111 protein-coding genes, 1 tRNA gene and 1 pseudogene (2 of these 113 running past the window's edge) are annotated in these 110,273 nt (G+C 70.0%); 48 read left to right on the forward strand and 65 right to left on the reverse strand.

The features are described 5' to 3' along the window. From fxsT to ACZ7M3_RS28635, 3 genes are all read right to left on the reverse strand, one after another. Positions 1 to 2,213: the 5' portion of an FxSxx-COOH system tetratricopeptide repeat protein gene (gene fxsT, locus ACZ7M3_RS28625; protein ID WP_472066762.1), read on the reverse strand. It extends 1,633 nt beyond the left edge of the window; only the first 2,213 of its 3,846 coding nucleotides appear in the window; it begins with the start codon at positions 2,211 to 2,213; the stop codon falls past the left edge of the window. Between the two features lie 457 nt (positions 2,214 to 2,670). Next, complete coding sequence (locus tag ACZ7M3_RS28630) at positions 2,671 to 4,092, reverse strand: VMAP-C domain-containing protein (RefSeq protein ID WP_351307904.1); 1,422 nt, start codon at positions 4,090 to 4,092, stop codon at positions 2,671 to 2,673. A gap of 174 nt (positions 4,093 to 4,266) precedes the next feature. Beyond that, a tRNA-Thr gene (locus ACZ7M3_RS28635) sits at positions 4,267 to 4,343 on the reverse strand. A 225-nt stretch (positions 4,344 to 4,568) separates the two neighbouring features. Between ACZ7M3_RS28635 and ACZ7M3_RS28640 the strand changes: the two genes are divergently transcribed. The 3 genes from ACZ7M3_RS28640 (at position 4,569) to ACZ7M3_RS28650 (ending at position 7,228) form a co-directional block, all read left to right on the forward strand. Beyond that, positions 4,569 to 5,705, forward strand: coding sequence for an ABC transporter ATP-binding protein (locus ACZ7M3_RS28640; protein WP_351307901.1), 1,137 nt, complete (start codon positions 4,569 to 4,571; stop codon positions 5,703 to 5,705). 246 nt (positions 5,706 to 5,951) lie between these two features. Next, positions 5,952 to 6,401, forward strand: coding sequence for a hypothetical protein (locus ACZ7M3_RS28645; protein ID WP_095853945.1), 450 nt, complete (start codon positions 5,952 to 5,954; stop codon positions 6,399 to 6,401). 95 nt (positions 6,402 to 6,496) lie between these two features. After that, the gene (locus tag ACZ7M3_RS28650) at positions 6,497 to 7,228 is read left to right on the forward strand and encodes a nucleotidyltransferase family protein (protein WP_054232442.1); all 732 of its coding nucleotides are present in this window, start codon (positions 6,497 to 6,499) and stop codon (positions 7,226 to 7,228) included. Between the two features lie 143 nt (positions 7,229 to 7,371). Here ACZ7M3_RS28650 and ACZ7M3_RS28655 read toward each other — a convergent pair whose 3' ends face one another. The 6 genes from ACZ7M3_RS28655 to ACZ7M3_RS28680 form a co-directional block, all read right to left on the reverse strand. Continuing rightward, a complete protein-coding gene (locus ACZ7M3_RS28655) occupies positions 7,372 to 9,093 on the reverse strand; it encodes a DoxX family protein (protein ID WP_472066765.1) in 1,722 nt (573 codons plus the stop codon). A 154-nt stretch (positions 9,094 to 9,247) separates the two neighbouring features. Beyond that, the gene (rlmB, locus tag ACZ7M3_RS28660) at positions 9,248 to 10,189 is read right to left on the reverse strand and encodes a 23S rRNA (guanosine(2251)-2'-O)-methyltransferase RlmB (protein ID WP_095853943.1); all 942 of its coding nucleotides are present in this window, start codon (positions 10,187 to 10,189) and stop codon (positions 9,248 to 9,250) included. A 143-nt stretch (positions 10,190 to 10,332) separates the two neighbouring features. After that, complete coding sequence (cysS, locus tag ACZ7M3_RS28665; protein WP_452964272.1) at positions 10,333 to 11,733, reverse strand: cysteine--tRNA ligase; 1,401 nt, start codon at positions 11,731 to 11,733, stop codon at positions 10,333 to 10,335. Positions 11,734 to 11,867: 134 nt separating this feature from the next. Then, positions 11,868 to 12,377 (reverse strand): 2-C-methyl-D-erythritol 2,4-cyclodiphosphate synthase, encoded by a 510-nt coding sequence (gene ispF, locus ACZ7M3_RS28670; protein ID WP_452964269.1) that lies wholly within the window; start codon positions 12,375 to 12,377, stop codon positions 11,868 to 11,870. Continuing rightward, on the reverse strand, positions 12,367 to 13,119 hold the full coding sequence (gene ispD, locus ACZ7M3_RS28675) for a 2-C-methyl-D-erythritol 4-phosphate cytidylyltransferase (RefSeq protein WP_095853940.1): 753 nt from the start codon (positions 13,117 to 13,119) through the stop codon (positions 12,367 to 12,369). The genes ispF and ispD overlap by 11 nt, the downstream gene beginning before the upstream one ends. A 426-nt stretch (positions 13,120 to 13,545) precedes the next feature. Then, the gene (locus ACZ7M3_RS28680) at positions 13,546 to 14,028 is read right to left on the reverse strand and encodes a CarD family transcriptional regulator (RefSeq protein WP_003953493.1); all 483 of its coding nucleotides are present in this window, start codon (positions 14,026 to 14,028) and stop codon (positions 13,546 to 13,548) included. 646 nt (positions 14,029 to 14,674) lie between these two features. On the opposite strand from ACZ7M3_RS28680, the gene ACZ7M3_RS28685 reads away from it, so the two are divergent. Beyond that, positions 14,675 to 15,346, forward strand: coding sequence for a copper chaperone PCu(A)C domain-containing protein (locus ACZ7M3_RS28685; RefSeq protein ID WP_472066768.1), 672 nt, complete (start codon positions 14,675 to 14,677; stop codon positions 15,344 to 15,346). Between the two features lie 103 nt (positions 15,347 to 15,449). Here the strand turns inward: ACZ7M3_RS28685 and phoP are convergent, their stop codons facing one another. Both phoP and phoR read right to left on the reverse strand, forming a co-directional pair. After that, the gene (gene phoP, locus ACZ7M3_RS28690) at positions 15,450 to 16,121 is read right to left on the reverse strand and encodes a two-component system response regulator PhoP (protein ID WP_010985401.1); all 672 of its coding nucleotides are present in this window, start codon (positions 16,119 to 16,121) and stop codon (positions 15,450 to 15,452) included. 5 nt (positions 16,122 to 16,126) lie between these two features. Further along, entirely contained in the window at positions 16,127 to 17,404 is a 1,278-nt protein-coding gene (gene phoR, locus ACZ7M3_RS28695; RefSeq protein WP_054232435.1) for a two-component system sensor histidine kinase PhoR, read from the reverse strand. A 239-nt stretch (positions 17,405 to 17,643) separates the two neighbouring features. Here phoR and phoU point away from each other — a divergent pair, with 239 nt between their 5' ends. Together phoU and ACZ7M3_RS28705 are read left to right on the forward strand one after the other, a co-directional pair. After that, positions 17,644 to 18,333 (forward strand): phosphate signaling complex protein PhoU, encoded by a 690-nt coding sequence (gene phoU / locus ACZ7M3_RS28700; RefSeq protein ID WP_095853937.1) that lies wholly within the window; start codon positions 17,644 to 17,646, stop codon positions 18,331 to 18,333. A 188-nt stretch (positions 18,334 to 18,521) separates the two neighbouring features. Then, positions 18,522 to 18,674 (forward strand): hypothetical protein, encoded by a 153-nt coding sequence (locus tag ACZ7M3_RS28705; protein ID WP_167552125.1) that lies wholly within the window; start codon positions 18,522 to 18,524, stop codon positions 18,672 to 18,674. Positions 18,675 to 18,822: 148 nt separating this feature from the next. Here ACZ7M3_RS28705 and ACZ7M3_RS28710 read toward each other — a convergent pair whose 3' ends face one another. Beyond that, on the reverse strand, positions 18,823 to 19,095 hold the full coding sequence (locus ACZ7M3_RS28710; protein ID WP_472066771.1) for a hypothetical protein: 273 nt from the start codon (positions 19,093 to 19,095) through the stop codon (positions 18,823 to 18,825). Between the two features lie 176 nt (positions 19,096 to 19,271). On the opposite strand from ACZ7M3_RS28710, the gene ACZ7M3_RS28715 reads away from it, so the two are divergent. From ACZ7M3_RS28715 to ACZ7M3_RS28730, 4 genes are all read left to right on the forward strand, one after another. Further along, positions 19,272 to 19,418 carry a hypothetical protein gene (locus tag ACZ7M3_RS28715; protein ID WP_472066773.1) on the forward strand — a complete coding sequence of 49 codons (147 nt, stop codon included), beginning with the start codon at positions 19,272 to 19,274 and terminating at the stop codon, positions 19,416 to 19,418. A 63-nt stretch (positions 19,419 to 19,481) separates the two neighbouring features. Continuing rightward, positions 19,482 to 19,892: a cupin domain-containing protein gene (locus ACZ7M3_RS28720; protein WP_095853934.1), complete on the forward strand. Its 411-nt coding sequence runs from the start codon at positions 19,482 to 19,484 to the stop codon at positions 19,890 to 19,892. 179 nt (positions 19,893 to 20,071) lie between these two features. Further along, a complete protein-coding gene (locus ACZ7M3_RS28725; RefSeq protein ID WP_472066775.1) occupies positions 20,072 to 20,380 on the forward strand; it encodes a hypothetical protein in 309 nt (102 codons plus the stop codon). Positions 20,381 to 20,788: 408 nt separating this feature from the next. Next, on the forward strand, positions 20,789 to 21,226 hold the full coding sequence (locus ACZ7M3_RS28730; RefSeq protein ID WP_472066777.1) for a hypothetical protein: 438 nt from the start codon (positions 20,789 to 20,791) through the stop codon (positions 21,224 to 21,226). Positions 21,227 to 21,512: 286 nt separating this feature from the next. Here the strand turns inward: ACZ7M3_RS28730 and ACZ7M3_RS28735 are convergent, their stop codons facing one another. Together ACZ7M3_RS28735 and ACZ7M3_RS28740 are read right to left on the reverse strand one after the other, a co-directional pair. Beyond that, positions 21,513 to 21,803 carry a hypothetical protein gene (locus ACZ7M3_RS28735; protein ID WP_472066779.1) on the reverse strand — a complete coding sequence of 97 codons (291 nt, stop codon included), beginning with the start codon at positions 21,801 to 21,803 and terminating at the stop codon, positions 21,513 to 21,515. A gap of 264 nt (positions 21,804 to 22,067) precedes the next feature. Then, on the reverse strand, positions 22,068 to 22,364 hold the full coding sequence (locus tag ACZ7M3_RS28740; RefSeq protein WP_472066781.1) for a hypothetical protein: 297 nt from the start codon (positions 22,362 to 22,364) through the stop codon (positions 22,068 to 22,070). Between the two features lie 100 nt (positions 22,365 to 22,464). On the opposite strand from ACZ7M3_RS28740, the pseudogene ACZ7M3_RS28745 reads away from it, so the two are divergent. Both ACZ7M3_RS28745 and ACZ7M3_RS28750 read left to right on the forward strand, forming a co-directional pair. After that, positions 22,465 to 22,882, forward strand: a pseudogene (locus ACZ7M3_RS28745) (tyrosine-type recombinase/integrase); the annotation flags it as partial. A 57-nt stretch (positions 22,883 to 22,939) separates the two neighbouring features. Beyond that, the gene (locus ACZ7M3_RS28750; protein ID WP_472066783.1) at positions 22,940 to 23,200 is read left to right on the forward strand and encodes a ribosomal protein L7/L12; all 261 of its coding nucleotides are present in this window, start codon (positions 22,940 to 22,942) and stop codon (positions 23,198 to 23,200) included. A gap of 112 nt (positions 23,201 to 23,312) precedes the next feature. Here ACZ7M3_RS28750 and ACZ7M3_RS28755 read toward each other — a convergent pair whose 3' ends face one another. Further along, positions 23,313 to 24,074: a phosphoglyceromutase gene (locus ACZ7M3_RS28755; protein ID WP_388116443.1), complete on the reverse strand. Its 762-nt coding sequence runs from the start codon at positions 24,072 to 24,074 to the stop codon at positions 23,313 to 23,315. Positions 24,075 to 24,225: 151 nt separating this feature from the next. Here ACZ7M3_RS28755 and ACZ7M3_RS28760 point away from each other — a divergent pair, with 151 nt between their 5' ends. Continuing rightward, positions 24,226 to 25,479 (forward strand): MDR family MFS transporter, encoded by a 1,254-nt coding sequence (locus ACZ7M3_RS28760; RefSeq protein WP_472066785.1) that lies wholly within the window; start codon positions 24,226 to 24,228, stop codon positions 25,477 to 25,479. 99 nt (positions 25,480 to 25,578) lie between these two features. Here the strand turns inward: ACZ7M3_RS28760 and ACZ7M3_RS28765 are convergent, their stop codons facing one another. Further along, entirely contained in the window at positions 25,579 to 26,055 is a 477-nt protein-coding gene (locus ACZ7M3_RS28765; protein WP_179436524.1) for a DUF2000 family protein, read from the reverse strand. On the opposite strand from ACZ7M3_RS28765, the gene ACZ7M3_RS28770 reads away from it, so the two are divergent. Continuing rightward, positions 26,054 to 26,854, forward strand: coding sequence for a helix-turn-helix domain-containing protein (locus tag ACZ7M3_RS28770; RefSeq protein ID WP_472066787.1), 801 nt, complete (start codon positions 26,054 to 26,056; stop codon positions 26,852 to 26,854). The genes ACZ7M3_RS28765 and ACZ7M3_RS28770 overlap by 2 nt on opposite strands. A 6-nt stretch (positions 26,855 to 26,860) precedes the next feature. Here the strand turns inward: ACZ7M3_RS28770 and ACZ7M3_RS28775 are convergent, their stop codons facing one another. From ACZ7M3_RS28775 to mshA, 3 genes are all read right to left on the reverse strand, one after another. Further along, complete coding sequence (locus tag ACZ7M3_RS28775; RefSeq protein ID WP_472066789.1) at positions 26,861 to 28,543, reverse strand: glycosyl hydrolase family 28-related protein; 1,683 nt, start codon at positions 28,541 to 28,543, stop codon at positions 26,861 to 26,863. Positions 28,544 to 28,681: 138 nt separating this feature from the next. After that, positions 28,682 to 29,173 (reverse strand): type III secretion system chaperone family protein, encoded by a 492-nt coding sequence (locus tag ACZ7M3_RS28780; RefSeq protein WP_452964231.1) that lies wholly within the window; start codon positions 29,171 to 29,173, stop codon positions 28,682 to 28,684. Between the two features lie 53 nt (positions 29,174 to 29,226). Next, positions 29,227 to 30,564 carry a D-inositol-3-phosphate glycosyltransferase gene (gene mshA / locus ACZ7M3_RS28785; RefSeq protein WP_472066791.1) on the reverse strand — a complete coding sequence of 446 codons (1,338 nt, stop codon included), beginning with the start codon at positions 30,562 to 30,564 and terminating at the stop codon, positions 29,227 to 29,229. Positions 30,565 to 30,832: 268 nt separating this feature from the next. Here mshA and ACZ7M3_RS28790 point away from each other — a divergent pair, with 268 nt between their 5' ends. The 3 genes from ACZ7M3_RS28790 (at position 30,833) to ACZ7M3_RS28800 (ending at position 34,834) form a co-directional block, all read left to right on the forward strand. Further along, a complete protein-coding gene (locus ACZ7M3_RS28790) occupies positions 30,833 to 31,654 on the forward strand; it encodes a class I SAM-dependent methyltransferase (protein WP_355308711.1) in 822 nt (273 codons plus the stop codon). Between the two features lie 416 nt (positions 31,655 to 32,070). Continuing rightward, the gene (locus tag ACZ7M3_RS28795; RefSeq protein ID WP_472066793.1) at positions 32,071 to 33,153 is read left to right on the forward strand and encodes a C40 family peptidase; all 1,083 of its coding nucleotides are present in this window, start codon (positions 32,071 to 32,073) and stop codon (positions 33,151 to 33,153) included. A 346-nt stretch (positions 33,154 to 33,499) separates the two neighbouring features. Next, a complete protein-coding gene (locus tag ACZ7M3_RS28800; protein WP_472066795.1) occupies positions 33,500 to 34,834 on the forward strand; it encodes a PP2C family protein-serine/threonine phosphatase in 1,335 nt (444 codons plus the stop codon). Between the two features lie 142 nt (positions 34,835 to 34,976). On the opposite strand, the gene ACZ7M3_RS28805 is transcribed toward ACZ7M3_RS28800, so the two are convergent. The 4 genes from ACZ7M3_RS28805 to rox all read right to left on the reverse strand — a co-directional run bounded on the left by ACZ7M3_RS28805 (position 34,977) and on the right by rox (position 38,226). After that, positions 34,977 to 35,312 (reverse strand): DUF2516 family protein, encoded by a 336-nt coding sequence (locus ACZ7M3_RS28805; protein WP_075026970.1) that lies wholly within the window; start codon positions 35,310 to 35,312, stop codon positions 34,977 to 34,979. 151 nt (positions 35,313 to 35,463) lie between these two features. Next, positions 35,464 to 36,054 carry a hypothetical protein gene (locus ACZ7M3_RS28810; protein WP_472066797.1) on the reverse strand — a complete coding sequence of 197 codons (591 nt, stop codon included), beginning with the start codon at positions 36,052 to 36,054 and terminating at the stop codon, positions 35,464 to 35,466. A gap of 99 nt (positions 36,055 to 36,153) precedes the next feature. Then, a complete protein-coding gene (locus ACZ7M3_RS28815; RefSeq protein ID WP_472066799.1) occupies positions 36,154 to 36,669 on the reverse strand; it encodes a helix-turn-helix domain-containing protein in 516 nt (171 codons plus the stop codon). A 111-nt stretch (positions 36,670 to 36,780) separates the two neighbouring features. After that, entirely contained in the window at positions 36,781 to 38,226 is a 1,446-nt protein-coding gene (rox, locus tag ACZ7M3_RS28820) for a rifampin monooxygenase (RefSeq protein WP_472066801.1), read from the reverse strand. 558 nt (positions 38,227 to 38,784) lie between these two features. On the opposite strand from rox, the gene ACZ7M3_RS28825 reads away from it, so the two are divergent. Then, on the forward strand, positions 38,785 to 39,633 hold the full coding sequence (locus ACZ7M3_RS28825) for a nitroreductase/quinone reductase family protein (RefSeq protein WP_472066803.1): 849 nt from the start codon (positions 38,785 to 38,787) through the stop codon (positions 39,631 to 39,633). Between the two features lie 227 nt (positions 39,634 to 39,860). Here the strand turns inward: ACZ7M3_RS28825 and ACZ7M3_RS28830 are convergent, their stop codons facing one another. Beyond that, positions 39,861 to 41,948 (reverse strand): HelD family protein, encoded by a 2,088-nt coding sequence (locus tag ACZ7M3_RS28830; protein WP_472066805.1) that lies wholly within the window; start codon positions 41,946 to 41,948, stop codon positions 39,861 to 39,863. A gap of 83 nt (positions 41,949 to 42,031) precedes the next feature. Further along, on the reverse strand, positions 42,032 to 42,637 hold the full coding sequence (locus ACZ7M3_RS28835; RefSeq protein WP_472066807.1) for a TetR family transcriptional regulator: 606 nt from the start codon (positions 42,635 to 42,637) through the stop codon (positions 42,032 to 42,034). Positions 42,638 to 42,744: 107 nt separating this feature from the next. Between ACZ7M3_RS28835 and ACZ7M3_RS28840 the strand changes: the two genes are divergently transcribed. Beyond that, positions 42,745 to 43,716, forward strand: a complete 972-nt coding sequence (locus ACZ7M3_RS28840; protein ID WP_472066809.1) for a zinc-binding dehydrogenase — start codon at positions 42,745 to 42,747, stop codon at positions 43,714 to 43,716. A gap of 46 nt (positions 43,717 to 43,762) precedes the next feature. On the opposite strand, the gene ACZ7M3_RS28845 is transcribed toward ACZ7M3_RS28840, so the two are convergent. Together ACZ7M3_RS28845 and ACZ7M3_RS28850 are read right to left on the reverse strand one after the other, a co-directional pair. Beyond that, the gene (locus tag ACZ7M3_RS28845; protein WP_472066811.1) at positions 43,763 to 46,000 is read right to left on the reverse strand and encodes a phosphotransferase; all 2,238 of its coding nucleotides are present in this window, start codon (positions 45,998 to 46,000) and stop codon (positions 43,763 to 43,765) included. Positions 46,001 to 46,184: 184 nt separating this feature from the next. Further along, a complete protein-coding gene (locus ACZ7M3_RS28850) occupies positions 46,185 to 47,090 on the reverse strand; it encodes a winged helix-turn-helix domain-containing protein (protein WP_472066813.1) in 906 nt (301 codons plus the stop codon). A gap of 194 nt (positions 47,091 to 47,284) precedes the next feature. On the opposite strand from ACZ7M3_RS28850, the gene ACZ7M3_RS28855 reads away from it, so the two are divergent. Then, entirely contained in the window at positions 47,285 to 47,473 is a 189-nt protein-coding gene (locus ACZ7M3_RS28855) for a hypothetical protein (protein ID WP_351307810.1), read from the forward strand. A 37-nt stretch (positions 47,474 to 47,510) separates the two neighbouring features. Here ACZ7M3_RS28855 and ACZ7M3_RS28860 read toward each other — a convergent pair whose 3' ends face one another. Together ACZ7M3_RS28860 and ACZ7M3_RS28865 are read right to left on the reverse strand one after the other, a co-directional pair. Then, a complete protein-coding gene (locus ACZ7M3_RS28860) occupies positions 47,511 to 48,299 on the reverse strand; it encodes an HAD family hydrolase (RefSeq protein ID WP_472066815.1) in 789 nt (262 codons plus the stop codon). Then, positions 48,248 to 49,129: a GntR family transcriptional regulator gene (locus ACZ7M3_RS28865; RefSeq protein ID WP_351307806.1), complete on the reverse strand. Its 882-nt coding sequence runs from the start codon at positions 49,127 to 49,129 to the stop codon at positions 48,248 to 48,250. The genes ACZ7M3_RS28860 and ACZ7M3_RS28865 overlap by 52 nt, the downstream gene beginning before the upstream one ends. A 214-nt stretch (positions 49,130 to 49,343) precedes the next feature. Here ACZ7M3_RS28865 and ACZ7M3_RS28870 point away from each other — a divergent pair, with 214 nt between their 5' ends. Next, positions 49,344 to 49,532 (forward strand): hypothetical protein, encoded by a 189-nt coding sequence (locus ACZ7M3_RS28870; RefSeq protein ID WP_054232404.1) that lies wholly within the window; start codon positions 49,344 to 49,346, stop codon positions 49,530 to 49,532. Between the two features lie 18 nt (positions 49,533 to 49,550). On the opposite strand, the gene ACZ7M3_RS28875 is transcribed toward ACZ7M3_RS28870, so the two are convergent. After that, the gene (locus ACZ7M3_RS28875) at positions 49,551 to 50,471 is read right to left on the reverse strand and encodes a winged helix-turn-helix domain-containing protein (RefSeq protein WP_351307802.1); all 921 of its coding nucleotides are present in this window, start codon (positions 50,469 to 50,471) and stop codon (positions 49,551 to 49,553) included. A 170-nt stretch (positions 50,472 to 50,641) separates the two neighbouring features. Between ACZ7M3_RS28875 and ACZ7M3_RS28880 the strand changes: the two genes are divergently transcribed. Next, complete coding sequence (locus ACZ7M3_RS28880) at positions 50,642 to 50,827, forward strand: hypothetical protein (RefSeq protein WP_472066817.1); 186 nt, start codon at positions 50,642 to 50,644, stop codon at positions 50,825 to 50,827. 229 nt (positions 50,828 to 51,056) lie between these two features. On the opposite strand, the gene ACZ7M3_RS28885 is transcribed toward ACZ7M3_RS28880, so the two are convergent. From ACZ7M3_RS28885 to ACZ7M3_RS28895, 3 genes are all read right to left on the reverse strand, one after another. After that, complete coding sequence (locus tag ACZ7M3_RS28885) at positions 51,057 to 52,313, reverse strand: GNAT family N-acetyltransferase (RefSeq protein ID WP_472066819.1); 1,257 nt, start codon at positions 52,311 to 52,313, stop codon at positions 51,057 to 51,059. Between the two features lie 295 nt (positions 52,314 to 52,608). After that, positions 52,609 to 53,586 carry an asparaginase gene (locus tag ACZ7M3_RS28890; protein WP_472066821.1) on the reverse strand — a complete coding sequence of 326 codons (978 nt, stop codon included), beginning with the start codon at positions 53,584 to 53,586 and terminating at the stop codon, positions 52,609 to 52,611. Positions 53,587 to 53,824: 238 nt separating this feature from the next. Further along, a complete protein-coding gene (locus tag ACZ7M3_RS28895) occupies positions 53,825 to 54,544 on the reverse strand; it encodes an RsiG family protein (RefSeq protein WP_472066823.1) in 720 nt (239 codons plus the stop codon). A gap of 258 nt (positions 54,545 to 54,802) precedes the next feature. Here ACZ7M3_RS28895 and dtd point away from each other — a divergent pair, with 258 nt between their 5' ends. Further along, positions 54,803 to 55,240, forward strand: coding sequence for a D-aminoacyl-tRNA deacylase (gene dtd, locus ACZ7M3_RS28900; RefSeq protein WP_060897698.1), 438 nt, complete (start codon positions 54,803 to 54,805; stop codon positions 55,238 to 55,240). A gap of 41 nt (positions 55,241 to 55,281) precedes the next feature. Here the strand turns inward: dtd and ygfZ are convergent, their stop codons facing one another. From ygfZ to ACZ7M3_RS28930, 6 genes are all read right to left on the reverse strand, one after another. Beyond that, on the reverse strand, positions 55,282 to 56,247 hold the full coding sequence (ygfZ, locus tag ACZ7M3_RS28905; RefSeq protein WP_452964187.1) for a CAF17-like 4Fe-4S cluster assembly/insertion protein YgfZ: 966 nt from the start codon (positions 56,245 to 56,247) through the stop codon (positions 55,282 to 55,284). A gap of 9 nt (positions 56,248 to 56,256) precedes the next feature. Then, positions 56,257 to 56,694, reverse strand: a complete 438-nt coding sequence (locus ACZ7M3_RS28910; protein ID WP_095853905.1) for a Fur family transcriptional regulator — start codon at positions 56,692 to 56,694, stop codon at positions 56,257 to 56,259. 107 nt (positions 56,695 to 56,801) lie between these two features. Next, the gene (locus ACZ7M3_RS28915) at positions 56,802 to 57,377 is read right to left on the reverse strand and encodes a heme-binding beta-barrel domain-containing protein (RefSeq protein ID WP_095853904.1); all 576 of its coding nucleotides are present in this window, start codon (positions 57,375 to 57,377) and stop codon (positions 56,802 to 56,804) included. Between the two features lie 248 nt (positions 57,378 to 57,625). Next, complete coding sequence (locus ACZ7M3_RS28920; RefSeq protein ID WP_472066825.1) at positions 57,626 to 58,621, reverse strand: hypothetical protein; 996 nt, start codon at positions 58,619 to 58,621, stop codon at positions 57,626 to 57,628. Beyond that, positions 58,618 to 59,526 carry a hypothetical protein gene (locus ACZ7M3_RS28925; RefSeq protein ID WP_472066827.1) on the reverse strand — a complete coding sequence of 303 codons (909 nt, stop codon included), beginning with the start codon at positions 59,524 to 59,526 and terminating at the stop codon, positions 58,618 to 58,620. Before ACZ7M3_RS28925 ends, ACZ7M3_RS28920 begins: the two co-directional genes overlap by 4 nt. Further along, positions 59,523 to 60,386 carry a hypothetical protein gene (locus ACZ7M3_RS28930; RefSeq protein WP_472066829.1) on the reverse strand — a complete coding sequence of 288 codons (864 nt, stop codon included), beginning with the start codon at positions 60,384 to 60,386 and terminating at the stop codon, positions 59,523 to 59,525. The genes ACZ7M3_RS28925 and ACZ7M3_RS28930 overlap by 4 nt, the downstream gene beginning before the upstream one ends. 135 nt (positions 60,387 to 60,521) lie before the next feature. Between ACZ7M3_RS28930 and ACZ7M3_RS28935 the strand changes: the two genes are divergently transcribed. Further along, positions 60,522 to 60,884 carry a DsrE family protein gene (locus ACZ7M3_RS28935; protein ID WP_054232393.1) on the forward strand — a complete coding sequence of 121 codons (363 nt, stop codon included), beginning with the start codon at positions 60,522 to 60,524 and terminating at the stop codon, positions 60,882 to 60,884. Between the two features lie 46 nt (positions 60,885 to 60,930). Here the strand turns inward: ACZ7M3_RS28935 and ACZ7M3_RS28940 are convergent, their stop codons facing one another. From ACZ7M3_RS28940 to ACZ7M3_RS28975, 8 genes are all read right to left on the reverse strand, one after another. Further along, positions 60,931 to 61,191 (reverse strand): DUF3099 domain-containing protein, encoded by a 261-nt coding sequence (locus tag ACZ7M3_RS28940; protein WP_067371511.1) that lies wholly within the window; start codon positions 61,189 to 61,191, stop codon positions 60,931 to 60,933. An 89-nt stretch (positions 61,192 to 61,280) separates the two neighbouring features. After that, the gene (locus ACZ7M3_RS28945) at positions 61,281 to 61,568 is read right to left on the reverse strand and encodes a DUF1416 domain-containing protein (protein WP_054232391.1); all 288 of its coding nucleotides are present in this window, start codon (positions 61,566 to 61,568) and stop codon (positions 61,281 to 61,283) included. A gap of 30 nt (positions 61,569 to 61,598) precedes the next feature. After that, positions 61,599 to 62,438 (reverse strand): sulfurtransferase, encoded by an 840-nt coding sequence (locus ACZ7M3_RS28950; RefSeq protein ID WP_472066831.1) that lies wholly within the window; start codon positions 62,436 to 62,438, stop codon positions 61,599 to 61,601. Between the two features lie 140 nt (positions 62,439 to 62,578). Next, entirely contained in the window at positions 62,579 to 62,659 is an 81-nt protein-coding gene (locus ACZ7M3_RS28955; RefSeq protein WP_350310325.1) for a putative leader peptide, read from the reverse strand. A gap of 284 nt (positions 62,660 to 62,943) precedes the next feature. After that, the gene (locus ACZ7M3_RS28960) at positions 62,944 to 63,696 is read right to left on the reverse strand and encodes an LmeA family phospholipid-binding protein (RefSeq protein WP_472066833.1); all 753 of its coding nucleotides are present in this window, start codon (positions 63,694 to 63,696) and stop codon (positions 62,944 to 62,946) included. Between the two features lie 138 nt (positions 63,697 to 63,834). Continuing rightward, positions 63,835 to 65,025 (reverse strand): hypothetical protein, encoded by a 1,191-nt coding sequence (locus ACZ7M3_RS28965; protein WP_472066835.1) that lies wholly within the window; start codon positions 65,023 to 65,025, stop codon positions 63,835 to 63,837. Positions 65,026 to 65,033: 8 nt separating this feature from the next. After that, the gene (locus tag ACZ7M3_RS28970) at positions 65,034 to 65,288 is read right to left on the reverse strand and encodes a MoaD/ThiS family protein (RefSeq protein ID WP_054232388.1); all 255 of its coding nucleotides are present in this window, start codon (positions 65,286 to 65,288) and stop codon (positions 65,034 to 65,036) included. A gap of 97 nt (positions 65,289 to 65,385) precedes the next feature. After that, positions 65,386 to 66,282, reverse strand: a complete 897-nt coding sequence (locus ACZ7M3_RS28975) for an alpha/beta hydrolase (protein ID WP_472066837.1) — start codon at positions 66,280 to 66,282, stop codon at positions 65,386 to 65,388. A 285-nt stretch (positions 66,283 to 66,567) separates the two neighbouring features. Between ACZ7M3_RS28975 and ACZ7M3_RS28980 the strand changes: the two genes are divergently transcribed. Together ACZ7M3_RS28980 and ACZ7M3_RS28985 are read left to right on the forward strand one after the other, a co-directional pair. Further along, entirely contained in the window at positions 66,568 to 67,359 is a 792-nt protein-coding gene (locus ACZ7M3_RS28980) for a response regulator transcription factor (RefSeq protein ID WP_095853900.1), read from the forward strand. Positions 67,360 to 67,430: 71 nt separating this feature from the next. Further along, on the forward strand, positions 67,431 to 68,453 hold the full coding sequence (locus ACZ7M3_RS28985; protein ID WP_095853899.1) for a LacI family DNA-binding transcriptional regulator: 1,023 nt from the start codon (positions 67,431 to 67,433) through the stop codon (positions 68,451 to 68,453). Between the two features lie 99 nt (positions 68,454 to 68,552). Here the strand turns inward: ACZ7M3_RS28985 and ACZ7M3_RS28990 are convergent, their stop codons facing one another. Continuing rightward, positions 68,553 to 70,298: a trypsin-like serine protease gene (locus ACZ7M3_RS28990; protein WP_472066839.1), complete on the reverse strand. Its 1,746-nt coding sequence runs from the start codon at positions 70,296 to 70,298 to the stop codon at positions 68,553 to 68,555. 369 nt (positions 70,299 to 70,667) lie between these two features. On the opposite strand from ACZ7M3_RS28990, the gene ACZ7M3_RS28995 reads away from it, so the two are divergent. The 6 genes from ACZ7M3_RS28995 (at position 70,668) to ACZ7M3_RS29020 (ending at position 77,826) form a co-directional block, all read left to right on the forward strand. Beyond that, positions 70,668 to 71,888 carry a S1C family serine protease gene (locus ACZ7M3_RS28995; RefSeq protein ID WP_472066841.1) on the forward strand — a complete coding sequence of 407 codons (1,221 nt, stop codon included), beginning with the start codon at positions 70,668 to 70,670 and terminating at the stop codon, positions 71,886 to 71,888. A 34-nt stretch (positions 71,889 to 71,922) separates the two neighbouring features. After that, on the forward strand, positions 71,923 to 72,171 hold the full coding sequence (locus tag ACZ7M3_RS29000; protein WP_452964158.1) for a hypothetical protein: 249 nt from the start codon (positions 71,923 to 71,925) through the stop codon (positions 72,169 to 72,171). 366 nt (positions 72,172 to 72,537) lie between these two features. After that, positions 72,538 to 73,269: a response regulator transcription factor gene (locus ACZ7M3_RS29005; protein WP_351313192.1), complete on the forward strand. Its 732-nt coding sequence runs from the start codon at positions 72,538 to 72,540 to the stop codon at positions 73,267 to 73,269. Further along, positions 73,266 to 74,732, forward strand: a complete 1,467-nt coding sequence (locus tag ACZ7M3_RS29010; RefSeq protein WP_472066843.1) for a sensor histidine kinase — start codon at positions 73,266 to 73,268, stop codon at positions 74,730 to 74,732. Before ACZ7M3_RS29005 ends, ACZ7M3_RS29010 begins: the two co-directional genes overlap by 4 nt. Positions 74,733 to 74,905: 173 nt before the next feature. Further along, positions 74,906 to 76,969 carry a pectinesterase family protein gene (locus ACZ7M3_RS29015; RefSeq protein ID WP_472066845.1) on the forward strand — a complete coding sequence of 688 codons (2,064 nt, stop codon included), beginning with the start codon at positions 74,906 to 74,908 and terminating at the stop codon, positions 76,967 to 76,969. A 152-nt stretch (positions 76,970 to 77,121) separates the two neighbouring features. Next, positions 77,122 to 77,826, forward strand: a complete 705-nt coding sequence (locus ACZ7M3_RS29020) for a response regulator transcription factor (RefSeq protein ID WP_472066847.1) — start codon at positions 77,122 to 77,124, stop codon at positions 77,824 to 77,826. On the opposite strand, the gene ACZ7M3_RS29025 is transcribed toward ACZ7M3_RS29020, so the two are convergent. From ACZ7M3_RS29025 to ACZ7M3_RS29040, 4 genes are all read right to left on the reverse strand, one after another. Next, positions 77,802 to 79,556: an ABC transporter ATP-binding protein gene (locus tag ACZ7M3_RS29025; protein WP_472066849.1), complete on the reverse strand. Its 1,755-nt coding sequence runs from the start codon at positions 79,554 to 79,556 to the stop codon at positions 77,802 to 77,804. The genes ACZ7M3_RS29020 and ACZ7M3_RS29025 overlap by 25 nt on opposite strands. A 92-nt stretch (positions 79,557 to 79,648) precedes the next feature. Beyond that, the gene (locus tag ACZ7M3_RS29030; RefSeq protein WP_472066851.1) at positions 79,649 to 79,789 is read right to left on the reverse strand and encodes a hypothetical protein; all 141 of its coding nucleotides are present in this window, start codon (positions 79,787 to 79,789) and stop codon (positions 79,649 to 79,651) included. Between the two features lie 92 nt (positions 79,790 to 79,881). Continuing rightward, positions 79,882 to 80,019, reverse strand: a complete 138-nt coding sequence (locus tag ACZ7M3_RS29035) for a hypothetical protein (RefSeq protein ID WP_351313204.1) — start codon at positions 80,017 to 80,019, stop codon at positions 79,882 to 79,884. Between the two features lie 262 nt (positions 80,020 to 80,281). After that, positions 80,282 to 82,081 (reverse strand): bifunctional metallophosphatase/5'-nucleotidase, encoded by a 1,800-nt coding sequence (locus tag ACZ7M3_RS29040; protein WP_472066853.1) that lies wholly within the window; start codon positions 82,079 to 82,081, stop codon positions 80,282 to 80,284. A 200-nt stretch (positions 82,082 to 82,281) separates the two neighbouring features. On the opposite strand from ACZ7M3_RS29040, the gene mshD reads away from it, so the two are divergent. Further along, positions 82,282 to 83,208 (forward strand): mycothiol synthase, encoded by a 927-nt coding sequence (gene mshD, locus ACZ7M3_RS29045; RefSeq protein ID WP_355308675.1) that lies wholly within the window; start codon positions 82,282 to 82,284, stop codon positions 83,206 to 83,208. Between the two features lie 115 nt (positions 83,209 to 83,323). Here mshD and ACZ7M3_RS29050 read toward each other — a convergent pair whose 3' ends face one another. The 6 genes from ACZ7M3_RS29050 to ACZ7M3_RS29075 form a co-directional block, all read right to left on the reverse strand. Next, positions 83,324 to 84,007, reverse strand: a complete 684-nt coding sequence (locus ACZ7M3_RS29050; RefSeq protein WP_472066855.1) for an ABC transporter — start codon at positions 84,005 to 84,007, stop codon at positions 83,324 to 83,326. Beyond that, positions 84,004 to 84,147, reverse strand: a complete 144-nt coding sequence (locus ACZ7M3_RS29055) for a hypothetical protein (RefSeq protein WP_472066857.1) — start codon at positions 84,145 to 84,147, stop codon at positions 84,004 to 84,006. Before ACZ7M3_RS29055 ends, ACZ7M3_RS29050 begins: the two co-directional genes overlap by 4 nt. Before the next feature lie 66 nt (positions 84,148 to 84,213). Then, positions 84,214 to 85,788 carry an ABC transporter permease gene (locus ACZ7M3_RS29060; protein ID WP_472066859.1) on the reverse strand — a complete coding sequence of 525 codons (1,575 nt, stop codon included), beginning with the start codon at positions 85,786 to 85,788 and terminating at the stop codon, positions 84,214 to 84,216. Further along, positions 85,785 to 86,645 (reverse strand): ABC transporter ATP-binding protein, encoded by an 861-nt coding sequence (locus tag ACZ7M3_RS29065; protein WP_351313214.1) that lies wholly within the window; start codon positions 86,643 to 86,645, stop codon positions 85,785 to 85,787. The genes ACZ7M3_RS29060 and ACZ7M3_RS29065 overlap by 4 nt, the downstream gene beginning before the upstream one ends. After that, positions 86,642 to 87,679: a zf-HC2 domain-containing protein gene (locus tag ACZ7M3_RS29070; RefSeq protein ID WP_472066861.1), complete on the reverse strand. Its 1,038-nt coding sequence runs from the start codon at positions 87,677 to 87,679 to the stop codon at positions 86,642 to 86,644. The genes ACZ7M3_RS29065 and ACZ7M3_RS29070 overlap by 4 nt, the downstream gene beginning before the upstream one ends. Then, a complete protein-coding gene (locus tag ACZ7M3_RS29075) occupies positions 87,676 to 88,218 on the reverse strand; it encodes an RNA polymerase sigma factor (protein ID WP_095853888.1) in 543 nt (180 codons plus the stop codon). The genes ACZ7M3_RS29070 and ACZ7M3_RS29075 overlap by 4 nt, the downstream gene beginning before the upstream one ends. A gap of 168 nt (positions 88,219 to 88,386) precedes the next feature. On the opposite strand from ACZ7M3_RS29075, the gene ACZ7M3_RS29080 reads away from it, so the two are divergent. The 11 genes from ACZ7M3_RS29080 to pstB all read left to right on the forward strand — a co-directional run bounded on the left by ACZ7M3_RS29080 (position 88,387) and on the right by pstB (position 100,125). Further along, positions 88,387 to 88,773: a GntR family transcriptional regulator gene (locus ACZ7M3_RS29080; RefSeq protein WP_097225471.1), complete on the forward strand. Its 387-nt coding sequence runs from the start codon at positions 88,387 to 88,389 to the stop codon at positions 88,771 to 88,773. Beyond that, on the forward strand, positions 88,770 to 89,675 hold the full coding sequence (locus ACZ7M3_RS29085) for an ABC transporter ATP-binding protein (RefSeq protein ID WP_472066863.1): 906 nt from the start codon (positions 88,770 to 88,772) through the stop codon (positions 89,673 to 89,675). The genes ACZ7M3_RS29080 and ACZ7M3_RS29085 overlap by 4 nt, the downstream gene beginning before the upstream one ends. Then, entirely contained in the window at positions 89,672 to 90,703 is a 1,032-nt protein-coding gene (locus ACZ7M3_RS29090; RefSeq protein WP_472066865.1) for an ABC transporter permease, read from the forward strand. Before ACZ7M3_RS29085 ends, ACZ7M3_RS29090 begins: the two co-directional genes overlap by 4 nt. Then, the gene (locus ACZ7M3_RS29095) at positions 90,700 to 91,644 is read left to right on the forward strand and encodes a hypothetical protein (RefSeq protein ID WP_472066867.1); all 945 of its coding nucleotides are present in this window, start codon (positions 90,700 to 90,702) and stop codon (positions 91,642 to 91,644) included. The genes ACZ7M3_RS29090 and ACZ7M3_RS29095 overlap by 4 nt, the downstream gene beginning before the upstream one ends. 318 nt (positions 91,645 to 91,962) lie before the next feature. Then, positions 91,963 to 94,194: an RNA degradosome polyphosphate kinase gene (locus ACZ7M3_RS29100; protein ID WP_472066869.1), complete on the forward strand. Its 2,232-nt coding sequence runs from the start codon at positions 91,963 to 91,965 to the stop codon at positions 94,192 to 94,194. After that, positions 94,175 to 95,278, forward strand: coding sequence for a CHAD domain-containing protein (locus ACZ7M3_RS29105; protein ID WP_472066871.1), 1,104 nt, complete (start codon positions 94,175 to 94,177; stop codon positions 95,276 to 95,278). The genes ACZ7M3_RS29100 and ACZ7M3_RS29105 overlap by 20 nt, the downstream gene beginning before the upstream one ends. Positions 95,279 to 95,288: 10 nt before the next feature. Then, positions 95,289 to 95,711 (forward strand): NUDIX hydrolase, encoded by a 423-nt coding sequence (locus tag ACZ7M3_RS29110; RefSeq protein ID WP_472066873.1) that lies wholly within the window; start codon positions 95,289 to 95,291, stop codon positions 95,709 to 95,711. Positions 95,712 to 95,982: 271 nt separating this feature from the next. Then, a complete protein-coding gene (pstS, locus tag ACZ7M3_RS29115) occupies positions 95,983 to 97,119 on the forward strand; it encodes a phosphate ABC transporter substrate-binding protein PstS (RefSeq protein ID WP_472066875.1) in 1,137 nt (378 codons plus the stop codon). A gap of 104 nt (positions 97,120 to 97,223) precedes the next feature. Further along, positions 97,224 to 98,234: a phosphate ABC transporter permease subunit PstC gene (gene pstC / locus ACZ7M3_RS29120; RefSeq protein ID WP_351313231.1), complete on the forward strand. Its 1,011-nt coding sequence runs from the start codon at positions 97,224 to 97,226 to the stop codon at positions 98,232 to 98,234. Then, a complete protein-coding gene (gene pstA, locus ACZ7M3_RS29125) occupies positions 98,231 to 99,295 on the forward strand; it encodes a phosphate ABC transporter permease PstA (RefSeq protein WP_472066877.1) in 1,065 nt (354 codons plus the stop codon). Before pstC ends, pstA begins: the two co-directional genes overlap by 4 nt. A gap of 53 nt (positions 99,296 to 99,348) precedes the next feature. Further along, positions 99,349 to 100,125, forward strand: coding sequence for a phosphate ABC transporter ATP-binding protein PstB (pstB, locus tag ACZ7M3_RS29130; RefSeq protein WP_067371451.1), 777 nt, complete (start codon positions 99,349 to 99,351; stop codon positions 100,123 to 100,125). A gap of 710 nt (positions 100,126 to 100,835) precedes the next feature. Here the strand turns inward: pstB and ACZ7M3_RS29135 are convergent. Further along, positions 100,836 to 101,834 carry an inorganic phosphate transporter gene (locus tag ACZ7M3_RS29135; RefSeq protein WP_067371449.1) on the reverse strand — a complete coding sequence of 333 codons (999 nt, stop codon included), beginning with the start codon at positions 101,832 to 101,834 and terminating at the stop codon, positions 100,836 to 100,838. Between the two features lie 5 nt (positions 101,835 to 101,839). After that, positions 101,840 to 102,460: a DUF47 domain-containing protein gene (locus ACZ7M3_RS29140; RefSeq protein WP_054232360.1), complete on the reverse strand. Its 621-nt coding sequence runs from the start codon at positions 102,458 to 102,460 to the stop codon at positions 101,840 to 101,842. Between the two features lie 209 nt (positions 102,461 to 102,669). On the opposite strand from ACZ7M3_RS29140, the gene ACZ7M3_RS29145 reads away from it, so the two are divergent. After that, the gene (locus ACZ7M3_RS29145; RefSeq protein ID WP_472066879.1) at positions 102,670 to 103,125 is read left to right on the forward strand and encodes a metal-sensitive transcriptional regulator; all 456 of its coding nucleotides are present in this window, start codon (positions 102,670 to 102,672) and stop codon (positions 103,123 to 103,125) included. A gap of 42 nt (positions 103,126 to 103,167) precedes the next feature. On the opposite strand, the gene ACZ7M3_RS29150 is transcribed toward ACZ7M3_RS29145, so the two are convergent. Continuing rightward, positions 103,168 to 103,353 (reverse strand): hypothetical protein, encoded by a 186-nt coding sequence (locus ACZ7M3_RS29150; protein WP_067371445.1) that lies wholly within the window; start codon positions 103,351 to 103,353, stop codon positions 103,168 to 103,170. A gap of 132 nt (positions 103,354 to 103,485) precedes the next feature. After that, complete coding sequence (locus ACZ7M3_RS29155; RefSeq protein ID WP_351313239.1) at positions 103,486 to 104,325, reverse strand: SCO4651 family lipoprotein; 840 nt, start codon at positions 104,323 to 104,325, stop codon at positions 103,486 to 103,488. A gap of 117 nt (positions 104,326 to 104,442) precedes the next feature. Between ACZ7M3_RS29155 and ACZ7M3_RS29160 the strand changes: the two genes are divergently transcribed. Both ACZ7M3_RS29160 and ACZ7M3_RS29165 read left to right on the forward strand, forming a co-directional pair. Then, positions 104,443 to 104,616, forward strand: coding sequence for a hypothetical protein (locus ACZ7M3_RS29160; RefSeq protein ID WP_472066881.1), 174 nt, complete (start codon positions 104,443 to 104,445; stop codon positions 104,614 to 104,616). 191 nt (positions 104,617 to 104,807) lie between these two features. Next, a complete protein-coding gene (locus ACZ7M3_RS29165) occupies positions 104,808 to 106,394 on the forward strand; it encodes an FAD-binding oxidoreductase (protein WP_472066883.1) in 1,587 nt (528 codons plus the stop codon). Positions 106,395 to 106,441: 47 nt separating this feature from the next. Here the strand turns inward: ACZ7M3_RS29165 and ACZ7M3_RS29170 are convergent, their stop codons facing one another. From ACZ7M3_RS29170 to ACZ7M3_RS29180, 3 genes are all read right to left on the reverse strand, one after another. Further along, positions 106,442 to 107,143, reverse strand: a complete 702-nt coding sequence (locus ACZ7M3_RS29170) for a phosphatase PAP2 family protein (protein WP_472066885.1) — start codon at positions 107,141 to 107,143, stop codon at positions 106,442 to 106,444. Between the two features lie 190 nt (positions 107,144 to 107,333). Further along, positions 107,334 to 108,335: a C40 family peptidase gene (locus tag ACZ7M3_RS29175; protein ID WP_472066887.1), complete on the reverse strand. Its 1,002-nt coding sequence runs from the start codon at positions 108,333 to 108,335 to the stop codon at positions 107,334 to 107,336. Positions 108,336 to 108,504: 169 nt separating this feature from the next. After that, positions 108,505 to 109,263 (reverse strand): trypsin-like serine peptidase, encoded by a 759-nt coding sequence (locus ACZ7M3_RS29180; protein WP_472066889.1) that lies wholly within the window; start codon positions 109,261 to 109,263, stop codon positions 108,505 to 108,507. A 268-nt stretch (positions 109,264 to 109,531) separates the two neighbouring features. Here ACZ7M3_RS29180 and ACZ7M3_RS29185 point away from each other — a divergent pair, with 268 nt between their 5' ends. Beyond that, positions 109,532 to 110,273 carry the 5' portion of a helix-turn-helix domain-containing protein gene (locus ACZ7M3_RS29185; protein ID WP_472066891.1) on the forward strand. 104 nt of this gene lie beyond the right edge of the window, so only the first 742 of its 846 coding nucleotides appear in the window; the start codon lies at positions 109,532 to 109,534; its stop codon lies beyond the right edge, outside the window.

A 110,273-nucleotide genomic window follows, 5' to 3' on the forward strand; every position in this document is an offset into this window, starting at 1 on the left:
GGGTCGTTGAGGGCCCGGTCGAGTTCGGGGTCGATGCTGGAACCGCCGAGGCCGGAGAAAATCGAACGGGAGATGGGGTCCGGCGCGAAGTACGAGCAGAGCTGGAGCAGCCGCAGCGCGGCGAGGCTGCGCGTCTCCAAGTGGTCCAGCGAGACGTTCCACGCGGCCGCGACCGGAAGCTGGTAGTCCGGCGGCGGTGACACCTCAAGGAGTTCACTGCGCTTGTCCTCGAACAGGCGCAGGTACTCCGATACCGGCATCCCCGTCTCCGCACGCCAGGCGGCGGCCTGTTCCAGCGCGAGCGGGAGGTCCCCGAGGGCATCGGCGAGGCGGTCCGCCTCGGCGTCGTCGAGGTCCCCGGGGGAACCCGAACGCCGCAGCAGCTCCTTGCTCTCCTCCCGGGTGAAGACATCGACCTCCAGGGAGGGACCCACGACGCTCCAGCGCCGGTTGCGGGAGGTGACGAGGATGGTGCCGCTGCCGCCGGTGGGGAAGTAGTCGCGGACGCGTTCGGGACTGTCGGCGTTGTCGAAGATCAGCAGCCAGCGCGAGTACGGCCGCCCCTCGCGCAGCGCCTCGCGCACCGCGGGTCCGGCGATGTTGGCCTCGGCGCTGGTGCCCAGGCCGAGCCGCTGGGCGAGTTCCACCAGGGCCTGGCCGATCTGGCCGGGGCGCTCGGCGGGAATCCACCAGACGATGTCGTACTCGGACTGATGCCTGTACGCGTATTCGATCGCCATCTGGGTCTTCCCGACACCACCCATGCCGTGGATGGCCTCGGGCAGCACGGTGGTCGTGCCTTCCCGAAGGCGCTCGCTCAGTCGCTCCAGAAGGTCCACACGGCCGGTGAAGTTCGGGTTGCGCGGAGGGATGTTCCCCCAGATGCGCGGCTGCGCCGAACGCGCGTTCTCCACCGTGGGCTGCTGCGTGGTGGCCATGTTCGTGGCTCCTTTTGAAGTTGTCTCGGGCCCCCTCGGGGCGTGTGCGGCATCCCGGTGGGCCCGGGTGGCAGGGTCCAGGTGCCGCGTATGGGTACGTGCGTCCTTGCCCAGGTTGACCGTGTTCTGCAGGTCGTACGCGCGCAGTGCCCGCGCGAGACGCTCGGCCGGGGGCAGGAAGCGTCCGGACAGGGCGCGCAGCGCGGCCAGTTCGATGCGCAGGAACGCCACGTTCCGCGGGGTCACGGGCGGCACGTCGGTCGTCTCGAGGAGTTCGTCGGCGGCGGGCAGGACCGGGTCGGAGCCCTCCGGGACCGCCATCAGCACCCGTACGTCGTGCAGCACCCGGACGGTGTCCCGGCGGCGGGCCAGCGCCAATAACTCCTGGCGGATGTTCGGGCCGAAGGCGAAGACCACGTCGGCCGCGCGTTCGGCCTCCGCGCCCGCGGGCCGCACCAGTCCACTCATCAGCAGCTCGGTGAGGTGGGCGGGTCCGGCACCCGGCACCGAGGCCGTCAGGGCGCTCATGACGGGCAGCGTCAGAGGAGCCGCCGCGAGGCGGCTGGCCAGCGCGAACGCTGTGGGCGAGGCGGCGGCCCGGAACTCCGAGACGCGCTCCCACGGAGGTACCGCGCTGGCGGGGTCGGGCACGTCGTCGACCCAGGGCACGGCACGCGCGGCGTCCGGCCGCCGCTTCCAGTCACGGGCCCGCACGCCCGACATCTCCACGCCTTCCGAGGCCCGGCCCGTCACCAGGTCGACCCAGCCGGTGAGGGAGTGACCGGTCCGCTCCAGGACCGGGACGGGCACCACGCCGGCCCGTGCCGCCGGGTCGTCGTCCACCGGTTCGAGGGGAGAGGTGCGCAGCTCCCAGCCCAGGGAGTCGTTGGGCGCCCAGGGGTGCCCGGAGCGCAGGCGCATGCGGTAGACGTCCAAGCCGGTACGGAACCAGAGCCGTTGGGGCAGCAGGTGCATGACCGCGAGGGCCTCGGAGCGGCCGAGTTCGCGCAGCAGCGGCAGCACCGCGTCCGAACGCCAGCCCGCGGCCAGCCCGTCGGTCAGCACCAGCACCACCCGGTGTTCACCCACGGACGGGGGCAGGTGCTCCAGACGGATCCGGCCCGGCTCGGTGTCGTCCGAACTCAGCAGCCGTAAGCGGATGATCGGGCCCAGCGCCTCCTGGCGGGCGAGTTCGTCGGCCAGTCGGGTGACCGTCTCGTCCCAGACCCGCATGGTCACGTAGTCGTCGACCACGAGCAGTACGTCCGGCGGCACGTCCGAGCGGTCCGCGGAAGAAGCCCGTCCGAGGCCACGCAGGGCGCGCGACACAACGTCGAGTGACGCCTCGTCAGAAGCCGATGCCGATGCGGATACCGATGCCGATGCGGATGGTGGTCGTGGACCGTCGTCACACTGCATAAGCGCCCTCAGAACGTCCGGTCATGCCCGACGACGGAGGGAGCACCGAGGAGGAGTCCCGCAGTCCGCGGGCATGCGTGACATCCACGTGCCAAGCCTGGCAGTGGTCTGCTTGCGGTGCAACATGGCAGGCCACAGGAGACGGTAGAAGGGTCCGAAAGTCAATCGCCGGGTGGTACTTGCCCCCTGGGGACAGCCGGTGGCGCTGTCTCTTCAATAGCCTGACAGTCGGTGTCCGCGTGTGCAAGACCGTGTGCCATCCGCCTCCGCGCGCCGGTCGGAGGCCCCTTCCGGGCCATGGGCGCATGATGACCTACACCGGTCCGGGCGGACTCGGCTTGCGCTCGGGGTCGTCGAGCAGAATGGCCAGATGGCGACCCACGTGCAGGTCCCACGCCCCGGGGCCGAGGGCCAGCGCGTCCTTGCGCCACTCCCCGACCCGTTCCGCCAGGCTGCCCAGCCCTCGATCCTGGAGTATCTCGCCGATGGCGTCCTTGAATTTCGGGTCCCCGCAGTCGTTGCGGTGCCAGATCATCGCGGGCACCCCGGCCCGCAGCCCGGCGAGGACCTCGCGGCGGCCGGTGCCCGACTCGTCGCCCGGGGGCTGGCTGAGCACCAGGCACACCGCGTGCCGGTCCTCCTTCAACTCACGCTCCAGATGGAAGAAGTACGCCTCGTCCTCGGCCGGGCTGCTCCAGTGCGGGTGGCTGTCCGCCGGGCGCTCCCGCAGCTGCCGCCACTTGTGGTGCCAGGGCCGGTGCCAGGCGGCCCGCTGCAGGCGCTCGATGCTGCGCACCACCACCGGATAGTCCATGACCAGCGGGGTCGGGGCCTCGGAGCCGGACTCCTTCGACCACCACTCCACGGGCTCGTTGAGCAGCTCCCAGGGCAGGATGAACTCCAGGATCACCGGCTGCCGCAGGTCGGCCCACTTCTCCTCGGCCTCCTCTATCAGCCGCTCCACCGCGCCCGGGAGCTCCTCCCGGCCCAGGTGGACGGTCTCGCCGCGCACGGGATGCCAGCCCTCGGAGTCGGACTGACGCCAGTGCGAGAGGTAGTACCTGTCCGGCTCGATGCGGTCCGGCTCGAACTGGATCATCAGATACGCGGGGACGAGGGAGGGCGCGGGCTGCGGAAAGTCCGAGTGCTGCCAGTCCGCCAGCAGGCCCTCCATGCCCAGGGCGAGAGTCTGGGTGCGGTTGAAGCGGCGCAGTACCTCGGCGGCCTCCGACTGGCCGTCCTCCATCAGCCGATCGGCCGACAGCGCCAGGAAGGCCATGCTGGGCGGGAGTTCACCCGCCGGGGAGTTCTCACCCGCCAGCCGCAGAAAGACCTGCCACCCCGTCTGGCACCACCCGGGCAGCTCCTGGACCCGGGACCGGCTCGCTCGGCGCGCCATGACGGCCAGATCCGTGGAGCCCATCGCCAGCAGGACGGGCCGCAGGTGACCGAGATCGGCGTTGTTGAAGAAGTCGACGGCCTCCCACTCGTCCACGAGCGGCCACAGCTCGGCCACCGTCGCCGACTGCTGTTCCACGTACTCCAGCGACCGCACCAGGCAGGCCAGGCCGTCACCGACGGCGGTGCACTCCTTCACCACCTGTAACAGCCACGGCCGCAGCCGCTCCCCGCCGAAGGGTTCCACGGGCGCGGCCAGTTCACCGGCCAGCAGATCCCGCCAGACCTCGCGGCTGCTCCCCTGGCTCACCGTGGCCGACCCCTGCAACGCGTCCACGATGGAGACAATGAGCTCGTTGCGGACCCGATCCGGACTGCGCCCTCTCACCCCGTTACCTCCACACAGCTGGCGCGGCACCCTGATGGTGCCCAACAGGGTAAGGCCGTAAAGCGGGGCATGGCAGGGAAAAGCACGGGCATCGCCGCGGGAAGCCCGTGTTGTTTACGCTGTTGGAGCCCCCTGTCGGATTCGAACCGACGACCTTCGCTTTACAAGAGCGGCGCTCTGACCAGCTGAGCTAAGGAGGCCTGCACGCGTGTGCCCGTGCAGTGTACCCATGCCCCACCCGCGCCCTCTCGAAAATTTCCGCGAAGTTCACAGCCCCCTGGCTACTGACAGACCAGGTGAACGCCAGGTACCGTCCTGAGCCAGTTCACTCTTGTGGACTACACCACCGCGAAGGCTTCGCGGTGGACACCACCTTTACAACGGATCGTCCGGCACGTTCCTGCCGGTGAAGGGGGCCCCTCACCATGGCCACTGTCTCGTTCAACAAGGCGACCCGCATCTACCCGGGTGGCGACAAGCCCGCCGTCGATCAGCTCGAGCTCGACGTCGCGGACGGCGAGTTCCTCGTCCTCGTCGGCCCCTCCGGCTGTGGAAAGTCCACCTCCCTGCGCATGCTCGCGGGTCTCGAGGACGTCAACGCCGGCTCGATCCACATCGGTGACCGCGACGTCACGCACCTGCCGCCCAAGGACCGGGACATCGCGATGGTGTTCCAGAACTACGCGCTCTACCCGCACATGACGGTCGCCGACAACATGGGCTTCGCGCTCAAGATCGCCGGTGTCCCGAAGGCCGAGATCCGCCAGAAGGTCGAGGACGCGGCGAAGATCCTCGACCTCACCGAGTACCTCGGCCGCAAGCCGAAGGCCCTCTCCGGCGGTCAGCGCCAGCGTGTCGCGATGGGCCGCGCCATCGTGCGTGAACCCCAGGTCTTCCTGATGGACGAGCCGCTGTCGAACCTCGACGCCAAGCTCCGCGTCTCGACCCGTACGCAGATCGCCTCGCTGCAGCGCCGCCTCGGCATCACCACCGTGTACGTCACCCACGACCAGGTCGAGGCCATGACCATGGGCGACCGCGTGGCCGTACTCAAGGACGGTCTGCTCCAGCAGGTCGACTCGCCGCGCAACATGTACGACCGCCCCGCGAACCTGTTCGTCGCCGGGTTCATCGGCTCCCCCGCCATGAACCTCGTCGAGGTCCCGATCACGGACGGCGGCGTGAAGTTCGGCAACTCCGTCGTGCCGGTGAACCGCGAGGCCCTGAAGGCCGCCGCGGACAAGGGCGACCGCACCGTCACGGTCGGCATCCGCCCGGAGCACTTCGACATCGTCGAGCACAACGGCGAAGCCGCCAAGTCGCTGTCCAAGGACAGCGCGGACGCCCCGGCCGGCCTCGCCGTCTCGGTGAACGTCGTCGAGGAGCTCGGCGCCGACGGCTACGTCTACGGCAGCGCCAAGGTCGACGACAAGCTCACGGACCTGGTCGTCCGCGTCAGCGGCCGCGCGGTCCCGGACAAGGGCGCCACGCTGCACGTCGTGCCGCGGCCGGGCGAGACCCACGTCTTCTCGACCTCCACGGGCGAGCGCCTCTCCGACTGATCGCCCCGATCACCACGAAAAGCAAATCGGGCGGACGAAAACCGCGCCGCGGTCGAATTCACCCAAGGTGACGAAGAGGGCCCCACAGCTTGCTGTGGGGCCCTCTTCGTTGTCGACAAATACCCCGGCAAGCCGGTCATTTCGATCCCTGTACGTCAACCCACCACCCAGCGAAAGCCGTTCTCCTATCCCTCGAACTGATTACTAAATGTCGCCAAATCATCACCCCGCGCTACCCTCACTCGCGTGAAGCACTCCACCACTAACCAACGGACCCGGCGTGGCCGTGGCCCCGCGCGCCGGATCGGTCGCACCCTCGCCCTCGTTCTGCCTGTCGTCCTGGTGCTCTCCGGGACCCTGGCGGTCACCCGAGTCAACTGGTCGGGGAACTCCTCGGACTCGGTGCTCACCGCCTCCTCCTCGGACGTCTCCTCGCATGCCGTCTCCCGTGCCCCGCAGGACGTGCTGCGCGACCGGCTCCTGCTGGAGCTCCAGGAGAAGAACCCGGGCGTCGCCCTCACTCACCTCCAGGAGGCCGTGAACGGCCGCCCGTCGCTCGCCAAGCACTGCGTCTCCATCGCCCGCGCCCTCGGCCGCGCCGCGGTCCGCGCGTACGGCCCGACGCGCGCCCAGGCCTTCGCGCGCCCTGTCTGCGACACGTCCTTCGCATCGGGGGTCGCGGCCACGCATCTCTGAGCCCCACCGGCCCCACCTGTTCTGTCAGGTAACAGCTGCTTAAGGGAACGGTTGCCGACAGAAGCCGTGAGCGGGGCGCCACGTACAGTTCGGGCATGACCCATCCGAACGCCGCGTCACGCCCCGTTCAAGCCGTTGTCCTGGCCGGTGGTCAGGGCTCCCGACTGCGTCCCTACACCGACGACCGGCCCAAGCCGATGGTCGAGATCCCCGGCACCGGGACCCCGATCATCGGTCACCAGCTGACCTGGCTCGCCGAGGAGGGCGTCACCGACGTCGTCGTCTCCTGCGGCCACCTCGCCGAGGTCCTCCAGAAGTGGCTGGACTCGGCCGACCTCCCGGTCAACATCACGACGGTCGTCGAGACGGAACCGCTCGGCCGGGGCGGCGGCCTGAAGTACGCCGCCGCGCACCTCCCGCACCCGGACAAGCCCTGGTACGCGACGAACGGCGACATCTGGACCCGTTTCTCGCTGCGCGACATGGCGGACTTCCACACCGAGCGCGACGCCGTCGCGACCCTCGCCCTCGCCCGTCCGCGCATCCCGTGGGGCGCCGTCAAGACCGACGGCTTCGGACGCGTCACGGACTTCATCGAGTCCCCGCCGACCACGTACGAGATCAACGCGGGCGTCTACGTCTTCTCCGCCGAGTTCGCCGACCTGCTCCCCGAGCGCGGCGACCACGAGCGCACCACGTTCCCGCACCTGGCCCGCGAACGCCGTCTGGCCGGCTTCCCGCTCCCGCAGGGCGCCTACTGGCGCGCCATCGACACCGCGAAGGACCTCACGGAGGCGGCGAAGGAACTCGCGGCCCTGGGACGCTGAGAGCCCCCTTCCGGCAGCACGAGGGCTGAGAAGCCCCTTCCTGGCAGCACGAGGGCTGAGAGCCCCTTTCCGGCCGTACGAGGACGGGCCCCGCACATCAGATGTGCGGGGCCCGTCCTCGTACGGCCGGGGGGCGTGACGCGTTACCCGAGGAGACCGCCGACCAGCTTGTCCGAGCCGCCGGAGGTGCCGCCACCACCGCCGCCGCTGCTGCCGCCGCTCGAACCGCCGGAGGAGGTGCCGCCGCCCGAGCCGCTGCCACCGGTGCTGGAGCTGCCGCCGCTGGACGTCGGGCCTGCGCTGGTGCTCGGGGCCTGGTGGACCGGCGAGGACTGCTGGGGCGGGGCCTGGCCGGTGCCCTGGGTCTGGCTGGGGCCGCTGGTGACCGTGCCGCCCGTCTCACGGACCGCGGCGCCCGGCGTGGTGGCCGCGCCCGACGGCGAGGAGGAACTGCCGTGGGTGGGCGCCTTGGCCGACGCCGAAGGAGTGGTGGTCTTGTGCTGGGGCGTGCCGGGCTCCTCGGGAAGCGGGGAACCGGGCAGTTCGTTGCGCGGGGCCTCGCCCGGTCCCGGCACGACCACCCGGTCGGCGTCACGGACGGCGCCGCCGAGGAGCGAGCCGATGAGGAGCGTGAGGCCGACGACGACGGCCGAGACGAGCGCGCCGCGGCGCAGCACCCGGTGCCGCAGGTCCCAGATGTCGGCGCGGGGCCCGAGCGTGCGCCAGGCCTCGCTCGCGAGGCGTCCGTCGACGGAGTAGACGGGCGCGCCCGCGATGATCAGCGGCGACCAGGCGGCGAGGTAGATGATGTCCGGCGCGTCGTACGCGGGGACCGTCTTCCAGCTGACGGTGACGATGAGCGCGGCCGACAGCATCGCGCCGACCACGGCGGCGACCCGCTGCCACAGCCCGAACACCGTGAGGACGCCCACGATGACCTGGAGGAAGGCGATGACGAGTCCGGAGCCGACGGGGTGCTGGAGCGCGAGCTGCCGCAGCGGCTCGGCGACGTCCCAAGGGTGCAGCGTGTTCAGCCACTTGACCATGGAGCCGCGCTTGCCGCCGTCGAAGTAGACGGGGTCGCAGAGCTTGCCCATGCCGGCGTAGATGGAGATGAAGCCGAGGAAGACGCGGAGCGGGAGCAGCACCACGCCGAGGTTCATCCGGCGCCCGGGGTAGTAGGCGTGCCGGACCGGGTCCGAGCCGTGCCGCCTGGCCGGTGTGTCGCCGTCGTCGCCGTAGTCGTCGGGGTTCTCCGCCGCGAACTGCCCGCCCGTGTAGCGCGGTTCGTCGTACGCGCTGTCCACGCTGCGCATGTTCGGCAGCAGCCGGGTCCCCGCGGAGTCGTGGTCGTGGCCGCGCTGGCTGCCGACGAGGGGCGTCTCGACCGTTTCGACGGTCAAGTCGCCCGCGTAGCCCTGGTGTTCGTCCGCGTAGCCAAGGTGTTCGTCGACGCGAGGGATGACCCGGGTGGCGCCGGCGTCGCCCGTCGGGTCCGCGACACCGTGGCGCACGCTGGTGCTGCGCACGGCCTGCAGGAGGCGGTGGGCGCCGGTGTCGTCGGGGTCGGACCGCCCGCTCCAGACGACGGGTGCGCGGCGGCGGGCCCCGGCGACCGGGCCGCCCGCTCTGCCCGCCGTACCGACGACGGGGATCCGCGCGGTGTCGTCGGCGCCCAAGTGCCGTGCGACGCGCGAGGATGGGGTCCGCGTCGCGCCGCCTAGCTGCACGCGGAAGCTCGCATGATTGACGATGACCTGCGCCGGATCGCTCGGCACCTTCACCATGCTCAGCGCGGGAGCGTCGTCGAATCCCGACGAGCGGTCCCCCGTGGGTGTGCGGGGTGTTCTGGTGTCCACACTCATCTAACCGAGTGATGTGTGTTTAGGACACTGCCTTGACTGCGCCGATCTGTCCGGACCGCGTCAAGGTCATCCCGAACATCCCAACTGCCCCACGGGGGTGACTCACTCAGACGTCTGCTCAAACACCTGTTCAGATATCCGTTCGGACGTCTGTTCAGACGCGTCGGCGTGAGGCCTCGTACAGCACAACTCCCGCCGCGACACCGGCGTTCAGCGACTCGGTGCCGCCCGGCATCGGAATCCGCACCCGGAAGTCGCAGGTCTCGCCGACCAGTCGGGACAGTCCCTTGCCCTCGCTGCCGACGACGATGACGACGGGACCGCCGAGGGCCTCCAGATCACCGACCTCGACCTCGCCGTCCGCGGCGAGTCCGACCACGACGAGCCCGGCCTTCTTGTACGACTCAAGGGCCCGCGTCAGGTTGGCGGCGCGGGCGACGGGCGTACGGGCGGCGGCGCCGGCCGACGTCTTCCAGGCACCGGCGGTCATGCCGGCCGCGCGCCGCTCGGGCACGACGACGCCGTGGCCGCCGAAGGCCGAGACGGAACGGACGACGGCGCCCAGGTTCCGGGGGTCGGTCACGCCGTCGAGGGCGACGATCAGCGGGTCCTGGCCCTCGTCGTACGCGGCGGCCGCGAGGTCCTCGGGGTGCGCGTACTCGTACGGCGGGACCTGGAGGACGAGACCCTGGTGGTTGAGCCCGTTGGTCATGCGGTCGAGCTCGGGGCGCGGGGCCTCCATGAGGTGGATGCCGCCGCGCTCACCGGCGAGCTGGAGCGCCTCGCGCACTCGCTCGTCGTTGTCGATGAACTGCTGCACGTACAGCATCGACGCGGGCACGCCCTCGCGCAGCGCCTCCACGACCGAGTTGCGTCCGACGACCATCTCGGAGGTGCCCTTGCCGCCGCGCCCGCGCGGGACGGGACGGCGTGCGACCTGCTTCGCCTTGGCGCCCGCGATGCGGTTCTTCTTGTGCCCCTTGCGCATCTCGGCGGGCGGGGTGGGGCCCTTGCCTTCCAGGCCCCGGCGTCGCTGGCCGCCACTGCCGACCTGCGCGCCCTTCTTGCCGGACATGCGGCGGTTGTTAGCGGCCATGACCTACCTGTCTGTGTGAGGCGAGCGTGCGTACGTTCTTGAGGTGTCGTATATGCAGTGTGCCGCCCGGAGGCCCGGGCGGCACAATCGATCAAGGCCGAGAGGCCCCGAGAAGACCCTGCGGAGGGCCCGAGGGGGCCCGCTCAGCGGGGGCCGAGCGTCCAGCGCGGCCCCTGCGGGCCGTCCTCGATGACCAGACCGGACTGGTTGAGCTGGTCGCGGATGGCGTCCGCGGTGGCCCAGTCCTTGCGGGTGCGGGCGGCCTCGCGCTGGTCGAGGACCATCCGGACGAGGGTGTCGACGACGCCGTGCAGATCCTCGCCGCGGTCGCCCTCGCCGGCCCACTGCTCGTCGAGCGGGTCGAGCCCGAGGACGCCGAGCATGGCCCGCACCTCGGCGAGGCGGGCGACGGCGGCTTCCTTGTCGTCGGCGGCCAGGGCCGAATTCCCCTGTCGCACGGTCGTGTGCACGATGGCGAGCGCCTGCGGGACGCCCAGGTCGTCGTCCATGGCCTCGGCGAAGGCCGGCGGCACCTCGGCGGCGGGCTCGACGACGCCCCCCGCCTTCTCGACGACCCGCTGCACGAAGCCCTCGATGCGCGCGAACGCCGACTCGGCCTCGCGCAGGGCCTCTTCGCTGTACTCGATCATCGAGCGGTAGTGCGGGGTGCCGAGGTAGTAGCGCAGCACGATCGGACGCCACGTCTTGACCATCTCGGAGACGAGTACGGAGTTGCCCAGGGACTTGGACATCTTCTCGCCGCTCATGGTGACCCAGGCGTTGTGCACCCAGTACATGGCGAACTCGTCGCCGAAGGCCTTGGCCTGCGCGATCTCGTTCTCGTGGTGCGGGAAGATCAGGTCGATCCCGCCGCCGTGGATGTCGAACGCGGGGCCCAGGTACTTGTGGGCCATGGCGGAGCACTCCAGGTGCCAGCCGGGCCGACCCCGTCCCCACGGCGTCTCCCAGCTCGGCTCGCCCGGCTTCGCGGACTTCCACATGGCGAAGTCGCGCGGGTCCCGCTTGCCGGTCTCGCCGACGCCGGACGGCTGCTGGAGGTTGTCCAGCTCCTGGTTGGACAGCTGGAGGTACCCGGGGAAGGACCGCACGTCGAAGTAGACGTTCCCGTCCGCCTCGTAGGCGTGCCCGCGCTCGATGAGCCCGCGCATCATCTCCACCATCTCGGTGATGTGCCCGGTGGCCCGCGGCTCGTAGGTGGGCGGCAGGCAGCCGAGCACTGCGTACCCGTCGTTGAACGCGCGCTCGTTCTCGTACCCGATCGACCACCAAGGGCGGCCCTGGTCCGCCGACTTGGTGATGATCTTGTCGTCGATGTCGGTCACGTTGCGGATGAACGTGACGTCGTACCCGCGGTAGTCGAACCAGCGGCGCATGATGTCGAAGTTGAGGCCCGAGCGGATGTGCCCGATGTGCGGTGCGGCCTGCACGGTGGCACCACACAGGTAGATCGAGACACAACCCGGCTTGAGCGGGGAGAAGTCACGGATCAGCCGGGCGCTGGTGTCGTACAGGCGAATGGTCACCACTCCAGGGTAGTGGGCCACGGGGAGTGCCCCGCGACCTTCCCTCGCAAGGAGGACTTATTCGTGACATCTGCGCGCGGCCACCGGCCTCTCGACCCCACCGGCACCGGGGGTGAGGTCGGGGCCGACGCGCGTCAGGGCGTGCGGGCCACCAGGGCCGTGGCGATCGCCATCAGGCCCTCGTCGCGGCCCGGGAAGCCGAGGCCGTCCGTCGTGGCGCCGGAGACCGACACCGGTGCCCCGACCGCCTCGGAGAGGATCTTCTGCGCCTCGTCCCGTCGCTTCCCGATCTTCGGGCGGGGCCCGACGACCTGGACGGCGACGTTGCCGACGGTGAAGCCGGCCGCGCGGACGATCCGCGCGGCCTCCGTCAGCAGCGTGACCCCGGACGCGCCGGACCACTCGGGCCGCCCGGTCCCGAAGTGGGCGCCGAGGTCACCGATCCCCGCCGCCGAGAACAGCGCGTTGCAGGCGGCGTGCGCGACGACGTCCGCGTCGGAGTGCCCCGCGAGCCCCGGCCCCTCGCCCTCCCACAGCAGCCCGGCGCACCACAGCTCCCGCCCCTCTTCGAAGGCGTGGATGTCGGTACCGATGCCGACCTGCGGCAGCACGAAGGGCACCGGCGCGTGCGACTCAGAAGCCATCGTTGGCCCTCCTGCGCGCGAGGACCGCCTCCGCGAGGACGAGGTCCAGGGGACGCGTCACCTTGAACGCCTCCTCGTGCCCCGGCACGACCACCACCCGCTCCCCGAGCTGCTCGACCATGCTCGCGTCGTCGGTCACGTTGTCGGTGACGGTCTCGTGGGCGCGGACGAGGGTGGCGCGGTCGAACCCCTGCGGCGTCTGCACGGCCCGCAGCCGCGCCCGCTCGGGCGTGGCGACGACGGGCTCCGGCATCCCCGGCTCGCTCGCCGGCTCGACCTGCTTGACGGTGTCCGCGAGCGGCAGCGCGGGTACGACGGCGGGCGCGCCGTCGCGTACGGCCTCGATGACGGCGTCGACCGTGTCCACCGGCACGAGCGGGCGGGCCGCGTCGTGCACGAGGACGATGTCGACGCCGGGGGGCAGCGCGTCGAGCCCGTACTTCACGGACTCCTGACGGCTGTCCCCGCCGGGGACGACGAGGAAGTCCGTGCGCTCGGGCAGCGCGTGCGTGTCGAGCAGCGCCTTCACCTCGGCGGCACCGTCGGGCGGGGCCACGACGACGACCAGCGACACCGCGCGGGAGGCGGCCATGGCGCGCACCGCGTGGATGAGCATGGGGGTACCGTTCAGCGCGCGAAGCGCCTTGGGGGCGCCTGGACCGAGGCGCACGCCCCGTCCGGCGGCCGGAATCACGGCCGCCGTGCGGCCTCCGGACAGCGAGGAGCGCGAATCGTCAGACATCGGTTCCTGTCAGGTTTGTGTACTCGGCGTGCTTGGGTATGGCCTGGGCGTGCCCCTTGCTCGAGCGAAGCCGAGAGCTCGGGGCAGTGCCGGGCGCGAGCCCTGACCGGACCCTTCCGTGACATCCGGTCGAGCAAGCTGTCCGGGCCCGGCACGCCAAGTATCGGGGACGCGGGTATCGACGCGGCATCGGGGACGCAAGCGCATGGGACACAGGTGTATTCCATGGGACGCAGGTGTATTCGGGGCCACGCGTTTCCGAAATCGCGCGGGTACGAACATGCCGCAGCGCCCGGCGACAGCCATCGTGTGGAGCGACAGCAATTACGTCATCGGGCACCGCGGCATTTCATTGCGCAGCTGTGCGGCCTTGTGTGGACGCCGGGACGACCGCCGGGTGAGCGGCCACCGTCTCGACTGCCTGCGTCAGGACGCGAGAACCTCGTCGAGCAGGGCCTCGGCCTTGTCCTCGTTGGTGTTCTCCGCGAGGGCGAGCTCACTCACCAGGATCTGGCGGGCCTTGGCGAGCATCCGCTTCTCTCCGGCGGAGAGTCCGCGTTCGCGCTCACGACGCCACAGGTCACGCACGACTTCCGCGACCTTGATGACATCGCCGGAGGCGAGCTTCTCCAGATTTGCCTTGTAACGACGAGACCAGTTCGTGGGCTCCTCGGCGTACGGCGCGCGCAGCACCTCGAAGACCCGGTCCAGCCCATCCTGACCGACCACATCACGCACGCCGACGAACTCCGCATTGTCCGCTGGCACACGCACCGTCAGGTCGCCCTGGGCGACCTTCAGCACCAAGTAGGTCTTGTCCACGCCTTTGATCTGGCGAGTTTCGATGGCCTCGATCAGCGCGGCCCCGTGATGGGGATAGACCACGGTGTCGCCAACCTTGAACGTCATGTGACAGGTACCCCTTCCGTGGCTATCCAGGGTAACACGGAAACGGCGTCTTCTGAATGGCGTTTTCGCAGGTCAGGGCATATCTCGGGGCTTGACAACCGCGACAGGAACGTGCTGCGAAGGGGGAGCGGAAGAGGGTATTCGCAGGTGGGAGCGGCTGTCCAGGGCAGGAGAAACGCGTACGTTACACACACCGGACGTTCCTGACCAGGGTCTGAACATCCCGGTTTGTCCCGCTCCAGGAGCTCGACTTCCGCTACTCCGTTCGGTGAGCGGAGTCGGGTACGAGACGAATCCGGAATTGATCACGGACCACGCCGATCTACCGATGATCAATTTTCCGGACCGCCCCGGATTCCTTACCGGAAAACCCCAAGCGGATCTCGTCACTACTCTCGCGGCAACTCGTACAGCCGCTTATGTGAATGGTGGACGAACGGAAGCTCAAAGTAGCTGATGAGGCGGACCGGAACCACTCGAGGACCGGGGCGCACGAGCGGCGCAACGGGGCTCGCGGGCGCCTAGGGGCGGGTCGGGTGCGGCGGCGTGGGAACGGCTCGGTAACCTAAGGCCGCTGACAGACCCTTAGGGCGGCTTTACACCGGAGCCGCTCTGCTTCGCCCACGTTCAAGGAGTAGCCGCCGCCGTGAGCAGCAGCCTTCGACGCGGCGCTCTCGCCGCCGCCGCCATTGCGTTCTCGATCGCCTCGCTCGCCGCGTGCGGCGCCGGCAACGACGCACAGACGCTGGAGGTCAAGCCGGACAACGCGGCGACCAGCGTCGGCGACATCAAGATCCAGAACGTCCTCGTCATCACCCAGCCCGACACGACGTCCACGGGCCCGGCGGTGGTCTCCGCGACCGTCTTCAACAACGGCCGCACCCCGCAGACCCTCGACTCGGTCAAGATCGGCGGCGACGGCGTCGCCCAGATCACGCCCGCCAAGGGCGGCGGCAAGCTGACCATCCCGGCCGGCGGCCACGTCATCCTGGGCGGCGAGGGCAACGCCTCCGCGGCCCTGAGCAACCCCGGCGCGGCCGTCAAGGACGGCAACGCCCAGCCGATCACCTTCACCTTCAGCAAGACCGGTGACGTGAAGCTGCGCGCGTTCGTCGTCCCGGCCGAGAGCTACTTCACCAAGTGGGGCCCCACCACCCTGCCCGCGGCGCCCGGCGCGACGGCCACCGGCTCCGCGACCTCCTCGAAGTCGCCGAAGGCCTCGACCTCGCCGTCCGACTCCGTCTCGGGCACGCCCACCGGCACTCCCACCGACGCGGCCTCGGCTAGCGCGACGGCCTCTGCGTCGGCCGGCCACTGATCCACCACGCACAAAGGGCGGTACCCCGAAGGGTGCCGCCCTTTGTCGCACGTGTGGTCGCGTCGTACGTGCCGCCGTATTGCCTCCGAATGACAGAGCCGGTTTACGGCTCGAACTTGTAACCGAGGCCACGCACCGTGACCAGGTATCGCGGCGCGCCCGGGTCCGGTTCGATCTTGGCGCGCAGACGCTTCACGTGGACGTCCAGCGTCTTGGTGTCGCCCACGTAGTCGGCCCCCCACACCCGGTCGATGAGCTGCATACGGGTCAGCACGCGGCCCGCGTTCCTGAGCAGCATCTCCAGGAGGTCGAACTCCTTCAGGGGCAGGTCGACCTTGGAGCCGGAGACGGTCACCACGTGGCGGTCGACGTCCATCCGGACGGGACCCGCCTCGAGAGCGGCCGGGGTGACCTCCTCCGGCTCCCCGCGGCGACGCAGGACGGCCCGGATGCGGGCGACCAGTTCGCGGGAGGAGAAGGGCTTGGTGACGTAGTCGTCGGCTCCTATTTCCAGCCCGACGACCTTGTCGATCTCGCTGTCCTTGGCGGTCACCATGATCACCGGGACGTTGGAGCGGCCGCGCAGCTGGCGGCAGACCTCCGTGCCGGGCAGCCCCGGCAGCATCAGGTCGAGGAGGACGAGGTCGGCGCCGTTGCGCTCGAACTCGTCGAGTCCGTCGGGCCCGGTGGTCGCGATGGCGACCTCGAAGCCCTCCTTGCGGAGCATGTACGACAGGGCGTCGGAGAAGGACTCCTCGTCCTCGACGACGAGCACACGGGTCACGGAAGGACCTCCGGAGCGGGAAGCGGTTCATACGGGGATGTGACGGTGGTCGTCCCGTCGGGCTGCCCGTTCTCGTCCTCATCGTCGAGTCCGGGCATGTCGTGGTCGATCCCGCGGTCGCGGGCCGCGGCCGCCTCAGGCAGCCGCAGGGTGAACGTGGAGCCCTGACCCTCGGAGCTCCACACGGTGACCTCCCCGCCGTGCGAGGCGGCCACGTGCTTGACGATCGCGAGACCGAGACCCGTACCGCCGGTCTGGCGGGAACGGGCCGGGTCGACGCGGTAGAAGCGCTCGAAGACGCGCTCCCGGTCCTTCTCCGAGATGCCGATGCCCTGGTCGGTCACGGCGATCTCGATGAGGTCTCCGCCGGGCGCGGTCACCCGGCGCGCGGCTATGCCCACCCGGGTGCGGGCGGGCGAGTAGTTGACGGCGTTCTCGACGAGGTTGCCGAGGGCGGCGGCCAGCTGGCCCCGGTTCCCCCAGATGCTCAGGTCGGCGGTGCCGCCGGCGGCCATGGTGATCTGCTTGGTGCCGGCCTGGTGGCGGCACCGGTCGATGGCCTCGGCGACCAGCTCGTCCACGCGGACCGGCTCGGCGTCCTCGAGTGGATCGTCGTTCTGCACCCTCGACAGGTCGATGAGCTCCTGGACGAGGTTGGTGAGCCGGGTGGCCTCTATCTGCATACGTCCGGCGAAGCGCTCGACGGCCTCCGGGTCGTCCGAGGCGTCCATGACGGCCTCGGACAGGAGGGAGAGCGCGCCGACGGGCGTCTTGAGCTCGTGGCTGACGTTCGCGACGAAGTCGCGCCGTACCGCTTCGATCCGCCGGGCCTCGGTGAGGTCCTCGACGAGGAGCAGCACGAGCCGGGAGCCCAGCGGGGCGACTCGCGCGGAGACGGCCAGTGCCTCCCCCCGTCCGGTCCCCCGCCTCGGCAGATCCAGCTCGACCTGGCGTATTTCCCCGTCGCGACGGGTGTCGCGGGCCATCTGCATCATCGGCTCGACGGCGAGCTTGCCGCCGCGCACGAGCCCGAGGGCGTACGCGGCCGAGCTGGCCTTGACCACGGCGTCGGCCTCGTCGAGGACGACGGCCGAGGACCGGAGCACGGAGAGCACCGTGTCGACGCCCGGCGGAAGCACCGGGTCCGTGTGCAGGGATGTGCGGGTGGGGCGTTTCTGGTCGCGCTCGCTCCAGCGGAACGCCAGCATGGCGATGACACCGGTGAGCACTCCGGCGATCGCTGCCGCTGCGGCGACCGCCGCGTTCACGTCCATGCCCCCAGGTTAGGCATGTCGACACGCCAGGCCACAGCCATCGGAGTGCGACCTCGAACACTCGTCGCCCAGAGTTCACCCAGGAGCCAGGGATGGTTCATTTGGGATGCCGGAAACGGACGCGTACGGGCCGGAACGTGGGAGCGTGGGGTTCACGGGGCCCGTCCGGCGGTCCGTCCGGCGGTCAGGGCAGCCCGGCCCCCGGGCCCCAAGGTTGACGTAAGAGAGGGACAAACCAGATGCGTGACGCGTACCACGAGGAACTTGACTCGATCGGCGACGGCCTGGTCGAGATGGCCCGGCTCGTCGGATCGGCGATCGGACGCGCCACGACGGCCATCCTCGACGCCGATCTGAAGCTGGCCGAGAGCGTGATCGCGGCCGACCAGAAGGTCGACGATCTCCAGCACGAGCTCGAAGCCCGCGCGATAGCCCTGCTGGCCCGACAGCAGCCGGTGGCGACGGACCTGCGTATCGTCGTCACTTCGCTGCGCATGTCCGCCGACCTGGAGCGCTCCGGCGACCTGGCCCAGCACGTGGCGAAGCTGGCCCGGCTGCGCTTCCCCGAGCGTGCGATCCCGCACGACCTGCACGCCACGATCCTGGAGATGGGTCAGCTCGCGCAGCGCCTGATGGCGAAGGCGGCCGAGGTGATCATCACGAAGGACGTCGACCTGGCGCTCCAGCTGGAGCAGGACGACGACGAGATGGACCTGCTGCACCGCACGCTCTTCCAGCACCTGCTGGACGACCGCTGGAAGCACGGCATCGAGACCGCCGTCGACGTCACCCTGCTGGGCCGTTACTACGAGCGCTTCGCCGACCACGCGGTGTCGGTGGCCAAGCGCGTGGTGTACCTGGTGACGGGCGAGCACGCGGACGAGCTCCAGCCCGACATTCAGCCGGTCACGGGGGCCGAGGGCGCCTGAGGACCGGGAGCACCCGGGGCTGCCGTCTCACTCCGGGGGCGCGGGCGAGCCTCAGTGCGCCGTTGATGCGCCCAGGGGAGCGGGCATGCAATGGGGGTAGGTACCCGCGCCTACGCCTAGGCCCCTAGGCGTACAGGCGTAGGCACCCGGCCTCGATGCCTCATTGAGGCCTCATTGAGGAGGACACCATGGCCGATTCTCCCGCCACGCCCGACCCGACCCTGGACCGCGACACCGACCAGCCCGCCGACATCAAAAGCCTCCCGCTGTTCGGCGCGTGCGGCTGCGGCTCCGGCTGCGGGTGTGGGTGCCAGTCGGGCAACCCGTGCCAGTGCGGCTGATCGCATAGCCCCACCCAGAGGGGCCCCGTCACCATGACGGGGCCCTTTCTGCATGCGGTCACCGGACCGGGGCCTGGCAGGACTTTTAGTACACAAAAGCCCCCTGCCCGCGGCACGAGAGCGCGGTGGCGTACGTCGGCAGCGGCCGTCACGGAGGGTTGGCCGCCATTCGACAGGCGCCGGTCGCGGCGCCGCCCGGCGCGCCGGCCTGGGTCAGGGCGCTCACACACCCCCGCAGATCACCGTGCACACCTTGGGTGCACGCCGTCCTGACGGCGTCCGAGACGTGGACGCCCGCTTGTTGGACCATGTTCGTGCAGGCCGGGATGTCCGCGTGGGCGGCGGGGGCGACGAAGGCCACGCCACCGAGTGTGAGGGTCAAACCGGTGAGGACACCGGCGATACGGGCCGCCGTGTGCATGGAAGGCACCTGCTCTCCGGGACTGGTCGGGGATGCGCGGATTCCAGGCGCCGAGCAGCGAACGCGCCTGGCGTACGACCGTGGCCGCGGGCCCCCGCACCCGGCGGCTCGGCAGGACTGCCCCTCCTCTGTTCGACGCTAGAACAACCCGCCTCGGTGCGCACTGCGGCCCGACCGTGGACACTCCTGACCGGCTCATTCCGCTCGGCCGGGCGGTCCCACCGGCGCGGGGCAAGCGCGCCGGCCCGGATGCCGCCCCGACGCCGGGCTGGGCACCCAACGCCGACTTCTCCGGCGCGGCCCTGGACAGGTTCGCCGCGTAGGGCTGTCACAAACGAGGAAGCCGTCTTGTCCTCTCTGTGGACAGTCTCTGTTTGGAGGAATACATGAGCGCGGAGCACGCACACCCGCACCCAGGCGTTGAGGTGATCACGACCCTGCCGGAGGCGGCGGCCCGGATCCCGGCCGGCGCCGAGGCCAGGACCGTCCGGGTCACCCTGCGGCCCGGTGACCCGGGCGCGCCGCCGCACCGGCACCCCGGGCCGCTCTTCGGCTACGTGACCCAGGGCGAGATCCTCTTCGAGCTGGAGGGGCAGCCGCCCCGGGTGCTCAAGGCCGGTGACGCCGTGTTCGAGCCTGGGGGCGACGTGATCCACTACCAGGGCGCCAACAACCTTTCGGACGCGCAGTCGCAGCTGGTGGTGACCATGTTCGCGCCGCCGGGTACCCCGGTTCTGACCGTGGTCGGCGCGGAGGAACTGGCCGAACGACGACACCTGCGAGTCACCCAGCCCTGATGACCATCGGTATCGGGCGAACACCGCCGCAGGAGTTCGATCCGAGCCCGCCCCGGCTGCCGCCGTGGGCCGATGCGACGGCCGGACGGAGCCGCTGGTGTACGTCTCCGTCCGGCGTCGCTAAAACTGGCCCTGGGGGGCGTGTGGCTGTTCTTGTGGCTCGGAGTCGTGTCCTACGCGTGATCCGCGGCATCGGCTCGTTCCTGAAAGAACTCCTGGAGGAACTCGTCGGAGAGGCAGTGCTGACGGTGCTCGCCTGCCTCGCCGTGGCGGGCCCGGCTCTGGGGTTCGTCCGGGGATGGGAGCGCAGCCCGCTTGTCACCGGCGGTGCGGGTGGTGCCTTGCTCGCCTTCCTCGGCTACGGCGGCTGGGAGCTGCTTCGTCCCGCCAGGCCAGGGCGGCGCGGGCGACTGGCCGGCGTGGCGGCCGCCACGTCTGCCGTGGCGGCTGCATTCATCGCCTACGCCTGGTCGTGCACTTGTTCCTGAACGGTCGGGCCGGACACAGGCTTGGCAACCGTCACCGTCGTGGAGGTCGGGGCGCGGACCTCTTCGTCCCGAAGCGACTTGGGGGCGCTTCACCTCAGGCCGGAGTGCCTCACACCTGCCGCGATGGTCCGCACGCGTACGTGGTTGTCCGCCGCTACGCGGGCGTTGTCACGCAGTTGGACACTCACCTGCGACCACTCGGCTCAGCACAGGAGTTGAACGCGTTCAGAAATGATGCCAGCATGACGGGGCCGTGATCGGTAAGCGGTTGGTCGCAGTCGCCTGTGGTGCGGCTTCTTTGGGGAGGGAAGGACCGTGCTGGCCCACTCATCCGGCCTCGCCAGGGGGTGGCACGCGGTGTTCGTCGCCTGTCTGCTCGCGCTCGCGCTCACGGGATGCAATCCCCACATGTACGACGAAGTACCCGCGCTGCATGATGTGAAGCGGGCAGAAGTGTCGGGGTCATGGATCGGCTACGACCGGACGAACGTTGTCTTCCGGCCTGACGGGAAGGCCGACATCCGTCTCTTGGACGGACAGGAATGGGACTTCGACGACAGGTGGCGCCTGTCAGGCACGGGAACCTGGAAGCTGACCGACAAGCGGACCGGATGGAACGACGGCCAGCATGTCCAACTGACCCTCACCTCACGTACCGCGGTCGCGACTCGTGTGCCGGAGCCGAACGAGCCGCTTGCCCCGCCGGCGGACCGCCCCCAGACGCCCAAGACCTACACGTGGACATTCGAGTTGCGGCGCGACGACAAGAAGGCGCTGAACCTCTACTTCTTCTTCGGCGACCCGGACTCACGCAGCACCTACATCCTGCAGAGAGGCGAGCCATAGCCCATGGCATCACCGTCCCGGCCAGACGACGCAGTTGCCAGCAGCCGGAAACGCCTTCCCCTGGGACGGCGCCCCGTCCTGGAGGCACCTATGTGCCCTGGCCTCAGCCTTATCAGGTCGATCATCGCGGGCTCCCGACGCTGGAAGTCAGCAGTCATGCGGCCTGGAAGTGGTCTCTAGGGTCCACCTCGGTCCGTATTCGTCCACCGCTGTTGGTGTCAGCCGTTGACGTCAGACATCAGTGGCCCAGTTGACGGTCGCCCTAGATAGGGAGTGGCGGCGCCACTCAGTCGCCGTCGCCGACACGACGAGTCTTGGCGAACGCTCTGCCCCGAACCTGAAGCGCCGCGCCGAGCACGATGAGCCCCAGAGCAACGGTGGAAAGATTCGCCTCCGCTTGGAAAGAGAAGCCGAGCAGTTGGGGGCCTCCGTCCAGGACGAAGCCGCCACCCATCGCTATCCAACCCCAACCAGCCCAAGGCGACCGCGCATACGCCGCAGTTCCCCGGCCGTTCAAGGTCAATACGCCCAGAACTACGAAAAAGCAGCCGACACCCAACATGATCCACGCGGACATGGCACCCCTCCACGGGGAGGCTACTACACGGGCGGAACGTGTTCGGTGGCCTAGCGATCTGGTAGAGCCCCAGTTCGGAAGATCGCGTACGCGGGTGGCGTCTGACCTGGGAGGCCGCTGATCTGCGCGTTCCTTGTAGCTCTACCTGTGTTCCCTGGTGTTTACCGCTGTGCACCGCCCGATCGGGCACGCAGGGGGCACGTGTGGACTTCTCCCGCCTACGCAGAGCCCTGGCGGCGCTCCGACGTGAAGGAAGCCCTAGCGTCACGCAAGTGCCATAACGACCAGCACCGCTAGAGTCACCGCGTACATCACCAGAAGCGCCGGCGGAAGCCAAGTCTGGGGTAGGCCCGCGCGCCGTGCCTCACGCGCCTTCTTCACGCACTCGAGCACCCCGATCAAGCCGCTCAGGAACGCGAGCAGATGCCCATAGTGGTGCCAGCCCGAGTTATCGAGGACCGTCAGCGCGAAGGCGCCGCCGCCCGTCACCACAGTCGCCGAGAAGTACGCGATGAGCGGCACCTTTTCCGGCTTGTTCTTCTCAACTGCGCTGTCCGACACGGCCTATGCGCCCCCTTCGCTGTCGCGTCGCGCCTGGTGATCGTTGGTCAGTTGCCATAGACGCGACCGCGCAGCCCAGGGTTGCCAGACTCACTGCGCCGGACCGATCGGCGCTGACGCCCTCCGCGCCCACATGAAGGAGTTCCCACCGGTCGAGATCACGTTGCCGCGGACGGGCCACCGGTGACCAAGCGGCTGATCTTCAACGGACCGCGCGGCGGTCACGTCTGGCGTTCCTCCCTCAACGAGGAGGTGCGGAAGCGGGCGCTCGCCGGTGCCGGGGTGATCCCGTTGCCCGAGCGTGGACAGCCCTACGCCGAGTCCCGCGAGAACGGCATGCACGCGCTCCGGCACTTCTACGCCTCGGTCCTCCTGGACGCCGGAGAGAACATCAAGGCCCTCGCCGAGTACCTCGGCCACTCGGACCCTGGCCTGACGCTCCGCGTGTACGCACACCTCGTGCCCTCCAGGAGCGCACTCGCAAGGCTGTGGCCACTGTCTTCGAGGGGCCCAATTGAGGCGACATGGCGGCTGAGGGCTCGTACTCTCCTGGCCGGAGAGGGACGGGGAGAGCAATGACGGAGTACTTCTTATTGGTGTGCGACGACATGCCTCATGACGTGCTGCTCACCGACCCTGGCACCCGTGTGCTGGACGTCGCCCAAGTCGTACGTCGACTGACGGGACTGGGCCTCTGGCGCAGCAAGGTTCTGGCAACGCAGGTTCCCGCAACGATTCTCGACGGCGTGCTTCAGGAGAACGCAGAGGCGGCGGTCGCGGCTCTCCGCGATGTGGGAGCGCAGGCAGAGGTGAGGGCACAGCCAGAGCCGGAATGACTCAAGCCCTGACGGCCCGGTCAAGCAGCAGACGGCCCAGACAGGGCCCAAGGCCACCGAAAAGCCCCCTACCCGCGGAGAACCCGCAGGTAGGGGGCTTGATCAAGTCAGGTTACTTCTTCTTGCCCTGGTTCTTGACCGCCTCGATCGCGGCCGCGGCCGCCTCCGGGTCGAGGTACGTGCCGCCGGGGTTGAGCGGCTTGAAGTCGGCGTCGAGCTCGTAGGCGAGCGGGATGCCGGTCGGGATGTTCAGGCCCGCGATGTCGGCGTCGGAGATGCCGTCGAGGTGCTTGACGAGGGCGCGCAGCGAGTTGCCGTGGGCGGCGACCAGGACCGTGCGACCGGTGAGGAGGTCGGGGACGATGCCGTCGTACCAGTACGGCAGCATGCGGATGACGACGTCCTTCAGGCACTCCGTGCGAGGGCGCAGCTCCGGCGGGATCGACGCGTAGCGCGGGTCGTTCGCCTGCGAGAACTCGCTGTCGTCGGAGAGGGGCGGCGGCGGGGTGTCGTACGAGCGGCGCCACAGCATGAACTGCTCCTCGCCGAACTCGGCGAGGGTCTGGGCCTTGTCCTTGCCCTGGAGGGCGCCGTAGTGCCGCTCGTTCAGACGCCAGGAGCGGTGGACGGGGATCCAGTGGCGGTCGGCGGCCTCCAGCGCGAGCTGGGCGGTGCGGATCGCGCGCTTCTGGAGCGAGGTGTGCACGACGTCGGGCAGCAGGCCGGCGTCCTTCAGCAGCTCACCGCCGCGGACTGCCTCCTTCTCGCCCTTCTCGTTGAGATTGACGTCCACCCATCCGGTGAACAGGTTCTTCGCGTTCCATTCGCTCTCGCCGTGGCGGAGGAGGATCAGCTTGTACGGTGCGTCGGCCATACGTCCGAGCGTAATGGAAGCCTTCGTCCCCTCGCGCCCCTGCCCAGAGGCCGGACAGTTGACGGCATCTGTTAATTGAGTGGCCCCGGAGACCTCCCGCTCGTAAGTTGCCGTCAGTACATGAGCCGCTTACATCCGTGGGGGACGACCGATGCCACTCGCCGTCATGCGACGCGCCGTCCGAGAGACCGTCTCGGGGCTCCCCCGCGAGTTCTGGTGGCTGTGGACCAGCACCCTGGTCAACCGACTCGGTGCTTTTGTCGCCACTTTCATGGCTCTGTACCTGACGCTCGACCGCGGCTACTCCGCCTCGTACGCGGGTCTCGTGGCGTCCCTGCACGGGCTCGGCGGTGTCGTCTCCTCGCTCGGCGCGGGCGTGATGACCGACCGGCTCGGGCGCCGGCCCACGCTCCTCGTCGCACAGACCTCCACGGCCGCCTCCGTCGCGCTGCTCGGCTTTATGCACGACCCCGTGAGCATCGCCGCGGTCGCCTTCCTGGTCGGAATGGCCAGCAACGCCTCCCGGCCCGCCGTCCAGGCGATGATGGCCGACATCGTGCGGCCCGAGGACCGCGTCCGGGCGTTCTCCCTCAACTACTGGGCGATCAACCTCGGCTTCGCCGTCTCCTCCATGGCCGCCGGTTTCATCGCCGAGTTCAGCTACCTCGCGGGCTTCCTCATCGAGGCCGGGATGACCCTCGTCTGCGCGCTGGTCGTCTTCGCGAAGCTGCCGGAGTCCCGGCCGGTGCAGAACGCCAAGGAGGCGAAGGACGACGTCGGCCTCGGGACCGTGCTGCGCGACCGGCGCTTCATGAGCGTCGTCGGCCTGTCCTTCCTTGTCGCCCTGGTCTTCCAGCAGGGCTCCGTGGGGCTCCCCGTCGCGATGGGCGCGGCGGGCTTCACCCCGGCCGACTACGGCATGGCGATCGCCGTCAACGGCGTCCTCATCGTCGCGCTGCAGATCCCGGTCACCCGTTTCATCCAGCACCGGGATCCGCGTCGGCTGCTCGTGATCTCCTCGGTCCTCGCCGGGTACGGCTTCGGGCTCACCGCCTTCGCCGGGTCGGTCGGCGTCTTCGCGCTCACCGTGTGCGTGTGGACCCTGGCCGAGATCGTCAACGCGCCCACTCAGACGGGCCTGGTCGTCCAGCTTTCCCCGACCCACGGCCGGGGCCGCTACCAGGGCATGTACACCCTCTCCTGGTCACTCGCCGCCCTGATCGCTCCCCTGATGTCCGGCGTGGTCATCGACCGGTTCGGGGCCGAGTGGCTGTGGGGGCTGTGCGCGCTGGTGGGCACGGTGGCCGGGCTCGGGTACGGCCTGCTGATGCGACGGCTGCCCACGGAGGAACCGGCGGTGGAGGCCGACCCGGCGGTGGCGAAGCCCGAGGTCAGCGCGGCCTGACGCCGACGCCCCGGCAGCCCGGGGAAGGTCCTACGACGCCCAGCAGCTGCGAGCCTCCCTCAAGCACAAGAGCTCCCGGAAAAAGCGCCCCCGCTGACCTCACGGATGCATCCGCGCCCCCTTCACCACCTTGTCCACCGCGTTCCGAGGCCCGTACACGGCCAGCCCCACCACATCCAGTCCAGCCGTGGCGACAGCCCGCACCGCCGCCCGGTTGTCCCGGTCGTTGCCGGTGCTGAAGAGATCCGACGTGAAGACGGCCCGGGGCAGCGCACGGCTGAGCGCCCTGCCGTGTGCCGCCACAAGGACCTCCTTCGTCCCCTCGAAGACCAGCACGGGCTGCCGGAACATCGGCAGATACGGCACCCCGTCCGCGTCCTCGTACGGCTCCCCGATCACCTCGGGGACCTGTGTGCCCAGGCCGCTGACCAGGAAGGATGTGACGTTCAGACGTTGCCAGGGCTCAAGGTCGTCCCGCAGCAGGACGACGATCTTCGTGTCGAAGCGGATCGGTTCGCTGTTCATACGTCGAGACTGCCGACCGCCGTACGGCGCCGTCTTGTACGTTCTTTGCATGGTCGCTCAGCCGGAGGTCTCCGCCTGGCGCTCGCGCGTTCCGGGTGTCGTGGAGGTCTTCCACGCCCACTTCACCGAGTACGCCTATCCGATGCACGTGCACGAGGCCTGGACGCTGCTCATCGTCGACGACGGGGCCGTACGGTACGACCTCGACCGGCACGAGCACGGCACCCCGCACGACACGGTGTCCCTGCTGCCGCCGCATGTCCCGCACAACGGCTCCCCGGTCACCACGCACGGCTTCCGCAAGCGCGTCGTCTATCTCGACGGCACGCATCTGGGCGAGGACCTCATAGGGGCCGCGGTGGACGGGCCCGACCTGCGTGACCCCGTGCTGCGACTGCGCGTCGGCCAGTTGCACACCGCGCTCGGTCACCCCGGTGACGAACTGGAGGCCGAGAGCAGACTGACGCTCATCGCCGAGCGGCTGCGCACGCATCTGCGGCCCAGTGCTCCCGCCGCCACCCCGCGCGACTCCCCCACCCTCGCCCGCACCCTGCGCGAACTCCTCGACGGACGCCTCACCCAGGGCATCGGCCTCGACGAGGCCGCGCGGCTCGTGCACGCGCATCCCGCCCATTTGGTACGGGCGTTCAGCGGCGCCTACGGCATCGCGCCCCACCAGTACCTGATGTCCCGCCGTGTCGAACGGGCCCGCCGTCTCCTCCTCGAGGGCCGGCCGCCAGGCGAGGTGGCGTCGGCGACCGGCTTCTACGACCAGTCCCATCTCACCCGGCACTTCAAGAAGTTCGTCGGGGTGACTCCGGGTCGCTACGCACGCTCGAGGCAGGCGTGACCCCCGTCAGAGGTCCCGCTGGGCCTCGTACAGATTGCGCGGGCGTACGACGTCCGTGGTCCCGTACAGCTCCAGGCGGGAGTGCAGGTCGCCGGTGAAGTCGGGGACGTCGATCTGGTCGAACTCGGCCACCTCGTTGAGGCCGACGGTGGCCGAGTAGGGCGCCAGACCGTCGATCTTCATCAACCCCGCACGACCGTTCGTGACACGTACGTTCCAGTGGGTGAAGCGTGCGCCGAAGAGCGGACCGGCGCTCGCGTCGCCGCCGTGCCGGCCGTTGTTGTCGACGGTGATGTCGGTGCGGACGTTGGCGAAGGGCAGGCCCCGGTGGGAATCGAAGGTGCCCATCCGCAGGTCGCCGCGCGACCAGACGTTGTAGGAGGAGAGGCCTTCCACGTTGATGCCGTGGAGCTGGGTGTTCGGTGGGGCCGGGACCGTGCGCTGTTCGATGGTGAAGTCCTCGACGAGGTTGTCGTGCGAGCCCTCGCGGCAGAAGTACGGGTGGTGCGAGCCTCGGCCCGCCACACGGGTGCGGCGCAGGGTGCAGGCGGAGGCGGCGACGAATCCGAAGCCGTTGTCGACGTGGCGGACCGTCACGTCGTCGACCCAGCAGTCGTACGCGCACTGGAGGACGACCCCGTTGTAGCCCTTGTCGAGGAGATGCGGGGACTGCGGCGTCTCGACGGCCTCCAGGGTGAGACCTTCGACTCCGGAGCCGGTCAGCGACTCGACGTGGGTGGTCAGACGCGGGTCCCACTCGGGGCGTACGTCGAGGGGCAGCGGGCGCTCCAGGGTGACCTTTCTGCCCCGCACCCGCGTGATGCGTACGGGCCACTCGTAGGGGACGTAACTCGTGAGCTTGGTCTTGTCGTCCCAGTAGTACGCCTCAGGACCCGGACCGCCGCCCGCCATGTGCTCCAGGAGGGTGTGGTCGGCGTCGTCGGCGAGCCGCAGGAGGACGAGCCGGCCCGGCTTCAGCGGGCGGGGGTCGGCGACCGTCACCGACCAGGAGCCGCGGGTGGCGGGGGCCACGGTCGTCAGGGTCTCCCACTCGTCGCGCTTGTTGCCGGTCCAGCCTTCGAAGGGCCAGGCCTTGTCCTTGATGGCGCCGACGAGGGAGTCCCAACGGGCCGTGGGCGCGAGCCAGATGAGGCCGCCCGCCCAGGACCAGGAGGACTTGTCGCCGCCGTAGCGGGAGCCGTAGACGCCGATCAGTTCGGTGAGGTTCCTGGTCGCGTACAGCTTCGTACGGTCGCTTCCGGCGCCGCGCAGCACGACGTTCGAGTGGCCGATGCGGATGAGGTCGTCGATGCGGAAGGTGCCGGGCGGGATGAGCACCGTGCCACCGCCGGCCCTCCCGGCAGCGGCGATGGCACGGTTGATCGCGGGCGCGCAGTCCGTGGTGCCGTCCGCCACGGCGCCGTAGGCGCGGACGTCGGCCACGACGGGGCGGCGGGGGAAGCGCGCCGACCCGCCCCGGTGGCCGGCCCTGCCGACGTACGGGATCTGCGGGTGGGTGAAGGGGGTGCGGGTGAACTCCCGCCAGATGGTGGGGACTCGACCTGGGTCACGGGGGCGTGCAACAGCGGCCGCGGCCGTCGCCGGTCCGCCGGTCGCCGTGGCGGCCGCCACGGCCACGGCGCTGCCGAGCAGGCCCCGTCTGGTGATGCTCACGTACTCCTTGCTCATGCCCGCCCGCCTTCCGTCGCATTCCATGGAAATCCATGGATGTGAATGACGTTCAGATCTGCGTCGGCGGTGAGCATGCCACTGAGACCCCTGGCCCGGAAGGGGTCGTGCGCTACTTAGTTGGACTGAACCTGGAATTCAGCGAGCGGGACGCTGAGTCAGGTGGGTGAACGCATCCAGATTGCGCGTCGATTCGCCGCGGGACACCCGCCAGGCGTACTCCTTGCGGATCGCGGAGGCGAAACCGAGCTCAAGGAGGGTGTTGAAAGCGCCGTCGGCGGCCTCCAGGACCGAGCCGAGCAGCCGGTCGACCTCGTCCGGCGTGACCGCGACGAGCGGCAGCTTGCCGACCAGATACACGTCCCCCAGGGAGTCGACCGCGTAACTCACGCCATAGAGCTTGAGATTGCGCTCCAGGAGCCAGCGGTGGACGCCTTCCTGGTTCTCGTCGGGGTGGCGGATCACGAAGGCGTTCAGCGACAGGGAGTGCTTGCCGACGATCAGCGAGACGGTCGTCGAGAGCTTGCGGGTGCCGGGCAGTTTCACGACGTACGAGCCCGCCTTGGGGCTCTCCCACTCCAGCTCGGCCTCGGTGAGGACCTGCTCGATGATCGACGCTGCGTCAGCCATGGAGGGAGCGTACGTCAGGCGTCCGGCGGACCGGCCCTCGGGCGGTGCGCGCGTCAGCCCTGGTGGCCACGCACCTTGCGGCGGTGGGCCTGTACGGCCGCCGTGTACACGTCCGCCGTGGCGGCGGCCGCGGTGTCCCAGCCGAAGCGCTGGGCGTGCCGGGCGGCGGCCTCGCCCATCCGGGCCGAAAGCGCCTGGTCGTCGGCGAAATCGCGCAGCACGCGCGCGTAGGCGACGGGATCGTGCCCAGGGATCAGGAATCCGGTCTCCTGGTGGCGCACGGCGACGGGCAGCCCGCCGACCTCGGCCGCCAGGACCGGCGTGCCGGCCGCCTGCGCCTCGATGGCGACCAGCCCGAAGGACTCGCTGTAGGAGGGCATGACCAGCACCGACGCGGCCCGGAACCAGTCCGCGAGCTGCTCCTGGTCGACGGGCGGCCTGAAGCGCACGACATCGGCGATCCCGAGCCGGGCGGCGAGCTTCTGCAGCCCCTCGGGCTTGGCGAGACCGGTGCCGCTGGGGCCGCCCACCACGGGGACGACGATGTTGCCGCGCAGCTCGGGGCGCTCGTCCAGGAGGACGGCGACCGCGCGCAGCAGCACGTCGGGGGCCTTCAGGGGCTGTATGCGGCCCGCGAAGAGCGGGATCAGCGCGTCCTGCGGGAGCCCGAGGCGGGCGCGGGCGGCGGCGCGGCCGTCGGCGGGGCGGAAGCGGTCGAGGTTGACGCCCGGGTGGACGACGGCCACCTTGCCGGGGTCGGCCTCGTAGTGGCGGGCGAGCTCGTCGGCCTCTTCGGAGGTGTTGGCGATGAGGCGGTCGGCGGCGCGCACGATCTGGGTCTCGCCGATGACACGGGCGGCGGGCTCGGGGGTGTCACCCTCGGCGAGCGCGGCGTTCTTGACCTTGGCCATGGTGTGCATCGCGTGCACCAGGGGCGCGCCCCAGCGTTCGGCGGCGAGCCAGCCGACGTGGCCGGAGAGCCAGTAGTGCGAGTGCACGAGGTCGTAGTAACCGGGTCGGTGCCCGGCCCAGGCCTGCATGACGCCGTGCGTGAAGGCGCACAGCTGAGCGGGCAGCTCCTCCTTGGCGAGGCCCTCGTACGGGCCCGCGTCGACGTGCCGGACGAGGACGCCGGGGGCCAGTTCGACGGTCGGCGGGAGGGCGGCCGTGGTGGCCCGGGTGAAGATCTCGACCTCGATGTTGATCGCGGCGAGGCGCTGGGCGAGTTCCACGATGTAGACGTTCATGCCGCCGGCGTCGCCGGTGCCGGGCTGGTGCAGCGGAGAGGTGTGGACGGAGAGCATCGCGACGCGACGGGGCCTTCGGTGCAGCCTGAGCCGGGAGGACGTCGCCGGGGAGCGTCGCCCGAGCCTGCTGACGTACTGGCTCACGTGGCGTTCCTCCTTGCTGCGGGCATGCCGGTCGGAGGACGCACGGCACCCTCCAAAGAGCGCCAACGCCGGAGCGGTCCGCTCCATTTCCCTTCCGCGTTCCCTCCCGCGCCCCTTTGCCGAATCATTACCGAGAGTCGCTCAACCGTTCGAGGACGTGTTGCGTGCGGGGTCCTCTTCCCTATCTTTTCCACAGGTCGACGGAGGGCTGCCGGAGGTTATCCACAGGCCCGCACGGGCTTCCTCCCGGCCGCCTACTCTCGTACGCATGACAACCCGCGCCGCGTCCCGCCCCGTGGGTACGGTGACGCGCGGGACCACCAACCCCAACCGACTGCGCCGCATGGACCGCTGGATCGCGGCCACCCACGGCGCCGAGCTGCACAGAAGCGCCGACCCTGTGGCGGTCGACCTCGGATACGGGGCGGCTCCCTGGACCGCGGTCGAGCTGCTGACCCGCCTGCGCACGGCCGCCCCCCGCACCCGCGTGGTGGGCGTGGAGATCGAGCCGGCGAGGGTCGCGGCGGCCCGGCCGTACGAGCGCGAGGGACTCGTCTTCCGGCACGGCGGCTTCGAGGTCCCGGTGCAGGGCAGCCCCTCGCTCATCCGCGCGGCGAACGTGCTGCGCCAGTACGACGAGGAGCAGGTCGCCGAGGTCTGGCAGCGTCTGCGCGCACGCCTCGCACCGGCGGGCCCCGGCTCCCGGGGCGGGCTGCTCGTCGAGGGCACCTGCGACGAGATCGGCCGTCGGCACGTCTGGGTCGCCCTGGGCCCCGAGGGCCCGCGCACGGTCACCTTCGCCACCCGCCTGGGCTCCCTGGACCGCCCGTCCGACCTCGCCGAGCGCCTGCCCAAGGCGCTGATCCACCGCAACATCCCGGGCGAGCCCGTGCACGCGTTCCTCCGCGACTTCGACCGCGCCTGGGCCGCGGCCGCGCCCTACGCCTCGTACGGCGCGCGGCAGCGCTGGATACGCACGGTCGGCGACCTGACGGCGGACTGGCCGGTGACGGACGGGATATCCCGCTGGCGCCAGGGCGAAGTCACGGTGCGCTGGGAGGCGTTGGCACCCCGCGGGGCCTTCGCGTAAGAGCAGAGCGCGGGACGCGGGTCGTCGGGGTGCCGGACAGGCGTGCGACGTCTGGATGACGCACGGGCGTCAAGCGCCGCACAGACACCGGACACCCGGGCGAGACACGGGCGTTGAAGGCTGGGGCGCGACGAACCGGGACACACGGGTGTGCGAGACCGGGGTGTCGCGCGGGCAGTTGACGCCGGGGGTCGTGCGGGCGTGCTTGGCCGGTGGAGGGGTGGCCACCACACGCCCGTGAGCTGCACGGAACGAACTGCGTGACTGGCTCGTCACACAGGCGGGGAGATCGTTTTACGTAGGCGGGCCGGGGGGAAGGGAGTTCTTGCCCACCTCTGTCGCATTGCGCGCCGACATGGCACGATCCCCCAGGCGTCCGTAAGTTACTGACGGTAAATCAGTTTGGGGGCGGAGCAATGGGATCCGGCAAGCGGAGCCTGACCACGGCGGCCATGGTTCTGGCCTGCGCCTGCGCGGTGCTTTCGGCACCGGGTGTGGCGCACGCGAGCCCGACACCAGCGCCCACGCGCACACCGACGCCGACTCCGACAACCTCGCCGGCCGGCAAGGACCTCGAGGCGATCCGCAAGAAGCTGGACGCTCTCTACCACGCCGCGGCGGTCGCCACGGACGCGTACAACGCCGCCGAGGAGCAGACCAAGCAGCAGTCGGCCGAGATCGTCGACCTGGCCCGCGAGATCGTCAAGGGCCAGGACAAGCTGGACGAGTTGAAGGACCGCGCGGGCGCCGCGGCCCGGGCGCAGTACCGGGGCGGCGGTCTGCCGCCCGAGATGCGGCTGTGGCTGAGCGACAACCCCCAGCAGTACCTGGACGGCGCGGGGCGGGTGCTCCAGGGCGAGCACGCGGCCAAGGGGCTGCTCGCCGAGATGACCCGCACGCAGCAGGACTTGGAGCAGTACGCGAAGGACGCCTCCGCGCAGTGGCAGAAGCTGGAGGCCAACCGCCAGGCCAAGGCCACGGCGCAGAAGGAGATCAAGAAGCAGATCGCCGCCGCCGAGAAGCTGGAGTCCCAGCTCGAGAAGAAGGAGAAGGAGCGGCTGGCGAAGCTCGAGGAGGAGGCCGCGTACAAGGCGCAGACGGCCTGGCTGAGTTCCGGCGTCCTCGCCGAGATCAGCGGCAAGGCGTCCGAGCAGGGCAAGAAGGCGGTGAAGTACGCCACCGACCAGATCGGCAAGCCGTACGAGTGGGGCGCCGAGGGCCCGGGCTCGTACGACTGCTCGGGGCTGACCTCACAGGCCTGGGCCGCCGCCGGCCACGGCATTCCGCGCACCTCGCAGGAGCAGTGGAGGCAGCTTCCCCACGTCGACGTCAAGGACATGCGCCCCGGCGATCTGATCATCTACTTCGACGACGCCAGCCATGTCGCGATGTACATCGGCGACGGCGCGATCGTGCACGCGCCGCGCCCGGGCCGCACGGTGACGATCACGGGGGCCGGGTCCATGCCGATACTGGGGGTCGTACGACCGGACGCGTGACGGGGCGGGGCGCGGGGAGCCGGGGCGGATCGGGCCGACCGAGCAACCCGGGCGGCCAAACCGCCATCAACCCCGAAAAAGCGCGCCGCCCCTCGTGATGCACCGCACGTGACCCACCCCACGGTTGTACAGACCCCGCAACCCCGCGGACGTGACGTTCGTCATTCCGGGCACAACCGCATCCTGTCCAAGTGCGGTACAGGATGCGGCATATGACGGTGGCCGCCTGCCGGACGCCATGACGCACACCATTCCGTTGCGGCGTCCGCTACCGCTATGGTCCCCGTCGGTGGGTCGAGGACCTTCGCCCCACCACGCCCTCGGGGGGAGGGAAGGAACCCACAAGATGCCCGTACCCATACCGCGGCAGAGAGCGATCCCGGCCGCGGAGAGCGGTCAGGCTCAAGGCGCGTTCTCACCCGGCGGCCCATCCGGAGAAGCGACCGGCGGCCCGGCCGGGGCAGTACCGGCGCCCCAAGCCGCCACGACCCCGGTCGACAGCACCACCAATCTGACCCTGCTGGTCATCGAGGACGACCCGGCGGGTTCGCTCAGCGTGCCCGAGATGCTCGACGCGGCCGGCAAGCCGATCCGCATCCGCACCGCCCGCAACCTCACCGAGGCCGAGCGGCTGCTCACCGACGACGTCCACTGCATCCTGCTCGACCTCGCGCTGCCCGCCCCCGGCCGGGCGGCCACCCAGAGCGACGACGAGCTGACCACGCTCAAGCACGTGCTGCGGCTCGCGCCCCGGCACGCCGTCCTCGCGCTCACCGCCTCCGGTGACGCCGAGCGCGGTGCGCAGGCGGTGCGCGTCGGCGCCCAGGACTATCTGTTCCGCGACGAGCTGGACGGACGGCTGCTGAGCCGCGCGATCCGGTACGCGGTGGAGCGGAAACGTTCCGACAAGGCCGAGCGCCGACTCACCGAGTCCAGGCTGCGCGCCCAGGAGAACGCCCGCCTGGAGCGCGGTCTGCTGCCGACCCCTCTCCTGGAGGGCTCCTCGCTCCGCTTCGCCGCGCGCTACCGCCCGGGGCGCTCCCGCGCCCTGCTCGGCGGCGACTTCTACGACACGGTCCGTACTCCCGACGGCACGGTGCACGCCATGATCGGCGATGTCTGCGGGCACGGGCCCGACGAGGCCGCGCTCGGCGTGGAGCTGCGCATCGCCTGGCGGGCGCTGACGTTCGCGGGCCTGTGCGGCGACGAACTCCTGTCCACCCTCCAGCAGGTCCTGGAGCACGAGCGCGAGAACGACGAGATCTTCGCGACGCTGTGCACGGTGGACATCGCGCCGGACGGGCGCCGCGCCGGGCTCTGCCTGGCGGGCCATCCGTCCCCGCTGATCTCCCGCCCCGGCCGGCCCGCCGAGCTACTGCCGTACGAGAACGGTGGCCCGGCGCTCGGCCTGCTGCCCGGAGCCCGCTGGCCGCGCCGGCAGGTGGAGCTGGGCGGCGAGTGGAGTCTGATGCTCTACACCGACGGCCTGATCGAGGGTCACATCGGCGAGGGCAAGGAGCGGCTGGGCCAGGACGGCATGGTGGACCTGGTCCGCCGCCGGCTCGCCGAGGGCCTGGCGGGCGAGGAGCTGCTGCGGGCGACGGTGAACGAGGTCAGGGACCTCAACGGCGGAGAGCTGACGGACGACGTGGCGGTGCTCCTGCTGGACCGGACGCCGTGACCGCCGTACAACCGTGTGACGGTCACGCCGTGACCGCCGTACGACCGCGTGACGGTCGGGCCTGGCCGACGGCCCGGCCCGCGTAACACTCAGGCCCGCAGGACCGACCGCCGGTGGTCGACTTGAACTTGACCGCCGGTGGTCAGCGGCCTCCGTTGTAGGGGCCGTACGGGCCGTCGCTGCTGCTTCCGCCGCGGCCCCGGCCACCGCCGGAGACCTGCCGGAGCGCGGGGCGTACGTCCACGAAGAAGACGATCGTGGCGACCAGCCCCGCGATCTGCAGGAAGATGATCGGGACCAGCAGGTTCACGGCCACCGTGATGCCCAGGATGATCAGCCAGAACATCTTGTTCTGCTTGTCGGCCGCGCGGTACGCGTCTTCGCGAGCCACCGCTGCCATCACCAGTGCCACCACGGCGAGCACCAGCATGGCAAGGAAGATCAGCGACAAGAAGCCGCCGAATGCCGTCAACAGCACTATGCCCACCGCCCGAGTCGATTCATCTCTACGGCCACCGTACCCGCAGAACGGGCCGGGAACTCTGAGAGTGCCCGGCCCGTCATCCTGACCCTTCGTCCAGACCTTTCGTCCAGACCTTTCGTCCTGAGACGAGGAGTCCCGTCGTCTGCTACTTCACGGGCGGCGTCGTCTTCTTGGTGGTGATCTTGCGGGCCGGGGCCTTCTTCGCCACGGGCTTCTTGGCCGGAGCGGGCACGGAGGCGGTCGCGGCCGGCTTCTCCTCGGACCTGACCTCGACCGGCTCGGCCTTCGGCTCGACGGCGATGGCCAGTTCCTCGATCTCCTCGGCGGCCTCGCCACGCCAGGTCTTCACGGTCTGCTCGCCGTGCTCGGCGACCTTCTCGTACGTCTCCTTGGCCTTCACGGCGTACTCGGCGGCGACGCCGACACCGCGCAGGGCGAGGTCCTGAGCCGACTCACCGAGCTTCTTCAGGTCGGTGTCGAGGGTGCTGATGAACTCCGTCACCTTGGTCTGGATGGTCTCCTGCGCTTCCTTCGCGCGGGTGGCGGCCTTCTCCTGGACGGTGTTCGCGTCGATGTTCTTCACGGTCTCGATCCGCGCCGGGGCCTCGGCGCGGATCTGCTCCACGAGGCCGGGGACCTTCTTCGCCTGCTGGACGGCCAGGTCGGCGGTGCCGGCCAGGAAGTACAGCGGGGTGGGGTCCGTGGCGGCCTTGCGGATGTCGTCGGTGATGGCCATGGTGATGGTCCTCCGGTCGCTTTCAGCTGAGGGTTTTGGTGTTCCGCGGCGAGACCGGCAGGCCCACGTGGGGGCCGGCGGTGCTGCACGTCGTTGTCGTCAACTGGCGGTCTGCTGCGGGTCGGCATCGCTGCCGTCGGCCGTGCGGGGGCCCCGGACGGCGGTGTCCGGCGCTTGCTGGGTGCCCGATATGTGCTCTGCCATGCCCTGTGCCTCGTCCTGCGCCATGCCCTGGGCCAGGTCCGGCGTGATCTCGAATCCGTTCTCCTTGCGGAAGGACTCGTAGACCTGGAGCAGCACCTGCTTCTGCCGCTCGTTCAGCGTGGGATCGGCGAGGATGACGGCACGTGTCGCACCTTCCCGTCGCCACTCCTCCCCGTCCCGCTCGGCGTCGAGGATGCCGGCTCGCACGTACAGCGTCTCGGCGGAGATCCGCAGCGCCTTCGCGACCTGCTGCAACACCTCCGCGCTCGGCTTGCGCAGCCCGCGCTCGATCTGGCTCAGATACGGGTTGGACACCCCGGCGGCGTCGGCGAGCTGCCGCAGCGACAGCTGCGCGTTGCGCCGCTGCTCGCGCAGGTACTCACCGAGATTGCCGACGTTGAGTGATGCCATGCCTCCACCTTGCCGCACCTCCGCTAACAATTGCAAGCACCCGCTTGCAAAAGTGCGCTGCGCCACGAAGGGGGTGTCTGCGCTCTGCGCCACGAAGGGGTGCCCGCGCGCTCAGCCGACGGCGGCGCCGAACCACTTGGGCAGCCGGCCGACCAGATCCTGCTGGTCTTCCCCGACCCACGCCACATGGCCGTCCGGCCGCAGCAGCACCGCGGGCACGTCCAGTTCCTCGCTGACGTCGACGACGTGGTCGACCCGGTCCGCCCAGCCCGTCACCGAGAGCCGACCCGTCTGGTCGAGCAGCAGCCCGCGGCCGCCGTGCATCAGCTCATAAAGGCGCCCCCGCTTCAGCCCCACGTCCCGCATCCGCCGGCCGAGCAGTTCATGGCCCTCGCCGAAGTCGTAGCGGACCCCGACCGCGGTGATCATCCCGGTCACGTACCGGTTCACCTCCTCGAAGTCCATCAGCTTCGACAACAGCTCCCGCAGCGCGGTCGCACCCGGATCGGTCCCCAGCAGCGTGATCTGCGCGCGAGTGTTGTCCAGCACGCGGGCGCCCACCGGGTGCCGTTCGGCGTGGTAGCTGTCGAGGAGCCCCTCCGGTGCCCAGCCGTCGACCTCGGCGGCCAGCTTCCAGCCGAGGTTGAAGGCGTCCTGCACGCCGAGGTTGAGCCCCTGCCCGCCGGTCGGCGGGTGGATGTGCGCCGCGTCGCCGGCCAGCAGCACCCGGCCGACCCGGTAACGCTCGGCCTGCCGGGTGGCGTCGCCGAACCGGGACAGCCGGCGCGGCGAGTGCACGCCGAAGTCGGTGCCCGCGACGGCGCGCAGCCGCTGTGTGAACTCCTCGAAGGTCGGCGCGGTCGTACGGTCCTCGGACACGCCCTCGGCGGGCACGATGACGCGGTACGTCCCGTCCCCGTTGGGGATGGTGCCGAACCGCAGGTGGGTCTTGCGGACTTCCTCGACGACGGCGGCGACCGTCGCCTGATCCTCGGTCATCTCCATGTCGCCCAGCAGCGTCTCGACCTTGGCGGGCTCACCGGGGAAAGCGACGCCGAGCTCCTTGCGCACCGCACTGCGGCCGCCGTCGCACCCGACGAGGTAGCGCGAGCGCAGGTGCGTGCCGTCCGCCAGCTCGACGGTCACCCCGGACCCGGCCCCGGCCCCGTCGTCGGACTGACTCAGCCCGACCACTTCGCAGCCGCGCCGGATCTCGGCGCCGAGTTCGAGGGCACGCTCGTTGAGCAGCCGCTCGGTGGCCGGCTGCAGGGTGGAGAGACCGTACGGGTGAGCCGTGTCCAACCTGTCCGGCCACGGCTTGAGGATGCCGCCGAAGAAGCCGCCGACCTGGAACTTCTCGCTGACCGCGAGGAACCGGTCCAGGAGACCGCGCTGATCCATCATCTCGACGCTGCGCGTGTGCAGGCCGCGCCCGCGGGACTCCTTGGTCGGCTCGGTCAACCTGTCCAGTACGACCACGTGCACGCCGTGCAGCCGCAACTCGCCGGCCAGCATCAAACCGGTCGGTCCGCCGCCGACCACGATCACGTCAATCATCAAACGCCCATTCGAGGAGATTGGATTTCGGCCGACCGCACCGCGGGTCCCACCGGCGTCCACCGTTTCCGCAGGTACTGGCCTTGGCCGGCCATTCTGCGGCACGCCCCGGGCCTTGCCGCAAGCCCCCCTGTGCGCTATACGTTGAGAGTGGAAAGGAGCGGGCACCCCCTTCGGACAGCCCCCTTCTGGTATCCCCTTCGGACAGCCGCCTTTCCGTAGCCGGCGACCGCGGCCAGGCTTTCAGCAGATCTCCCCCGCTTCTGCATTTCCCTCGATACGGGATTGCCTCGACGCGCGTACGGCACTACCGTTGCGCCCATGACTGCCGGGTCGGCCTTGTGCCGTGAGCGAGTTGGTTGCCCGGCCTCCGAGTGAGGCCGAGGCGGGGTAGAGCCCCGCCCACCCCGACCACCCTCTTCTTCGCATCACCTCTTCACCTCACCGCGCGTCCACTTCTTCCGGAATTCCGCGCGCTCTCCCGCACCCCCTTACCGCGCCGCGCCCCAAAACGCCCCGCGGCAATTCACCCTGCCCGAAAACAAAAGAAAGCGACGCATGCCCAACCCCTTCCATCAGAAAGTCATCGAGGAGTTCCGCGCCCGCCACGGGAAAGTCGGCGGATATTTCGAGGGAGCCCGACTCCTTCTGCTCACCACCACCGGCGCCCGCACCGGAACCCCGCACACCACCCCCGTCGGCTACTACCCCGACGGCGGCGACCGCGTCATCGTCATCGCCTCCGCCGGGGGCGCGCACCGGCACCCGGACTGGTACCGCAACCTCGTCGCCCATCCGCGCGTGCGGGTCGAGAGCGGCGTCTTCACCTACGACGCCGAGGCCGTCGTCCTCGAGGGCGCCGAGCGCGACCGGCTCTTCGCCCGCGCGGTGGAGGCCGACCGGGGATGGGCGGAGTACCAGGCGAAGACGGACCGGGTGATCCCCGTCGTCGCGCTCCGCGAGATCCCGCGGGACGGCCCGCCGCAGGTCAACGCGGGCTCGACGGGCGAGGCACTGAGAGTCGTACACGACGCCTTCCGGCGCGAACTGGCGCTCATCCGCGAGGAGTTCGCCGCCTCGGGCAGTTCCCTCGGCGCCCAGCTCCGGGTCAACTGCCTCTCCCTCTGCCAGGGCCTGCACCGGCACCACACCGGCGAGGACCTCGGTCTCTTCCGTGCCCTCGCCGACGGCCACCCCGGCCTCACCCCGGTCCTGGACCGGCTGCGCGTCGAACACGAGCGGATCGCGGTGCTGATCGAGGAGTTGCGCCGGGTGGTCGGCGAGCGGCCCGCGGACCCGACCCGCGCACTCCCCGAGGTGGTGCGTCTGACGCAGGAGTTGGAAGCCCATCTCACCTACGAGGAGGAACAGTTGATCCCCGCCCTGGAGGCGGTGGCCACCCCCTGACCCGCTCCTGAAGTCGGCCGACCTCCGCCGAGCGGCGCGAGCGGTGACCGGACCCCCGTACTCCTACCGTGGTCCGGTCACCGCCCCGAGGAACACCCCACCTGATCGCGATGCTGCGCCTGGACGTCACGTCCGAGGCACCCGCGGGTCGCCCACGTCTCCAGCGGGGTCGCGTCCCTCACGTCCACCGGATCACGCGGCCGGACCTGGCCCCGGTAGCCGCCGGGTCACCAGGGCAGGGGCCGCGCGTGTACGACCTCCAGCCGCGACACGGCCCGGGTGAGCACCACGTACAGCCGGTGCAGGCCGCGCGCCTCCGCCTCGGCGACGGCCGCCGGTTCGACGGCCACCACATGGTCGTACTCGAGTCCCTTGGCGAGGGTGGCGGGCACCACCGCGACGCGTGCGCCCAGTTCCTCGGGCCCCGCGGCCTCGACCCCGGCGGCGCGCAGCGCCTCGCGCACCCCCTCGATGTCCGGGTCGGCCGCGATGACGCCGATCGACCCCTCGTGGGCGAGCGCGCCGCGCACCGCGTCGACGGTGGCGGGCAGTACGTCCCGTGCGTCGGGAACCGCGCGGACCGTCAACTCCCCGTCCCGGCGCAGTGACCGAGCCGGCGGTACGCGCACGTCGAGTCGTGCCAGCAACCGGTTGGCGAGCCCGACGACGGCTTCCGGCACCCGGAACCCGATCGTCAGCGGCACCACGGCCGCATCCGGCTTCCCGAGATGCCCGAGCAACTCGCCCCACTCCCGGGCCGCCCAGGGCGTCGTGCCCTGGGCGAGATCCCCGAGCACCGTGAGCGACCCGAAGGGGGCCCGGCGCGCGATCGCCCGGCACTCCATCGGCGACAGGTCCTGCGCCTCGTCGACGACCACGTGGCCGTAGCCCTCCGGGTGTTCGACCAGCCCGGCGACCTCGTCGAGAAGGACGAGGTCGGCGGCCGACCACCGGGCCGACTTGTACGAGCGGGGCGGCTTCGCCCACAGGATCGCCTTCTGTTCGTCGGCGTCCAGCAGCCCGTCCGCCGCGTCGGCCAGCGCCTCGGCGTCGGTGAGGAGCCGGGCGAGGACCTCCTCGGGCCGCATCCGGGGCCAGACCGCGTCGACGTAGGCGCCGACCGGCCGGGACCCGGAGACCTTTCGCGCCCAGGCGTTCGTCTGGGGTCCGGCGCGCCATTCGGCCTGTTCCCGCAGACGCCGCACGGCCCGCGTCCGTACCCGCTCACGCCCGATGCCGTACGGAGGTTCTTCCGCCCGTACGCCGTCCACGATGCGGTTCAGTTCCTCGGCCGACACCCGCCACCGGTACGAACCGTCCGGCACGACGAGCGGGTCGGCGTACGTGCCGATGTTCCCGTACAGGGCCCGGCGCAGGACCTCCGCCATCCGTGCGTCGTGTTTGACGGCGGCGGCGCGCTCGTCGTCGCACGCCGTGACGGGGTGTTGGGCGATCTCGCTTTCGAGTGTCGACTGCCGGAAGTTCCAACCAGTCGCTCCGCGACGGGCGCTCTCGCCGAGGGCGGGCAGCACCTCGGCGATGTACGCGAGGAAGGTGGGGTTGGGGCCGAGGATCAGCAGTCCACCGCGGCGGATGCGCTGGGGGTGGGTGTAGAGGAGGTACGCGGCCCGGTGCAGGCCGACGGCCGTCTTGCCGGTGCCGGGGGCGCCCTGTACGCACACGGACGTGGCGAGGTCTCCGCGGACGAGGTGGTCCTGCTCGGGTTGGATGGTCGCGGCGATGTCCCTCATGGGGCCGACCCGGGGGCGTTCGATCTCCCCCGTGAGAATGCGGCTCTCCGGAACCGAGGCGCCTTCATGGCCCCGATCCGGTCGGCTCCCTCCGATGTGTTCGTCCTCCAGGCCGGTGAGGTCCGCCGAGTCCCCCTTGCTCCCCGGCGCCCAGCCGAAGCGCCGGCGCACGGCCACGCCCTGGGGGTCGCGGGCGCTCGCCTGGTAGAAGGCGCGTGAGACGGGGGCGCGCCAGTCGACGACGAGGGGTGGGGCGGCGGGGTGTTCGGTGATGCGCAGGCGGCCGATGTGATAGCTCTGCCCGGCGTGTTCACCACCGCCGGGGGCGAAGTCCAGCTTGCCGAAGAACAGCGGGCCTTCGGGCAGTTCGCGCAGATCCCTGGCCTGGCCGCGCAGTTGCCGGCCGAGCACTTCGGCGTCGGCACCGGAGGCGGAGACGTCCTCGCCGGTGACGACCTGCTCCTCGGCGCCGTCGACCATCGCGGCGAGGCCGGCCCGACAGGCGTCGTGGTGGGCGCGTTCATGGGTGAGGGAGCGGGCGAGGGCGGGGTCGGTTGACGTCACTCGGCCAAGGATACCGAATAACGTTACCCAGTAACATTCTTTACCCAGTAGCCCTCTACGCCCGGCCGCTGCTCCCCATGGAGCTACGCATAGCGCGGAAGACCGGCCGCCAGCTGCGCGAACGCCTCCTCGGCCGCGACGACCGCGTCGGGCAGCACCTGCTCGACGGCGTCACCGTCGGCGATCCGCCGCCAGTTCTCCAGGGCGAGGACGCGCTGTACGGCGATGATCTGTCCGGCGGCGAGCCGGGCACCGAGATCGCCGCCGAGCGCCCCGGCGAGCGCGGCTTCGGACCGCTCCAGGTAGCGGAACATCCCGGCGGCCAGGGAGGGCGTCCCGTAGAGGAGACGGTGATAGGCCAGGACCTGCGGGGCGTCGTTGAGGCCGGTGACGGGGTCGCGGCGCTCCAGCCCGTCGAGGAAGTGCCGGCGCAGCGCCGTCAACGGGGACGGCCCGCCCGCGGCCACGCGCGCGGGTTCGTCCTCGTGATCGGCGAACCGGTGCAGGACCAGGTCCTCCTTGGTCGGGAAGTACCGGAAGAGCGTCGGCTTGGAGATCTCGGCGGCGGCGGCCACCTCCGCGACGGACACGGCGTCGAACCCCTTCGCCAGGAAGAGTCCGATCGCGATGTCGGAGACAGCCTGGTACATCCGCTGCTTCTTGCGCTCGCGCAGTCCGATCTCACCCATGCCCCGAGCCTACGCACGCCCCGGCACCGCCTTGACCTCAACCGAGGTTCAGGTCGAAGACTGTCCGGCGTTCGGTGACACCTCTCTTCGACTTTGAGGAGCATGCGATGCGAGCAGTGCAGGTGAAGGAGTTCGGCGGCCCCGAGGCCCTGGTTCCCGTGGAGCTTCCCGATCCGGTTCCGGGGCCGGGGGAGGTCATGATCGACGTGGCGTACGTGGACACGATCTTCGTGGAGACGCAGGTGCGGGCGGGGTGGGGGCGGGAATGGTTCCAGGTGGCTCCGCCGTACGTCCCCGGGGGCGGCGTGTCCGGTGTCGTCGGCGCCCTGGGCGCGGGCGTTCCCGGCGAGTGGCTGGGGCGCCGGGTCACGTCCTATGTCACGGGCGGCTATGCGGAGCGGGCCGTGGCGGCGGTGTCGGCGCTGACGGTGGTACCCGACGGCCTGGACCTGCGCGGCGCGGCGGCCCTGGTGCACGACGGCGTCACCGCGGGCGGCCTGCTCGACCTGACCGCCGTGGGCCCCGGCGACCGCGTACTGATCCTCGGCGCCTCCGGCGGCATGGGCACGCTGCTCGTCCAACTGGCCCACAAGCGCGAGGCGCGGGTGGTCGCGGTGGCCCGCGGGGACGCCAAACTCGCCCTGGTACGGGACCTCGGGGCGGACGACGTGGTGGACGCCACCCGGGACGACTGGGTGTCCGCCGCCCGCAAGGCGCTCGGCGGGGCCGTCGAGGGGGCGGACGTCGTCCTGGACGGCGTGGGCGGCGACCTGGGGGCCGCGGCCCTGCCCCTGACGGTCGACGGCGGCCGGTTCTCCGCCCACGGGGCGGCGTCGGGCGGCTTCTCTCCCCTCGACACGGAGGAGGCCACCCGCCGGAGGATCAAGGTCTTCGGCATCGCCGACGTCCAGTTCAACCCCACCGACCTGCGCCGCTTCACGTCCGCCGCCCATGCCGAGGCCGCGGCGGGGCGGCTGCGGCCGGTGATCGGGGAGGTGTTCCCACTGGAAAGGGCGGCTCAGGCCCATGCGGCCATTGAGGGGCGGGGGTTGGTGGGGAAGGTGGTGCTGGAGGTGTGAGAGAACGTCGTATCGGGGCCGCCGACCGCCCGCAGCCGGCGACAGATCAGGCGTCCGCGAAGTGCTCGGCCGTTCGTTGGCCCCCGTGGTCTCCCCGCGGCAGCGCGCGGGCAAGATAGGGATTCGCGGTCGATTTGTCCGGGAGTCCCAGCGCGGCCGTGGCGCCGGCCAGGGTCATCGCGTAGGCGTCCACCGCACGTCGGACGTTGGGGGCGTCCAGACTGTCGCCGGTCACGAGGCGGTCGAGGTCCACGTAGGCCGAGCGGACGACTTCCATCCAACGGTAGACACGCCAGTCCTCACGCCAGCCCTTCGTGCAGTCCTCGGGCAGCAGACGGGCCCAGCGGGCGAAGAGGCGCTCACGGATCTCCGGACGCGTGGGGGTGAGGTGTATGTGGCGGACCAGGTCGTAGAGCGGGTCACCGACCATCGCCATCTCCCAGTCGATGAGGGTCAGACCGCCACTCTCACGGCGCACGAGGTTCCAGGGGTTGAGGTCGCCGTGCAGGAGCACGGGGCGGCGCGGGACCAGGGTGTGGCGACCGAGGATCTCACCGAGACGGCCTCCGTTGGGGAGTCCCAGTTCTCGCATCAGGTCTCGGGTCGCCGGGGGGAGTTCGGTCACCATGCGGACCAGTTCGCCTTGAAGCTCCCGGTAGAAGTTCAACCGCGCCGCTTCCGGATCCAGCGTCTCGTAGGCGACGAAGGTCAGCGCCGCGAGCTGATCCACGAGATCGTCCGCCTCGTGCGGCCGGAGCCCGTCGGTGGGGTGGTCCGGTGGGCGGAACCCGTCCGCCGGACCTTCGTAGGACTGGATGGTGAACTGCTCCCGCAGACCGCTGGTGCCCAGGGCCAGCACGCGCGGGGCGCGTACGGAAACGTTTGACCGCTCGATGGCGCCCAGAACGGCATGCTCGTTGAGGAACCGGCGCTCCCGGGCGTTCGCCGTGCCGATCTTCCGGCGAACCATGACGGGAAGGGGGTGTCCCGGCACCCGTACCGCCGTATTGAGATGGGCCGTTCCCTTGAACACACGTTCCGCGGATGCGGCCCCCTCCTCGAAGAGGGCCCTGCTCACGACGGGCGCGGGAAACCGTGGATGCGGCTGGACCCGGTCGTCGGGTTCCCAGACGATCTGTGAGATCGGACCGTTCGGGTGATCTCGGCTCGCGTGGGACTCGTTCCAGCGGAAGAGAATGCGCTCGATCTCGGCCGTGTCCGGCACGCTCGCGAGCCGCAGCGGCTCCTCGGCCAGCCTCAGGGCCCGGTGCACCTCCTGCGTCGCCGCTTCGAGTTCCCGCTGGTCGAAGGAGCCACGAAGCGACGTGGCGGCTCTCATCACATCCGGGTAGACGGACTGGGCGCGCTCGAAGGCCAGGTAGTGCTTCAGGTCCCGGTCCAGACCGTGTACGGCCTTGGGCCGCCGTCGGCCCATGACCTCACGCCATGCCTCGACCACCTCGGGCCACTGGTGGTCGGGGTACTTCATGCGCACGAGGTGCGTCGCGAGGTCGTGCAGCGGATCGCCGTAGCTGGCCAGCTCCCAGTCGACGCAGATCAGGGGCGGGTCACCGTCGTACGACACGATGACGTTGTCCCGGTGCAGGTCCGTGTGGAGCAGGCTGAAGGGGCGGCTGATGAGCGCCGGCACGCGTTCCGCGAACCGCACCATCGCGTCCTCGGGGATGCCCAGCATCGCGAACAGCCCGCCGAAATCGTCCCAGTTGCGCCGACGGATCTGTTCCTCGGCCGCAGACGCCAACGCCCGCAGAAAGCCTCTGCTGTCCCTGCTGGAGCGCGGCCAGGACGCCGGCAGCGGAGGGAGATGCTGCCTGCGCACCTGCGTCATGTCCGCGAGAAGATCCACCAGCGCGAGGATCAGGCTGGAGTCCACCGGCTTGCCGTTGGGGCAGATGCGCGACAGCGGCACGCCCTCGACATAGCTGAGGATGGTCACGTCACCGCGCTTGACCAGGCACCGCGGAACGTGCGGCAGCACGCGCCAGATCGTGTTGAGGATCTCCGCCTCGTCCTGCCAGGTTCTGATGACCACGGGCACGACCGAGCCAATACGTTCCCGCACCGTCACCGGCGCACGGTCGTCGCACGCCACGAGACGGGAGTCGCTCTCCGTGAAGGGGCGCACCATGTAGTTCCGGTTGTGGTGACCGCGGCCGAACGACCCGAATGCCCTGGCGTAGCGCACGAAGTCCTCGTACGCCGTGTCCGCCGCACTTTCCAGAGCCGGCGGGCCGGACAGGCCGGGCAGCGACGGAACACCCACGGTCACTCCTGAATAACTGTGCATTATCGCCGATGTTCATGCATAGCGATGAGGGTGAGCACACCCTAGTGCCCGCCCAGAAGTCCGGCTGAGTCCTCCACGAAATCGGTGCCTACTTGAGAAAGAGTTGTACCTCCTGCAAACACGGAGTTGCTGGAGGCCCGGTCGACTCCTCCGCGTCGTCTCAGGACGTCTTCGCGAGGAGATGCCAGCAGGAGTCGAACCAGGCCTGCATGCTCTCCATGAACACAGACCCGGAGGAGTCCGGATCGCCCTCGTCGTTGACGTGACGGGTCAGGGTCGATCCGAGACCGAGGACATCCGTGGCTTCGACCTCCACGCCGTCGTCCAGCAGGATGGGCCGCTCCACCACCTGATACGGACCGAACAGCGCCTCGACGCCCGGGCGCAGATACAGCTTGAACGCCGGTGCCAGTGGTACATGCCGGATCTCCACCCGCACGGAGGGCACCAGACCCTCCGTCTGCAGATCGCGCAGAGCGGCACGCAACGAAATCGTATGCCGCAGGGTGATGGCACGGAGCCGGTCCTGCAACCGGCCCGATTGGTCGGGTTCCGGCTGCGCGGGCTGCTCCTCACCCGGCTTCTTCATACGCGGATAGGGAAGGTCCAGCGACTCCGAGGGCAGCAGTATGCGCAGCTCGATGCGCTCGGGGGTGATCTCCTTGAGCCGGATGCGCTCGGCCTGCAATCGGATATGGGCGTCCAGGGACTCCGAGGTGAGGGTGAACACGTCCAGTCGTACGGTCGGCTGGGCGAAGGCCCGCGCGACGAAGGTGCCCAGAGTCGCGCGCACCCGGGGCACTTCCTGCTTCGGGTTGTCCAGGTGGGTCGGGCTTCTCACGACCCGTGATCCGCTGCCCTGACGGGACTTGATCCAGCCTTCGTTGTTCAGCTCTCGCAGTACACGCTGCACGGTGTCGCGGGAGACCCCGAGTTCCTCGGCGAGCTCACGCTGCGCGGGCAAGTGGGAGTCGATCGCGTACGTGCCGTCGGCGATACGGGTTCGCAGCGCCTCCAGGATGCGCTGGAACTCCGTACCGCCTCCCTCGCCGCGTTCTCCGCTCACACCGCGACCGTACCTCGCCCGCCCCATGGGCAAACCCGCTTCCCGGCACGTGAGTGACCAGATTGGAAGGTTGGCACGGCTGGAAGTTGACTGGCCGTTAAGGGATCAAGCGGACAGGGCACATCCAATTCGAGGCAAGCAGTCCAATTGGACGACTAGTTGACGGATTCGCTGGAGTGGACGGGGTGGGATACGTGATCCTCTTTCAACTGGTGTGTGTGGGAATCGAGTTCGGCGTGACGCAGCTCGTGCGGATGGAGCTCGGGCTGGTGGGTCTGGTTCTGCTGACCCTCCTTCTGGTGGGGGTCCGAGCGGGACACCCACGCCTGGCCTGGTGGTCGGCGGCCCTCTTCTTCCTGCTGACCCTTCAGATCCAGACCTGACGCCGTCAGAACTGACGCCTCGAGGCCTGCCGACGATTCACGCCTGCCCCCGAAGCACCCTCAGCACCGGCTCCAGTGAGCCCACCACGTCCTCGGCGCCCGCTTCGCGCAGGAGCTTCTCCTTGTAGGCGGTGTGGGCGTAGCCGAGGAAGGGGACGCCGGCCTGGCGGGCGGCCTCGTAGTCCGAGGGGGCGTCGCCGATCATCAGGGCGGTGGCGGGGGCGGCGCCCAGGGCGTTCAGGGCGCGGTTGAGGCAGTGCGGGTCCGGCTTGAGGTGGTGCAGGTCCTGGCCCCGGCCGTAGACGTTGGGGGCGAAGCAGTCGGTGAGATCCCGGCTCGCGAGGTAACCGGTGGCCGTGCGGGCCGAGTTGTTGGTCGCGATGGCCAGCCGTGCGCCGACGGCGCTCCAGGTCCGGATCAGCGGGTCCGCGTACGCGGTGGGCCAGGCGGACGGCACCGCCTTGAGTTCCTGCTGGGTGAGACGTTCCTCCAGCTCGCTCACCAGATCGCTGTGCGGATGGCGGCGGTGGACGGCGTAGAGGACGACCATCGGGTCCGGGTGGACCTGTTCCTCCTCGGTGAGCAGTCCCCTCAGTCCCTGCCGCTCCAGCCACTCCACCAGGTCCTTCGCCACGTCCTCCGCGGAGTGCCCCGCGAACAGCCGACAGATCGGCCCGTCGAAGTCGAAGAGCACAAAGCGAGCGCGTTCGATCACTTCCCGCAAGTTCTCGGTCTCTGCTGCCACAGGTTCAGTCTGCGCCGTATCAGAAGTCACTAGGAGAGTGTCAGGTCCGTGGTGATGGTTTCCCAGAGGGCGTCGAACCACTTCTGGGATTGGTCCACGAACGCGGCGTCCCGCTGACCGGTCCGCTTCTCGAAGGAGAAGAGGAGGGAGTCCGAGCCGAGGGCGTCGTACATGTCCAGCGTCACGTCGGCCATCTCCTCCTCGCGCCGGGTGACCATGTAGTAGGCGATTAAAGCCTCGGCGCCGTTGAGCAGGTACAGCTTGATGGGCGGGGTGAAGGGCAGGGCCCGGAACGCCACGCGCACGTCGATGCCGTGCGAGGAGCGCAGGGCGCGCAGGTTGTGCTGGAGGACGTGGACCTGGGCGTTGCGCTGGGCGAGCCAGCGTTCGTGGACCGGGTCGTCGTCACCGCGGCCGTCGACGGGGACCGGGAAGGCGAGGTTGATGTCCCGGGACGGGAGCAGGATACGGACGTCGATCGACTCCGGACGGATGCGGCCCTCGTGGATCAGCCGGACCGGTTCGCCGAGCGCCAGCATCAGGGTCTCGGCGGTCAGGCAGGCCGCGTCGACCCGGACGTGCGGCGCGGAGAACGCGTCCGCCAGCCGGGGAGCCAGTCCGACCATCGTCGTCTGCGGCTCGCTGCGGGCCGAGGCCGGCGGCTCCGCGATCCGCGGGGGGCTGCCCTTGCTGACGTTGCTCAGCAGTCCGTCGTCCTGGAGCGCGCGCAGGGCCTGCCGGACGGTGCCCCGCTCGACACCGAACTCCTCTGCCAACTCGGCCTGAGTTGGCAGGCGGTCGCCCGCCTTGAGGTCACCGGCTCGGATCCGATCCCGCAGGACGTCGGCGATCTCCTGGGGCGAGAGCCTTCTGCTGCCGTTCACTGCAACGTTCTCCTGGGTCACGACCAAACGCTACAACTCTCGTCCATCTACGGGGAGTTGTTTGAAAGTTGTTTATGGCTAGTAGCCAAGTGGGGACAACTTAATCAGAGTTGGTCACCAACTTGGCCAAGTTGGCGGAAGTTTTGCCTCCCCCACCCGAGTCCGTCACCGACTCACCCGGCCTCACCCTCGCACACCCCAGAGGAACCACCACGCCACAGTAGAAACAGGAGAACCGCCCATGCCCGCCATAGCCCTTCTCTCCGCCCTCTTCGTCGTCGGCTTCGACCAGTTCGTGCAGTGGCAGTACGGCACGACAGGCGTCATCGGCCTGCTGCTCCTCACCATCGGAATCAAGGCCAAGAGCCCCACCTGCAGCTCCATCGGCGCGGTCGTCCTCGCCCTGATGGTCGCGGGTCCTGCCCTGTGACGTGCAGAGGAGAGTCGGTCAGCTCGAGAGCATCAGCTTCGAGCTGATGGTCTCCCACAGCGCGTTGAACCAGAGGTGGGACTGTTCCACGAACGTGGTGTCCCGCAGCCCGGTCCCCTGTGCGAAGGGGAACAGCATGGACTGGGTGCCCTGGACGTCGTACATCTCCAGGTACTCGTGGTCCACTTCCTCCTCGCGCCTGGTCAATGTGTAGTAGGCGAAGAGTGCCTCGACCCCGTTGAGCAGGTACAACTTCACCGGCGGGGTGAAGGGGAGCGCGCGGAAGGTGACGTTGACGTCGATGCCGTGCGTGGCGCGCAGGGCGAGCAGGTTGTGGCGCAGCACCTGGCCCTGGGCGTTGCGGTTGGTCAGCCAACTGCGCTGGAGCCGGCCGGCCGTCGAGGCGTCCACCGGTGCGTCCACCGGCGCGGGAAAAGCGAGGTCGATGTCACTGCTGGGAAGCAGCACGCGGACATCCACCCTGGCCGGTTTTATTCGGCCCGCGTGAATTTGCCGGAGGGGTTCGCCCATGGCAAGGGTGAGCGAGATCGACGTCAGGCACAGCGCGTCGATCTCCACGTGCGGCGCTTCGAAGGCGGCCGTGATCCGGCCGCCGAGTGCCACCGTGGTGGGCTGCGGTGAGGCTTCCGGGCCGGTCAGAGCCTGTCCCAGGGTGTCGGCGACGGTCGCCGGGCTCCCTTTGGACACGTTGACGAGCAGATGTTCCGACTGCAGGATGCGCAGCGCCTGCCGGACCGCCCCGCGTTCGACACCGAACTCGTCGGCCAGCTTGGCCTGCGTGGGCATGCGCTGACCCGGCCGCAGCTGGCCGGACCTGATCCGGCTGCGCAGCTCGTCGGCCACCTCACGGTGTGACCTCTGTGGCCGTGGTGACCTGTTCCGTCCATTGACGGAGGCGTGTTCCGGTTCCACGACCAAACACTACAACTTCGCGCCATCTTTGGGCAGTTGCGGGATAGGTGGTTATGAGTCGACCCAACGCGGAGATAAGTATCAGTGAGTTGGTTGCCAACTTACGCAACATGGTCACACTTCCCGAGGGTTGGCCGCCAGAGTCGTCCTCCCCAGGATCCCAAGGAGGGAACGTCATGCCGCTCATCGCTCTCGCCGTCGCCGCCCTCGCCATCGGATTCGAGCAACTCATTCAGTGGAAGTACGGGCCGCTGGGCATCATCGCGTTCGTCGCGCTGTCCGTCGGCGTCAAGGCCAAGAACACCACCATCAGCGGCATCGGAGCCGTCCTGCTCGTGATGCTGCTCGCCCAGTCCGGCTGATCGGACGCCACCGTCCGGCAGTCCGGCTGACCGGGCTCCCCTCCGGAGGGGAGCCGGGAGCTCGGTCAGTCCGTACCACGCACCACCGCACCATCGAACAACCACACAACCGCACCACCGCACGGCTACGGATGCAGTGCACCACCACTCACCGACGGAACCGGAAGGAGCACCACACCAGCCTTTCAAGCCGCATCATTCGGAATCGCAATCGGAATCAGCATCGGAATCAGAAGATGTCCGGGCACCACGGTCGCCTGGACGTGCGGAGCAGGGCGTCGGCGACGACGGCGGCGCCCTCTCGTTCTTCACACACCCGCCCGAGCGCGGCGAGCCGCACCGCCGACTCGTTGCCCAGCCACAGGGCCGCCAACTCACCCACGTTCAGGGTGAGATCGGCGGTCGTCGTGGTCGGTGCGCAGGTCGCCCCGTCGGGTCCGGCCTCCAGGCGGTAGCGCCCGGCGGACAGTCCGTCCCCGTCGGTGACGTCCAGGACCAAGGTCGCGGACCCCTCGTACGTACGCGCCTCCAGAGCCCGTACGACATCCAGGATCCGCACCCACAGCCAGTCCGCCTGGGTCGTGATGCGGGCGGCGCGCGGATCGGGCAGGACGTGCGGGAGCAGGTCGTCGGGAGCCCGCCAGCCGGTCTTGACGTGCGCGATCCAGTCGATCGAGCAGAGGTACCGCCACAGGGCGCGTTCGGCCGCCGGGGTCACCGTGATCAGCCAGTTCACTTCCGCCGTGTTCAGCGGTTGCTTGACGTCGCCCCAGTTGTCGTCCGACTCGTACGAGACCAAGCCCTCGACCTCGCCGGTCGCCGAGCGGTACATGGCGTAGAACGGCTCCTTCCAGGGGTCGCCGCTCAGGCTCAGTACGCCGGTGTTGATCTGCCACCAGTGCTCGTCGCGGCTGACCGCGCCCGGCTGGGTGCGGCGGAGGCGGTCGTGCAGGTCCGGGCCGAGCTTGCGTACGTCCTCGCCGTCCACCAGGTCGATACGGGCGCCGTCGGTCGGCCCGGACCAGCGGGGGTCCAGGCCCGACCTGGAGACGTCGATGGTCCACTCGGTGGCGGTGGTGGCCTGGCCGAAACCGTACCGCCCGTAGATCGGGTACTCCGCGGCGATGAGGGTGGCGACCACGTCGCCGCGGTCCTTCGCCGCGGTGAGGTCGGTGGCCATCATGCGGGTGAGGAGACCGCGGCGGCGGTGGGTGGGGGTGACGGAGACGTTGGTGATGGCGTCGGCGGGGACGGGGGTGCCGCCGACGGTGGTGAGCTGCTGCGGGAACGATCGGAAGGTGGCGATGCAGCGGCCGGTGTCGAACGCGCCGAGGGTCCGATCGAGGAGGATGCGCGAACCGCGGTTGGTGATCTCCTCGTCCGATACGGCCGGGGAACGTAGGAACCCCGTGTTCAGCGCGCGGATCCAGGCCGGTATCTCGGTCTCTGTGATCGTTCGTACGTCGATTTCTTCGCGACGGCTCATGGGGTCACGCTAGGGCGCCGAGCAAGCCCCTGTCGCACCGTTTTCGCCCCCGCCGCCCCTACCCGTCCCCTACCTGCGGGCTGCGCCCCCAGACCCCCGCATCGGCCTGAACGGCCTCGTCCTCAAACGCCGGACGGGCTGAAAGATGCGCGCCAGCGCCCCTTGGGGGCGCGGGGAACTGCGCGACCAGCCCCCACCCACCCGCAGTCAAAAGGACGGCCTACGGGGTCCGGGGCGGAGCCCCGGGGATGGGACGGGTAGGGGCGGCGGGGGCGAGGAACGTTGGGGGGCGGGCTTAGAACACCGCTCGGATCTCGCCCACCTCGACGCCTCCGCCTGTCAGGGGGGCGTGGCCGATTTTGGAGAGGATGGGGGATTGCGTGCCCAGGAGGGACAGGGCGCGGGCGAGGACGGGGCCGAGTGCTCGGGTGGCACCGTCGTCGATCTTGAAGGCGAGGGCCCTGCCGTCGGGGAGGGCCACCGCCTGGACGGCCTCCGCGCCCATCTTGGAGAGGGCACCCGGTATCTCCCGCATGAGCCAGGTGTCGGGACGGCGCGTACCGGCGACGTACTCGGGGTGGGCGCGCATGGCGTCGGCGACACGGCGTTCGGCGGAGCCGGGAGCGGCGAGGACGAAGGACCGGAAGGCATGGGCAAGGCCTGTGAGGCTGATCGCCATCAGCGGCGCACCGCAGCCGTCCGTACCGACCGCCGCCACCGACTCCCCCGCCGCCTCCTCGACCACCGTGTGGATGAGCTGCTGGAGCGGATGCCCGGGGTCCAGGTAGGAGTCCAGGGGCCAGCCTCGCAGCGCGCACACCGCGAGCATCGCCGCGTGCTTGCCGGAGCAGTTCATGGTGACCCGGTCACGGACCGCGCCCCCGGCCAGATACGTCTCCGCCTCCGCCGGGTCCAGCGGCAGATCCGGCGGGCACTGCAACTGCCCGGCGTCCAGCCCGTGCTCGGCCAGCATCTTCTGGACGAGATCGCGGTGGAAGGCCTCCCCGGAGTGGCTGGCGGCGGCGAGAGCCAGCCGCTCACCGGCCAGGTCAAGACCCGCCCGCAGCACACCCGCCGCCTGCATCGGCTTGTTCGACGAGCGCGGGAAGACCGGCGCGGTCACCTCGCCCAGCGCCAGCTCGACCGACCCGTCCGCGGCCAGCAGCACCAGGCTGCCCCGATGCCGCCCCTCGACGAATCCCGAACGGACGACCTCGGCGAGAACAGGCGGTATGAAGGGGTCTGCGGGGACGGCGGGAGCGGCGGCGGACATCGGCGGTGGCCTTCCATGACAGGGACCCGCCCGGTGATCGAACCGCGGCGCCGTACGGGAGGTCCCCCGATGGCGTGCCCCGGCCGAGCCCCACGACCGCGACCCGGGCCGTTCCCGGGCGCGGCCGCCGCGACCGCGGAACCGGGCGCGGCCATGGGGCCCGGCCCCGGATGTCCCGGGCCGCCGGCGCCGCCACAGCCGTCGCACGCACCCCCCGGGATCGCCGGGGGCCACCGCGTCACATGAGCAGGTCGTCTACTTGTGCTTCCCCATCACGGTACCTGCGGGCGATCTCGGCGCTGCAATCGTCGGCGGTGCGCTGCAGGTGCTGGCGCCGCCGGGAGACCTGCTGCTCGTAGCGCACCAGCCGTCCCATCCCCGCGCCGAGCTCGTCGTCCGTACGTGCCTCCAGGTCCGACAGCTCCACCTCGGCGAGCATGTCCGCGGCCAGCCGCCGGTACTCCTCGCCGTACGGTGTGCCCACTGTCACATGGCGGGCCGACGAACGGTGCCGGGCGGGCGCGTCCGTCAGGATCTCCGCGAGCCGGTCGACGACCGACGCCCCGCCGGAGCCAGAACCCGCCCCCCTCCCCCCGGCCGCGCGCAGCCCCGGACTCGTTCCCAGGCCCGAGACCAGCGGTGAGCCCGACGTGGCGGAGGCCGCCCGCAGTCCCCCGCGGCGCGCCAGCTCCGCCCGCAGGATGTCGATGCGTCCCTGGAGCAGCCGCCGCACATAGCTGAGGTCGGCCTCGTCGCGCTGCGCGTCGCGCCGCAGGGTCCGCAGTTCGGGCAGCCGCAGCAGGGGCAGATCGGGCGCGGGCAGGTCCGGGTGCAGCGGGCTGTCGGTGCGCTGCACGGGAGGACGATGAACCCCCGAACGACCGCCTCCCGCACGCGGACTCGTACGGGTCAACGACACAGCCCCGGGCGGCTGCTGCCCGGTACTCGGTGTGCTCATGTGCCTCTACCGTCCCCTCGACCGGCGCGGTCCACCCCACGGTTGCACCGCAACACACGCATCGTGCCACCCCAAGTGGCCGCTATGTGACCGAGTGCCCCCGATCGGCCCCAGATGGGGGGGTAAGGAGCAAAAAGAAACCCCCAAAGGACCCCTCGAAAGAGGTCAGGGGATCACGCGCGAAAGCATTGAGCCCTGTGGCGCGAAGGCATTGAGCCCCGTGCAGGGGGCTGCGTCCCGCACGGCATGATGGTTCCCATGCGTGCGGTGGTGCAGAGGGTGGACGGCGCGAGCGTCGTCGTGAACGGGGAACACGGTCCGGAAACGGTCGGGGCGATCGACGGCGAGGGGCTGTGCGTCCTCGTCGGCGTCACGCACGACGACACCAAGGAGAAGGCGGCCCAACTCGCCCGCAAACTCTGGTCCGTCCGGATGCTGGCGGACGAGAAGTCGTGCTCCGACATCGACGCGCCACTGCTCGTCATCAGCCAGTTCACCCTGTACGGCGACGCCCGCAAGGGCCGCCGCCCCACCTGGAACGCGGCCGCCCCCGGCGATGTCGCCGAACCCCTCGTCGACGAGGTCGTGGCCCAACTCCGCGCGCTGGGCGCCACGGTGGCGACGGGCCGGTTCGGCGCGCAGATGCGCGTCTCGCTGACGAACGACGGCCCGTTCACCGTGCTCCTGGAAATGTGACCCCGGAAAGGTGCCCCAGGAAATGCGACCTGTCTGAGCCCCTACGGCTCGACCACGACCTCCTGCGCCGCCGCCGTCGTGTCCGCCAGCAGCCGCGCGTCCAGCGGCACGTTCCGCTTCACCAGGCCGAGCGCGATCGGGCCGAGCTCGTGGTGGCGTACGGAGGTCGTGATGAAGCCGATCTTCCGGCCGTCGGGACCGTCGTCCGCGAGGCGCAGTTCGGCGCCGTGCGGCGGCAGATGGACCTCGCTGCCGTCCAGGTGCAGAAAGACGAGCCGGCGCGGGGGCTTGCCCAGGTTCTGTACGCGGGCGACGGTCTCCTGGCCCCGGTAGCAGCCCTTCTGGAGGTGCACCGCGGTGCCGATCCAGCCCAGCTCGTGCGGGATCGTGCGGTGGTCGGTCTCGAAACCGAGCCGCGGGCGGTGGTGTTCGACGCGCAGCGCCTCGTAGGCCAGCAGCCCGGCCGCCGGACCGGCCTTCCCGGCGTACGACTCCAGGTCCGCGCGCGGCAGGAAGAGATCACGCCCGTACGGCGTCTCGCGTACGACCACGCCCTCGGGGACCTCGGCGATCGAACCGGCCGGCAGGTGCACGACCGCGAAGTCGTCCGTGCGGTCGGCGGTCTCGACGCGGTAGAAGAACTTCATGGACTCCAGGTACGCGAGCAGCGCGTCCTGGGTGCCGGGTTCGACATGGGCCCAGGTCGTGGTGCCGTCGTCGACGAGGTACAGCGCGTGCTCGATGTGGCCGTGCGCGGAGAGGATCAGCGCCTCGGTGGCGCGGCCCGCCGGGAGGTCCGTGACGTGCTGGGTGAGCAGCAGGTGCAGCCAGCTCAGCCGGTCCTCGCCGGTGACCGCGACGACGCCGCGGTGCGAGAGGTCCACGAAGCCGTTGCCGTCGGCGAGGGCGCGCTGCTCGCGGAACAGGTCGCCGTAATGGGCTGCGACCTGTTCATCCACGCCTTCGGCGGGGACGGCGCCGGGCAGGGACAGGAGAGGGCTCTTCATACACCTAGCCTACGACTTGGTAGTTGAACTCTTGAGAGAACAGTCCTTGCACCGGCCGAAGATCGCGAAGTGCTTCATGTCCGTCTCGAAGCCGAACGTGTCCCGGAGCTTCGCGGTGAACTCCGCGGCGACCGAGATGTCGGCCTCGATGACGTTCGTGCAGTCCCGGCAGACCAGGTGGATGTGGTGATGCCGGTCGGCGAGATGGTAGGTCGGCGCGCCGTGCCCGAGGTGGGCGTGACTGACCAGACCGAGCTCCTCCAGGAGCTCCAGGGTCCGGTAGACGGTGGAAATGTTGACCCCCGACGCCGTCTTCCTCACCTCGATGAGGATGTCGTCGGGGGTCGCGTGCTCCAGGGTGTCCACAGCTTCGAGGACAAGCTGGCGCTGCGGCGTCAGCCGGTAGCCGCGCTGCCTCAGGTCGCTCTTCCAGTCGGTGCTCACCACACAGGAAGTCTAGGACCATTCCGGGAGGTGACGACCTGAGGAAAGCCGCCGAACCGGCCGGACCACTCCCGAACTGCTTCCTGACCAGCTTCCGAACTGCTGCCCGATTACTTGAAGAACGCGATTCCGTCGTCCGGCATGTCGTCCGGGAGGGCCTTGGCCCAGCGCTCGACGTCCTCCGGAGTGACGACCTTCTTCAGGTGCGCGGACATGTAGGGGCGCAGCTCGACCTCGGGGGTCTGCTTCTCACCGACCCACATGAGGTCGCTCTTCACATAGCCGTAGAGGCGCTTGCCGCCGGTGTAGGGACCCGCGGCCGCCGTCCGTGCCACGGCGTCGGTGACCAGGTCGATCTGCGGCGTCTTGGCGGCCAGGTCGCCGTACCAGATCTCGACGACACCGTCGTCGCGGGTCATGACGACCTCGACCTTGCGGTCGGAGTCGATGCGCCAGAAGCCGGACTCGCTCTCCAGCGGCCGGACCTTGTTCCCGTCGGCATCGAGCACCCAGGTGTGCGAGTGGTACTCCAGGAAGTCGCGCCCGTCGTGGGTGAAGGTGACCTCCTGCCCGAAGTTGCACTTCTCGGAGCCGGGGAAGTCGTGAACGCCCGCACCGGCCCAGCTGCCGAGCAGGAAGGCAAGGGGAAGCAGGTCCTTGTGCAGGTCGGACGGGATCTCGATCATGAGCTCGGCAGTTCCTCGATGGGGGTCAGCGCTGGCCCTGGTACAGCTTCTTCACGGTCAGCCCGGCGAAGGCGAGCACGCCGACGCAGACCAGGACCAGCAGGGTTTCGAAGAAGATCTCCACGGGGTGCTCCTCGGATGAGCGGGGTGGGCGGTACAAGAGCCGAGCCCCAGCTTAGTGGGCCGGGGCTCGGGGCTCTCTGCGAGGTACTCCTGGGCGCTTCTCCGCTAGGTACGCCCGGGCGTGTTCAGCCGAGCAACTGGCTCTGGAGGACCACCGTCTGCTGGAACGGCACCGCCTTCGCGGCGCCCTTGCGGGACTGCACGATCAGGGCGAGGGTGTCCCCGGCCGAGAGGTACGCCTGGCGGACCTGCTCGGCGCCGTACGGCTTGACCTCGTCGTACGCGTGACGGATCACGTCGTCGACCGCGGCGCGGTCCGGGAACCGGTCGTCGGCCATCGTCCGCTCGGCGCCGCGCAGCGCGTAGAGCGGCGCGCTGTAGCTGGTCAGCCCGGGCGAGTTCACCTCGTCCGCGACGACGACCGAGTCGAACTGCAACAGGTAGATCCATGTGTGCGTACCGTCCGGCGTCGTCCAGCCGCGCGCCGCGATGTGCCGCAGACCGTGGTCGGTCAGCTGCTGCCCGACCGTCTCCCGGTCGTCCCGCGTGGCGTACTCCGCCAGGAACGTCTTCGTCGCCAGCCAGCCGTCCGTCCCGCGCAGCGCCGTGTCGACGTGTGCGCCCTTCGGGGCGGGCAGCACGAGCCGCCGCAGGTCGGCGTAGTGGGTACCGGTCCTGTTCGACTCGGCGAGCGGGCGCGGGCTGCCGGAGGGCAGCGGCGGCCGGGTGATCGTCGGGTAGTCCCAGCGCCCGTCCGACTCCGTCGCCAGACCGGGTACGTCGGTGCGGTCCATGCGGGTGATGCCGTACGCGACCGACGTGCCGACCGCCGCGAAGACCACGGTGGCGGCGGTCCAGCGCAGCAGGGCCCGCAGCACCCGACGGTCCTTGCGCACCGGGGCCGGGGGCACCTCGGGTGCGACGGCCGTGGACGGCACCTCCGGGTCGACAACCGCGGGCACGGCCTCGGGGACGGCGGCCGCCGACGCCTCCTCGGGTGCGGCCGGCAGCGCGACCGGCGCCTCGACCGGAGTCTTGGTCCCGTCCTCGACCGGAGTCTTGGTCCCGTCCTCGACCGGCGTCGGCGTCGCGTCCTCGACGGGGCTCGTCTGCTCGGTCATACCGCCTCCCCCGGCTCGGCGATGCGGTCGAGCTGCTCGCGCAGCAGCATCGCGACACCCTTGGTGTTCAACGGCTTGGCCCCGTAGGCGGTCGCGCTGACCAGCACGTCGCCCTGGTAGGCGGAGCAGACCATCACGTCGAGTTTCTCGTCCTTGTCCTTGGTCGGCAGGAAGCACTTGGCGTTCTTGTGGCCCTTGATCTCGGGCCCCTTGCGGAAGATCTTGAGGGCGTCGAAGAACTCGCTCTGGAACGTCGACATGCCCTTCACCGCCGCCTTGTCCTCGATCTGGGCCAGCTCGACGCTCATGGTGAAGGCGCTGTCGGCATACAGCGTGGAGCTGAGCCCACTGGAGGTGCTGAGGTAGCTGCGCATCGCGATGCCCTTGGTGCGCTGCTTGTCGATCCGCTTCTCCAACTCCCGCCGCTGGGAACGCGGCAGGTCGCGCAGCGCCTCCTTGCGCAGAGCGGTGGCCTCGGGCCCGCTGAGCGAGACGTCGGAGCCGAACTCGCCGATGTCCGGGCCCCGGCTCCAGCCCTCGGTGCCGTACGGCACGAGCATCCCGGCGAGTCCCGAGGCGGTCTTCGCCGTCTTGGCGTCGTTGGGGGCGGGAACCGGGAAGGTCCAGGAGGGCGCGCCGGGGTCCCGGTCGGCGTCCTGGACGGTCACGACGGCGTAGCCGGCGCCGCCGAGGACGGCCGCGACGAGGAGCACGGAACCGGCGACGGCGGCGATGCGCCCCCGGCCGAGGGGTTTCCGGGATTTCTTGGGCTTCTTGACGGGGGCGATGGATTCGGGCGCGACGGGTTCGGGCGCGGGCTCCTGAACAGGCTCCTCGCGCTCCTGAACAAGCTCCTCGACGCGTTCCTGAACAGGCTGCTCGCTCATCGGTTGCTCGTCGGTCACAGCCGCTCCATCTGCCGCTCGGCCAGGTCCATGATCTTGGCCTTGGGAATCGGCTTGGTGTCGTAGATCCAGATCTCCATGGCGATGTCACCGCGCCAGGCGTGCGCCTCGGCCTCGTACATCGGGAGGTAACCGGGCTTCGTGTCCGGCTTGGTGTGGACGTAGGCCATGCCGTCGCCCGTCCCCGGGACGGCCCAGACTTGGGTGCCGCTCTTCGTGTTCGCCCAGTAGCGGCCCTCGGCGGCCGCGTCGGAGGCGCCGAGCTTCTCCTCCTGCCGGTACTGGATGAGGCGGACCTCGACGCTGTACGTGCTGCCCACCGTCCAGCCGGTGGCAGCCGCACGCCGGAACTCGGCGCCGATCAGGTCGCCGAAGGCGTTAGCCGGCCTGGTGTACTGCTCCGCGTAGTCGGCGATGCCCATCCAGCCCTTGGCGCCCGGCACGTACGCGGCGTCCCGCGTCCCCTTCGGCCGCTTGACCAGCAGCTTGCGCAGGTCGTCGTCGGTCTTCACCCGGCGGTCCTGCGCGGCGGACAGGGGCTCGGGACCGGTGCCCTCGGCCTGGGCGACCACGGGCTGCGAGAGCGACGGCAGCTTGGTCGGCTCCCGGTCGGCCTGGATCAGAAAACCGGCGCAGGTGCCCCCGACCAGCCCCAGCACGGCGGCCGTGGCGATCAACACGGCCGTACGCCCCCGCCGACGTACGCGAGGCGTTTCCTCCTGGATCTCCTCAGTGCTCTCCTCAGTGCTCTCCTCAGGGCTCTCCTCAGGGCTCTCCTCACGGATTCCCTCAGGGATCTCCTCACGGATTCCCTCAGGGATCTCCTCGCGGATCTCCTCACCCATCTCTTCGACTTCCACGACATCCCCCCACGGAACGCGACGCACGGATTCCGTACCCGCGCGCACAGGAGACCCATGGGAATCTCACGGGGTTGTAAGGGGCATGATCACGATTCGGACTCTCCCCGAACGCCCCCGGACTACCATGCGGCCATGGCGAAGAAGCTCGTGATCAAGGTGACGGCGGGGGCCGATGCCCCCGAGCGCTGCTCGCAGGCGTTCACGGTCGCGGCGGTGGCCGTGGCCAGCGGGGTCGAGGTCTCCCTGTGGCTGACCGGCGAGTCCGCGTGGTTCGCGTTGCCGGGCCGGGCCGCCGAGTTCGAACTGCCGCACGCGGCGCCGCTGCCCGATCTGATCGACTCGGTCCTGGCCGCGGGCCGGCTCACCCTGTGCACCCAGTGCGCGGCGCGCCGGGACATCACGGAGAAGGACGTCATCGACGGCGTACGCATCGCGGGCGCCCAGGTGTTCGTCCAGGAGGCGATGGCGGACGAGACCCAGGCGCTCGTCTACTGAAGGTGTTGCGCGCGCCCTCCTACGGGCGGCGCTTCTTGCCGCCTGGCTACGGGCGGCGCTTCTTGCCGTCGAGCTCGTCCCACCACTCGTCGGACTTCTGATCCCCGGACGGGTCGTCCCACCAGCGGTCCTCGGGCCCCCGCCGGTTGGCGACCATCGCGGCGAACGGCGGAATCACCATCGCCACCACACACATCCCCACGGCCACGGGAATCGACCAGATCCTTACGACTCCCCAGGCCAGGACGAAAAGACCGATGCACGTCCCCATCATGGCGAAGTAGACGTGTCGCCGTCGTGCGTACATACCTCAAGCGTAGGCCCGTACATGCCGAAGGGCCGCACCCCGAGCGTCCAACCCTGGGGTGCGGGCCCTTCGGCCACTCAGAGGTGCCGTCAGACGGCGATCGCGACCTCGGCGAGGCCGCCCGTCTGGGCGACGACCGTGCGGTCCGCGGTGCCGCCGGGGACCAGGGCCCGTACGGTCCAGGTGCCCTCGGCCGCGTAGAAGCGGAACTGGCCCGTCGCGGAGGTGGGGACCTCCGCCGTGAACTCGCCGGTCGAGTCCAGCAGGCGCACGTAACCGGTGACGGGCTCGCCGTCGCGGGTCACCTGGCCCTGGATGGTGGTCTCACCGGGCTTGATCGTCGAGGCGTCGGGGCCGCCGGCCTTCGCTCCACACATATTTCGATTCCGTCCTTCAGGCCTTGAGGGTTACTTGTTGGCGCCGAGCTCGATCGGGACGCCGACCAGGGAGCCGTACTCGGTCCAGGAACCGTCGTAGTTCTTGACGTTCTCCACGCCGAGCAGCTCGTGCAGCACGAACCAGGTGAGCGCGGAACGCTCACCGATACGGCAGTACGCGATGGTGTCCTTGGCGAGGTCGACCTGCTCCTCGGCGTAGAGCTCCTTGAGCTCGTCGTCCGACTTGAAGGTGCCGTCGTCGTTGGCGTTCTTCGACCACGGGATGTTGCGGGCGCTCGGGACGTGGCCCGGACGCTGCGACTGCTCCTGCGGAAGGTGCGCCGGGGCGAGCAGCTTGCCGCTGAACTCGTCGGGCGAGCGGACGTCGACCAGGTTCTGCGAACCGATGGCCGCCACGACGTCGTCGCGGAAGGCGCGGATCGCGGTGTTCTGGGCCTTGGCCTTGTAGTCGGTCGCGGCACGGTTGGGGACCTCGACGACCAGGTCGCGGGAGTCGAGCTCCCACTTCTTGCGGCCACCGTCGAGGAGCTTGACGTTCTCGTGGCCGTACAGCTTGAAGTACCAGTAGGCGTAGGACGCGAACCAGTTGTTGTTGCCGCCGTAGAGGACCACCAGCGTGTCGTTGGCGATGCCCTTCCCCGACAGGAGCTTCTCGAAGCCCTCCTGGTCGATGAAGTCACGGCGGACCGGGTCCTGGAGGTCCTTGGTCCAGTCGATCCGGATCGCGTTCTTGATGTGGTTCTTCTCGTACGCGGACGTGTCCTCGTCGACCTCGACGATGGCCACGCTCGGGTCGTCCAGGTGGTCCTGGACCCAGTCGGCGTCGACCAGGACGTCGCTGCGGCTCATGCTGTTTCTCCTCCGGGGCAGTTGCGGCGGGGCGGTGCGTTAGACAGAGGGTGCGCGGTCATGCCTGTCGAGGCTGCGCGGCGCGCACGGGGACCCTGGCGAAGACGGGCCAGGGGAGGGCGGACGGACGAATGTCCCGCTCAGAAGGTGCGACAGAGCATGGCGGCGACGCGGCACAGGTCTACTGCCCGCCGCTTCGTGAGATCCGCCTGTCGCTTCATGGGTCCGATCGTAGGGACGGACAGGCGGGCATGTCACCGGTGTGTCGGATGCTGAGATGCGATCGTCCGGGATGTGGGACACGTTCACCGCCGGGCGGCCCCCGCAGGGATTCCTGGCGGCCGTATCCGTCATCACACCGACCGCACATCTGCGGTACGGACGGGCCCATCTCGCCCCTCGGACAGCTCTCCGGCCGCAGTCTCCCCGGCCTCTGTCCTCTGTCCTCTGTCCTCTGTCCTCTGGCTTCCGGCCTCCGTACTCGGACCTTCGGCCGCTGACCCTTCTACCCGACCAGCTTGACGTTCGAACCCTTCACGGAGACGTCCACGCCGTTCGCGGCGGCCTGGACCGTGTCGAGCTGGACTCCGCCCGGCAGCTCGCCGATCTTCTGCTCGAAGTCGGTGATCGCGCGCACCCGGTTCTCGGCGAGGTCGACGCCCAGCTTGGGAAGGGAGTCCGCGTGCACCTTGACCGTGTTGCCGCCGACGACCGTGACCGAGCTGAGCACGGAGACCGGCTGGGGCACCTTGGTGCCGCCGATGCTGACCTCGACCGCCACCTTGATCTTGCCGTTGCCGCCGTCGGAGAGGCCGACGACCTGGGCGGTGACCCCGAGACCGACCTGCGTGGGCTGGGACTTGGCGGTCTTGAGCAGCTCGGCGTACCCGATGGACGCGGAGCCGGTGGCGCTGGTGGCGGTGGCCGAGCTGTAGTCGCCGTTGAAGCTGACGCCGTGCATCTCGGCGTTCAGGTCGTCGATACGGATGGTGCCGGTGCCGCCGGCACTGCCCGCGCCGCTCGTCGACGCCTCGTAGTCCTTGATGCCGATCTTCACGTCGTCGAGTTCGCCACCGACGACCTGGGTGAGGAAGGGGAAGCCCTCGATGGACACGTCCGGCGTACTCGCCAGGCCCTCGGTGCTCTTGATCCGGTCCGCAGCCTTGTTCTCCGCGAAACCGACCGCCACCCGGTCCGCGATCACGAACAGGCCGCCCAGAATGACGGTGACGATCAGGATTATTCGCAGTGCACGCATGCGCGGTGTTCCCCCACCTCGAACGGATCCGGACGACCGAGTGGCCCTCCCTCGCGAACCTAACCCCGAAGGGCCCCGCGACGGGGGCCCTCCGAAGTGGTTGTAGATCACCTGTGACGAACAGCCACCGCCCGGTTCCTAGCCGAGCGCGCGGCCCAGCAGGTACACCGCCGGGGCCGCGGCGGCCAGCGGGAGGGCCACGCCCGCGGTGAAGTGGACGAAGCGGGACGGGTAGTCGTAACTGGCGACCCGGTGGCCGATCAGCGCGCAGACCCCGGCGCCGAGGCCGAGGAAGGCCCCCTTGCTGCCCAGGTCCGTCATCCCGCCGACCGCGATACCGGCGCCCGCGGCGGCCAGCAGCGCCACGACCACGGAGGCCGCGGTGGGCAGCGGCAGGGCGCGCGCGAGGATCGCGACGGCGACCGCGGCGGCGCCCACCGTGACGGCGTCCGGCTCGGCCGCGAGGTGCCCCGTCGCGATGATCGCGAGCGCCGCCGAGGTGACGGTCGCCATCAGGCCGTACATCCGGGTGTCCGGGTCGGCGTGGCTGCGCAGTTGCAGGACGAGGGTGAGCAGGACCCACACGCCGAGGGTGCCGAGGATCGCGGCGGGCGCGTTCTCCCGGCCCGCCGCGAGGAGCGCGACGTCCGCGGTGACCGCGCCGAGGAACGCCAGCGCGATGCCCTGACGGGCCGGCCACATCCCGTTCAGCCGGAACCAGCCCGCCGCGGTGACGGCCTGGAGGAGGACGAGGGGGACGACGAGGGCGTACTGCCCGATCGCCGCCGTCCCGGAGAGCAGCAGCCCGAGCACCGCGGTGAGCGCGGCGGGCTGGATGCCGGGTTCGATGATCGGGGAGCGGCCCTCGGCGCGGGCGCGCTGGGCGTCGGTGACGCGGGCGTTGCCGGTGACGGTCGGAGGGCCGTAGCCGGAGTCGGTGTCAGGGGTGGCCGCGCTGCCGGTGCCGGTGCCGGGCGCCTGCTGGACGGGGGGCTGGTACGCGGGCGTCCACTCCGGTGCCCGTGTCGGCGCCGGTGCCTCCTGCGGCAGCGGCTGCGGCTGCCCGACCGTGCCGTACGTCTGCGGCTCGGGGTACGCCTGGTAGCCCTGCGGCGGCAGATACGTCGTGTCCGCCGCCGGCATCGAGGGCTGCACCTGGGTCTCCCAGGTCTGCCCCTCCCACTGCTGCGTGTGCTGCTGCCACTCGGGCTGCTGCGGCGGCTGTTGCTGCTGAGGCTGCCCCTGCCGCTGTTGCTGCTGAGGCTGTGGATACGGGTCGTACCCCTCGTACTGACCCTCGTACCGGCCCTCGTACGGCTGGTCGCTCATCGTCTCGCTCACCCTCCTGCGAACGGTGGGAGCACCTCGACCGTGCCGCCCTCGGCCAGCCGTACCGTCTCATGTTCGCGAGTGCCCACGGGGTCACCGTCGATGAGGAAGGAGCATCGCCGCAGCACGCGGACGAGTTCGCCGGGGTGTCGCACGCGGGCCGCGTCGAGCGCCTCGGCGAGCGTGCCCGCGTCGTACGGCTCCTCCGCGACGCCCGCCGCGGCCTTGGCGGCGGCCCAGTAACGCACCGTGCCCTTTGCCATCTCGTTCCTCAATCGGTGTTTTCCGTGAACACGGATCAGTCATCAGTGGTTGGCCATCAATGGTTGGTCATCAATGGTTTCTGTGAACACGGTCAGGCTAGCCCGCCGCCGCGACGGCCCATGCCCCGATACGGCCCAGCAGCTCGTCGTCCGCCGCGTGCTCGGCATGGCCCATACCGTGCTCGATCCACAGTTCGGCGTGGCCGCCGGAGGCGGCGGCGAGCATCTGCGGGTGGTCCACCGGGAAGTAGCCGTCCTGGTCGCCGTGGACGATCAGCAGCGGAGTGGGCGCGATGAGCGGGACCGACTCGACCGGGGAGGTCGGTACCGGGTCCCAGTCACGGTGGTGGATCCGGGTACGCAGGCCGTATCGGCCGACCGCGCGGCCCACCGGCCGGGTTACCAGCCAGTGCAGGCGCCGCATAGGGGCCGTGCCCCGGTAGTACCAACGGGCGGGTGCGCTCACCGAAACCACGGCGTCCGTACGCGCCTCGGTGCGCCCCCCGTGCTCCATCTCCGCGCCCCGGTCCGAGCCACCCTCCGGGCCACGGTGCAGCGCCGCGTGCCGCAGCACCACCGAACCGCCCATCGAGAAGCCGACGGTGGCCACACGCGTGTGCCCGAGTTCGCGGGCCCAGGCCACCGCGGCGGCCAGATCGTGGACCTCGCGGTCACCGACCGTGGAGCTGCCGCCGGAGGCGCCGTGACCACGGAAGGAGAAGGTGACCACCGCCGCGTGCCGGGCGAGAACGGCCGCAGCGTGGCGCACGTGCGGACGGTCCAGGTCGCCCGTGAAGCCGTGCGCGACGACAATGACCACATCGTTCAAGCCGGTGGACGAGTCACCAGAAGGCCGCGTTCCAGGGTCGTACGCCGCATCGATCGTCACCCCGTCGACCGTGTGCAGAAACCTCCGCAAAGGGGTGAGCGGGGGCGTCTCAAGGGGTGGACGATCGTAAGATCCCGTCGCTTGACCTGCCGGACCTGAGCTCATGTGGGCTATTCTGCTGGGCAGAGGACTCGGGCAGCGTAGCCCCCGGGTCCTTTTGTGCTTTCTGAAGCGTTGTATACGAAGCGGGAAACCGCAGGTGTACGAAGCCGGCGAACGCATAGAACGTGCGGCGACCCCCCGTGGGCCGTCCGGCGACTCCCAGGGGCGCGGGAGCCGCACCGTAGGAAGCAGTGCCGCAAACGTCCTCGCAGGGACCGAGGAGGAACCAGACGTTATGGGCGAGCGAACCTTGCATGACCGTAGGACGACCCAGGCAGGTGGGGCGCGATGAGTTCTCTGCTGCTCCTGACCAATGCTCTTCAGCCGTCGACGGAGGTGCTTCCCGCTCTCGGCCTGCTCCTGCACAACGTGCGAGTGGCTCCGGCGGAAGGCCCCGCTCTCGTCGACACCCCCGGTGCGGACGTCATCCTGATCGACGGCCGGCGCGACCTCCCGCAGGTGCGCAGCCTGTGCCAGCTGCTGCGCTCGACCGGGCCCGGCTGTCCGCTGATCCTCGTCGTGACGGAGGGCGGCCTCGCGGCCGTCACCGCCGACTGGGGCATCGACGACGTACTCCTGGACACCGCGGGACCGGCGGAGGTCGAGGCGCGGCTGCGGCTGGCCATGGGCCGCCAGCAGATCGTCAACGACGACTCCCCGATGGAGATCCGCAACGGCGACCTCTCGGTCGACGAGGCGACGTACAGCGCCAAGCTCAAGGGCCGGGTCCTCGACCTGACCTTCAAGGAGTTCGAGCTCCTCAAGTACCTCGCGCAGCACCCTGGCCGTGTCTTCACGCGCGCGCAGCTGCTGCAGGAGGTCTGGGGCTACGACTACTTCGGCGGTACGCGGACGGTCGACGTCCACGTACGACGGCTGCGCGCGAAGCTCGGACCCGAGCACGAGTCGCTGATCGGTACCGTCCGGAACGTCGGTTATCGATTCGTTACACCTGAGAAGGTGGACCGCGCCGCGGAGGAGGCGAGGGCCAGGGCGGCCCAGCCAAAGCCGGAGGATGCGGACGAGACGGCGCACCTGGACGCCGTCGAGACGGTCGAGGCGGCGGCGGAGGCGCAGTAGGCGGTAACGGAGGCGCAGCAAGCCTCCGTACGCCCTGCCCAGCGGCGGGTCCATCCGCGTAGACTCCGCGCGTGGCCAAGGTGACGAGGGACGATGTAGCGCGACTGGCGGGTACGTCCACCGCTGTTGTCAGCTATGTCATCAACAACGGACCGAGGCCGGTTGCCCCGGCCACGCGCGAGCGCGTTCTCGCCGCGATCAAGGAACTGGGGTACCGGCCCGACCGGGTCGCCCAGGCCATGGCGTCGCGGCGGACCGAGCTCATAGGCCTGATCGTGCCGGACGCGCGCCAGCCCTTCTTCGGGGAGATGGCGCACGCGGTCGAGCAGGCCGCCGCCGAGCGCGGGAAGATGGTGCTCGTCGGCAACTCCGACTACATCGCCGAGCGCGAGGTCCACTACCTGCGCGCCTTCCTCGGCATGCGGGTCTCCGGGCTGATCCTCGTCAGCCACGCGCTCAATGACAACGCTGCCGCGGAGATCGACGCGTGGGACGCCCGCGTGGTGCTGCTGCACGAGCGCCCCGAGGCCATCGACGACGTCGCCGTCGTCACGGACGACGTCGGCGGCGCCCAGCTCGCCACCCGCCACCTCCTCGAACACGGCTACGAATACGTGGCCTGTCTCGGCGGCCTCGCGGAGACCCCGACCGTCGGCGACCCGGTCTCCGACCACGTCGAGGGCTGGCGGCGCGCGATGCAGGAGGCCGGGATCCCCACCGAGGGGCGCCTCTTCGAAGCGCCGTACAACCGCTACGACGCCTATCAGGTCGGCCTCCAGCTGCTCGGCGGTCCCGACCGCCCGCCCGCCATCTTCTGCTCCACCGACGACCAGGCGATCGGCGTGCTGCGCGCGGCGCGTGAACTGCGCATCGACGTTCCGGGGCAGCTGGCCGTGGCCGGTTTCGACGACGTCAAGGAAGCCGCGCTGACGGATCCGCCGATGACGACGATCGCCTCCGACCGGTCGGCGATGGCGCGGGCCGCGGTGGATCTCGTACTGGATGACGGACTGCGGGTCGCGGGGTCGCGGCGCGAGCGGTTGAAGGTGTTTCCGTCGCGGTTGGTCGTCCGGCGATCTTGCGGATGCGAGTAGCTGCGGGCCGGATGTGGCTGGGCGCGCAGTTCCCCGCGCCCCTAGAACAAGGGCGCGCCGGCCCCGCTGTGCGGGGCCGGCGCGCGTTTTTGTGGTCGCTCAGAACAGCAGGTTGTACTGGTTGAAGCCGCTGCCCAGGCCGATCCGTGAGCCGAAGAGGCTGCTGGAGGCCTTGTTGGTGCCGGGGTAGAGCCAGAGCTTGCCGGCGGAGTCGCGGGTGATGAGGTCCGCGATGCCGTCGCCCGTGACGTCGCCGTTGGCGACGTACGAGGTGAAGGTGAAGCCCGTACGCGCCTGGATCCGCGCCGCGAACGGGGTCTTCTCGACCTGCGTGCCCCGGTAGAGGTACAGGACACCGGAGCTGTTGCGGACCAGCAGGTCGGCCCTGCCGTCGCCGGACAGGTCGCCGTGGCCGAAGATCTTCACGTTCTTCCAGGCCTTGTCGACGACCTTGACCTTGCCGTAGAACTGGCCGTTGCCCTTGCCCGGGTAGAGGTAGACCGAGCCGTCGGCATCCACCGCGACCAGGTCGGGGCGGGCGTCGCCCGTCATGTCGCCGGGGATGGCGTACGACTTGTAGCCGCCCCACACCGTGCTGATCTGCATCCAGTCGTACTCACCGGAGGTGTGGTTCAGGTAGCTGCGGTACAGCTTGCCGTCGCCCTTGTCGCGGATGATCAGGTCCTGGTAGAAGTCCCGGTCCAGGTCGGCCTGGAGGCCCCAGCTGGCGTTCTGCCAGCCGCTGCCCTGGTAGGCGCGGGTGGCGAGCGAGGTGCCCTTGCTGTCCTGCTGGAAGAGGCCGCCGGACGGCGTGCGCTCCAGCAGGTCGGCCTTGCCGTCGAAGGTCAGGTCCGCGTCGTCGATGCGCGGCTGGGCGGCCCAGGTGTACGAGGACACCTTGGTGAACACCGGGTAGGCGCCCTTCGCGGTGCAGCCCGCGACGCCCCACGAGACGATGCCGACGACCTTGCCGCCGACGATGACGGGACCGCCGGAGTCGCCGTTGCAGGGGCTCTTGGTGCCCTCGTCGGTGCCGGTCGCGGGGGTGCCCGCGCAGAACATCGCGCCCTCGACGAAGTCGTCCTCGCCGAGGACCGACTGCATCGCGGAGTTGCAGGTGGAGTCGGCGACCAGCGGCAGGGTCACCTTGCGCAGGTTCGCCGACAGGTCGGCGTCGTCGGCGCCGGAGGTCAGGCCCCAGCCGTAGACGGTGGCGGAGTTGCTGGCCTTGTAGGAGGCGCTGTCGCCGGCGGCCACCAGCCGCTGCCACTGCTGGTCCAGCGGGCGGTCGAGCGTGAGGACCGCGATGTCGTTCTGGACGGTCGTGGAGTTGTAGCGCGGGTGGTTCCACTGGCGGTAGACGCCCGCGACCGTGCCGCTGGTGTCGTCCAGCAGTCCGGTGGCACCGGCCACCACCGCGCCGTTCTTCACCCAGTCCAGGCCCGCGACGCAGTGGGCCGCCGTCAGGACCTTGTTCGGGGCGACGAGGGTGCCGCCGCAGAAGTAGCCGACGCCGGCCGTGCTGTCGTAGTAGGAGAGCTGGACCATCCACGGCGCGGAGGAGATCGTCGTCTCGGTGCCGCCGATGATGAAGGGTGTCTTCTTGGGGGTCGCGTCCGGGGTCGCCAGGTCCTTGACGGCGGCGGCGACCCGGCCGCGCAGCTCCTTGTCGGAGACGGTCGGCTTCGCGGGCTGGGACTGGTTCGCCTTCGGCAGCGAGGGTCCGTCCGCCGCGGTGGCGGGCTGCGCCGCGAAGGCGCCGGCGCAGGTCAGCGCCAGCGCGAGAGCGGCCGTGGGCAACGCCGTGGCAGGGCGTCTCCAGCGGTCGCGCAGGGCACGTATCACTCAGGGCTCCTGGTGTGGGTGCGTGTGGATTCCATGACGTAGGAGGCCCGAGAAGGGCGTACGACGCACCGGCCCGATCGACAGCAGCGGTCACTGGCCATGGCCGGCAACCGCCTGCATCGACGCAGGCACACCGCGGAGCCCCCCTCCGGCGCGGAGATCGTAGGCCTCATCCGCCCCAGAACACATGTACTACACAGCAGGCAGACAAGTATTCGTCCGTCGCCTTCCGTGACATCACCCCCACGCAACCCGCCGTTTCCCGGATTTCAGCGGGCCCGGGCGCCTTTATATCGGGCATACGAGGTTCTGTCGGGCTTCTCAGCGGCCACTCAGGGAGCTCTCATGATCGGGGGACAAGCTTTTTCCATGACCGAGAGCTTCCGCCGCAGCGGCGAGTACCCCCAGGGCGACGACCACCAGGCGACCGACCCCATGCGGGCGGCGTACCCCCAGCAGCAGCCCGTCTCTTCCTCTCCCGTGAACCCCGAGTGGCCTCCGCCGCCGGCGTACGGGCCGGTCGCTCCGGTCGCCGTCGACCCGGGTACCACCGTGTGGCCGGGCTCCGGTCAGGGTGGCGACGGCGGTGCGGGCGGTTACGGCACAGGCGGCGCCTACGCCGGTTACCCCGAGCCGGACGCCGTCTCCTCCACCGCGGTACTCCAGGCGCAGCCGGTCCCGGCCGCCCCGGCCCCCGCGCCGAGGAAGCGCGCGAAGGGCACGATCGGCCTGCTCGCCGCCGTGGCGATAGTCGCGGCCGCCATCGGAGGCGGCACCGCGTACGGCATACAGGAGCTGACCGGCAAGGACACCGCCTCGAGCAGCACCAGCACCACCGTGGTGCCCGCCGCCAAGAAGGGCACCGTCGCCGGTGTCGCCCAGGCGGTCAGCCCGAGTATCGTCGAGGTCAGCGCGACCTCGAACGCGGGTTCGTCCACCGGCTCGGGTGTGATCATCTCGTCCAGCGGCGAGATCGTCACCAACAACCACGTCATCTCGGGCGCCTCCGAGATCAAGGTGCAGCTGAGCAGCGGCAAGTCGTACACCGCGAAGGTGGTCGGCACCGACAGCAAGAAGGACCTCGCGCTCATCAAGTTCGAGGACGCGCCCTCCGGCCTGAAGGTCGCCACGCTCGGCAACTCCGACGGCGTCCAGGTCGGCGACGACGTCGTCGCGATCGGCTCCCCCGAAGGGCTGACCGGCACCGTCACCAGCGGCATCGTCTCGGCGCTCAACCGTGATGTCACCGTCTCCACGGACGAGAGCCAGGGCCAGCAACAGCAGCAGGGCGGCGGCAGCGGCCAGTGGCCGTTCTCCTTCGGCGGCCGGCAGTTCAACGGCGACACCGGTTCCTCGACGACCACGTACAAGGCCATCCAGACCGACGCGTCCTTGAACCCCGGCAACTCCGGCGGCGCCCTCATCGACATGAACGGCAACATCGTCGGCATCAACTCCGCGATGTACTCGGCCGCCGACTCCTCGTCCAGCTCGTCGAGCGCGGGCAGCGTCGGCCTCGGCTTCGCCATCCCGATCAACACCGTCAAGTCGGACCTCGCCGGCCTGCGGGCCGGCGGTTCCGACAGCTGAGTCCTTCTCGGCCAAGTCCTTCCCGGAGGTTGAAATGATCACTCGCGTCTCCCACAGCATCGAAGGCACCGACCCCGCCGGTCTCGACCTGGCCCTCTCCGTCGCCCGTGAACTGCACCGGCCGGTGCCCCGGGCTCCGGAGGTGACGGTCCCGCAGTCGCAGAAGACGGTCCCGCAGCCGCAGATGATGGGCCTGCACCTCTCCGCCGATCACCCGCACCGCCGCAAGGTCCCGCTGAGCCGCCTGAGCCGCCTGAGCCAGCTGAGCACGCTGGGGGTCTGAGACGACGAGTGCGCTGCGTCGGCTGAGCGGGTCCAGGAGGCCGAGCGGGCCGAGGGGCTGCGAGCAGGCCGAGGCGGCTGAGCGGGCCGAGGGGCGGCGAGCAGGCCAAGCAGGCTGCAAGCCTGACCCGACGAACCGACCCTGACCGATCCCCGCCAATCCCAGCAGATCCCGACCGATCTCGGCTGATCCCCGCCAATCCCAGCAGATCCCGACCGATCTCGGCTGATCCCCTCCGATCCCCTCCGATCTCCGCTGACCCCGACCGATACCCGCCGATCTCCGCTGATCCTTTCTGCCCCGGCCGGAACGTGCGAGGCTGAAAGCGTCCGGCCCCGCCCACCGCACCCCTAGGAACCCACGCCCATGAGCCCCGCCGAAGGCGACCGTGAAACCCAGCGCATCCTGATCGTCGACGACGAGCCGGCCGTGCGCGAAGCACTTCAGCGCAGCCTGGCCTTCGAGGGATACGACACCCAGGTCGCGGTCGACGGAGCGGACGCGCTGGAGAAGGCGACCGCGTACCAGCCCGACCTGGTCGTCCTGGACATCCAGATGCCCCGGATGGACGGCCTGACGGCCGCCCGCCGGATGCGCGGGGCGGGCACGACGACCCCCATCCTCATGCTGACGGCCCGCGACACCGTGGGCGACCGCGTGACCGGCCTCGACGCGGGCGCGGACGACTACCTGGTCAAGCCGTTCGAGCTGGACGAGCTGTTCGCCCGGGTCCGGGCACTGCTGCGACGCAGTTCCTACGCGGCCGCGACGGTCGGCAGCCCGGACGACGACGCGCTGACCTTCGGCGACCTGCGGATGGACCTCGCGACGCGCGAGGTCACGCGCGCGGGCCGAGCGGTCGAACTGACCCGCACCGAGTTCACCTTGCTGGAGATGTTCCTGGCCCACCCGCGCCAGGTCCTCACCCGCGAGCAGATCCTCAAGGCGGTCTGGGGCTTCGACTTCGAGCCCTCCTCCAACTCCCTCGACGTCTACGTCATGTACCTGCGCCGCAAGACCGAGGCGGGCGGCGAGCCGCGCCTCGTGCACACGGTGCGGGGCGTGGGGTACGTCCTGCGGTCGGGCGGCGCCGAGTGATGAGGATCCTGCGCCGGTTCAAATCCCTGCCGATCCGCTCCCGGCTGGCCATGCTGGTCGCGGCGGCGGTGGCGTTCGGGGTGGCGGCGGTTTCGGTGACCTGCTGGTTCATAGTGCGGGGGAAGTTGTACGACGAGATCGACAACACCCTCAAAGCACAGAAGGGACCCATTGCCTACGGGTCGTTCCAGCGCGCCATAAAGAACTGCGGCAAGGACCCGAAGAGCGGCAGCGACGGCCCCCGCGGGCGGTCCGAGTACTACTCCCAGGTGGTCCAGTCAAACGGAACCGCCTGTACGTTCGACGGTTCCGCAGGCACGGTGAAGGTCACCGAGAGCGACAAGGACGAGGCCAAGAACCCGAGCTGGGACGTCACCAGAATCCGCACCGGAACCGACAGCGAGGGCAACGACGTACAGGTGATCACCATGCCACTCGTCGTCGCCGGCGAGGTTCCGGGCAGCGGCCCGGTCCTGGTCCAGGACGCGTCCTTCCTCGTGGCCATCCCCCTGAAGAGCACCCAGGCCACCCTCAACGACCTCGCCCTCGTCCTCCTCCTCGTCTCGGGCATCGGAGTCGTCGGCGCCGGAGCCGCCGGCCTGGCGGTCGCCCGCGCGGGCCTGCGCCCGGTCGACAAGCTCACCGAGGCCGTGGAGCACGTGGCGCGCACGGAGGACCTCTCCATCCGTATCCCCGTCGAGGACGACAGCGAGGACGAGGTCGCCCGTCTCTCCCGCTCCTTCAACTCGATGACGTCCGCCCTCGCCAACTCCCGCGAGCTGCAACAGCAGCTGATCGCCGACGCGGGCCACGAGCTCCGTACGCCGCTCACGTCGCTGCGTACGAACATAGAACTCCTCACCCGCAGCGAGGAGACGGGCCGCCCGATCCCCCCGGCGGACCGCAAGGCGCTGCTGTCGTCGGTGAAGGCGCAGATGACGGAGCTGGCGGCGCTGATCGGCGACCTGCAGACGCTGTCGCGTTCGGACGCGGGCCAGTCGGGCGACCGCATCCAGGTGGTCGACCTCCAGGAAACGGTCGAGGCGGCCCTCCACCGCGCCCGCCTGCGCGGCCCCGAGCTGACGATCACTGCGGACCTCCAGCCCTGGTTCGTACGGGCGGAGCCGTCCGCGCTGGAGCGGGCGATCGTGAACATCCTCGACAACGCGGTGAAGTTCAGCCCCGAGGGCGAGGCCATCGACGTCATCCTCAAGGCCGGCGAACTGACCGTCCGCGACCACGGCCCCGGCATCCCCTCCGAGGAACTCCCGCACGTCTTCGACCGCTTCTGGCGCTCCCCGTCCGCCCGCGCACTGCCGGGCTCGGGCCTGGGCCTGTCGATCGTGGCCAGGACGGTGCAGCAGTCCGGCGGCGAGGTGTCCCTGCAACCGGCACAGGGCGGCGGAACGGTGGCGACGCTACGCCTGCCGGGCGCGCCCACACCGCCCCCCGAAGCTCCGTAGGACCACCGCCTCCACAGGCTCCGTAGGCCCGCCGACAGTACCGGGCACCGCGCGCCCCCGTCCCTCACCGGACGGGGGCGCGTTCGTGTTGCTTCAGCGCGGCAACCTTTTCTTCCCGGGCGGCGACTGCCTCGTGACGGACCCCCTCCACAGCACTCGAACGGGACCACCACGTGACTGAGATCCGCAAGGCGCGCCACCGCAGACGCAGAACCGCCCTCGTCGTCGGTGTGCCGCTGGCCCTGACCGCCGCCGGAGCGATGGCGTACGGCACGGTGTTCGGACTCTTCGGCGACGACGCCCAGCCGAAGGCGTCGGCCGCGACGAACACCCCGGCCTGGGCCACCGAGGCCGCCGACGGTTTCGCCTCCGTCCACGCCATGGGGCAGAACGGGACCTACGGCGGGCGCGACGGCAAGACCGTCACCGTGAGAAACCTCGCCGACCTGGAGAAGTACGCGACCGCGGCCGACCCGTATGTGATCGTCGTCGCCTCGGCCATCACGATGGACCCGGTCGGCAAGGAGATCAAGGTCGCCAGCGACAAGACGATCATCGGCTCCGGTAGCGCCGGACAGATCGTCGGCGGCGGCTTCTTCCTCGGCCAGGGCGTGCACAACGTCATCATCCGGAACCTGACCATCCGCGACGCGTACCAGGGCATCTGGAACGACAAGGAGCACGACTTCGACGGCGTCCAGATGGACGGCGCCCACCATGTGTGGATCGACCACAACGACATCCGGCACATGGCCGACGGGCTCATCGACAGCCGCAAGGACACCACGTACCTGACGGTCTCGTACAACAGGCTGAGCAACGAGAACAAGGCCTTCGGCATCGGCTGGACCGCCAACACCACCGCGGACATCACGATCCACCACAACTGGATCCGCGAGACCGAGCAGCGCAACCCGTCCACGGACAACGTCGCCCACGCGCACCTCTACAACAACTACCTGGAGGACGACGCGGGCACCGCCATCACGTCCTCGTACGGGAACTACGCGCGCGGCAAGACCACCATGGTCCTGGAGAACAGCTACTTCCAGGGCATGAACAACCCGGTCGTCCGGGACAGCACCGCGACCCTCGTGCAGCGCGGCAACGTCTTCTCCGGCACCACCGGCCGCAACGAGAGCGGCGGCAGCGGTACGCCGTTCGACCCGAAGACGTACTACAGCTACACGCTCGACAAGGCGGCCGACGTGCCCGCGCTGCTCAAGTCCGGGGCCGGGCCGCGGAGTTCGCTCGGTACCACCACCACGGTCGCCGCCACCGGCAAGACCCTCACCGTCGCACAGGACGGCTCAGGGCAGTACAGGACCGTGCAGGCCGCCGTCGACGCCGTACCCGTGAACAACACCGCGCGCGTCACGATCTCCGTCAAGTCGGGCACGTACCGCGAGACGGTGAAGGTCCCCTCGAACAAGCCGCACATCACCCTCCAGGGCTCGGGCGGCAGCCGCAAGGACACGGTGATCACCTTCGGCAACGCGGCCGGTACGAAGAAGGCCGACGGCTCCACGTACGGGACCACCGGCAGCGCCACCGTCGCCGTCGAGGGCGACGACTTCCAGGCCCGCAACCTCACCATCGCCAACGACTTCGACGAGGCGAAGAATCAGAGCGTGCTCGGGCACCAGGCCGTGGCCCTGCGCACCGGCGCCGACAAGGTCGTGCTCGACGGTGTCATCGTCAGCGGCGACCAGGACACCCTGGAGATGGAGACCCCCGGCTCGGACAAGCTCGGCCGGGTCTACATCACCAACTCCTACATCACCGGCAACGTCGACTTCGTCTTCGGCCGCGCCACCGCCGTGATCAACAAGTCGGTCATCAACCTGAAGAAGCGCTGGGACGGCTCGTCCGCCGGTTTCGTCACCGCGCCCAGCACGCAGGCGAACCGCAAGGGCTTCCTGATCACCCACTCCACGGTGACCGGCGATGTCGCCGCGGGCTCCTTCTCCCTCGGCCGCAACTGGCACGCGGGTGGCGACGCCGCCCTCAGGCCGCAGACGACCGTCCGCGACTCCTCGCTCAGCGCCGCGATCCGGTCGAACCCGTGGTCCGACATGGGCGGCTTCTCCTGGAAGAACGACCGCTTCGCCGAGTACAGGAACACCGGCGCCGGCGCGGGCGCCGCGAGCGGCGAGCGACCGCAGCTGACGGACGCGCAGGCCGCGGGCCAGTCGATCGCCGGCTGGCTCGGCGACTGGACACCCACCGCCTCCTGACGTCCGCGCTGCTTCATGACTCCCCGGGAGGCCGGGGGGCCTCCGGGGGAAGGCCGCGTCTTCCCGGCCGGGGAGGCTGGGCGCGGACACCGCCCAGCCTCCCCACACCCCTCTCCAAGCCCTCCCACAGCGCCCCGTTACACGTTGGGGGGATGGCGCGGAAGATTCTGCTGGCCGATGACGACGAGGCCGTACGTGAGGGGCTCGACCGGCTGCTCAGGTTCGAGGGCTACGAGACCGTCCTCACCGGGGACGGCCGCGAGGCCCTCGAACTGGTGGCCGGGGTGGACGAGCGGCCCGACCTGGTGCTGATGGACGTCACCATGCCCGGCCTCGACGGGCTGGCCGCGACGCGCCGGATCAGAGCCTCCGGGTCCACCGTCCCCATCCTCATGATCACCGGCCGGGACGCGGTCGGCGACCGTATCGTCGCCCTCGACAACGGCGCCGACGACTACCTCATGAAGCCCTTCGCCGCCGAGGAACTCCTCGCCCGGGTCAGGGCCCTGCTGCGCCGCAGCCCGCAGCCGAAACAGTGCGCCCCCCGTCTCGACGACCGGCTCGCCTTCGCGGACCTCGCCATGGACCGGCCCACCCGCACCGTCACCCGCTCCGACCGCGCCCTCGACCTGACCAGGACCGAGTACGCCCTGCTGGAGTATCTGCTCCGGCATCCCGCCAAGATCCTCAGCCGCGCCCAGATCCTCAAGGAGGTCTGGGGCTTCGACTTCGAGCCGACGTCGAACACGCTGGACGTGTACGTGATGTACCTGCGCCGGAAACTGGAGAGCCGCGGCGAACCGCGGCTCATCCAGACCGTGCGGGGGCTCGGCTACACGCTCCGCGCCGCCAAGTAGTCGATTTCCGGCGTCGCGAGCCGGGCGTACGCCCCGCCCCACGCCATCAGCTCGTCGTGCGTGCCCGCCTCCACCAGCCGGCCGCCGTCCACCACCAGGATCCGGTCGGCGTCCGGGGCGAGGCTCAGATCGTGCGTGATCATGATGGTCGTACGGCCCGCCATCAGGCGCCGCAGCGGCTGCACCACCCGGCGTGCGGCGATCGAGTCGAGCCCTGCGGTCGGCTCGTCGAGGACCAGGACGGGCGCGGCACGCAGCATCGCGCGGGCGATCGCGATCCGCTGGAGCTGGCCGCCGGACAGGGTGGCCGTGCCGGGCGCGATCTCGGTGTCGTATCCGTCGGGCAGCGTGCTGATGAAGTCGTGCGCGACCGCGTCCGTCGCCGCCCGCTCGATGTCCGCCTGGGACGCGCCCGGCCTGCCGCACTCGATGTTCTCGCGGATCGTGCCGTGCAGGATCAGCGTCTCCTGGGGCAGCAGCGCCACGTTCTCGCGCAGGAACTCCAGGGACATGTCGGGCAGCGGGACGCCGTCCAGGCAGACCACGCCGGCCGTGGGGTCGTAGAAGCGGGTGAGGAGTTTGGAGAGCGTCGACTTTCCGGCGCCGCTCGGGCCGGTGACGATGACGAGTTCGCCGGGTCCCGCGGTGAAGGTCACGTCGTGCAGGGACTCGCGGTCGGCGCCGGGGTAGCGGAACGACGTGCCGTGGAAGCTGACCCAGCCGTGCACGGGCCAGTCCCGGACGGGCTCGGCGGGTTCGGTGACGGCGGGTTCGGTGTCCAGGATCTCCTGGATGCGTTCCGCGCCGGCGGTGGCGGCGGTGAGGGTGAGACCGAGCTGCCCCAGATTGCGGATCGGCGGGTACAGGTAGCCGAGGAACGCGGCGAAGGCGAGCAACTGGCCCAGCGACATGCGCCCCTTGGAGATCTCCCAGGCGCCGAGGCCGATCACCGCGAGCACGCACAGCGTCTCGACGACCTCGACGAACTGCTCGTACATCTCGCTCGCCCGCGCCCCGCGCACCGACGCCCGCATCCAGGCCCGCGCCTCGCGGTCGAGCCGCTTCTCCTCGGCGCGGCGGCGGTTGTAGGCCTGGGTGAGGACCACGTTGCCGAGGGACTCCTCGACGACCGAGGTGATCGCGCCGTCGGCGGCCCGCCCCTCCTGGGAGGCGGTCTTGATGCGGCCGGCGAACCGGCGGGCGGTGACGAGGAAGAGGGGGACGAGGAGGAAGGTGACGAGGGCGAGGTCCCAGCGCAGCCAGAGCGCGGCGGTGGCGTAGAAGACGGCGGAGAAGGCGGCGGAGACCGTCCCGACGACGCCCGACACGACCATCTGTTCGATGGCCTCGACGTCACCGGTGAGCCGTTCGACCAGGTCGCCCTGGCGGTGCTTCTGGAAGAAGTCGGGCGGCAGGCCCTGGACGTGCCGGAAGACACTCGCGCGCAGGCGCAGGACGAATCTCTCCGCGGTCCACACGGCGAGCGAGTTGCCGAGGTAGCCGACGATCGCGCCGATCACGGCGACGCCCAGCCAGGCTCCGGCCGGCTCCCAGAACGCGGAGAGCGAACCGGCCTTCAGGGCGTGGTCCGTGAGCTGGGCGAAGAGCAGGATCGAGGCCGTCTCGGCGAGCGCGGCCACGACCACGCAGCCGATGATCAGCAACAGCCATTTGCGGTCGCCGCGCGTCAGGGGCCAGAAGCGCGCGAATGCCTCCCGTACTTCCCGCATATCAAATCAACTTCCCTTTCCGGTCCGGAACATGGCCGAGGCGGGGCCACCGGAAACCACTAATTCCCGGGGACCCCGCCTCGCGCGGGCTGCTACTGGCCCCGACGGCTGACCGGGCGCTTCTTCGGAGCGACGGCCTTCTTCGCCACCGGGGCCGGCGTGGCGGGCCGGCGCTTCGCGACCGGGGCGGCCTTGTGGTGCTTCTTGACGGGGGCGATCTTGTGGAAGCTCATGGGTTTCCCTCTCGTAGCTTTGACTGCTCCGCTGGTCGCGGGTGTTGAAACGCTGAGTACGGGTGGATCTGTTGATCGGGGGTGGATCTTGCTTACTTGTTGCCGACAGGGCGGCGCCCGGGCTTCTGCGCCACCGGGGCAGGCTTGGCGGGCCGACGCTGCGCGGGCTTCTTCGGGGCCGGGGCCGGCTTGTGGTGCTTCTTGACCGGGGCGATCTTGTGGAAGCTCATGGGTATCTCCTTGTTCCCTGCGGGTGAATTCCCTTTGTCGTTTGCGCTGTTCGCTTTCGACATGGAAAACACTACGGGACCCCGGACCCTGAAATCGCCAATTCGACTGAGACCTCAATGAATTACGGCTGAAACAAATTTTCAGATGGACCGTGGAACCAATCCACTACTCACACAGAATTTAGGTCGAAAAAAGCGGGGCCGGTACGCATCCGCGTACCGGCCCCGCCTGTTCCGTAAGGTCCGTAAGTTCCGTAAGGGACTACCGCACGACCGTGATCCGGTCCGCCGTCGGCACCGGGTACGGCGCCGTGGCCGAGGAGTTGGCCGTCAGGTAGGACTCGAAGGCCGCCAGGTCGTCGCCGCCGACCAGGACGTCTGCGCCCTTGCCGAGCTCGGCGAAGCCGTCGCCGCCGCCCGCGAGGAAGGAGTTCATCGCGACGCGGTAGGTGGCGGCGGGGTCGATCGCCGCGCCGTTGAGCTTGATCGAGTCGGCGACCACCCGTGCCGCGCCCGTCTTCGTCAGGTCCAGCGTGTAGGTCAGGCCCTTGGAGATCTGCAGGATCTTCGGCGCGGCCTCGTTGGCCCCGCTGACCTGCTGCTGGAGAGCCGTGATCACCTGAGCGCCGGTGAGGTTCACCAGGTTGACGGTGTTGGCGAACGGCTGGACCGTGTACGCCTCCCCGTACGTCACCACCCCGTCGCCCTCACTGCCGCTCGCCGCGTAGGTGAGCCCGGCGCGGATGCCGCCCGGGTTCATCACCGCGAGGTCGGCCTCGGGGTCGACGGACTTGGCGTACGCGAGCTGCGCGTCGGCGATCATGTCGCCGAGCGGGGACTCGTTGCCGGCGTTGCCGATCTCGCCCGCGATGTAACCGATGGGACGCGAGGCGATCGGGGCGGAGAGCGTCTTCCACTTGCTGATCAGGGACGTCATGTCGGCGGCCTTCGCCACGTCACGGGTGACCACGTGGTTCGCCGACTTCACCGCCGTACGCGCGATGTCGCCGGTCCAGCGGTCGTACGTCAGCGTCGTGTCCGTGTAGAGGCGGCCGAACGACGAGGCCGACGTCACCATGCGGGGCTTGCCCGACGGGTCCGGGATGGTGCACGCGTACGCCTGGTGGGTGTGGCCGGTGACCAGGGCGTCCACGGCCGGCGTGACGTTCTTGGCGATGTCGACGATCGGCCCGGAGATGCCGTCACCGGCGCCGGGGCTGTCGCAGTCGTAGTTGTACGCCGTCGACGCGGGCGCGCCGCCCTCGTGGATCAGCGCGACGATCGACTTCACGCCCTGGCGCTGGAGCACCTTGGCGTACTTGTTGATCGTCTCGACCTCGTCGCCGAACTTCAGTCCCTTGACGCCGTCGGCCGACACGATGTTCGGGGTGCCTTCCAGCGTCACGCCGATGAAGCCGACCTTGACGCCGTTCTTCTTCCACACCCAGTAGGGCTTGAGAATCGGCTTGCCGGTCTTCTCGTCGGTGACGTTCGCCGCGAGGTACGGGAAGTCGGCGCCCCGGAACTTCGCCTTCTTGTCGTAGCAGCCGTCCGTGGGGTGGCAGCCGCCGTTCTGCAGGCGGCCCAGCTCCTTGGCGCCCTCGTCGAACTCGTGGTTGCCGACGCTCGTCACATCCAGGTCGAGCTTGTTCAGCGCGTCGATCGTCGGCTCGTCGTGGAAGAGCCCGGAGATCAGCGGGGAGGCGCCGACCATGTCTCCGGCGGCGGCCGTGATGGAGTACTTGTTGCCCTTGCGGGCCTCGCGCAGATGCGTGGCGAGGTACTCGACACCGCCCGCGTCGATCGACTTCGTCGTGCCGTCCGCCTGGAGCTCCGTGACCCGGCCGGACGACCCGGCCGGCGGCTCCAGGTTGCCGTGCAGGTCGTTGAAGGACAGCAGCTGTACGTCCTGGTAGCGGCCGCTGCCGGGGTGGTGGTGCGGGGTCGACCTGTCCTGCCCTGCGCTCGCGGGCATCGCGGCGGCCAGGGCGCCGACGGTGGCCAGCCCAGCGGCGGCGGCGAGGATGCGATGGGTACGTCTGTGCCGGGGCGTCGGCAGCATGGGTTCCCCCCAGTGGGACGGCTGTGGTTTTACGCGCACTTTAGAATCAACGCGCGTAGCGCAACAGGGGGTTCGGGGTTACAGACTGGTTGCCATCGCCTCACCACCACCTGACGGAAGCCCCTCCTCACCCCGCCACGAGCCACATCGACGCCGCGCAACTCCTTGTCCGCAAAACACCGCGCCGTACCCTCGTAACCATGACCAGCGACGACACCGCGCCCCACGCCCTCACCCGCTCCATCGAGACCCACACCGCGCTCTCCCCGGCCCAGGCCGAGGACGTGCTCCGGCTGCTCGCGGAGGCCGCCCGGGCCGACGGGCAGCAGGCGGTCTCCGAGCAGGGCCGGCTCCAGCTGAAGGGCGGCGCCCGCGAGGGTGTGCGCCATCTGCTGCTGAACCTCGGCGACGAGCTGATCGGGTACGCGCAGTTGGAGGACACCGACCCGGTGGAGGCCCCGGCCGCCGAACTGGTCGTGCACCCGGCGCACCGCGGCCACGGCCACGGTCGGGCCCTGGGCTCGGCCCTGCTCGCCGAGTCCGGCAAGCGGCTGCGCGTGTGGGCGCACGGCGGTCACTCCGCCGCCCGGCATCTCGCCCAGGTCCTCGGTCTCACCCTCTTCCGCGAACTGCGCCAGCTGCGGCGGCCGTTGACCGACCTCGACCTGCCCGAGCCGAAGCTCGCGGACGGCGTGAACGTCCGCACCTTCGTGCCCGGCCAGGACGACGCGGCCTGGCTCGCCCTGAACGCCGAGGCCTTCGCCCACCACCCCGAGCAGGGCTCCCTCACCCAGCGCGACCTGGACGACCGCAAGGCGGAGGTGTGGTTCGACCCGTCCGGGTTCTTCCTCGCCTTCCGCGGCGACGAACTCGTCGGCTTCCACTGGACGAAGGTCCACGCCGAGGAGGGCCTCGGTGAGGTGTACGTCCTCGGAGTCCGCCCGGGCGCCCAGGGCGGCGGCCTCGGCAAGGCCCTCACCACGATCGGGCTCCGCCACCTCGCCCGGCAGGGTCTGCCGACCGCCATGCTCTATGTCGACGCCGACAACAAGGCGGCCATGACGGTGTACGAGAGGCTCGGCTTCCGCACGCACGAGACGGACCTGATGTACCGCAGCGAGTCCTGACCACCGGTCCGCTGTCCTTGCCGGTCCGGTGTACGTCGGTCCGGTGTACGTCGGTCCGCGGTGTCCTTACCGGTCCTGTCCGGTGTCCCTGCCCGTCCGTGCCCGCCTCTTCGTGTCACCGGTGAGCGAAGGCGGCGGGTCGCCACCTCCGTAGGGGTTCCGCGCAGGACCACGCCCCGGCCAGCGCCGCCACGACCAGGACCACCGCCCATGTCTGATGGGCGCCTTCCCAGCGCGGGGCGGACGGAGCGGGGAAGAGCGTCCACCGCTCGGGGAGCAACAGGCGTGCCAGCACCGCCGTGACCAGTAGTCCGATGCCCACCGCGCTACCCGGCTCGGCCCGGTTGGTGAACCGCACCATGACCGCCGCGGCCGCCGGCGCGAGCAACGCCATGGCGGCGGCCTCCAAGGTCGCGGCGCCCACCGGCGGCCCGGCCTGCTCCGGTATGAGGAACAGCGCGGCCGTCCACCAGAGCACGGCCGACGGGGCGACGAGCGCCACCCGAAGTCCGACCCGCACCGGACGCCGGGTCGGCACCGCCGCGGTGATGTGCCGGGCCGGATCGTCCAGCAGGAAGGCCAGGCCCAGGGCGAAGGTGAGCGCGGCGGCCCGCAGGAGGTTGAGGCCGGCCCACGTGTCGAGCTGGAGAGAGAACAGCCGCGGGATCCCGGCGAACAGCAGCCCCAGTACGGCTCCGGTCACCAGCGCCCGCCGGGGGAGGGTGCTCCAGAGGGGACGGAGGAGGGCGCGGGCCACGGTGTACGGGCGCCCCCGGGACGGGATACCGCCCGCGGTCACCCCACTTCCCGCGGTTCCCGCAGTTCCCGCCCTTTCGCCGCTTCCGGCGCTTCCGCCGCTTCCGCCGCTTCCAGTGCTTCCGGCGCTTCCAGTGCTTCCAGTGCTTCCAGTGCTTCCAGTGCTTCCAGTGCTTCCAGCACTCTCCGTCCCCCCGGTGCCTCCGGCACGCTCCGCACTTCCGGCCGTACCTGTGTCGTCGCGCACGGTCACTCCTCGCATGTCTTGACGCTCAGCGCGCCCGGACCGGTCGGCGCCGGCACTCCCAGCAGCTGAGCCACCTGGGCCGTCGTCGTCTTGGGGGACGTGAGCTCCGCCCAGTGGGCCTTCACCTTGGGGATGACGCTGTAGCGGGGCTTCCGCAGCAGCTCCTTGATCACCTCTGTCTGCGCGGCGTTCATGGAGAGCGAATTCGTGGGTTCGAGAGCGACCCCTCCGCCGGTGATGGAGTCGTCGATGCGGACATGGCGCAGCATGGTCAGCGGGTGGGACTCCGAGCCCAGCGCCAGCCACATGATGATCACCGCGCGGGCGTCGCACACCTCGACGCTGGACGTCTCGTCCCCCGTCACCAGAACCGAGGCCACCCCTACGGCGAACTCCGGGATCCGGATGCCGCCCCAGCGCGTGCCGACGGTCACGACCCCCGGCGCTGTGGCCGGCTCCAGCGCGGAGTCGCCCTCCAGACCGGAGCGGGCGTCGACCCGCTGGCGCACCGTCAGCCGCTCGGCCGAGGCCGGGCCGCCCGCGAGGGACTGGACGCGCTGGACCACCTCGGCCCAGTCGGCGGTCTGGCCGGTCCACTCGGGGTAGGCGCAGTACGTCGACCTTTCGCGCACGACGCAGGTCTGCACCTTCTCCGGGGTGGCGGACGCCTTCGCACGGGCCGCGATCAGCGCGGCCGAGTCACCCGGGGCCTGCCCCGCGATGCCCTGGGCCATGGCGGCGAGGGCGAGGACCGTGATCGCCTTGATCCTGGGCGTACGACCGCCGTTGATCAGCAGTGCGAGGCACAGCAGCAGCACGATGAGCCCCACCAGATACAGCACATGCCAGGCGGCCGGGCGGCCCAGCAGGTCGGAGGGGAACGGGTGGGCGCCTTCCTCGGTGACCACCGGTGCCAGCCACTGCACCCAGTGCGTGCCCTGGGTGCTCGCGGCCACGAGGGTCGTGAGGACGTACATACCGATGACGAAGGGCGGGACGGCGAACGTGAAGGGGATCGACCGGGCGACCAGGACGCCGAGGGCCCCGGCGAGGAGTATCGACAGCGGGCCGACGACCAGTTCGGCGAACGAGCCGTGGCCGACCGCGCCGGGCTTCAGGGCCGCCCAGGTGAACTCGAATCCCACGACCAGCGCGGTGAACACCGCGAACGGCACGGCCGACAGGGCGTGGGCCAGCGAGCGCCGCCACGGCTCCATGACCAGCACGTCGAAGTGCCGGTCGGTGCCTTGCCTGCGGGAGCGGAGCACGGCGCGGTTGATGCTGACGAACAGCACGAGGGCGAGGAGCAGGGGGGCGGTCTGGGTGGACCGGTCGACATCGTGGAGGACCGGATAGTCGTCCATGCCCTCCCGGCCGTTGAACATCCCCCAGCCGGTGTAGGCGACGTACAGGAGGAGGAAGACGAGCACCGGGATCTGCATCAGCAGTTCGCGTGCCTCGAAGCGGGCGAGGGCGACGACGGCCCGCGTCCTGTTCTGGTGCAGGTCCTGGGCGGGCGGCTCCACCCCCGTGGGGGCCGCCTCCTCCACGACCGTGCGGGTCACCAGCTCGCTCATGCCGCCACCTCCGCCGGCTCGCCGTCGAGAGTGAGCAAGTAGCCGTCCTCCAGGGTCGGTTCGAGGAGATCGGCGCCCTTGGGCGGGTCGCCGACATTGCGGAAGGAACCCGTGCCCGTGCGCCAGCCGGCTCTCGCGCCGGGGTCGCGGGCCGTGCTGCTCCACACCCGCCCCGCCGCCCGCGCGGTCAGCTCGGCCGGGGTCCCCTCGAAGCGGACGCTGCCGCGGACCATGACGATCACGCGGTGGCAGAGCATCGCGACGTCCTCGGTCTGGTGGGTGGAGAGCAGGACCGTGCGTCCCACGCCCGACTCGGCGATCATTTCCCTGAACCGCATGCGCTGTTCGGGGTCCAGGCCGACGGTCGGTTCGTCCAGAACGAGGAAGCCGGGGTCGCCGACCAGCGCGGCGGCCAGCCCGACCCGCTGGCGCATACCGCCCGAAAGCCTCTTGATGCGCTTGCCCCGTACGTCGGACAGGTCGACGGCCTCCAGCACGCGCCTCACCTCCCGGTGCCGGGCGGAGCGGTCCGTCAACTCCTTCAGGATCGCCACGTAGTCGACGAACTCGAAGGCCGAGAAGTCCGGGTGGAACGCCGGGGTCTGCGGCAGATAGCCCAGCGCGCGCCGCACGTCCAGGCGGCCGGAGGGTGTGCCGGGGTCGTGCCCGAGCACCGTGAAGGCTCCCCGGTCGGCGGGCACGGCGGTGGCGAGCACCCGCAACAGGGTGGTCTTCCCGGCGCCGTTGGGCCCGAGCAGCCCGGTCACACCCTCGCTCAGGCGCAGGGAGACGTCGTCGAGGGCGACGGTCCCGCCGTACCGGAGAGTGAGCCCGGAGGCGGAGACGGTGGGGGTCATGCGGCGCTCCTGTCGGAGAAGTCGGTGTGGTCGGCGAAGAAGGCGTGCGAGGGGGAGAAGTCGAACCGGTCCCGTACGAGATAGAGCAGCCCGGCGGCCAGTACCGCGACCGCGGCGGCGACGCCCTGGCCGAGTGCCGTGAACGGCGCGAGGGTGCCGCCGTCGGCCTTCGCGTGGGCCACCATCAGCAGCGTGACCCACGCTCCGCCGACCAGGCAGGGCGGCAGGACCGGGCCCCAGCGGGCGGTCAGTGCGAGCCCCGTCCCGGTGAGGGCGAGGGCGGGCAGCAGCCAGGCCAGCGCGCGCAGCCCGTAGGCGGGGAGTGCGAGGGTCGCGAGGCCGTTCAGAACGAGGCCGGTGGTGAGCACCGCCACCGTGCGGATCATCAGCAGCCGGAATCCGTGGAGGGGTGACACCACGGCCATCTCGTACGTCGGGTCGAGCACCGGTCCGTAGGACAGCGCGACCCCGGCGAGCGGGAGCAGGGGGGCGAGGGCGAGGAACAGCGTGGGCGAGGCCGCCGCCCGTCCGGCGTCGGTCGCCACCACGGCCATGAGGAGGACGAGGGCGACCGCGGCCAGCCAGGAGCGGCGCAGCACGGGCGTGGCCGCCAGCAGCCGTGCCGTGTGGTCGGCGACGCCGATCCGCACCAGCAGCGACTCGAGCAGCCGTGGTCGTGGCGCGTCCAGCTCGGCGTCGAGCCGCTCCCATCCGGCGTCCAGGACGACCGGATCGCTCACCGTGGCGAGCGCCTCCCGGCAGGGCGCGCACGCCGCGAGGTGGGTGTCGACGGACCAGAGCCGGGGCGGCGCCAACTCGCCCCGCGCATAGGCCCGGAGGTCGTCGGCGTCCGCGTGCCACCGTCCGTCCGGGGAACCGTCGGCGCCGGACGCGGTCCGATCGGCGTCACCCGCAGCCGCACCGGACGCGCTCCGACCGGCGGCCGCGTCCTCGTCCAACCCGCTCATGTTCTCTCCACCCCCATCCATGTCCCGGCGGTCTCCGCCGATGGCCTCGTCGTCTCCGCCGCTCATGCCAGCTCCTCCCGCAGCTGCTTGCGCGCCCGCAGGGCCCGCGTCTTGACCGTGCCGGGTGGAATGCCGAGCAGGACGGCCGCTTCCCGGGTCGTGAGTCCGTCGATCACCGTGGCCTGGAGGACCGCGCGCAGCTCGGGCGAGAGCCGTATCAACGCGCCCGCGAGGTCGCCGTGCTCGACCCCGGCCAGGACGCGCTCCTCGGCGGAGGCCTCGTGCCGGTGGCGGAAGCGGGCCAGTGTCTGGCGCAACCGGCCGCGCGCGCCGTCGCCGCGCAGCGTGTCGATCAGCCGCCGCGAGCCGATGCGCCACAGCCAGCCCGCCGCGTCACCCTCCTCCCGGTAACGCGCGGTGCCGCGCCAGATGGCGAGGAAGGTCTCCTGCACGACGTCGTCGACGACCCCGGCATCGGCGCACCGGCCGCGCAGCCGCGCGGTCAGCCACGGCGCATACCGCCGGTACAGCTCCTCGAAGGCGCGACGGTCCGTGTCCGCCGCGATGGCCCGCAGCAGCTCCCCGTCGCTTCTCGTTTCCCTCACATCCCCTCATCGGACGAGCCCCGCCGATCGGTTCACGCATCCGGCATCGAATTTTCCGGACTCGCCTCAGCGACTTCCCGGCTCGCCTCCACGATGTTCGGACTTGACTCCGGACACCCCATTGCACCACCCTTTCACTACTCAATTAGTGAAAGGGTGGTTGTCCGAGTGGTCGAGTACCGCATCGACCGGCGCAGCGGTGTCGCCACCTACGTCCAGATCGTCCAGCAGACCAAACAGGCCCTGCGCCTGGGCCTGCTGGAACCGGGCGACAAGCTCCCCACGGCCCGCGAGGTCGTGGAGGCCACGGCGATCAATCCGAACACCGTCCTGAAGGCCTACCGCGAGCTGGAGCGCGAGGGCCTGGTCGAGGCCAGACGCGGCCTCGGCACCTTCGTGAAGCGCTCGCTGGGCACCGCCTCCGCCGACTCGCCCCTGCGCGCCGAGCTCGACGACTGGGCGGCCCGGGCCCGCGAGGCCGGGCTCGATCAAGACGACGTGGCGGCGCTCTTCACCGCCGTACTGGAAAAGTTCAGCAAGGGAGACAAGGAATGAGCGACACCGCCATGGAGGCGGCCGGCCTCGGCAAGCGGTTCGGGCGGCGCGGGGGCTGGGCACTGCACGAGTGCTCCTTCCGGCTCCCCACGGGACGCGTCTGCGCCGTCGTCGGACCCAACGGCGCGGGCAAGTCGACCCTGCTGGCCCACGCCGCCGGACTGCTCGCCCCCACCGAGGGCTCCCTGACCGTGCTCGGCCGCCACCCGGCCGCCGCCCGCGAACGCATCGCGTACGTCGCCCAGAACAAGCCGCTGTACCCGCAGCTCACGGTGGCCCAGACGCTGCGCCTGGGCCACGAGCTCAACCCGGCCCGCTGGGACGCCTCGGTCGCCGAGCGGATCACGTACGAGAGCGGCGGGCTGGACCCGAAGGCCAAGGTCCGTACGCTCTCCGGCGGTCAGCGCACCCGCGTGGCGCTCGCCCTCGCGCTCGGCAAGCGGCCCGAACTCCTGCTCCTGGACGAGCCGATGGCCGACCTCGACCCGCTCGCCCGCCACGAGCTGATGGGCACGCTGATGGCCGAGGCCGCCCAGTACGGCACGACGGTCGTGATGTCCTCGCACGTCGTCGCCGAGCTGGAGGGCTCCTGCGACTACCTGCTGCTGATAGGCGGCGGCCAGGTGCGACTGGCAGGCGACCTGGACGACCTGCTGGCCGCGCACACCCTGACCACCGGGCCGGTCCGTGACCTCGCTCCGCACACCGTGGTCGAATCCCGCACCACGGGGCGCCAGTTGACCGCCCTGATCCGCCCTCAGGGCCCGTTCTCCGGCGGACCCGACGCCCGCGCCACCACGCCCTCCCTGGAGGAACTGGTCCTCGCGCACCTGCGCAGCCCCGAGGCCCCCGCGCTGATCCTCGCCTCCGCCCGCACCGCCGCCCAGGAGTCCGCCGCATGACCACGCTGACCGCCCCCGGCACCACGGCGACGCCCACGCGCCGCCCGTCCGCCACCCGCGGCCTGGTGCGCACGGTGCTGCTGCTGCACCGCCCGGCGCTCTACCTCTGGGCCGGTCTGTTCGTCGCGCTCGCCGTCCTGTTGCTGTGGCTGTACGGCCCGGGGACGGACGCGGCCGCCGCGGCATGGCGGGCGTACGACCGCTGCACGAAGCCCACCTGCGCCTACGACCAGGACGCGATCCTCAGGTACAAGTCGTACACCCTGTACGCCTCCCTCGCGCTGACCTTCCTGCCGTTCCTCGTCGCGGCCTGGGCGGGCGCCTCGCTGATCGGCCGCGAGATGGAGTCCGGCACCGCGCAGCTCGCGTGGACCCAGTCGGTCTCCCCGGCCCGCTGGCTGGCGGTGAAACTGGCCGTGCCGGCGGCGCTCGTCACCGTCGGGACCAGCGTGCTGGTGGTACTGCACCGGCAGATGTGGGTGCGCGGCCAGGGCCGGATCGACAACACCAAGAGCTGGACCGACACCTTCGTCTTCCACGCCAACGGCCCGACCACCGTCGCCCTCGCCCTGTCCGGGCTTGCCGTCGGCGCGCTCGCCGGCCTCAGGCTGCGCGGTTCCCTGAGCGCACTCGTCATATCGGTGGTGTGCACGGTCGGCGTCCGGGCCGCCCTCGGCCTCGCCCTGCCGTACCTGTGGCCGACGGTGCGGACGGTCACCAGCCTGACCCACGACGGCCCCACCAGCCTCGGGCTCACCGTCCACGCCGGTCTCCTCACCTCGACCGGGGCCCGGCTGCCCGACCCGCTGTGCGGCAGCAGCCACACCTCGGAGTGCAGCACGATCTACCACCGGCTCGACGCCGTCAGCTTCTACACCGACTCCCACCCCCAGTCCCACTACTGGCCCCTCCAGCTGATGGCGACCGGCCTGGTGCTCGCCCTCAGCGCGCTCGTTCTCCTCGTCGCCTTCCGGCTGCTCAAGCGCGACACCGGCAGCGCCCCGCTCACGAAGGGAGCCACTCTGTGAGCACCGCGGGTGCCGTCGGCGGCCTGCCGTGGACCGTCGTACGCGTGCACCGCACCGCGCTGATCGTCTGGGGCTCGTTCGTCGTCGCCGTCGTCGCATTCCTGGTGTGGGCGATGGGGGTCACGGCCGACGCCGCCCGAGCGGAGGCCTTCCACTGTCTCCACTCCGACAGCTGCGACGTCACGGCCACGCTCGAGTACAGCGCGATCCTCCGATACACCGCCACCGTTCTCAGCCACTGCTTCTACGCCGTCGCCGCCTGGGCGGGCGCGGCACTGATCGCCCGTGAACTGGAGTCCGGCACCGCGGGTCTCGCCTGGACCCAGTCGGTGTCCCCCGTGCGCTGGCTGGCCGCCAAGCTCGCCGTGCCCGCACTGCTGATCACGCTCAGCGGCACGGTGCTCGTGGCGGCGTACCGCTGGAGTTGGTCGAACAGACCGGCCCGGGTCATCGGCGGCTGGCCCGCCACCGCCGTCTTCGTCGCCCGCGGCCCGGCGATGGTGGCGTACGCCCTGTGCGCCCTGGCCTTGGGCGCACTCGCCGGTCTGGCGCTACGGCGCTCGCTGCCCGCTCTGAGCGTCTCGTTCGCCGTGATGCTGCTGCTCAGCCAGTGCCTGGACCGGTACCGCGCGGACCTGTGGCCCACGATCACCCGTACCGGCGACGCGGCCCACGACCCGTCCGGTCCCGTCTGGAAGCTGGAATCCGGGGTGGTCGTCCATGGGAAACGAGTCCCGGACCCCAGCTACGGGAACTGCGAGGGGACGGCCGCGGAAGCCAAGCGGTGCCTGACCGAGCACGGTGTCACGGGCCGGTACTCCGTCTACCACCCCGCCTCCCACTTCTGGCCCCTCCACCTGGTGGAATCCGGCATCGTCCTCGCCGTGACCGCCGCGGCCACCGCCGCCGCCTTCCGGCTGCTGCACCGCCGCACCGCCTAACTCGCCCCATACCGGGGCCGCGTACGCCCCCCACGGGGGGTGGGGCGTACGCCGCTCCCGGGCATGTAGACGTCCGGGAGCCGCTCCCCGATATCCCGCACGTCATGTCGCCGTAACCATCGATTCAGACGAGCTTGCGACGCTCAGCCAATGAAGCCCGCCGTGCCAGAGCCGTCGCCTCCGCCGGAGCACGAGACCTCTCCGACGACGGGGAGCAAGGCGGTACCGGGGACGCGGAACGGGAACATCCGCCTCACCCCGCTGCCGCTCGCGCTCTCCGACGCGCCGGTCTCGCTCCCGGCGCGGAAGAATGGGTCCATGAACCAGCCCAGCGCCCAGGCACCGGTGCAGCACCCGCAGCCCTCCGTCGGCTCCATAGCCGCGCACCGCCCGCACACCGTGGCGGCGAACGTCTCCGACCTCGAGCCCGACATCGACGCCGACCTCGACGCCTACGAGGACCTGGTGCAGGACGGCATCATGTTGCCGCAGGGCCGGTTCCTCGACCGCGAGCGCAGCTGGCTGGCGTTCAACGAGCGGGTGCTGGAGCTCGCCGAGGACCCGAGCACGCCCCTGCTCGAACGGGCGAACTTCCTGGCGATCTTCGCCAGCAACCTGGACGAGTTCTTCATGGTCCGGGTGGCCGGACTGAAGCGCCGCATCGCGACCGGCGTGGCCACCAAGTCCGCCTCCGGCCTGCAGCCCCGCGAGGTCCTGGAGATGATCTGGGCCCGCTCGCGCGAGCTCATGGCCCGGCACGCGGCCTGCTACCAGGAGGACGTCGCCCCCGCGCTCGCGGAGGAGGGCATCCATCTGGTCCGCTGGAGCGAACTGACGGAGAAGGAGCAGGCCCGCCTCTTCACCCTCTTCCGGCACCAGATCTTCCCGGTCCTGACCCCGCTGGCGGTCGACCCCGCGCACCCCTTCCCGTACATCTCGGGTCTGTCCCTGAACCTCGCGGTCGTCGTACGCAACCCGGTCAGCGGCCACCGGCACTTCGCGCGCGTCAAGGTCCCGCCGCTGCTCTCCCGTTTCCTGGAGGCCTCCCCCAACCGCTACGTCCCCATCGAGGACGTGATCGCGGCACACCTGGAGGAGCTCTTCCCGGGCATGGAGGTCCTGGAGCACCACACCTTCCGGCTGACCAGGAACGAGGACCTGGAGGTCGAGGAGGACGACGCCGAGAACCTGCTCCAGGCGCTGGAGAAGGAACTCATGCGGCGCCGCTTCGGGCCGCCGGTGCGCCTGGAGGTCGAGGAGTCCATCGACCGGTACGTCCTTGATCTCCTCGTACGGGAACTGAAGATCTCCGAGGCGGAGGTGTACCCGCTGCCGGGTCCCCTGGACCTCACCGGCCTCTTCGGCATCGGCGCCATCGACCGGCCCGAGCTGAAGTACCCGAAGTTCATCGCGGGAACGCACCGCGACCTGGCCGAGGTCGAGTCGGCGTCCGCGCCCGACATCTTCGCCGCCCTGCGCGAGCGCGACGTCCTGCTGCACCACCCGTACGACTCCTTCTCCACCTCCGTGCAGGCCTTCCTGGAGCAGGCGGCGGCCGACCCGGACGTGCTGGCCATCAAGCAGACGCTGTACCGGACCTCGGGCGACTCGCCGATCGTCGACGCGCTGATAGACGCCGCCGAGTCCGGCAAGCAGGTCCTCGTCCTCGTCGAGATCAAGGCGCGCTTCGACGAACAGGCCAACATCAAGTGGGCCCGCAAGCTCGAGGAGTCGGGCTGCCATGTCGTGTACGGACTCGTCGGGCTGAAGACCCACTGCAAGCTGTCGCTGGTCGTCCGGCAGGAGGGGGAAACGCTCCGGCGCTACTCCCACGTCGGCACCGGCAACTACCACCCGAAGACCGCGCGGCTGTACGAGGACCTCGGCCTGCTCACCGCCGACCCGCAGGTCGGCGCGGACCTGTCCGACCTCTTCAACCGGCTCTCCGGCTACTCGCGCCGCGAGACCTATCGCCGTCTGCTCGTCGCCCCCAAGTCCCTGCGTGACGGGCTGATCGCGCGGATCAACAAGGAAATCCAGCACCACGTCGCCGGACGCCCCGCCTACGTCCGCATCAAGTGCAACTCGATGGTGGACGAGGCGATCATCGACGCGCTGTACCACGCGTCCCAGGCCGGAGTGCCCGTCGACGTGTGGGTGCGTGGCATCTGCGCGGTCCGGCCGGGCGTCACCGGCCTGTCCGAAAACATACGGGTACGGTCCGTGCTCGGCCGGTTCCTCGAACACTCCCGAGTCTTCGCCTTCGGCAACGGCGGCGAGCCCGAGGTCTGGATCGGCAGCGCGGACATGATGCACCGCAACCTGGACCGGCGGATCGAGGCCCTGGTCAGGATCACCGACCCGGCACACCGCGCAGCCCTCAACCGGCTGTTCGAGACCGGGATGTCCGACACCACCGCTTCCTGGCACCTGGGCCCGGACGGCGAGTGGACCCGGCACTCGACCGACGCGGACGGCCAGCCCCTGCGGAACGTCCAGGAGATGCTCATAGACGCCCGGAGGCGCCGGCGTGGCACAGCAACACCTTGAACCCCCCACCGACTCCCCGGCCGGGCCCATGTCAGGAGACGCCCTCGCGGGCTACCTGAGGGCCCAGGCCACGGAGTTCCTCCGCTCCCTGCGACAGCACCGGGAGAACGGCACCGACGCGGGTACCACCGCCCGGGCGAAGCCGAGAACGGAGTCGCGCGCCGAGTCGCGAGACGTGTCACGAGCGGGGGACAACGGCTCCGGGGAATCGGTCGACGCGGCGCGCGCCCTGCGCCGCTCGGCCCGCCGCATCAGCGGCACCCTGCACACCTTCCGACCGCTGCTCGACGCGGAGTGGTCGGAGGGCATGCGGCCCGAACTGGCGTGGCTCTCGGGCACCCTGGCCCGTGAACACGCCTACGCGGCCCGCCTGGAACGGCTGATCGGCGCGCTGAACCGGCTCTCGGGCGCGTCCGGTTTCCCGGCACAGACCGCGCAGGACACCGGGGCGCCTGCCAAGGGCGGCCTGACCGTCGGCGCCGCGAAGGCGGGCGCGCTGCTCGACCGCCAGCTGACGCTGGCCCGCACCCGGGCCCACTCGGCCGCCCTGCAGGCGCTCGGCTCCTCCCGCTTCCACGCCGTCGCGGACAGCGTCGCCGTGCTCGCCAGCGAGGTGCCGCTCACCCCGGCGGCCGGCACGGCCGACCTGCGCCCGCTGGCCGCCGCCGCGACGGACCGGCTGACCGACGCGGTCGCCGCGCTGCCGCTGGTCACCGCGGGCCACCCGTACAACGCCGAGGCCCTCGTGCACGGCCTCTCCGCGGACACCGCGCCCCATCCCCAGGACGCGCCCTGGCACCAGGTCCGGCTGCTGCTGCGCCTGCACCGCTACGCGTGCGAGGTCCTCTACGGGGAGGACGCCCCCATCGACGTACGACTGCTCCGCGCGGGTCAGGCCCTCAACCGGCACCGGGACGCGGCGGAGGCGGCCGCGGCCGCCGCGTCGGCGGCCCGCACCCCGCGCATCGCCCCGGCCACCGCGTACGCGCTCGGCGTGCTCCACGCCGACCAGCGGCACGAGGTGGAGGCGGCACGGTTCGCGTTCCAGCAGAACTGGCAGAAGGAAACCGTGCGCACCCCGTGAGGGAGGCCTGATGACCGAGGACACCTTCAAGGCCGTACGGGCGGCGGGCTGCGTCCTGTGGCGCCGCTCGCCACTCGGCGGTGAGCTGGAGATATGTCTCGTCCACCGGCCGAAGTACGACGACTGGTCGCATCCGAAGGGCAAGCTCAAGCGCGCCGAGGAACCACTCGCGGGGGCGCTGCGGGAGGTCCGGGAGGAGACGGGGTACACCGGCGTGCCCGGCACGGCCCTGCCCACCCTCCGTTATCCCGTCGCCGGCCGCCCCAAAGAGGTCCGCTACTGGGCTGCCGAGGCGGCGGACGGCCACTTCACTCCGAACGACGAGGTCGACCGCATCCTGTGGCTCTCCCCCGCCGCGGCCCGCGACCGTCTGACCCAGCCCAGGGACGCCGATCTGGTTGACGCCCTGCTGAGTGTGCTGCACCTCACCTAGCCGAACCCATCGGCCATATGCGCACACACCCGGTCACATGCAGTGACAGCGATCGGGATCCCACCGTGTCCTCGACGTAAGCGTTCCGTGACCTCACCGCACCGCCCACAGGGGTTCACCCTCCGTTCACTTACGGCCATCGGCGCCTTCACCTGATCTGCCTAATTTCGGCCTTACCCGGTGCGGAACGCCTCCTGCGTGTGGCCTCCGCATCACACACACCTCGCACGCCGCCAACCAGACGGCGGCTCCTGGAAGGAACACCCCAAAAGTGAAGCTTCAGCGCAAGAACCGGCTTCGCGCCCTTTCGCTCGGTGCTGTCGCCGTCTCCGGCGCCCTGGCCCTCACGGCGTGCGGCTCCGACGACACCGGCACGAAGAGCAACGCCACGGGCGGCGCGACGACGGGCTCCGCCAGCTCGATCAAGTGTGACGACGCCAAGGGCCAGCTCCTCGCCGACGGCTCGTCCGCGCAGAAGAACGCGATCGACGCCTGGGTCAAGGAGTTCAGCGCCGCCTGCTCCGGCGTGCAGATCAACTACAAGGGCGGCGGCTCCGGCGCCGGCGTCACCGCGTTCACCCAGGGCCAGGTCGCCTTCGCCGGCTCGGACTCCGCGCTGAAGCCCGAAGAGGTCGCCGCCTCCAAGAAGATGTGCACCAGCGGTGGCCAGGGCATCGACCTCCCGATGGTCGGCGGCCCGATCGCGGTCGGCTTCAACGTCCCGGGCGTCGACAAGCTCGTCCTGAACGCCTCGACGATCGCCAAGATCTTCGACAGCAAGATCAGCAAGTGGAACGACTCGGCGATCGCGAAGCTGAACCCGGGCGTCAAGCTGCCCGACCTCAAGATCCAGGCGTTCCACCGCTCGGACGAGTCCGGCACCACGGACAACTTCACCAAGTACCTGATCGCCGCGGCCCCCTCCGACTGGAAGTACTCCGGCGGCAAGGCCTGGCAGGCGAAGGGCGGCCAGTCCGCTCCGCAGTCCTCCGGTGTCGCCCAGCAGGTGAAGCAGACCTCCGGCGCCATCGGCTACATGGAGCTGTCGTTCGCCAAGGACGGCATCAAGGCGGCCAGCATCAACACGGGCGCCAGCGCCCCGGTCGACGCCACCGTCGAGAACGCCACCAAGGCCATCGCCGACGCCGAGGTCATCGGCACGGGCAAGGACCTCTCGCTCAAGCTGAACCGCGCCACCAAGGCCGACGGCGCCTACCCGATCACCCTGGTCACGTACGAGATCGTCTGCGACAAGGGCAACAAGTCGGACTCGCTGGCCGCCACGAAGGCGTTCCTGACCTACATTGCGAGCGAGGACGGCCAGAAGGTCCTCTCCTCCATCGACTACGCGCCGATCCCGGCCGACATCATCGCCAAGGTTCGCACCACCGTCGCGGGCCTCAGCTAACCAAAGTGTGCGGCCCGGCCCCGGTTCGGGGCCGGGCCGCACCGTCCGGTGCACCGCCGCCAGGAGCCGCACACCAAGTACGGCTCTGCAGACCGGAGATCCCGATGGACATATCGACACAGAACACTGACGAAGCACCTCCCCCCACCCCCCAGCCTTCCGTGGCCGTGCAGAAGCGCGCGAGCCGCGGCGCCACCCGACCCGGTGACCGGATCTTCCTCGGTCTCTCCCGTGGGTCGGGCATCTTCCTGCTGGTGATCATGGCCGCCATCGCGGTCTTCCTCACCTATCGCGCCTCGCTCGCGATCAGCAAGGACCACGGCAACTTCCTCACCACCTTCGAGTGGAACACCAACACCATCCCGCCGGTCTTCGGCATCGCCGTCCTGGCCTTCGGCACGGTGGTCTCCTCGATCATCGCCATGGCCCTGGCGGTTCCCGTCGCGGTCGCCATCGCGCTGTTCATCACGCACTACGCACCGCGCAGGCTCAGCGGCCCGGTCGCCTACGTGATCGACCTGCTCGCCGCCGTGCCGTCCATCGTCTACGGCCTGTGGGGCGCGCTCGTCCTGGTGCCGCACATGAACGGCCTCTTCGGCTGGCTGGACAAGTACCTCGGCTGGACCGGCATCTTCGAGTGGCAGGGCGGCGCGCCCCGCTCGATGCTCACCGTCAGCATCCTGCTCGCGATCATGATCCTGCCGATCATCACCAACGTGAGCCGCGAGGTCTTCCGCCAGGTCCCGCAGATGCACGAGGAGGCCGCGCTGGCCCTCGGCGCCACGCGCTGGGAGGTCATCCGCATGTCGGTGCTGCCCTTCGGCCGCTCCGGCGTCATCTCCGCGTCGATGCTGGGTCTCGGCCGCGCGCTCGGTGAGACAATGGCCGTCGCCACGGTCCTGTCGCCGACCTTCGACATCAACGCCAGCCTGCTCGACCCGGGCGGCGGCACCTTCGCACAGAACATCGCCAGCAAGTTCGGCGAGGCGACCGCGGACGGCCGTGACGCGCTGATCGCGTCCGGTCTGGTCCTCTTCGTCATCACCCTGCTGGTCAACGGCGCGGCCCGGGTCATCATCGCCCGTCGCGCGGAGTACTCGGGGGCCAACGCATGAGCCACTCAGCACCCGCCATGGGCAAGCGCCCCAGCACCCTGCGCGGCGCGACCCTGCCGAAGTGGTCCCCGTGGGCGATCGCCGCCGGCGCCATCGTGCTCGCCGTGGTCATCGGCCTGGTCGGCGGTCTCGACAGCAAGGTCCAGTGGGGCCTGATCGCCGGAATCCTCTTCGTCCTCGGTACGTACGGCATCGCCGCGCGCGTCGAGGGCCGCCGGCAGGCCAAGGACCGCGTCGCGACCAGCCTCGTCTGGGTCTGCTTCCTCATCGCGGTCGTCCCGCTGGCCTCGCTGATCTGGACCACCGTCAAGCGCGGTGTGAAGGTCTTCGACATCTACTTCCTGACCCACTCGATGGGCGTGGTCGCGGACTCCGAGCCCGGCGGTGGCATCTACCACGCCATCATCGGCACGCTGGAGCAGGTCGGTCTCGCCACCCTGATCGCGGCGCCGATCGGTGTACTCACCGCGGTCTACCTGGTGGAGTACGGGCGCGGCAAGCTCTCCACGGCCATCACGTTCTTCGTCGACGTGATGACGGGCATCCCCTCGATCGTCGCCGGTCTGTTCATCCTGAGCCTGATGCTCATCCTGGACCTGCAGCCCTTCGGCTTCGCCGGTTCGCTGGCCCTGGCCATCCTGATGATGCCCGTCGTGGTCCGCTCCACCGAGGAGATGCTCAAGCTCGTACCGAACGAGCTGCGCGAAGCCTCGCTGGCGCTCGGCGTGCCCAAGTGGCGCACGATCCTCAAGGTGGTCCTGCCGACCTCGATCGGTGGCATCACGACCGGTGTCATGCTCGCCGTCGCACGCATCACGGGCGAGACCGCCCCGGTGCTGCTGCTGGTGTGGGGCACGAACTTCATCAACACCAACCCGTTCTCCGGAGCGCAGGCCTCGCTGCCGCTGTACATCTACCAGCAGTACGCGAACAGCGCCGGTTCGAACGCGGCGTACGACCGTGCCTGGGCGGCTGCGCTCGCCCTGATCGCCTTCGTGATGATTCTCAACATGGTGGCCCGCGGCATCGCCCGTTGGAAGGCACCGAAGACAGGTCGCTGACGCGGCCATATCAGCGACCAGCAGCATCCCCCTCGAAAGAAGCAGTGATTGACATGGCCAAGCGAATCGACGTAAGCGGTCTCACCGCCTACTACGGCTCCCACAAGGCGATCGAAGACATCTCGATGACGGTCGAGCCGCGCTCGGTGACGGCGTTCATCGGCCCCTCCGGCTGCGGCAAGTCGACGTTCCTGCGCACGCTCAACCGTATGCACGAGGTCACCCCCGGCGGCCGGGTCGAGGGCAAGGTCCTCCTCGACGACGAGGACCTGTACGGCCACGGCATCGACCCCGTCGCCGTGCGGCGCACGATCGGCATGGTCTTCCAGCGCCCCAACCCCTTCCCCACCATGTCGATCTTCGACAACGTGGCGGCGGGTCTGCGTCTGAACGGCTCGTACAAGAAGTCCGAGCTGAACGACGTCGTCGAGAAGTCCCTCAAGGGCGCGAACCTCTGGAACGAGGTCAAGGACCGCCTCAACAAGCCCGGCTCGGGTCTGTCCGGTGGTCAGCAGCAGCGTCTGTGCATCGCGCGGGCGATCGCGGTGGAGCCGCAGGTCCTCCTCATGGACGAGCCCTGCTCGGCCCTGGACCCGATCTCGACCCTCGCCATCGAGGACCTGATCGGCGAGCTGAAGGAGCGCTTCACGATCGTCATCGTGACGCACAACATGCAGCAGGCCGCGCGCGTCTCCGACCGCACCGCGTTCTTCAACCTGTCCGCGGTGGGCCAGCCGGGACGGCTCATCGAGATCGACGACACGGAGCGCATCTTCTCCAACCCGTCGGTGCAGGCCACGGAGGACTACATCTCCGGCCGCTTCGGCTGAGCCGTTTCCACCCATACCCCTCGCGGTGCTGCATGGCGGTGCCACCGCGAGGACGAGAAGGGCCCGCCCCTGGCTCCCGGGGGCGGGCCCGCTCGTCTTCGACGAGGACGAGGAGTCGGGGCAAGGGTGAGGGTGGAGTCGGGGTCGGGGAGTCTTCCGGCCCCGGGCCGACGGGGGTTGCTCCCCAAAAGCGGGGCTTCGCCCCACACCCCCCGCCCACCCGATTCGTTTGGCTGCAGGCCCGGTGGGGGCTTGGCGCGCAGTTCCCCGCGCCCCCAGAGGCGAGGCTTCGCCCCACAGCCCCCACCTGCCCGGAGACCTTCGGCTGCCGGCCGGTGGGGGCTGTTCGCGCAGTTCCCCGCGCCCCTGAAAACCTCGCCCCCGGCCCGCATCTTTCAGCCCGTCCGGCGCTTGAGGACGAGCCCGGAGGCCGATACACCCACCCCGCCGCGCATCCTCGGCCCGTCTGGCGTTCGAGCACGAGCCCGGAGGCCGATACACCCACCCACCCGCCCCGCATCACTCAGCCCGTCCGGCGCTTGAGGACGAGCCCTTCGGGCGATCGGGGGTCCGGGGGCGGAGCCCCTGGCGGGGTGGAAGGGGCGGAGCCCCTGGGGATGATGGGGGTCCCCCCTGCTCGAGCGAAGCCGAGAGCTTGGGGGAGGGTAGGGGCGGCGGGGGCGAGGAGCGTTGGTGCTGCGTCCGGCGTCCTACAGGAACGCCAGGTCCACGACCCAGAAGCTGGCGGCAGCCACCAACGCCGCGGCCGGCATCGTGATGAACCACCCCAGGACGATGTTCTTGGCGACACCCCAGCGAACCGCGTTCACCCGCTTCGTCGCCCCGACACCCATGATCGCCGAAGTGATGACATGCGTGGTCGAGATCGGCGCCTTGAAAAGAAACGCGGTGGCGAACATGATCGACGCCCCCGTCGTCTCCGCGGCGAACCCCTGCGGCGGATCCAACTCAATGATCTTGCGCCCGAGCGTCCGCATGATGCGCCACCCACCGGCATACGTCCCCAGCGACAACATCACCGCACAGACGATCTTCACCCACACCGGAATCGGGTCGTCCGACTTCTGGACGTCGCCGATGACGAGCGCCATCACCACGACACCCATCGTCTTCTGGGCGTCCTGAAGACCGTGCCCGAGCGCCATCCCGGCCGCGGACACCGTCTGCGCGATACGGAACCCCCGCTTGGCCTTGTGCGGATTGGCCCGCCGGAACAGCCACATGATCGCGCACATGACCAGATAGCCGACGATCAGACCGACGACCGGCGACAGGAACATCGGGATGATGACCTTGTCCACGACCCCGGACCACAAGACCTTCGTACCGCCCGCGAGCGCGGCCCCGACCAGTCCCCCGAACAACGCGTGCGAGGAGGACGACGGAAGCCCGAAGTACCAGGTGACCAGGTTCCAGACGATCGCCCCGACGAGCGCGGCGAAGAGGATCCCCATCCCCTTCGACCCCTCGGGCGTCGCGATCAGCCCCTTGCTGACGGTGTTCGCCACCCCGCTCCCGAGGAACGCACCGGCGAGGTTCATCACCGCGGCCATGGCGAGCGCGGCCCGCGGGGTCAGCGCCCGCGTGGACACCGACGTGGCGATGGCGTTCGCCGAGTCGTGGAAGCCGTTCGTGTACGTGAATCCGAGCGCGACCAGAATGGTCACGACCAGCGCAAAGGTGTCCACGAAGTTCAGGACTCCTTGACGGCGATGGTCTCCACCGTGTTCGCCACATGTTCGAACGCGTCGGCCGCTTCCTCCAGCACATCCACGATCTGCTTGAGCTTCAGGACCTCGATGGCGTCGTACTTGCCGTTGAAGAGGTGGGCGAGCAGCTTGCGGTGGATCTGGTCGGCCTGGTTCTCCAGCCGGTTGACCTCGATCCAGTACTCGGTGAGGTTGTCCATCGTCCGCAGGTTCGGCATGGCCTCGGCCGTCAGCTCGGCGGCCCGGGCCAGTACCTCGATCTGCTGTTCCACGCCCTTGGGGAGCTCCTCGACCTGATACAGCACGACCAGGTCGACGGCCTCCTCCATGAAGTCCATGATGTCGTCGAGGGACGAGGCCAGGTTGTAGATGTCCTCGCGGTCGAACGGCGTGATGAAGGAGGAGTTCAGCTGGTGGAAGATCGCGTGAGTGGCGTCATCACCGGCGTGTTCGGCGGCCCGCATGCGCTCTGCGATCTCGGCCCGGGCGGAGGCGTCCGCCCCGAGCAGTTCCATCAGGAGTTTCGAGCCCGTGACGATGTTGTCCGCGGAGGCGGAGAACATGTCGTAGAAGCTCGTCTCCCTGGGGGTCAGACGAAAGCGCACTTGGGGTCCTCGGAGTCCTTTTGTTCGGTCAGGCTGATGCTAGGCGCATCATCCGGCCACGGCTAACCGGCCGTCCCCCAGTGTCGCCCATCAGGCACAGTGATCAGCACAGGGTCCGGTCCCGGCATCCGGCAAGGGCCCTATACCCAGCAAAGTTCGTTACCATATACCCGCCAGGGGTATATATACCGGACCATCAGGAGGACGCGATGACGACCACCGAGGCCGGCGCGACGGCGCCCTCCGGCGAGACCAAAACGGTTCAGGAGGTCCCGGACATTTCGAACATCCAGGCCTCCACCGACACCGAGGAAGCCGGGAGCGAGGACGTCGTGAGCGGGGGAGCCGAGACCGAAGGCGTCGTGACCGACCACGACCGCGGCATCCACGGCTACCACAAGCAGAAGGCCGAACACCTCAAGCGCCTGCGTCGCATCGAGGGCCAGATCCGCGGTCTGCAGCGGATGGTCGACGAGGACGTCTACTGCATCGACATACTCACCCAGGTCTCCGCCTCCACGAAGGCCCTCCAGTCCTTCGCGCTCCAGCTCCTGGAGGAACACCTGCGCCACTGCGTCGCCGACGCGGCCCTCAAGGGCGGCGAGGAGATCGACGCGAAGGTCGAGGAGGCCACGAAGGCGATCGGCCGCCTGCTGCGCACATGACACAAGCGCACGGGGATACCGAAGTGCGCACGTGAGGCGGGCCTACTCCCCCGTGCCGCTCCCCCGGGTGCGCTCTTCGGCCACCTTCAGTACCTCGTCGATACTCTCCAGGCTGAGCCGCTCCTCGTGGGCGGCCGAGGCCGCGATGATCAGGTCGCCGCACAGCTCGATCTCGGCGAGGGCCACGTGGTCCTGAACTGCCGTACCGCCGACCGGAGCCACGTGCATCACCTCTTCCTGCCGTCACCGACTTCCTAGAGTAGGGAGCGGCCTACACACCGCGCATGGCACGGAAGGGCCATTTCCAGCCCCCAACTCCTCCTCGTCCATGCACCGGCAGCCACGCCGACGGACGGACGTCTAAGGCTCCGCGATCTTCCCCGCGAAGATGTCCTCGGGTTCCGGAAGCCGTACGCGGGCCGGGACCCCGAAGTCGTACAGCAAGGTCGTCGAGGCGACCGCGACGGTGCCCTTCTGCCGCCCGTTGATGAAGCTGAACCGGTTCCGGAGCTTGCGGACGCGCCCCTGGTCGTCGAGGTAGGCGTCGAACGGGACTTCGGCGGTGGCGAACCCTTTCGCCGCCGCCGCGAGTGCCTTCCGGTTCCCCCGCGAGGCGCTCCGCGCGGCGATGTCCAGGTCGGCGGTCCCGCGATAGTGCCGCACCGGCGTCCCGGCCACCTCCGTCCTCCCCATGTACGTCGCCGTCCGCGCCCCCCGCAACAGCTCCGCCGCGGCGAACGGGTCGGTGGCGCCGCCGGTCACGAGGTTCCCGTCGGAGAGGGTGGCCGTGTCGACGCGCACCCATTTGTCGGCGGGGACACCGGCGCCGCGGTTCTTCATGAACAGGGCGCCCGGGGCTAGGAGTTCGGTGATCGGCCGGTGCTCGACGGCGCCCGCGGGATCCTGCGGCAGCAGCACCTTCAACTGCCCCAGCTGCTTCTTGAAGTCGTAGACACCCTGGCCGCGGATGGTGACCCGGGTCCCGCCGGTGGCCATCTCCATCGACGTACGGGTCTTGGCGCTGCCTGCGCGCTCCAGTGTGGCGGCGGCCCGGTGCAGTACCTCGACGGAGGTGACGCCCTCGCGCGCGTCCTCGGCACCGGCCCTGCCGACGGAACATCCGCCGACGCAGACCATGAGCCCCGCCATCGCGACCGCGACGACACCCGTGCCCATCCGACTCTGCTGCTGCGCCACCATCGTCCGCCGACCCCCAGCCGGTCCGTCCCGGGCCTCCTGTCGTTCCGGTTAACGACGGGTAGGGACGGCCGTCACGCGGCGGTGATTCATTTACTTGCCTTGGGTAACGTTGTCGGTGTGGCGCAACCGGAGGAGACCCATCCCGTCCAGGATCACCGGACGACGACGATCGAGCAGGGTCGCTTCTGTCTGGCGCATTGCACCTGCGGCTGGCGAGGCCCGGCCCGCCGCGCCCGCAGCCTGGCCCGCACCGACGCCGAGGGCCACTTGGTGAACACACCGCTCGCATAGCGCCCCAAAAGCGGCGTGACCAACCTCTCGCCCACGTGCGGCCAAAAAGGCCCAGACCAGGTTCAAGATGGGGTCGAGATCCATGCGGGATCACGGTCATGTCCCGGTTCCGTCCCGCGCCCGGCCGCCGCGGAACCCCCAGAACCCGGCACACGTCTCGTCCCACGCACGGGAAGCAACAGGAGGCGCACATGCAACGGCGTACGTTCATAGGTGGCGGCGCGGCCGTACTCGCGGCGGCGGCCACGGCCGCGTGCAACGGCAAGGTCAGCGGGGGCAAGGCGGCGGCCACGGACACGGCCGACGCCTCCATCCACACGGCCACCACCAGCACGGGCACGAGCGGCACGGGCAGCGGCCTGGCCGCCCACGCCGCCGCCAACTGGTCGGCCCTCGCCAAGGACCTCGACGGCTCGCTGGTCCGCCCCGGCGACCGCAGCTGGTCGACGGCCCATCAGCTGTACAACACCCGCTTCGACTCCCTGAAGCCCACCGCCGTCGCGTACGTCGCCCACGCGGACGACATCCGTACGACCATGGCCTACGCCCGCGCCCACAACATCCCGCTGTCGATCCGCAACGGCGGCCACTCCTACGCGGGCTGGTCCTCCGGAAACGGCCGGCTGATCCTGGACGTGTCCAAGCTCAACACCATCCGGGCGTCCGCGAACGAGGCGGTGGTCGGCGCCGGATCCAAGCTGATCGACGTCTACCGCGCGCTCGCCGCGAAGGGCGTCACGATCCCGGCCGGTTCCTGCCCGACTGTCGGCGTCTCCGGTCTGACCCTCGGCGGCGGCCACGGCGTGGTGTCACGGGCGTACGGCCTGACCTGCGACAGCCTCACCCAGGCGACGCTGATCACCGCGGACGGCAAGCAGGTCGTGGCGAACGCGAGCGAGAACAAGGAACTCTTCTGGGCCCTGCGCGGCGCCGGCAACGGCAACTTCGGTGTCGTCACCGAGCTGCGCTTCAAGACCCACGCCGCCCCGCAGGCCGTGTCGGCGTACATGACGTGGCCCTGGGCGAAGGCCGCCGCCGTGGTGAAGGCCTGGCAGGAGTGGGGCCCCAGCCAGCCGGACGAGATCTGGTCCTCGCTCCACCTGGAGAACGGCAGCGGCACGCCCACCGTCGCCGTCGCCGCCTTCTCCCTGGGCACCTACGGTGAACTCCAGAACGCCGTGGACCGCCTGGCCACCAAAGTCGGCGGCCCCGCGCGCAGCGTCTCGCTCAAGAAGCACTCCTACAAGGAGTCGATGGAGGCGTACGCGGGCTGCTCCTCGTTCCCCACCGACGCCCAGTGCCATCTGCCGGGTTCGACGCCGGGCCGTTCCTCGCAGGGCGCCCTCGGCCGTGAGACGTACGCGGCCCGCTCGGACTTCTTCGACCGCTCGATCTCCGCGGCCGGCATCCAGACGCTGCTGCACCAGATCTCCTCGGTCCGCGGCGGCGCGGGCAGCATCGCGCTCACCGCACTGGGCGGTGCGGTCAACCGGGTCTCGCCGACCGCGACGGCGTTCGTGCACCGGCGTTCCCGCATGCTCGCCCAGTACATCGCCTCCTGGGGCGCCGGGGCCTCCGGCACCACGGTCCAGTCCTGGCTGACCTCCGCCCACTCGGCGATGGCCCCCTACGCCTCCGGTGCCGCCTACCAGAACTACACGGATCCGACCCTCACCAACTGGCGCAAGGCGTACTACGGCGACGCGGCGACCCGCCTGGCGGCCCTGAAGAAGCAGTACGACCCGAACCGCTTCTTCACCTTCCCCCAGTCCCTCTGAGCGCCCCGTAGGGGAAGCGCCCTGAGAACACCCTGTTGGGGGAGCGCCTACGCGGCGAGGTCCGGCTCCTCGGGGCGCTCCGCCCGCGCCCCGGGAATCAGCGCCTCCTGCCCCGCACGCCCCACGCTCCGCGCCCGGATCAGCCATCCGGCGCGCGGCGAGCGCTCCACGGCCTTCGTCACCGGGGTCAGCAGGGCCATGGCGAGCGGGGACAGCAGCAGGGCGACGGCGGTGCCGAGGGCGAAGCCGCCGATGACGTCCGTCGGGTAATGCACGCCCATGTAGACCCGGCAGAAGCCTTCGAACAGCGCGATCCCTATCCCGACGAGGCCGAACTTCCGGTTCGCGACGAACAGCCCGACGCCGATCGCCATGGTGAGCGTCGCGTGGTCGCTGACGAAGGAGAAGTCGGTCTTGCCACTGACCAGGACGTCGAGCCCCTGGTGGTCCACGAAGGGGCGGGGCCGCTCCACGAAGCCCCGTATCGGCACGTTCACCAGCACCGCGACGCCGGCCGCGAGGGGCGCCCAGACGAGCGCGGCCACCGACGGGGCGGCGTTCTCGTCGCCGCGCCGCCGCACGGTCCACCAGCACCACAGCACCAGCAGGACCATGACGAGCAGCAGCCCGTACTCTCCGACGAACTCCATGCCGCGGTCGAACCAGTGCGGCGCGTCCTTGGCGAGGCCGTTGATGTCGTACAGCAGGTCCACGTCGGGGTTCGAACCGGATTCGGCGAGTCCAGCCATGGTGCTGCGGCCCCTTCGTCGTCTTTCCGCGGGCGCAGCCTTTCGTGCGGCGCCCGATCCACCCCCGTGGTCGTAGATCGGCTCTACATCAACAGGAACGCACATTCCCCTTCAGTACGTTCCACCCTCCACCGAATGATCACGCAGACGTTATCGAAGAGAGATACATCGCCGCAGCTCAGGGGTGGGATCAAACCGTCGTCGGCAACGCTTTCGCGCCATCTTCGGTCACGCGTGTGGCGCCGAAGTAGTCGGGGGTGTCTATGGGGTCGAAGCGGATGACGGCACCCGTTCGCGGTGCGTCGATCATGTACCCGCCACCCACATAGATACCGACGTGCCGAATGGTCCGCGAGTTGGTGAGGTCGTCGGAGAAGAACACCAGATCGCCCGGAAGCAGTTCCGCGCGCGCGGGGTGCGCTCCGGCGTTGTACTGGTCGTTGGCGACGCGCGGCAGGGTGACTCCGACGCTTTCGTACGCCGCCTTGGTCAGACCCGAGCAGTCGAAGCGTCCGCCCTGGTCGGCGGTTCCGTTGCCGCCCCACAGGTAGGGCGTGCCGAGCTTCTTCTGCGCGTAGTAGATCGCCGCGGCGGCCTGTTGCGAGGGATCCACCCGGCTCACCGGCCGCGCGAAGCTCTTCGCCAGAGTTATGATCGTCCTCACATAATTCTGGGTCTCCTTGTACGGCGGCACACCTCCGTACTTGATGACCGCGTAGGCCCCCGCGTTGTAAGCGGCGAGCATGTTCTCGGTGGTGTTCCCGGGCGCGTCCTTCACATAGGACGCGAGCTTGCAGTCGTAGGAGGCGGCCGACGGAATCGCGTCATTCGGGTCCCATACGTCGCGCCTGCCGTCCCCATTGCCGTCGATTCCGTGCGTGGCCCAGGTGCCGGGGATGAATTGCGCTATGCCCTCCGCCGCCGCCGGACTCTTGGCATTCGGGTTGAATCCACTCTCCTGATACAGCTGTGCGGCGAGCAGCGCCGGATTGATCGCGCCGCACAGATTGCCCCACTTCTGTACGAGCGTCTGGTACGCGGCCGGCACGGCACCCTTGGCGAGCCCGACCGATCCGCCGCCGACTCCGTTGGCGAGGTTCCCGGCCACCATGTAGACACCGACGACCAGCGCCGACATGAAGGCGAGCCCCACCCCGGCGACGGCGGTCACCACGACCCACGTCTTACGCACCGTCAACCGCCCCTCGCCGCCCGGGAGTCCGCCGGACGTCAGTCTAGAGGCGACCCCTGTGCGAGGAAACGATCACACACGACAAGAAACGGGGGCGCGAAGTGCGCCCCGAACCCCTCCCGTACGCCCCGAACCTGCCCCGTACGCCCCGAACCCGCCTCGCGCGCCCCTAACCCGCCTTGCGCGCCGCCTTGTACAACTTCGCGGCCTCTTTCCCGAGGACGACGCTGAACGAGACGTCGTCGGTGTCCCCGCCCGCCTCGTGGCCGCCGATGACCCCGACGACCTGCCCGTCGCCGTTCACCCAGGGGCTACCGCTGGTGCCGCCGGCGAAGGCGGGACACTCGATGCGCTGCTGGGTGCGGCTGTGGACGGTCGGCTTGTTCGTACAGATGATCGGCGCGTCGAGGGTGCTGGGGTAGCCGGTGACCGTGACGGCGGTGGCCCCGGTCTCCCGCCCCGTGGCGAAGGCGTTCCCGCCGACGACGTCCTCGATGCCCTTCGCGCCCTGCTTGGCGACCTCGGCGAAGGCGACGTCACTGTCCTCGTCCTGACCGCCGGTCCAGGCGTCACCGACGTAGGTCTTCTTGACGTCCCAGATCCCGTACGGCGCCTTGCCGTCCCGATATCCCGGGACGAACCGCAACTTTCCGCCCCCGTCGAGACAGTGTGCGGCGGTCACCAGAAGGTCCCGCCTCTCGCTGTGCACGACCGAGGCGGTGCAGAAGTGTCCGCTCAGGCCGTCACCTGCGTCGAACAAGGCGCCCACACGGGCGCTCGCCTTGTTCGCGTCGGCCTGCACGGTCACGCCGAACGGCCCGGGGCCGTCATCGGCGGACGCCACGGACGCGGACGTGATGGCCAGCATCACGACCACGACGAACAAAGCGTTCCGTCGGTTGCCAGGGGGACGAGTGGTGCGCTTCATCGGTTCACACTCTGGCCCACGGAATTAAGAAAAATCCTGGAACCACACTGAGAATCTCCTATGAGTCACCGGTGGGAGCCAACGGAGTCACGACGGCAGGTCCACCGTACGGCCCATCCCCGGCCCTCGCACGCACACTCGACGCCGCAAACTACCCACAGCCTGTGGACGAACACGGCGAGCGGTAAACACATTCACCGGCCGGCAGGGATCGGGTTCACTACCATTCGTGCGGGCGACCGGCGACAGCCAGGAGACGGAGGAGCCCGTGAGGAGCAACCCGACGGGTCGCCAACTCCGCTTCGGCACGGAGCTGCGCAAACTCCGGGAGCGCGCGGGCCTGACCGCGACCGGGGCCGGTCAGCTCCTGGGCATCAAGCAGACCCAGGTCAGCAACATGGAGGCCGGGCGCGTGGGCGTGAGCGCCGAACGGGTGCGCGCGCTCGCCGGCCACTACGGCTGCTCGGACCAGGCCCTCGTCGACGCGCTCAGCGCCATGACCACCGAGCGCTCGCGCGGCTGGTGGGAGGAGTACCGCGAGATCCTGCCCGCCGCTCTGCCGGACCTCGCCGAGGTGGAGCACCACGCCGGGCGGCTGCGTACCGCGGTCACGATGCACATCCCGGGTCTGTTCCAGACGACCGATCACGCCCGTGAGCTGTTGCGGCACGTCGTGCCCGAGCTCTCACCACCGGAGATCGAGCACCGGGTGTCGTTCCGCGTCAAGCGCCAGACCGTCCTCTTCACAGACGCCCCGACCGCTCTGGTGGCGGTCATCCACGAGGCGGCCCTGCGCATGCGGTTCGGCGGCCTCACCGTGGCCACGTCCCAGTTGCGGCACCTGCTGGACATGAGCGAGCGGGACCACATCACCCTCAGGGTGCTCCCGTTCGCCACCGGATCCTTCCCTGGTTCCGGCCAGTCGGTCTTCTACGCCGGCGGACCGGTCCCCCCGCTCGACACCGTGCGCCTCGACCAGTCCCACGGCCCGGTGTTCCTCGACGCCGAAG

Source organism: Streptomyces sp. NPDC111656 (genome assembly GCF_055656965.1).

What these genes read in the sequence shown, in the direction of transcription:
- ACZ7M3_RS28640 (WP_351307901.1), top strand. Translation starts at nt 4,569, where the DNA reads ATGGCCACTGTCTCGTTCAACAAGGCGACCCGCATCTACCCGGGTGGC.
- ACZ7M3_RS28650 (WP_054232442.1), top strand. Translation starts at nt 6,497, where the DNA reads ATGACCCATCCGAACGCCGCGTCACGCCCCGTTCAAGCCGTTGTCCTG.
- ACZ7M3_RS28655 (WP_472066765.1), bottom strand. Translation starts at nt 9,093, where the DNA reads ATGAGTGTGGACACCAGAACACCCCGCACACCCACGGGGGACCGCTCG.
- rlmB (WP_095853943.1), bottom strand. Translation starts at nt 10,189, where the DNA reads ATGGCCGCTAACAACCGCCGCATGTCCGGCAAGAAGGGCGCGCAGGTC.
- ispF (WP_452964269.1), bottom strand. Translation starts at nt 12,377, where the DNA reads ATGGCTTCTGAGTCGCACGCGCCGGTGCCCTTCGTGCTGCCGCAGGTC.
- ispD (WP_095853940.1), bottom strand. Translation starts at nt 13,119, where the DNA reads ATGTCTGACGATTCGCGCTCCTCGCTGTCCGGAGGCCGCACGGCGGCC.
- ACZ7M3_RS28680 (WP_003953493.1), bottom strand. Translation starts at nt 14,028, where the DNA reads ATGACGTTCAAGGTTGGCGACACCGTGGTCTATCCCCATCACGGGGCC.
- phoR (WP_054232435.1), bottom strand. Translation starts at nt 17,404, where the DNA reads ATGGACGTGAACGCGGCGGTCGCCGCAGCGGCAGCGATCGCCGGAGTG.
- phoU (WP_095853937.1), top strand. Translation starts at nt 17,644, where the DNA reads ATGCGTGACGCGTACCACGAGGAACTTGACTCGATCGGCGACGGCCTG.
- ACZ7M3_RS28705 (WP_167552125.1), top strand. Translation starts at nt 18,522, where the DNA reads ATGGCCGATTCTCCCGCCACGCCCGACCCGACCCTGGACCGCGACACC.
- ACZ7M3_RS28710 (WP_472066771.1), bottom strand. Translation starts at nt 19,095, where the DNA reads ATGCACACGGCGGCCCGTATCGCCGGTGTCCTCACCGGTTTGACCCTC.
- ACZ7M3_RS28720 (WP_095853934.1), top strand. Translation starts at nt 19,482, where the DNA reads ATGAGCGCGGAGCACGCACACCCGCACCCAGGCGTTGAGGTGATCACG.
- ACZ7M3_RS28730 (WP_472066777.1), top strand. Translation starts at nt 20,789, where the DNA reads ATGTACGACGAAGTACCCGCGCTGCATGATGTGAAGCGGGCAGAAGTG.
- ACZ7M3_RS28735 (WP_472066779.1), bottom strand. Translation starts at nt 21,803, where the DNA reads ATGTCCGCGTGGATCATGTTGGGTGTCGGCTGCTTTTTCGTAGTTCTG.
- ACZ7M3_RS28750 (WP_472066783.1), top strand. Translation starts at nt 22,940, where the DNA reads ATGACGGAGTACTTCTTATTGGTGTGCGACGACATGCCTCATGACGTG.
- ACZ7M3_RS28755 (WP_388116443.1), bottom strand. Translation starts at nt 24,074, where the DNA reads ATGGCCGACGCACCGTACAAGCTGATCCTCCTCCGCCACGGCGAGAGC.
- ACZ7M3_RS28760 (WP_472066785.1), top strand. Translation starts at nt 24,226, where the DNA reads ATGCCACTCGCCGTCATGCGACGCGCCGTCCGAGAGACCGTCTCGGGG.
- ACZ7M3_RS28770 (WP_472066787.1), top strand. Translation starts at nt 26,054, where the DNA reads ATGGTCGCTCAGCCGGAGGTCTCCGCCTGGCGCTCGCGCGTTCCGGGT.
- ACZ7M3_RS28765 (WP_179436524.1), bottom strand. Translation starts at nt 26,055, where the DNA reads ATGCAAAGAACGTACAAGACGGCGCCGTACGGCGGTCGGCAGTCTCGA.
- ACZ7M3_RS28775 (WP_472066789.1), bottom strand. Translation starts at nt 28,543, where the DNA reads ATGAGCAAGGAGTACGTGAGCATCACCAGACGGGGCCTGCTCGGCAGC.
- ACZ7M3_RS28780 (WP_452964231.1), bottom strand. Translation starts at nt 29,173, where the DNA reads ATGGCTGACGCAGCGTCGATCATCGAGCAGGTCCTCACCGAGGCCGAG.
- ACZ7M3_RS28790 (WP_355308711.1), top strand. Translation starts at nt 30,833, where the DNA reads ATGACAACCCGCGCCGCGTCCCGCCCCGTGGGTACGGTGACGCGCGGG.
- ACZ7M3_RS28795 (WP_472066793.1), top strand. Translation starts at nt 32,071, where the DNA reads ATGGGATCCGGCAAGCGGAGCCTGACCACGGCGGCCATGGTTCTGGCC.
- ACZ7M3_RS28800 (WP_472066795.1), top strand. Translation starts at nt 33,500, where the DNA reads ATGCCCGTACCCATACCGCGGCAGAGAGCGATCCCGGCCGCGGAGAGC.
- ACZ7M3_RS28810 (WP_472066797.1), bottom strand. Translation starts at nt 36,054, where the DNA reads ATGGCCATCACCGACGACATCCGCAAGGCCGCCACGGACCCCACCCCG.
- ACZ7M3_RS28815 (WP_472066799.1), bottom strand. Translation starts at nt 36,669, where the DNA reads ATGGCATCACTCAACGTCGGCAATCTCGGTGAGTACCTGCGCGAGCAG.
- rox (WP_472066801.1), bottom strand. Translation starts at nt 38,226, where the DNA reads ATGATTGACGTGATCGTGGTCGGCGGCGGACCGACCGGTTTGATGCTG.
- ACZ7M3_RS28825 (WP_472066803.1), top strand. Translation starts at nt 38,785, where the DNA reads ATGCCCAACCCCTTCCATCAGAAAGTCATCGAGGAGTTCCGCGCCCGC.
- ACZ7M3_RS28835 (WP_472066807.1), bottom strand. Translation starts at nt 42,637, where the DNA reads ATGGGTGAGATCGGACTGCGCGAGCGCAAGAAGCAGCGGATGTACCAG.
- ACZ7M3_RS28840 (WP_472066809.1), top strand. Translation starts at nt 42,745, where the DNA reads ATGCGAGCAGTGCAGGTGAAGGAGTTCGGCGGCCCCGAGGCCCTGGTT.
- ACZ7M3_RS28870 (WP_054232404.1), top strand. Translation starts at nt 49,344, where the DNA reads ATGCCCGCCATAGCCCTTCTCTCCGCCCTCTTCGTCGTCGGCTTCGAC.
- ACZ7M3_RS28880 (WP_472066817.1), top strand. Translation starts at nt 50,642, where the DNA reads ATGCCGCTCATCGCTCTCGCCGTCGCCGCCCTCGCCATCGGATTCGAG.
- ACZ7M3_RS28885 (WP_472066819.1), bottom strand. Translation starts at nt 52,313, where the DNA reads ATGAGCCGTCGCGAAGAAATCGACGTACGAACGATCACAGAGACCGAG.
- ACZ7M3_RS28890 (WP_472066821.1), bottom strand. Translation starts at nt 53,586, where the DNA reads ATGTCCGCCGCCGCTCCCGCCGTCCCCGCAGACCCCTTCATACCGCCT.
- ACZ7M3_RS28895 (WP_472066823.1), bottom strand. Translation starts at nt 54,544, where the DNA reads ATGAGCACACCGAGTACCGGGCAGCAGCCGCCCGGGGCTGTGTCGTTG.
- dtd (WP_060897698.1), top strand. Translation starts at nt 54,803, where the DNA reads ATGCGTGCGGTGGTGCAGAGGGTGGACGGCGCGAGCGTCGTCGTGAAC.
- ygfZ (WP_452964187.1), bottom strand. Translation starts at nt 56,247, where the DNA reads ATGAAGAGCCCTCTCCTGTCCCTGCCCGGCGCCGTCCCCGCCGAAGGC.
- ACZ7M3_RS28915 (WP_095853904.1), bottom strand. Translation starts at nt 57,377, where the DNA reads ATGATCGAGATCCCGTCCGACCTGCACAAGGACCTGCTTCCCCTTGCC.
- ACZ7M3_RS28920 (WP_472066825.1), bottom strand. Translation starts at nt 58,621, where the DNA reads ATGACCGAGCAGACGAGCCCCGTCGAGGACGCGACGCCGACGCCGGTC.
- ACZ7M3_RS28935 (WP_054232393.1), top strand. Translation starts at nt 60,522, where the DNA reads ATGGCGAAGAAGCTCGTGATCAAGGTGACGGCGGGGGCCGATGCCCCC.
- ACZ7M3_RS28940 (WP_067371511.1), bottom strand. Translation starts at nt 61,191, where the DNA reads ATGTACGCACGACGGCGACACGTCTACTTCGCCATGATGGGGACGTGC.
- ACZ7M3_RS28945 (WP_054232391.1), bottom strand. Translation starts at nt 61,568, where the DNA reads ATGTGTGGAGCGAAGGCCGGCGGCCCCGACGCCTCGACGATCAAGCCC.
- ACZ7M3_RS28950 (WP_472066831.1), bottom strand. Translation starts at nt 62,438, where the DNA reads ATGAGCCGCAGCGACGTCCTGGTCGACGCCGACTGGGTCCAGGACCAC.
- ACZ7M3_RS28955 (WP_350310325.1), bottom strand. Translation starts at nt 62,659, where the DNA reads ATGAAGCGACAGGCGGATCTCACGAAGCGGCGGGCAGTAGACCTGTGC.
- ACZ7M3_RS28960 (WP_472066833.1), bottom strand. Translation starts at nt 63,696, where the DNA reads ATGCGTGCACTGCGAATAATCCTGATCGTCACCGTCATTCTGGGCGGC.
- ACZ7M3_RS28965 (WP_472066835.1), bottom strand. Translation starts at nt 65,025, where the DNA reads ATGAGCGACCAGCCGTACGAGGGCCGGTACGAGGGTCAGTACGAGGGG.
- ACZ7M3_RS28970 (WP_054232388.1), bottom strand. Translation starts at nt 65,288, where the DNA reads ATGGCAAAGGGCACGGTGCGTTACTGGGCCGCCGCCAAGGCCGCGGCG.
- ACZ7M3_RS28975 (WP_472066837.1), bottom strand. Translation starts at nt 66,282, where the DNA reads ATGAGCTCAGGTCCGGCAGGTCAAGCGACGGGATCTTACGATCGTCCA.
- ACZ7M3_RS28980 (WP_095853900.1), top strand. Translation starts at nt 66,568, where the DNA reads ATGAGTTCTCTGCTGCTCCTGACCAATGCTCTTCAGCCGTCGACGGAG.
- ACZ7M3_RS28995 (WP_472066841.1), top strand. Translation starts at nt 70,668, where the DNA reads ATGACCGAGAGCTTCCGCCGCAGCGGCGAGTACCCCCAGGGCGACGAC.
- ACZ7M3_RS29000 (WP_452964158.1), top strand. Translation starts at nt 71,923, where the DNA reads ATGATCACTCGCGTCTCCCACAGCATCGAAGGCACCGACCCCGCCGGT.
- ACZ7M3_RS29005 (WP_351313192.1), top strand. Translation starts at nt 72,538, where the DNA reads ATGAGCCCCGCCGAAGGCGACCGTGAAACCCAGCGCATCCTGATCGTC.
- ACZ7M3_RS29020 (WP_472066847.1), top strand. Translation starts at nt 77,122, where the DNA reads ATGGCGCGGAAGATTCTGCTGGCCGATGACGACGAGGCCGTACGTGAG.
- ACZ7M3_RS29025 (WP_472066849.1), bottom strand. Translation starts at nt 79,556, where the DNA reads ATGCGGGAAGTACGGGAGGCATTCGCGCGCTTCTGGCCCCTGACGCGC.
- ACZ7M3_RS29030 (WP_472066851.1), bottom strand. Translation starts at nt 79,789, where the DNA reads ATGAGCTTCCACAAGATCGCCCCCGTCAAGAAGCACCACAAGGCCGCC.
- ACZ7M3_RS29035 (WP_351313204.1), bottom strand. Translation starts at nt 80,019, where the DNA reads ATGAGCTTCCACAAGATCGCCCCGGTCAAGAAGCACCACAAGCCGGCC.
- ACZ7M3_RS29040 (WP_472066853.1), bottom strand. Translation starts at nt 82,081, where the DNA reads ATGCTGCCGACGCCCCGGCACAGACGTACCCATCGCATCCTCGCCGCC.
- mshD (WP_355308675.1), top strand. Translation starts at nt 82,282, where the DNA reads ATGACCAGCGACGACACCGCGCCCCACGCCCTCACCCGCTCCATCGAG.
- ACZ7M3_RS29060 (WP_472066859.1), bottom strand. Translation starts at nt 85,788, where the DNA reads ATGAGCGAGCTGGTGACCCGCACGGTCGTGGAGGAGGCGGCCCCCACG.
- ACZ7M3_RS29065 (WP_351313214.1), bottom strand. Translation starts at nt 86,645, where the DNA reads ATGACCCCCACCGTCTCCGCCTCCGGGCTCACTCTCCGGTACGGCGGG.
- ACZ7M3_RS29070 (WP_472066861.1), bottom strand. Translation starts at nt 87,679, where the DNA reads ATGAGCGGCGGAGACGACGAGGCCATCGGCGGAGACCGCCGGGACATG.
- ACZ7M3_RS29085 (WP_472066863.1), top strand. Translation starts at nt 88,770, where the DNA reads ATGAGCGACACCGCCATGGAGGCGGCCGGCCTCGGCAAGCGGTTCGGG.
- ACZ7M3_RS29090 (WP_472066865.1), top strand. Translation starts at nt 89,672, where the DNA reads ATGACCACGCTGACCGCCCCCGGCACCACGGCGACGCCCACGCGCCGC.
- ACZ7M3_RS29100 (WP_472066869.1), top strand. Translation starts at nt 91,963, where the DNA reads ATGAACCAGCCCAGCGCCCAGGCACCGGTGCAGCACCCGCAGCCCTCC.
- ACZ7M3_RS29110 (WP_472066873.1), top strand. Translation starts at nt 95,289, where the DNA reads ATGACCGAGGACACCTTCAAGGCCGTACGGGCGGCGGGCTGCGTCCTG.
- pstC (WP_351313231.1), top strand. Translation starts at nt 97,224, where the DNA reads ATGGACATATCGACACAGAACACTGACGAAGCACCTCCCCCCACCCCC.
- pstA (WP_472066877.1), top strand. Translation starts at nt 98,231, where the DNA reads ATGAGCCACTCAGCACCCGCCATGGGCAAGCGCCCCAGCACCCTGCGC.
- pstB (WP_067371451.1), top strand. Translation starts at nt 99,349, where the DNA reads ATGGCCAAGCGAATCGACGTAAGCGGTCTCACCGCCTACTACGGCTCC.
- ACZ7M3_RS29145 (WP_472066879.1), top strand. Translation starts at nt 102,670, where the DNA reads ATGACGACCACCGAGGCCGGCGCGACGGCGCCCTCCGGCGAGACCAAA.
- ACZ7M3_RS29150 (WP_067371445.1), bottom strand. Translation starts at nt 103,353, where the DNA reads ATGCACGTGGCTCCGGTCGGCGGTACGGCAGTTCAGGACCACGTGGCC.
- ACZ7M3_RS29155 (WP_351313239.1), bottom strand. Translation starts at nt 104,325, where the DNA reads ATGGTGGCGCAGCAGCAGAGTCGGATGGGCACGGGTGTCGTCGCGGTC.
- ACZ7M3_RS29165 (WP_472066883.1), top strand. Translation starts at nt 104,808, where the DNA reads ATGCAACGGCGTACGTTCATAGGTGGCGGCGCGGCCGTACTCGCGGCG.
- ACZ7M3_RS29170 (WP_472066885.1), bottom strand. Translation starts at nt 107,143, where the DNA reads ATGGCTGGACTCGCCGAATCCGGTTCGAACCCCGACGTGGACCTGCTG.
- ACZ7M3_RS29180 (WP_472066889.1), bottom strand. Translation starts at nt 109,263, where the DNA reads ATGAAGCGCACCACTCGTCCCCCTGGCAACCGACGGAACGCTTTGTTC.